119 protein-coding genes, 1 tRNA gene and 1 pseudogene (2 of these 121 cut by a window edge) are annotated in these 111,045 nt (G+C 64.7%); 69 read left to right on the top strand and 52 right to left on the bottom strand.

Features of this window, described 5'->3' with window-relative positions; translation table 11 throughout:
- Positions 1-788, bottom strand: partial view of a PAS domain-containing protein gene (locus tag RX327_RS34375; protein ID WP_317248535.1) — the 5' portion only. The gene continues 28 nt to the left of window position 1, outside the view; the window shows 788 of its 816 coding nt (coding positions 1-788); the start codon lies at positions 786-788; the stop codon falls past the left edge of the window.
- 212 nt (positions 789-1,000) lie between these two features.
- Between RX327_RS34375 and RX327_RS34370 the strand changes: the two genes are divergently transcribed.
- On the top strand, positions 1,001-1,354 hold the full coding sequence (locus tag RX327_RS34370; protein WP_028336063.1) for a DMT family protein: 354 nt from the start codon (positions 1,001-1,003) through the stop codon (positions 1,352-1,354).
- 118 nt (positions 1,355-1,472) lie between these two features.
- On the opposite strand, the gene RX327_RS34365 is transcribed toward RX327_RS34370, so the two are convergent.
- From RX327_RS34365 to RX327_RS34355, 3 genes are all read right to left on the bottom strand, one after another.
- The gene (locus RX327_RS34365) at positions 1,473-1,628 is read right to left on the bottom strand and encodes a hypothetical protein (RefSeq protein WP_167350367.1); all 156 of its coding nucleotides are present in this window, start codon (positions 1,626-1,628) and stop codon (positions 1,473-1,475) included.
- A 61-nt stretch (positions 1,629-1,689) separates the two neighbouring features.
- Positions 1,690-1,866 carry a hypothetical protein gene (locus tag RX327_RS34360; RefSeq protein ID WP_016846694.1) on the bottom strand — a complete coding sequence of 59 codons (177 nt, stop codon included), beginning with the start codon at positions 1,864-1,866 and terminating at the stop codon, positions 1,690-1,692.
- 180 nt (positions 1,867-2,046) lie between these two features.
- Positions 2,047-2,700 (bottom strand): glutathione S-transferase family protein, encoded by a 654-nt coding sequence (locus RX327_RS34355; RefSeq protein WP_317248534.1) that lies wholly within the window; start codon positions 2,698-2,700, stop codon positions 2,047-2,049.
- A 605-nt stretch (positions 2,701-3,305) separates the two neighbouring features.
- On the opposite strand from RX327_RS34355, the gene RX327_RS34350 reads away from it, so the two are divergent.
- The 3 genes from RX327_RS34350 (at position 3,306) to RX327_RS34340 (ending at position 6,077) form a co-directional block, all read left to right on the top strand.
- Positions 3,306-4,508, top strand: a complete 1,203-nt coding sequence (locus tag RX327_RS34350; protein ID WP_028176678.1) for a pyridoxal phosphate-dependent aminotransferase — start codon at positions 3,306-3,308, stop codon at positions 4,506-4,508.
- 245 nt (positions 4,509-4,753) lie between these two features.
- Positions 4,754-5,275 carry a DUF992 domain-containing protein gene (locus RX327_RS34345; protein ID WP_057015953.1) on the top strand — a complete coding sequence of 174 codons (522 nt, stop codon included), beginning with the start codon at positions 4,754-4,756 and terminating at the stop codon, positions 5,273-5,275.
- Positions 5,276-5,594: 319 nt separating this feature from the next.
- Entirely contained in the window at positions 5,595-6,077 is a 483-nt protein-coding gene (locus RX327_RS34340; RefSeq protein WP_317248532.1) for a DUF992 domain-containing protein, read from the top strand.
- Positions 6,078-6,125: 48 nt separating this feature from the next.
- Here the strand turns inward: RX327_RS34340 and RX327_RS34335 are convergent, their stop codons facing one another.
- A complete protein-coding gene (locus tag RX327_RS34335; protein ID WP_050382795.1) occupies positions 6,126-7,058 on the bottom strand; it encodes an alpha/beta fold hydrolase in 933 nt (310 codons plus the stop codon).
- 118 nt (positions 7,059-7,176) lie between these two features.
- Here RX327_RS34335 and RX327_RS34330 point away from each other — a divergent pair, with 118 nt between their 5' ends.
- The 6 genes from RX327_RS34330 (at position 7,177) to RX327_RS34305 (ending at position 13,595) form a co-directional block, all read left to right on the top strand.
- A complete protein-coding gene (locus RX327_RS34330) occupies positions 7,177-8,091 on the top strand; it encodes a LysR substrate-binding domain-containing protein (protein ID WP_050382792.1) in 915 nt (304 codons plus the stop codon).
- A 207-nt stretch (positions 8,092-8,298) separates the two neighbouring features.
- Positions 8,299-10,302: an elongation factor G gene (locus RX327_RS34325; protein ID WP_410712110.1), complete on the top strand. Its 2,004-nt coding sequence runs from the start codon at positions 8,299-8,301 to the stop codon at positions 10,300-10,302.
- 183 nt (positions 10,303-10,485) lie between these two features.
- On the top strand, positions 10,486-11,127 hold the full coding sequence (locus tag RX327_RS34320; RefSeq protein WP_028336070.1) for a YoaK family protein: 642 nt from the start codon (positions 10,486-10,488) through the stop codon (positions 11,125-11,127).
- Positions 11,128-11,158: 31 nt separating this feature from the next.
- On the top strand, positions 11,159-12,001 hold the full coding sequence (locus RX327_RS34315; protein WP_317248531.1) for a shikimate dehydrogenase: 843 nt from the start codon (positions 11,159-11,161) through the stop codon (positions 11,999-12,001).
- 116 nt (positions 12,002-12,117) lie between these two features.
- A complete protein-coding gene (locus tag RX327_RS34310; RefSeq protein ID WP_317251392.1) occupies positions 12,118-12,696 on the top strand; it encodes a hypothetical protein in 579 nt (192 codons plus the stop codon).
- 290 nt (positions 12,697-12,986) lie between these two features.
- Positions 12,987-13,595, top strand: a complete 609-nt coding sequence (locus RX327_RS34305; RefSeq protein WP_050383015.1) for a hypothetical protein — start codon at positions 12,987-12,989, stop codon at positions 13,593-13,595.
- 177 nt (positions 13,596-13,772) lie between these two features.
- Here the strand turns inward: RX327_RS34305 and RX327_RS34300 are convergent, their stop codons facing one another.
- Positions 13,773-14,909: an alpha-hydroxy acid oxidase gene (locus RX327_RS34300; RefSeq protein ID WP_317248530.1), complete on the bottom strand. Its 1,137-nt coding sequence runs from the start codon at positions 14,907-14,909 to the stop codon at positions 13,773-13,775.
- Positions 14,910-15,051: 142 nt separating this feature from the next.
- Between RX327_RS34300 and RX327_RS34295 the strand changes: the two genes are divergently transcribed.
- The 11 genes from RX327_RS34295 (at position 15,052) to RX327_RS34245 (ending at position 26,497) form a co-directional block, all read left to right on the top strand.
- The gene (locus RX327_RS34295) at positions 15,052-15,225 is read left to right on the top strand and encodes a hypothetical protein (RefSeq protein ID WP_167350366.1); all 174 of its coding nucleotides are present in this window, start codon (positions 15,052-15,054) and stop codon (positions 15,223-15,225) included.
- Positions 15,226-15,441: 216 nt separating this feature from the next.
- A complete protein-coding gene (gene glmM / locus RX327_RS34290) occupies positions 15,442-16,788 on the top strand; it encodes a phosphoglucosamine mutase (protein WP_317248529.1) in 1,347 nt (448 codons plus the stop codon).
- 208 nt (positions 16,789-16,996) lie between these two features.
- Positions 16,997-18,253, top strand: a complete 1,257-nt coding sequence (locus RX327_RS34285) for an MFS transporter (protein ID WP_317248528.1) — start codon at positions 16,997-16,999, stop codon at positions 18,251-18,253.
- Between the two features lie 301 nt (positions 18,254-18,554).
- Positions 18,555-19,400 carry an outer membrane protein gene (locus RX327_RS34280; protein WP_317248527.1) on the top strand — a complete coding sequence of 282 codons (846 nt, stop codon included), beginning with the start codon at positions 18,555-18,557 and terminating at the stop codon, positions 19,398-19,400.
- A gap of 179 nt (positions 19,401-19,579) precedes the next feature.
- Entirely contained in the window at positions 19,580-20,464 is an 885-nt protein-coding gene (locus RX327_RS34275; protein WP_244481690.1) for an outer membrane protein, read from the top strand.
- 81 nt (positions 20,465-20,545) lie between these two features.
- Positions 20,546-21,136: a glutathione S-transferase family protein gene (locus RX327_RS34270; protein WP_317248526.1), complete on the top strand. Its 591-nt coding sequence runs from the start codon at positions 20,546-20,548 to the stop codon at positions 21,134-21,136.
- Positions 21,137-21,154: 18 nt separating this feature from the next.
- On the top strand, positions 21,155-21,628 hold the full coding sequence (locus RX327_RS34265; RefSeq protein WP_050382780.1) for a GNAT family N-acetyltransferase: 474 nt from the start codon (positions 21,155-21,157) through the stop codon (positions 21,626-21,628).
- 168 nt (positions 21,629-21,796) lie between these two features.
- A complete protein-coding gene (locus RX327_RS34260) occupies positions 21,797-22,009 on the top strand; it encodes a hypothetical protein (protein ID WP_050382779.1) in 213 nt (70 codons plus the stop codon).
- A gap of 78 nt (positions 22,010-22,087) precedes the next feature.
- On the top strand, positions 22,088-23,260 hold the full coding sequence (locus tag RX327_RS34255; RefSeq protein ID WP_317248525.1) for a phosphoserine transaminase: 1,173 nt from the start codon (positions 22,088-22,090) through the stop codon (positions 23,258-23,260).
- A gap of 208 nt (positions 23,261-23,468) precedes the next feature.
- On the top strand, positions 23,469-25,058 hold the full coding sequence (gene serA / locus RX327_RS34250) for a phosphoglycerate dehydrogenase (RefSeq protein WP_317248524.1): 1,590 nt from the start codon (positions 23,469-23,471) through the stop codon (positions 25,056-25,058).
- A gap of 266 nt (positions 25,059-25,324) precedes the next feature.
- Positions 25,325-26,497, top strand: coding sequence for a thiolase family protein (locus tag RX327_RS34245; protein WP_239621340.1), 1,173 nt, complete (start codon positions 25,325-25,327; stop codon positions 26,495-26,497).
- Between the two features lie 73 nt (positions 26,498-26,570).
- Here RX327_RS34245 and RX327_RS34240 read toward each other — a convergent pair whose 3' ends face one another.
- Positions 26,571-27,029, bottom strand: coding sequence for a MarR family winged helix-turn-helix transcriptional regulator (locus RX327_RS34240; RefSeq protein ID WP_028333508.1), 459 nt, complete (start codon positions 27,027-27,029; stop codon positions 26,571-26,573).
- Between the two features lie 82 nt (positions 27,030-27,111).
- On the opposite strand from RX327_RS34240, the gene RX327_RS34235 reads away from it, so the two are divergent.
- The 4 genes from RX327_RS34235 (at position 27,112) to RX327_RS34220 (ending at position 31,401) form a co-directional block, all read left to right on the top strand.
- Positions 27,112-28,065, top strand: a complete 954-nt coding sequence (locus tag RX327_RS34235; protein WP_317248523.1) for an MFS transporter — start codon at positions 27,112-27,114, stop codon at positions 28,063-28,065.
- Positions 28,047-28,544 carry an MFS transporter gene (locus RX327_RS34230; protein WP_317248522.1) on the top strand — a complete coding sequence of 166 codons (498 nt, stop codon included), beginning with the start codon at positions 28,047-28,049 and terminating at the stop codon, positions 28,542-28,544. Before RX327_RS34235 ends, RX327_RS34230 begins: the two co-directional genes overlap by 19 nt.
- A gap of 178 nt (positions 28,545-28,722) precedes the next feature.
- On the top strand, positions 28,723-30,396 hold the full coding sequence (locus RX327_RS34225) for a mucoidy inhibitor MuiA family protein (RefSeq protein ID WP_317248521.1): 1,674 nt from the start codon (positions 28,723-28,725) through the stop codon (positions 30,394-30,396).
- Positions 30,397-30,564: 168 nt separating this feature from the next.
- Positions 30,565-31,401, top strand: coding sequence for an enoyl-CoA hydratase-related protein (locus RX327_RS34220; protein WP_050382765.1), 837 nt, complete (start codon positions 30,565-30,567; stop codon positions 31,399-31,401).
- A 186-nt stretch (positions 31,402-31,587) separates the two neighbouring features.
- Here RX327_RS34220 and RX327_RS34215 read toward each other — a convergent pair whose 3' ends face one another.
- The 5 genes from RX327_RS34215 to hemP all read right to left on the bottom strand — a co-directional run bounded on the left by RX327_RS34215 (position 31,588) and on the right by hemP (position 36,227).
- A complete protein-coding gene (locus RX327_RS34215) occupies positions 31,588-32,940 on the bottom strand; it encodes an esterase-like activity of phytase family protein (protein WP_317248520.1) in 1,353 nt (450 codons plus the stop codon).
- Between the two features lie 236 nt (positions 32,941-33,176).
- Complete coding sequence (locus tag RX327_RS34210; protein WP_317248519.1) at positions 33,177-33,968, bottom strand: heme ABC transporter ATP-binding protein; 792 nt, start codon at positions 33,966-33,968, stop codon at positions 33,177-33,179.
- Complete coding sequence (locus RX327_RS34205) at positions 33,965-35,065, bottom strand: FecCD family ABC transporter permease (protein ID WP_317248518.1); 1,101 nt, start codon at positions 35,063-35,065, stop codon at positions 33,965-33,967. The genes RX327_RS34210 and RX327_RS34205 overlap by 4 nt, the downstream gene beginning before the upstream one ends.
- Positions 35,062-36,012, bottom strand: coding sequence for a hemin ABC transporter substrate-binding protein (locus RX327_RS34200; protein WP_317248517.1), 951 nt, complete (start codon positions 36,010-36,012; stop codon positions 35,062-35,064). The genes RX327_RS34205 and RX327_RS34200 overlap by 4 nt, the downstream gene beginning before the upstream one ends.
- Positions 36,013-36,020: 8 nt before the next feature.
- On the bottom strand, positions 36,021-36,227 hold the full coding sequence (gene hemP / locus RX327_RS34195; protein WP_016840569.1) for a hemin uptake protein HemP: 207 nt from the start codon (positions 36,225-36,227) through the stop codon (positions 36,021-36,023).
- Between the two features lie 255 nt (positions 36,228-36,482).
- Between hemP and RX327_RS34190 the strand changes: the two genes are divergently transcribed.
- The 6 genes from RX327_RS34190 (at position 36,483) to RX327_RS34165 (ending at position 41,918) form a co-directional block, all read left to right on the top strand.
- Positions 36,483-38,828: a TonB-dependent hemoglobin/transferrin/lactoferrin family receptor gene (locus RX327_RS34190; RefSeq protein WP_317248516.1), complete on the top strand. Its 2,346-nt coding sequence runs from the start codon at positions 36,483-36,485 to the stop codon at positions 38,826-38,828.
- A 147-nt stretch (positions 38,829-38,975) separates the two neighbouring features.
- Positions 38,976-39,311, top strand: a complete 336-nt coding sequence (locus RX327_RS34185; protein WP_050382754.1) for an antibiotic biosynthesis monooxygenase family protein — start codon at positions 38,976-38,978, stop codon at positions 39,309-39,311.
- Complete coding sequence (hutX, locus tag RX327_RS34180; RefSeq protein ID WP_317251391.1) at positions 39,311-39,832, top strand: heme utilization cystosolic carrier protein HutX; 522 nt, start codon at positions 39,311-39,313, stop codon at positions 39,830-39,832. Before RX327_RS34185 ends, hutX begins: the two co-directional genes overlap by 1 nt.
- Positions 39,833-39,890: 58 nt before the next feature.
- Positions 39,891-40,643 (top strand): tonB-system energizer ExbB, encoded by a 753-nt coding sequence (gene exbB / locus RX327_RS34175; RefSeq protein WP_317251390.1) that lies wholly within the window; start codon positions 39,891-39,893, stop codon positions 40,641-40,643.
- Positions 40,644-40,646: 3 nt separating this feature from the next.
- The gene (gene exbD, locus RX327_RS34170; RefSeq protein WP_317248515.1) at positions 40,647-41,093 is read left to right on the top strand and encodes a TonB system transport protein ExbD; all 447 of its coding nucleotides are present in this window, start codon (positions 40,647-40,649) and stop codon (positions 41,091-41,093) included.
- A gap of 3 nt (positions 41,094-41,096) precedes the next feature.
- A complete protein-coding gene (locus RX327_RS34165; RefSeq protein WP_050382748.1) occupies positions 41,097-41,918 on the top strand; it encodes an energy transducer TonB in 822 nt (273 codons plus the stop codon).
- A 152-nt stretch (positions 41,919-42,070) separates the two neighbouring features.
- Here the strand turns inward: RX327_RS34165 and RX327_RS34160 are convergent, their stop codons facing one another.
- The 4 genes from RX327_RS34160 to RX327_RS34145 all read right to left on the bottom strand — a co-directional run bounded on the left by RX327_RS34160 (position 42,071) and on the right by RX327_RS34145 (position 46,579).
- Entirely contained in the window at positions 42,071-42,913 is an 843-nt protein-coding gene (locus RX327_RS34160) for a carbohydrate ABC transporter permease (RefSeq protein ID WP_410712220.1), read from the bottom strand.
- Positions 42,914-42,959: 46 nt separating this feature from the next.
- Complete coding sequence (locus RX327_RS34155; RefSeq protein WP_317248513.1) at positions 42,960-43,916, bottom strand: sugar ABC transporter permease; 957 nt, start codon at positions 43,914-43,916, stop codon at positions 42,960-42,962.
- 128 nt (positions 43,917-44,044) lie between these two features.
- Positions 44,045-45,391 carry an ABC transporter substrate-binding protein gene (locus tag RX327_RS34150; protein ID WP_317248512.1) on the bottom strand — a complete coding sequence of 449 codons (1,347 nt, stop codon included), beginning with the start codon at positions 45,389-45,391 and terminating at the stop codon, positions 44,045-44,047.
- 144 nt (positions 45,392-45,535) lie between these two features.
- On the bottom strand, positions 45,536-46,579 hold the full coding sequence (locus RX327_RS34145; protein WP_317248511.1) for a C-terminal binding protein: 1,044 nt from the start codon (positions 46,577-46,579) through the stop codon (positions 45,536-45,538).
- Positions 46,580-46,855: 276 nt separating this feature from the next.
- On the opposite strand from RX327_RS34145, the gene RX327_RS34140 reads away from it, so the two are divergent.
- Positions 46,856-48,541, top strand: coding sequence for a methyl-accepting chemotaxis protein (locus RX327_RS34140; protein ID WP_317248510.1), 1,686 nt, complete (start codon positions 46,856-46,858; stop codon positions 48,539-48,541).
- A gap of 85 nt (positions 48,542-48,626) precedes the next feature.
- On the opposite strand, the gene RX327_RS34135 is transcribed toward RX327_RS34140, so the two are convergent.
- Both RX327_RS34135 and RX327_RS34130 read right to left on the bottom strand, forming a co-directional pair.
- The gene (locus tag RX327_RS34135) at positions 48,627-49,604 is read right to left on the bottom strand and encodes a tripartite tricarboxylate transporter substrate binding protein (protein WP_317248509.1); all 978 of its coding nucleotides are present in this window, start codon (positions 49,602-49,604) and stop codon (positions 48,627-48,629) included.
- A 260-nt stretch (positions 49,605-49,864) separates the two neighbouring features.
- Positions 49,865-50,248: a nuclear transport factor 2 family protein gene (locus RX327_RS34130; RefSeq protein ID WP_050382739.1), complete on the bottom strand. Its 384-nt coding sequence runs from the start codon at positions 50,246-50,248 to the stop codon at positions 49,865-49,867.
- A 135-nt stretch (positions 50,249-50,383) separates the two neighbouring features.
- On the opposite strand from RX327_RS34130, the gene RX327_RS34125 reads away from it, so the two are divergent.
- Positions 50,384-51,340: a LysR family transcriptional regulator gene (locus tag RX327_RS34125; protein ID WP_317248508.1), complete on the top strand. Its 957-nt coding sequence runs from the start codon at positions 50,384-50,386 to the stop codon at positions 51,338-51,340.
- A gap of 275 nt (positions 51,341-51,615) precedes the next feature.
- On the opposite strand, the gene RX327_RS34120 is transcribed toward RX327_RS34125, so the two are convergent.
- On the bottom strand, positions 51,616-52,578 hold the full coding sequence (locus tag RX327_RS34120; protein ID WP_317248507.1) for a DMT family transporter: 963 nt from the start codon (positions 52,576-52,578) through the stop codon (positions 51,616-51,618).
- Positions 52,579-52,797: 219 nt separating this feature from the next.
- Positions 52,798-53,643: a metal-dependent phosphohydrolase gene (locus RX327_RS34115; protein WP_317248506.1), complete on the bottom strand. Its 846-nt coding sequence runs from the start codon at positions 53,641-53,643 to the stop codon at positions 52,798-52,800.
- A gap of 130 nt (positions 53,644-53,773) precedes the next feature.
- Between RX327_RS34115 and RX327_RS34110 the strand changes: the two genes are divergently transcribed.
- A complete protein-coding gene (locus tag RX327_RS34110; protein ID WP_317248505.1) occupies positions 53,774-54,175 on the top strand; it encodes a DUF1330 domain-containing protein in 402 nt (133 codons plus the stop codon).
- A 331-nt stretch (positions 54,176-54,506) separates the two neighbouring features.
- Here RX327_RS34110 and RX327_RS34105 read toward each other — a convergent pair whose 3' ends face one another.
- On the bottom strand, positions 54,507-55,151 hold the full coding sequence (locus tag RX327_RS34105) for a TetR/AcrR family transcriptional regulator (RefSeq protein ID WP_050387558.1): 645 nt from the start codon (positions 55,149-55,151) through the stop codon (positions 54,507-54,509).
- 76 nt (positions 55,152-55,227) lie between these two features.
- On the opposite strand from RX327_RS34105, the gene RX327_RS34100 reads away from it, so the two are divergent.
- On the top strand, positions 55,228-55,632 hold the full coding sequence (locus RX327_RS34100) for a hypothetical protein (RefSeq protein ID WP_050387605.1): 405 nt from the start codon (positions 55,228-55,230) through the stop codon (positions 55,630-55,632).
- A gap of 40 nt (positions 55,633-55,672) precedes the next feature.
- On the opposite strand, the gene RX327_RS34095 is transcribed toward RX327_RS34100, so the two are convergent.
- The 5 genes from RX327_RS34095 to RX327_RS34075 all read right to left on the bottom strand — a co-directional run bounded on the left by RX327_RS34095 (position 55,673) and on the right by RX327_RS34075 (position 60,817).
- Positions 55,673-56,815, bottom strand: coding sequence for an alpha-hydroxy acid oxidase (locus tag RX327_RS34095; protein ID WP_317251389.1), 1,143 nt, complete (start codon positions 56,813-56,815; stop codon positions 55,673-55,675).
- 119 nt (positions 56,816-56,934) lie between these two features.
- A complete protein-coding gene (locus RX327_RS34090) occupies positions 56,935-57,744 on the bottom strand; it encodes an MlaD family protein (protein WP_050387557.1) in 810 nt (269 codons plus the stop codon).
- A 246-nt stretch (positions 57,745-57,990) separates the two neighbouring features.
- Positions 57,991-58,923 carry a DMT family transporter gene (locus RX327_RS34085; protein ID WP_317248504.1) on the bottom strand — a complete coding sequence of 311 codons (933 nt, stop codon included), beginning with the start codon at positions 58,921-58,923 and terminating at the stop codon, positions 57,991-57,993.
- A gap of 319 nt (positions 58,924-59,242) precedes the next feature.
- Positions 59,243-59,629 carry a hypothetical protein gene (locus RX327_RS34080; protein ID WP_050387555.1) on the bottom strand — a complete coding sequence of 129 codons (387 nt, stop codon included), beginning with the start codon at positions 59,627-59,629 and terminating at the stop codon, positions 59,243-59,245.
- A gap of 414 nt (positions 59,630-60,043) precedes the next feature.
- Complete coding sequence (locus RX327_RS34075; RefSeq protein WP_050387554.1) at positions 60,044-60,817, bottom strand: helix-turn-helix transcriptional regulator; 774 nt, start codon at positions 60,815-60,817, stop codon at positions 60,044-60,046.
- A gap of 81 nt (positions 60,818-60,898) precedes the next feature.
- On the opposite strand from RX327_RS34075, the gene RX327_RS34070 reads away from it, so the two are divergent.
- Genes RX327_RS34070 through RX327_RS34060 form a run of 3 tightly spaced genes read left to right on the top strand, consistent with a single transcriptional unit; the run spans position 60,899 to position 63,136 of the window.
- Positions 60,899-61,555, top strand: a complete 657-nt coding sequence (locus tag RX327_RS34070; RefSeq protein ID WP_050387553.1) for an acyl-homoserine-lactone synthase — start codon at positions 60,899-60,901, stop codon at positions 61,553-61,555.
- Entirely contained in the window at positions 61,515-62,879 is a 1,365-nt protein-coding gene (locus RX327_RS34065) for a cytochrome P450 (RefSeq protein WP_283088555.1), read from the top strand. Before RX327_RS34070 ends, RX327_RS34065 begins: the two co-directional genes overlap by 41 nt.
- A gap of 38 nt (positions 62,880-62,917) precedes the next feature.
- Positions 62,918-63,136 carry a hypothetical protein gene (locus tag RX327_RS34060; RefSeq protein ID WP_016842680.1) on the top strand — a complete coding sequence of 73 codons (219 nt, stop codon included), beginning with the start codon at positions 62,918-62,920 and terminating at the stop codon, positions 63,134-63,136.
- Between the two features lie 53 nt (positions 63,137-63,189).
- Here the strand turns inward: RX327_RS34060 and ybaK are convergent, their stop codons facing one another.
- Positions 63,190-63,672, bottom strand: coding sequence for a Cys-tRNA(Pro) deacylase (ybaK, locus tag RX327_RS34055; RefSeq protein WP_050387551.1), 483 nt, complete (start codon positions 63,670-63,672; stop codon positions 63,190-63,192).
- Between the two features lie 347 nt (positions 63,673-64,019).
- On the opposite strand from ybaK, the gene RX327_RS34050 reads away from it, so the two are divergent.
- From RX327_RS34050 to RX327_RS34030, 5 genes are all read left to right on the top strand, one after another.
- A complete protein-coding gene (locus tag RX327_RS34050) occupies positions 64,020-65,312 on the top strand; it encodes an adenylosuccinate synthase (protein ID WP_317248503.1) in 1,293 nt (430 codons plus the stop codon).
- Positions 65,313-65,347: 35 nt separating this feature from the next.
- Positions 65,348-66,916 (top strand): hypothetical protein, encoded by a 1,569-nt coding sequence (locus RX327_RS34045; RefSeq protein ID WP_317248502.1) that lies wholly within the window; start codon positions 65,348-65,350, stop codon positions 66,914-66,916.
- A 198-nt stretch (positions 66,917-67,114) separates the two neighbouring features.
- Positions 67,115-67,549: a DUF5413 family protein gene (locus RX327_RS34040; RefSeq protein WP_028333472.1), complete on the top strand. Its 435-nt coding sequence runs from the start codon at positions 67,115-67,117 to the stop codon at positions 67,547-67,549.
- 265 nt (positions 67,550-67,814) lie between these two features.
- Positions 67,815-68,294, top strand: a complete 480-nt coding sequence (locus RX327_RS34035) for a Crp/Fnr family transcriptional regulator (RefSeq protein WP_050387549.1) — start codon at positions 67,815-67,817, stop codon at positions 68,292-68,294.
- A gap of 93 nt (positions 68,295-68,387) precedes the next feature.
- Positions 68,388-68,951 (top strand): DUF4112 domain-containing protein, encoded by a 564-nt coding sequence (locus RX327_RS34030; RefSeq protein ID WP_317248501.1) that lies wholly within the window; start codon positions 68,388-68,390, stop codon positions 68,949-68,951.
- 140 nt (positions 68,952-69,091) lie between these two features.
- On the opposite strand, the gene RX327_RS34025 is transcribed toward RX327_RS34030, so the two are convergent.
- From RX327_RS34025 to RX327_RS34005, 5 genes are all read right to left on the bottom strand, one after another.
- Complete coding sequence (locus RX327_RS34025) at positions 69,092-69,382, bottom strand: hypothetical protein (RefSeq protein WP_317248500.1); 291 nt, start codon at positions 69,380-69,382, stop codon at positions 69,092-69,094.
- 224 nt (positions 69,383-69,606) lie between these two features.
- Positions 69,607-69,771, bottom strand: coding sequence for a DUF3309 family protein (locus RX327_RS34020; protein ID WP_016844323.1), 165 nt, complete (start codon positions 69,769-69,771; stop codon positions 69,607-69,609).
- A 196-nt stretch (positions 69,772-69,967) separates the two neighbouring features.
- Positions 69,968-70,381: a peptide-methionine (R)-S-oxide reductase MsrB gene (gene msrB / locus RX327_RS34015; protein ID WP_317248499.1), complete on the bottom strand. Its 414-nt coding sequence runs from the start codon at positions 70,379-70,381 to the stop codon at positions 69,968-69,970.
- Positions 70,382-70,402: 21 nt separating this feature from the next.
- Entirely contained in the window at positions 70,403-71,119 is a 717-nt protein-coding gene (msrA, locus tag RX327_RS34010) for a peptide-methionine (S)-S-oxide reductase MsrA (RefSeq protein ID WP_317248498.1), read from the bottom strand.
- A 376-nt stretch (positions 71,120-71,495) separates the two neighbouring features.
- Positions 71,496-72,605: an ATP-dependent RecD-like DNA helicase gene (locus RX327_RS34005; protein WP_317248497.1), complete on the bottom strand. Its 1,110-nt coding sequence runs from the start codon at positions 72,603-72,605 to the stop codon at positions 71,496-71,498.
- Positions 72,606-72,823: 218 nt separating this feature from the next.
- Between RX327_RS34005 and RX327_RS34000 the strand changes: the two genes are divergently transcribed.
- The 8 genes from RX327_RS34000 to RX327_RS33965 all read left to right on the top strand — a co-directional run bounded on the left by RX327_RS34000 (position 72,824) and on the right by RX327_RS33965 (position 79,804).
- On the top strand, positions 72,824-74,029 hold the full coding sequence (locus RX327_RS34000) for an LLM class flavin-dependent oxidoreductase (protein ID WP_317248496.1): 1,206 nt from the start codon (positions 72,824-72,826) through the stop codon (positions 74,027-74,029).
- A 37-nt stretch (positions 74,030-74,066) separates the two neighbouring features.
- The gene (locus RX327_RS33995; RefSeq protein WP_152977922.1) at positions 74,067-74,300 is read left to right on the top strand and encodes a hypothetical protein; all 234 of its coding nucleotides are present in this window, start codon (positions 74,067-74,069) and stop codon (positions 74,298-74,300) included.
- Between the two features lie 45 nt (positions 74,301-74,345).
- On the top strand, positions 74,346-75,296 hold the full coding sequence (locus RX327_RS33990) for a sulfonate ABC transporter substrate-binding protein (protein ID WP_317248495.1): 951 nt from the start codon (positions 74,346-74,348) through the stop codon (positions 75,294-75,296).
- A gap of 40 nt (positions 75,297-75,336) precedes the next feature.
- Entirely contained in the window at positions 75,337-76,290 is a 954-nt protein-coding gene (locus RX327_RS33985) for a sulfonate ABC transporter substrate-binding protein (RefSeq protein WP_050387542.1), read from the top strand.
- Complete coding sequence (gene ssuD / locus RX327_RS33980; protein WP_317248494.1) at positions 76,272-77,453, top strand: FMNH2-dependent alkanesulfonate monooxygenase; 1,182 nt, start codon at positions 76,272-76,274, stop codon at positions 77,451-77,453. The genes RX327_RS33985 and ssuD overlap by 19 nt, the downstream gene beginning before the upstream one ends.
- 158 nt (positions 77,454-77,611) lie before the next feature.
- On the top strand, positions 77,612-78,358 hold the full coding sequence (gene ssuC / locus RX327_RS33975; RefSeq protein ID WP_317251388.1) for an aliphatic sulfonate ABC transporter permease SsuC: 747 nt from the start codon (positions 77,612-77,614) through the stop codon (positions 78,356-78,358).
- Positions 78,359-78,366: 8 nt separating this feature from the next.
- The gene (locus tag RX327_RS33970; protein WP_317251387.1) at positions 78,367-79,206 is read left to right on the top strand and encodes an ATP-binding cassette domain-containing protein; all 840 of its coding nucleotides are present in this window, start codon (positions 78,367-78,369) and stop codon (positions 79,204-79,206) included.
- 7 nt (positions 79,207-79,213) lie between these two features.
- Positions 79,214-79,804, top strand: coding sequence for a flavin reductase family protein (locus RX327_RS33965; RefSeq protein ID WP_317248493.1), 591 nt, complete (start codon positions 79,214-79,216; stop codon positions 79,802-79,804).
- A 34-nt stretch (positions 79,805-79,838) separates the two neighbouring features.
- On the opposite strand, the gene RX327_RS33960 is transcribed toward RX327_RS33965, so the two are convergent.
- A complete protein-coding gene (locus RX327_RS33960; RefSeq protein WP_317248492.1) occupies positions 79,839-80,216 on the bottom strand; it encodes a hypothetical protein in 378 nt (125 codons plus the stop codon).
- A gap of 169 nt (positions 80,217-80,385) precedes the next feature.
- Between RX327_RS33960 and RX327_RS33955 the strand changes: the two genes are divergently transcribed.
- The gene (locus RX327_RS33955) at positions 80,386-80,541 is read left to right on the top strand and encodes a hypothetical protein (protein WP_016844338.1); all 156 of its coding nucleotides are present in this window, start codon (positions 80,386-80,388) and stop codon (positions 80,539-80,541) included.
- Between the two features lie 40 nt (positions 80,542-80,581).
- Here RX327_RS33955 and RX327_RS33950 read toward each other — a convergent pair whose 3' ends face one another.
- The 7 genes from RX327_RS33950 to RX327_RS33920 form a co-directional block, all read right to left on the bottom strand.
- Entirely contained in the window at positions 80,582-81,967 is a 1,386-nt protein-coding gene (locus tag RX327_RS33950) for a sigma-54 dependent transcriptional regulator (protein ID WP_317248491.1), read from the bottom strand.
- A gap of 54 nt (positions 81,968-82,021) precedes the next feature.
- Positions 82,022-82,372 (bottom strand): flagellar motor switch protein FliN, encoded by a 351-nt coding sequence (gene fliN, locus RX327_RS33945; protein WP_317248490.1) that lies wholly within the window; start codon positions 82,370-82,372, stop codon positions 82,022-82,024.
- A 20-nt stretch (positions 82,373-82,392) separates the two neighbouring features.
- Positions 82,393-83,016, bottom strand: a complete 624-nt coding sequence (locus RX327_RS33940; protein ID WP_317248489.1) for a FliH/SctL family protein — start codon at positions 83,014-83,016, stop codon at positions 82,393-82,395.
- Positions 83,016-84,101 carry a flagellar motor switch protein FliG gene (fliG, locus tag RX327_RS33935; RefSeq protein ID WP_317248488.1) on the bottom strand — a complete coding sequence of 362 codons (1,086 nt, stop codon included), beginning with the start codon at positions 84,099-84,101 and terminating at the stop codon, positions 83,016-83,018. The genes RX327_RS33940 and fliG overlap by 1 nt, the downstream gene beginning before the upstream one ends.
- A gap of 1 nt (position 84,102) precedes the next feature.
- Positions 84,103-85,725, bottom strand: coding sequence for a flagellar basal-body MS-ring/collar protein FliF (fliF, locus tag RX327_RS33930; protein WP_317248487.1), 1,623 nt, complete (start codon positions 85,723-85,725; stop codon positions 84,103-84,105).
- A 174-nt stretch (positions 85,726-85,899) separates the two neighbouring features.
- The gene (locus RX327_RS33925; protein WP_002714638.1) at positions 85,900-86,175 is read right to left on the bottom strand and encodes a DUF1153 domain-containing protein; all 276 of its coding nucleotides are present in this window, start codon (positions 86,173-86,175) and stop codon (positions 85,900-85,902) included.
- Between the two features lie 174 nt (positions 86,176-86,349).
- On the bottom strand, positions 86,350-87,210 hold the full coding sequence (locus RX327_RS33920; RefSeq protein ID WP_050387537.1) for a LysR substrate-binding domain-containing protein: 861 nt from the start codon (positions 87,208-87,210) through the stop codon (positions 86,350-86,352).
- Positions 87,211-87,290: 80 nt separating this feature from the next.
- Between RX327_RS33920 and mdcA the strand changes: the two genes are divergently transcribed.
- The 3 genes from mdcA to RX327_RS33905 are packed head-to-tail and all read left to right on the top strand — an operon-like array spanning position 87,291 to position 91,032.
- On the top strand, positions 87,291-88,946 hold the full coding sequence (gene mdcA, locus RX327_RS33915; RefSeq protein ID WP_317248486.1) for a malonate decarboxylase subunit alpha: 1,656 nt from the start codon (positions 87,291-87,293) through the stop codon (positions 88,944-88,946).
- 12 nt (positions 88,947-88,958) lie between these two features.
- Complete coding sequence (locus RX327_RS33910) at positions 88,959-90,218, top strand: malonyl-CoA decarboxylase (protein WP_082190798.1); 1,260 nt, start codon at positions 88,959-88,961, stop codon at positions 90,216-90,218.
- A 34-nt stretch (positions 90,219-90,252) separates the two neighbouring features.
- Positions 90,253-91,032, top strand: coding sequence for an alpha/beta fold hydrolase (locus tag RX327_RS33905; RefSeq protein ID WP_028333452.1), 780 nt, complete (start codon positions 90,253-90,255; stop codon positions 91,030-91,032).
- Between the two features lie 59 nt (positions 91,033-91,091).
- Here RX327_RS33905 and RX327_RS33900 read toward each other — a convergent pair whose 3' ends face one another.
- A complete protein-coding gene (locus RX327_RS33900; RefSeq protein ID WP_050387536.1) occupies positions 91,092-92,315 on the bottom strand; it encodes an OpgC domain-containing protein in 1,224 nt (407 codons plus the stop codon).
- A 124-nt stretch (positions 92,316-92,439) separates the two neighbouring features.
- Positions 92,440-92,622, bottom strand: a complete 183-nt coding sequence (locus RX327_RS33895; protein WP_038377339.1) for a hypothetical protein — start codon at positions 92,620-92,622, stop codon at positions 92,440-92,442.
- Positions 92,623-93,135: 513 nt separating this feature from the next.
- On the opposite strand from RX327_RS33895, the gene RX327_RS33890 reads away from it, so the two are divergent.
- Positions 93,136-94,113 carry a helix-turn-helix transcriptional regulator gene (locus RX327_RS33890; protein WP_050387535.1) on the top strand — a complete coding sequence of 326 codons (978 nt, stop codon included), beginning with the start codon at positions 93,136-93,138 and terminating at the stop codon, positions 94,111-94,113.
- 92 nt (positions 94,114-94,205) lie between these two features.
- Here the strand turns inward: RX327_RS33890 and RX327_RS33885 are convergent, their stop codons facing one another.
- A complete protein-coding gene (locus RX327_RS33885) occupies positions 94,206-95,381 on the bottom strand; it encodes a cation:proton antiporter (protein ID WP_050387534.1) in 1,176 nt (391 codons plus the stop codon).
- Between the two features lie 879 nt (positions 95,382-96,260).
- On the opposite strand from RX327_RS33885, the gene RX327_RS33880 reads away from it, so the two are divergent.
- A complete protein-coding gene (locus RX327_RS33880) occupies positions 96,261-96,458 on the top strand; it encodes a hypothetical protein (protein ID WP_157348128.1) in 198 nt (65 codons plus the stop codon).
- 166 nt (positions 96,459-96,624) lie between these two features.
- Here the strand turns inward: RX327_RS33880 and RX327_RS33875 are convergent, their stop codons facing one another.
- Both RX327_RS33875 and RX327_RS33870 read right to left on the bottom strand, forming a co-directional pair.
- Positions 96,625-96,846, bottom strand: coding sequence for a DUF6894 family protein (locus RX327_RS33875; protein WP_028333448.1), 222 nt, complete (start codon positions 96,844-96,846; stop codon positions 96,625-96,627).
- Complete coding sequence (locus RX327_RS33870) at positions 96,847-97,005, bottom strand: hypothetical protein (protein WP_167350461.1); 159 nt, start codon at positions 97,003-97,005, stop codon at positions 96,847-96,849.
- Between the two features lie 180 nt (positions 97,006-97,185).
- Here RX327_RS33870 and RX327_RS33865 point away from each other — a divergent pair, with 180 nt between their 5' ends.
- From RX327_RS33865 to RX327_RS39430, 4 genes are all read left to right on the top strand, one after another.
- Complete coding sequence (locus tag RX327_RS33865; protein WP_028333447.1) at positions 97,186-97,371, top strand: DUF3606 domain-containing protein; 186 nt, start codon at positions 97,186-97,188, stop codon at positions 97,369-97,371.
- A gap of 1 nt (position 97,372) precedes the next feature.
- Entirely contained in the window at positions 97,373-97,549 is a 177-nt protein-coding gene (locus tag RX327_RS33860) for a DUF2934 domain-containing protein (protein ID WP_152977920.1), read from the top strand.
- Between the two features lie 149 nt (positions 97,550-97,698).
- On the top strand, positions 97,699-97,893 hold the full coding sequence (locus RX327_RS39435) for a 2Fe-2S iron-sulfur cluster-binding protein (RefSeq protein ID WP_410712219.1): 195 nt from the start codon (positions 97,699-97,701) through the stop codon (positions 97,891-97,893).
- Positions 97,811-98,008, top strand: a complete 198-nt coding sequence (locus RX327_RS39430; RefSeq protein WP_410712218.1) for a DUF1236 domain-containing protein — start codon at positions 97,811-97,813, stop codon at positions 98,006-98,008. The genes RX327_RS39435 and RX327_RS39430 overlap by 83 nt, the downstream gene beginning before the upstream one ends.
- Positions 98,009-98,119: 111 nt before the next feature.
- Here RX327_RS39430 and RX327_RS33850 read toward each other — a convergent pair whose 3' ends face one another.
- From RX327_RS33850 to RX327_RS33840, 3 genes are all read right to left on the bottom strand, one after another.
- Entirely contained in the window at positions 98,120-98,338 is a 219-nt protein-coding gene (locus RX327_RS33850; RefSeq protein WP_050387531.1) for a hypothetical protein, read from the bottom strand.
- Between the two features lie 362 nt (positions 98,339-98,700).
- A complete protein-coding gene (locus RX327_RS33845) occupies positions 98,701-99,411 on the bottom strand; it encodes a flagellar hook assembly protein FlgD (RefSeq protein WP_317248485.1) in 711 nt (236 codons plus the stop codon).
- 10 nt (positions 99,412-99,421) lie between these two features.
- Complete coding sequence (locus RX327_RS33840; RefSeq protein WP_050387529.1) at positions 99,422-101,014, bottom strand: flagellar hook-length control protein FliK; 1,593 nt, start codon at positions 101,012-101,014, stop codon at positions 99,422-99,424.
- A gap of 360 nt (positions 101,015-101,374) precedes the next feature.
- On the opposite strand from RX327_RS33840, the gene mnmA reads away from it, so the two are divergent.
- The 4 genes from mnmA to RX327_RS33820 all read left to right on the top strand — a co-directional run bounded on the left by mnmA (position 101,375) and on the right by RX327_RS33820 (position 103,850).
- Positions 101,375-102,571, top strand: a complete 1,197-nt coding sequence (gene mnmA / locus RX327_RS33835) for a tRNA 2-thiouridine(34) synthase MnmA (RefSeq protein ID WP_317248484.1) — start codon at positions 101,375-101,377, stop codon at positions 102,569-102,571.
- Positions 102,572-102,596: 25 nt separating this feature from the next.
- Positions 102,597-103,235 (top strand): class I SAM-dependent methyltransferase, encoded by a 639-nt coding sequence (locus RX327_RS33830; RefSeq protein WP_317248483.1) that lies wholly within the window; start codon positions 102,597-102,599, stop codon positions 103,233-103,235.
- A gap of 53 nt (positions 103,236-103,288) precedes the next feature.
- Complete coding sequence (locus RX327_RS33825) at positions 103,289-103,657, top strand: hypothetical protein (RefSeq protein WP_028333442.1); 369 nt, start codon at positions 103,289-103,291, stop codon at positions 103,655-103,657.
- A gap of 116 nt (positions 103,658-103,773) precedes the next feature.
- Positions 103,774-103,850, top strand: a tRNA-Met gene (locus RX327_RS33820).
- Here the strand turns inward: RX327_RS33820 and RX327_RS33815 are convergent.
- From RX327_RS33815 to RX327_RS33805, 3 genes and pseudogenes are all read right to left on the bottom strand, one after another.
- Positions 103,807-105,438 (bottom strand): recombinase family protein, encoded by a 1,632-nt coding sequence (locus tag RX327_RS33815; protein WP_317251386.1) that lies wholly within the window; start codon positions 105,436-105,438, stop codon positions 103,807-103,809. The two genes, RX327_RS33820 and RX327_RS33815, sit on opposite strands and share 44 nt — an antisense overlap.
- Positions 105,377-105,565 (bottom strand): hypothetical protein, encoded by a 189-nt coding sequence (locus RX327_RS33810; protein ID WP_283088546.1) that lies wholly within the window; start codon positions 105,563-105,565, stop codon positions 105,377-105,379. Before RX327_RS33810 ends, RX327_RS33815 begins: the two co-directional genes overlap by 62 nt.
- A gap of 882 nt (positions 105,566-106,447) precedes the next feature.
- Positions 106,448-106,627: pseudogene (locus RX327_RS33805) on the bottom strand (IS630 family transposase); the annotation flags it as partial.
- A 339-nt stretch (positions 106,628-106,966) separates the two neighbouring features.
- Here RX327_RS33805 and RX327_RS33800 point away from each other — a divergent pair.
- The 4 genes from RX327_RS33800 (at position 106,967) to RX327_RS33785 (ending at position 110,874) form a co-directional block, all read left to right on the top strand.
- On the top strand, positions 106,967-107,212 hold the full coding sequence (locus tag RX327_RS33800) for a hypothetical protein (RefSeq protein ID WP_283088545.1): 246 nt from the start codon (positions 106,967-106,969) through the stop codon (positions 107,210-107,212).
- A gap of 1,405 nt (positions 107,213-108,617) precedes the next feature.
- A complete protein-coding gene (locus RX327_RS33795) occupies positions 108,618-109,088 on the top strand; it encodes a hypothetical protein (protein WP_317248482.1) in 471 nt (156 codons plus the stop codon).
- Between the two features lie 226 nt (positions 109,089-109,314).
- On the top strand, positions 109,315-109,770 hold the full coding sequence (locus RX327_RS33790; protein ID WP_317248481.1) for a hypothetical protein: 456 nt from the start codon (positions 109,315-109,317) through the stop codon (positions 109,768-109,770).
- A 723-nt stretch (positions 109,771-110,493) separates the two neighbouring features.
- Positions 110,494-110,874 carry an EscU/YscU/HrcU family type III secretion system export apparatus switch protein gene (locus RX327_RS33785; RefSeq protein WP_283088544.1) on the top strand — a complete coding sequence of 127 codons (381 nt, stop codon included), beginning with the start codon at positions 110,494-110,496 and terminating at the stop codon, positions 110,872-110,874.
- A 121-nt stretch (positions 110,875-110,995) separates the two neighbouring features.
- Here RX327_RS33785 and RX327_RS33780 read toward each other — a convergent pair whose 3' ends face one another.
- Positions 110,996-111,045: the end of a CpaD family pilus assembly lipoprotein gene (locus RX327_RS33780; RefSeq protein ID WP_283088543.1), read on the bottom strand. Its footprint extends 613 nt past the window's final position; 50 of the gene's 663 nt are visible here — the last part of the coding sequence; its start codon lies off the right edge, out of view; it ends in the stop codon at positions 110,996-110,998.

Genomic DNA, 111,045 nt, shown 5'->3' with positions numbered 1-111,045 from the left:
AGATGGCGCTCGCGCCCGGCGCGCTGCGCCCGGTATTCCTCGGCCTTCGCGGGATCGTCGGTGTGCCGCACGAGGTCGGTGACCGGCGTGTAGCTCAGCATGCGGCCGCCGTCCGGCAGCGCGGTGCAGCTGAAGCGCAGCACCTTGCCGTCGGCGAGGTTGAGATTGATCGGCGTGGAGTCGCCGGCGCGCATCATCGCGATGCGCTCGGCGATGAACGCGCTCAACTCGTCTTCCGGCAGTTCATAGGCGCCGGTGTCGCGGCCGTGATACATCAGCGCGATGAAGGGCGGCTTGCTTTCGGCGATCACGTCCGGCACCGCAAAATAATCGCGGAACGCGCGGTTGATGAATTCGGCCCGGGTCTCGGCATCGAGCAGCACGATGCCGATATCGACCTGGTCGAGCGCGGCCGCGAGCCGCTCCGCGGTGGCGTGATGCTGCTGGTCCGCGGCAAAGGCGTCGATCCATTTCTGCCGCAGCATTCCGGTGATCACGGCGGTGCCGGCCGCGGTCGCTGCCAGCATCAGCATCCGCGCGACGTCGGCGGTGTCGTAACCGGGCAGCGCGCGATGATCGAGGAAGAACAGCGCCGAGGCAGCCACCGCGATCGCGGCGGAGATCAGCCCGGAGGTGATGCCGCTGATCGAGCTCGCAAGCGCCACGATGCAGACGAACAGCGGCGCGGGATTGGGGACGGCGACAACGAGGCGATCGATCAGGAAGGCGGCGGATGCCGTGATCGCCGTCAGGGCCGGACCTGAAATTGCACGCCAGTCGAACCGCATGCCCGTTCTCGCTATCTGTCAAACGAAGGATAAAGCCGCAGTTTGACGACAGGGCCGCAACCGCGCCGGCATTTCCGTCCCGACCGTTAAGCGGGCGTTGCGGGGGCCGAACCAGCTTTCGCTGCTTTCAAATCAAATGGTATGCAGATCGGCGCGGAACCCGGTTCCGTGCCTGCGGGTTACCGCGTGCTTTGCTTGCAAGAGGACATTCGATGCCCGCCATTTCGCCTTCGCTGCTGCCGATCCTGATGCTGTTCGCCTCGAACGTCTTCATGACCTTCGCCTGGTACGGCCATCTCAAGTTCAAGGACCACTCGCTCCCCATCGTCATCCTGGTGAGCTGGGGCATCGCCTTCTTCGAGTACTGGCTGGCGGTGCCGGCCAATCGCTGGGGCAGCGCGGTCTACTCGGCGGCGCAGCTCAAGACCATGCAGGAGGTGATCACGCTGGTGGTGTTCGCCGCCTTCTCGGTGTTGTACCTGAAGGAGCCGCTGGGCTGGAATCACGCGCTCGGATTCGCCTTCATCGCCGCCGGGGCGTTTCTGATCTTCCACAAATGGGGCTAATGCGCTTTGCGCCTGAGCTAAAGCGCGATGAGATTAGGTTGAATCGTCATCGCGCCTTAGCTCTTTGTTTGAGCATGATCTTTTCGGAAAACCGCTTCGCACTTTTCCGGATCATGCTTTAGTGATGCGGGGCCGGCCTGGCGGCCGGCATCGTGACATGCGCGGGGCGTGCGTGGTCTTCGCCTTGCGTGCCGGTCACGATCAGGAGCGATGCCGCCAGCAGGATCGCCGCCGACAGCGTCACGGTCACCAGTCCGACGGGGGTCTTCATCATGTCGCGCCGCTGTCTCTCCCGCGCCTTGCCGCGGATCAGGTGCCAACCGGAAATTGCTTGATTACGCCGGGATCGCCGTTGCCATGGTGACGTTGCTCGACAGCACGGTCACGGCGACGACCAGGCACAACGTCAGCGCGCCAAGCGCGAGCGACGCGGCGATCGCGTTCGTCAGCCGGGATGATGCCACCGGGGCAGGGCGGCCATCGAAGCCTGCCGTGCCGGACCACCGTTTCATGGTCTAAATCCCTCAGGCCGCGAGCGAATCACTCGCGACATCTGCGTGAATCTGCCGGTTGTCACCGGCAACATTGCGGCGGCGGCACCGTCCAAAAATGGCTAAAATACGGCGGCGGTGCGGGTTTTGCCCGCTATTTGGGCAGTTTCCCCGTTATTCCCTGGATTCACACCCGGCCGTTCAGACGCCGGCCGCGAGGCGGGGCTCAGGCTCGGCCTCGGTACCAGGCTGCCAGTCCATCGAGACAAATCCGGGGGTCTGCTCGACGCGCTCGAGCCAGTCCCGGATCGCCGGGAAGGTGGAAAGATCGAAGTCGCAGCGGTCGGCGAGGTGGGTGTAGCCATACAGCGCGATGTCGGCGACCGTGAGCTGGCGCGCGGCGAAGTAGGCGTTGGTCTTGAGATGGTTCTCCATCACCTGGAGCGCGCCATAGCCGCGCTCCATCCAGTCCTCCAGCGAATGGGTCTGGAGATCGCGGCCGCCCTTGACCAGCGACAGCCAGAAATAGGCGGCGCCGATGTTCGGCTCGAGCGCGTGCTGCTCGAAGAACATCCATTGCAGCGCCTCGGCGCGATCGATGCGGTTTTCCGGCGCCAGCGGCGTGCCGACGGCGACGTACCAGAGGATGGCATTGGACTCGGCGAGATAGCGGCCCTCGCCGACCTCGAGCAGCGGCACCTGTCCCGACGGGTTCTTGCTGAGAAAGTCCGGCGTGCGGCTCTCGCCGCGCAGGATGTCCACCTCCACCGCTTCGTAAGGCAGGTTGAGCAGCGCCAGCGCAAGGCGGACCTTGTAGCTGTTGCCCGAGCGTTGCATCGAATAGAGCTTGTACATTGCGTCGTGGTTCACTCGGTCAGGGAGACGGTACGCTTTAAAAATTGCGCGGCCTGTCACACCGCAACGCCGCTAAACAATGATGCTGGCGGGGGTGCGTCGCAAGCCCTGCAATGTGGAAAAAGTCGAAACGTCTACTGCACTGCACACGTGCAGAACGATTCCATCCACACGGCAGAACAACTCGGATCACGCCTGCGCGACGCTCTGCACGGTGCCGGTCGATGGCCAGGTCGCGACCATGGCCGGCGCGCTGAAATTACAAACCTTAACGCGCCATCCTTGGCGGCACGACGCGCCGGGCTGCGTTGACGACCCGCCGTTAGCGCTGTCAGGCGGGTGCCGCGCGGCATTGTCCTCGGAGCAATCCGCGCCGGCGCATGCCGCCGAAGGCCCCGCCGGCAAGACCGGAGCGGGCTTGCCGGATATGAGTCATCCGGTGCCGGAACTTGCGGAAAATTGCGTGCGCCGCGAGCCATGCGCGAAAGTTTTCGTGCTTTACCGCCAAGCTTCTTGCGGTGCAGCGGCGACAGGCCTAGGGTGCCGCGATCCCATTCAAATCAAGTCGTGGCCCTACGGCTCACGACGCTCGCCAGGAGATGATGATGTCCTTCCTTGCCGCTGCGCTCGACCGTGTGAAGCCGTCCGCGACCATCGCGGTCACGGATAAAGCACGCGCGCTGAAAGCGGCTGGCCGCAACGTCATCGGCCTCGGCGCCGGCGAGCCCGACTTCGACACGCCCGCCAACATCAAGCTGGCGGCGATCCACGCCATCGAGGCCGGCAAGACCAAGTACACCGCGGTGGACGGCATCCCCGAGCTGAAGGAAGCCATCATCGCCAAGTTTCAGCGCGAGAACGGCGTCGCCTACAAGCCGAACCAGATCATCGTCGGCACCGGCGGCAAGCAGGTGCTCTACAACGCGTTGATGGCGACCATCAATCCGGGCGACGAGGTGATCATTCCCGCGCCCTATTGGGTCAGCTATCCCGAGATGGTCGCGCTCGCCGGCGGCGAGCCGGTGCCGGTGGTCTGCACCGCGGCGACCGGCTTCAAGCTCCAGGCAGAGGCGCTCGAGCGCGCGATCACGCCGAAGACCAAATGGGTCATCCTGTGCTCGCCGTCGAACCCGACGGGAGCCGCCTACACGCGGTCGGAACTGAAAGCACTCACCGACGTGCTGGTGAAGCATCCCCATGTCTGGGTGATGACCGACGACATGTACGAGCATCTCGTCTACGACGACTTCCAGTTCACCACCGTCGCGCAGGTCGAGCCTGGTCTCTACGACCGCACGCTCACCGTGAACGGCGTCTCCAAGGCCTATTGCATGACCGGCTGGCGCATCGGCTATGCCGGCGGTCCGGCGCATCTCATCAAGGCGATGGCGACGATCCAGTCGCAATCGACCTCGAACCCGTGCTCGATCGCGCAATGGGCCTCGGTCGAGGCGTTGAACGGTCCGCAGGAGTTCATTCCCGCCAACAACAAGGTCTTCAAGGAGCGCCGTGACCTCGTCGTCTCCATGCTCAACCAGGCGAGCGGCATCGAGTGCCCGCGCCCCGAAGGCGCGTTCTACGTCTATCCGTCCTGCGCCGGCACCATTGGCAAGAAAGCGCCGTCGGGCAATGTGATCTCCAACGACGAGCAGTTCGTCACAGAGCTCCTGGAGACCGAAGGCGTCGCCGTGGTGCAGGGCTCGGCCTTCGGCCTGGGACCTGCGTTCCGCATCTCCTACGCGACCAAGACCTCGGACCTCGAAGACGCTTGCAAGCGCATCCAGCGCTTCTGCGGCAATCTGCGGTAGTTCGATCCGAAATCAAGAAACGCTCCCGCACCTGGTGCGGGAGCGTTTTTGTTTGTGCGCTGAAATCGCGCGCCGGTAAATTCGACGAGTCAAATCACATCCTGCTCACCTCACGCGCGTGTGTGCGAACATCGATGCCACACGCGGGAAGTTTTTACGGCGTCTTTGCGCACTGCCTTGTTTTGGACACGAGCCTTCCTTCCTGTCCGCCGCGCAAATTCAGTTCACCTTGCGGAGACAGTTCAATGCGACTTTCGACCCTCACCCTTGCAGCGCTTGCGTTGCTGGCGCCGTTCGCCACCGCCAACGCGGCGCCTCAGGTTCAAGCCGGGGTCCTGCAATGCCAGGGCGGCGAGAATGTCGGCTTCGTTGTCGGCTCTGTCGCGCGCCTCGAATGCGTGTTTCAGAGCGGCGGCCGTCGGCCCGAGCCCTATGTTGCGACCGTGAAGCGGATCGGCGTCGACCTCGGCGTCACCGCGACGACCCAGCTCGCTTGGGCCGTGAGCGCGCCGACCACCCAACTCCCGCGCGGTGCGCTGGCCGGCAGCTACGGCGGCGTCGGCGTCAATGCCTCGGTCGGCCTCGGTGCCGGCGGTAACTTCCTGTTCGGCGGCCCGAACAATGCCTATGCGCTGCAGCCGGTCAGCGTGCAGGGCCAGACCGGCCTCAACGTTGCGGCCGGCATCGCCGGGATCGATCTCGAGCCGGTCGCCTACGGCGGTCCGCGCCGTCATCATCGTCACCACCGTCATCATCACCACCACTAGATTTTTTTGACGCGTTTTCTTCACGCGAACCGGTATCCACTTCGCTCGAAAACGCTCTAAGCTGGTCGGTGTTCGATCAAAGAGGCCCGCGAAAGCGGGCCTCCTTTTTGTTGTCTGTTGTTTGCTGTCCGTTGCTCGATCAGTCGTCAGGCCCGGGAGGAACATAGCAACGCCGCAACATCTTCTGACAATCGGTGGCCGGGCACCGCAAATTCTGGCTGGACGTTCGATGTTGTGGCATAGGATGCGAACGGCGCCGCAGACACGGCGCCGTTCTGTTCTCTGCTCGCGTCATGCCCCTCAGCCGGAGACTCCCACCATGCGTCGCTTCACTTTCCTCGCCGGTGCTGCCATTGCCACGCTGACCGCAATCGTTGGCGCCAGCGCCCAACAGCCGATCCAGCGCGTGCAGGTCGGCGTCCTTGAATGCCGGGGTGGCGCGAGCGTCGGCTTCATCGTCGGTTCCGTGACCCATCTCGGTTGCGTGCTGCGCGCCAATGGTCTGCCTGAGGATCGTTACATCGCGACCATCCAGAAGGTCGGCATCGATCTCGGCATCACCCAGGAATTGGCGCTGGCCTGGGGCGTCTACGCGCCGGTGGACCGGCTCGGGCCGGGTGCGCTCTCCGGCAACTATGCGGGCGCGCAGGGCAGCGCCTCGGTCGGTGTCGGACTTGGCGGCAACGTTCTGGTCGGCGGCTCCAACAACTCCATCGCGCTCCAGCCGCTCAGCGTGCAGGGCCAGGTCGGCCTCAACGTCGCCGCCGGACTCGAAAGCCTGGAACTGCGTCCGGGCCGCTAAAGCCGTCTAAGCATGATCTTATCGGAAAACCGCTTCGCACTTCATGCTCTAACATGCGTCCGTGCGGTTGATCAGCTTGCCGAAGAAGCCGCTTGCTTCTTCGGCAACGATCCCGGGCGCCTCGGCGTGAACATAGTGCCCGGTCTCGACGAACCTGATCGAAGATTCGCTCCAATAGTCTTTCAACCTGTCCGACCATTCGGGCGCGATCAACGGATCGCGGCGGCCCCAGAGAAAGCGCGAGGGCACGTCGATGCGCGGCTGCGCCGGCAGCTTGCCTTCCAGCCAGAGCCGGCGATTAGGCGCGGACGAGAGATACCAGTCGAACCCGCCCTGGATGTTGCCCGGCTTCATGAAGTTGTCGACATAGGCTTCCAGCAGCTCGCCGAACACCGCGGGATCGTCGCCCGACCAGTGGTCGAGGAAATGCCGGAAGTAGAGCCGGCATGACTCGCGCGAGCTTCCGACCAATTGCGCGGCCCATGGCAGCTGCTGGAAGTATTGATACCAGACCTCGATCAGGTGACCGGGCTGGCCGTAGCGATGCCCGAGGCCCGGATAGGGCGTGCAGAGATAGAGCGTCCCGGTCAGCCGCTGCGGCTGACGATGCGACATCGCCTGCATGACATAGGCGCCGAGATCGCCGCCGATCACGCCGAAGCGGTCATGACCGAGCGCGTCCATGACAGCAAACATATCCAGCGCGTGACGCTCCGCGGTGGCCGACGCATCGGGCCCCGGTGTCGGCTTGCCGGTGTCGCCGCAGCCGCGCAAGTCGGGCGCGATCAGTTCAAAACTGTCGCCGAGGCGCAGCATCAGCGGGCGCCACACCAACCAGAACTCCGGCCAGCCGTGAAGCAGGAGCAGCGGCGGCCCTTTGCCGAAGCGCGCGACGTTGACGCGCAGGCCGCCGATATCGATCTTCTGTTGTGTGATGCCTGCCGCGGCTGCTTCCGCGAAGGCTTTTTCCAGCGCCGTCATGGGGACTCCTTTGCCGCAGGCTGTCCGCGTTCGCGCGTCCGGTCCAATACTTGTTCGATACGGTTGCAGAGCTATTGCGTATGACTGACGGTACCCGCCGGCGTGCTATACCGACGGCATGGAATTGCGACATCTCAGATATTTCGTGGCGCTCGGCGAGGAATTGAATTTCACCCGCGCGGCCGAGCGGCTGCACATCGCGCAACCGCCGCTGAGCCAGCAGATCCGTCAGCTCGAGGACGAACTCGGCGTGACGTTGCTGCAGCGGAATAGCCGTCCTGTCAGGCTCACCGAGGCGGGCGAGCTGCTGCTTGCGCGCGCCCGCTCCCTGCTCGCAAATTTCGAGGCCGCGGTTGCGGACACGCAGCGCGTCGGGCGCGGACAGGCCGGCAAGCTCGCGATCGGATTCGTCGGCTCCGCGATGTTCGCCGGTCTGCCCGATATCATAGGCAGCTATCGCGACGCCTGTCCCGACGTCGAGCTCGTGCTTGACGAGATGCTGGCGGCCGAGATTGCCGAAGCGCTGCGGCGACGCCGGATCGATGTCGGCTTCGCACGCCCGGCGCTATTGCCGGAGGCGGGTCTTGCCCAGCGCCTGATCCTGGAGGAGCCCTATGTCGCGGCGTTGCCGCGCGCACATCCGCTTGCCGAGAGGGACGACATTGCGCTTGCCGAATTGTCCGATGATGCCTTCGTGCTCTATCCGGCGCGGCCGGAGCCTTCGGTCACCGGCCTGATCGTCGCCGCGTGCCAGGCCGCCGGTTTCACGCCGCGGCTCGCGCAGGAGGTGCTGCATCTGCAAACCGCGATCGGCCTGATCGCCGCCGGCGTCGGTGTGTCGCTCGTTCCGGAGGCCGCGGCACGCGCGCAGACCGGTCGCGGCGTGGCTTACATCGCGCTCGCCGCGCCGGCGGTGTCGGCTCCGCTCACGATTGCGTGGCGCGATGAAGATGTCTCGCCCGCCGTGCAGCGTCTGCTCGACCTTGCGATACGTTGGCGCGAGATTGCTCCGGGACTTGCACGAAGGAACTGACGCAGCGGACGCAATTGTCCGGACGAAGGCTCGGAATTGCAAACTTCCGCGACGCCGCACCGCAGCGACGTTTTCCTGCTTGCCAAACGCCAAACGCAGGCAGAGCATAAACGGTCGCCGACCCAATCACGGGCCGAGCTCCACACCAAGGAGGCGGCGAATGGGACAAGACGTCAGAAGTCCCCGGGTCCACGGTGCATCGCGCTGGTGGGCCCTTTCCAAAGCGGTAAAACCACACTTCTCGAAGCAATCCTGGCGCGAACGGGCGCAATCCCGCGCGCCGGCAGCGTCGACGCCGGAACCTCCGTCGGCGACGCCACGCCGGAGGCCCGTCATCACAAGATGGGCGTAGGCCTGACCGCCGCCACCACCACCTTTATGGGGGACAGCTACACCTTTATCGATTGTCCCGGCTCGATCGAATTCGCGCACGATATGCGTGCAGCGTTGCCGGCGGTCGACGCCGCAATCGTGGTCTGCGAGGCCGACGAGAAGAAGCTGCCGCAGCTTCAGATCATCCTGCGCGAGCTGGAGGAGCTGAAGGTCCCGCGTTTCCTGTTCCTGAACAAGATCGATCGCGCCAACGAGCGCATCCGCGAGACGCTCGCCATGCTGCAGCCCGCCTCGCGCGTGCCGCTGGTGCTGCGCCAGATCCCGATCTGGAAGGACGAGTTGATCGAGGGCTTCGTCGATCTCGCGCTGGAACGCGCCTTCATCTATCGCGAGCACAAGGCCTCCGAGGTGATCGCGCTCGCAGGAGGCGATCTCGATCGCGAGAAGGAAGCCCGCTTCTCGATGCTGGAGAAGCTTGCCGATCACGACGATGCGCTGATGGAGCAACTGCTCGAGGACATCCAGCCGCCGCGCGATGCCGTGTTCGACGATCTCGCCCGCGAATTGCGCGAAGGCTTGATCTGCCCGGTGCTGCTGGGCTCGGCTGCGCGCGAAAACGGCGTGCTACGCCTGATGAAGGCGCTGCGCCACGAAGCGCCCGGCATCGCGGAGACCGCCAATCGGCTCGGCATCAAGGATCAGAAGGACGCGCTCGGCTACGTCTTCAAGACACTGCATTCGCAGCATGGCGGCAAGCTGTCGCTGACGCGGCTGCTTGCCGGCCATCTCGACGACGGAGCGACGATGCAATCCTCGAGCGGCGAGAGCGGACGCGTCTCAGGCATCCTCGCGGTCTCGGGCGGGCATGACAGCAAGCGGCCGCAGGCCGAGGCCGGTGACGCTGTCGCGCTCGGCAAGCTCGATGCGATCAAGACCGGCGACACGGTGTCGAACGGCAAGACGCCGCCCGCGGCCTCGCTGGTCAAGGTCGACCCGGCCGCGGCCGTGCTGTCGATCTCGATTGCCGCGACCGACCGCAAGGACGATGTCAAGCTCGGCCAGGCGCTGCTGCGGCTGAACGAGGAAGATCCCTCGCTGACGATGATCCAGAACCCGCGCACCCATGACACCGTGCTGTGGGGGCAGGGCGAGATGCACCTGCGCGTGGCCGGCGAGCGGTTGCGCGATCGCTTCGGCGTCAAGGTCACCTCGCATCCGCCCGGGATCGGCTACCAGGAAACCATCCGCAAGCCGATCGTTCAGCGCGGGCGGCACAAGAAGCAGTCCGGCGGCCACGGTCAGTTCGGCGACGTCGTGCTCGACATCAGGCCGCTGCCGCGCGGGTCAGGCTTTGAATTCCACGAGAAGGTCGTTGGCGGCGCGGTGCCGCGCAACTACATCCCGGCGGTGGAAGAAGGCGTGGTCGACGGATTGGCGCGCGGCCCGCTCGGATTCCCCGTCACCGACGTGGAGGTAACGCTGACCGACGGCTCCTATCACAGCGTCGATTCCTCCGATCTCGCCTTCCGTACGGCGGCGCGGATCGGGCTCAACGAAGGTCTGCCGCAGTGCCAGCCGGTCTTGCTGGAGCCGATCCACATGGTCGAGATCGTCTGCCCGACCGACGCCACTGCCAAGATCAACGCGATCCTGTCGGCGCGGCGCGGCCAGATTCTCGGCTTCGATACCCGCGAGGGCTGGAGCGGCTGGGACTGCGTCCGGGCCATGATGCCCGAAGCCGAAATCGGGGAGCTGATCGTCGAGCTGCGCTCGGCCACCGCCGGCGCCGGCAGCTTCACCCGCCAGTTCGACCACATGGCCGAGGTCACCGGCCGCGCCGCCGACCAGATCATCGCCGCGCATCGCGACGCGGCCTGATGGCACTACGTCATTCCGGGGCGATGCGTTAGCATCGAACCCGGAATCTCGAGATTCCGGGTCTGGTCCTTCGGACCATCCCGGAATGACGGACGAGGCCGCTTTGCTTCGCTCCCTTCCTTCCCAAACCGACTGCTTTCATGAACATTGCCGTTCTGAACACCGGGAGCGATTCCCACCGTCATGCTTGAATCCCGCCGTAACCTGGCGCTGGCCTGCGCGCTCAGCGCAATGGCCGGCTATGTCGACGGCATCGGCTATCTGCATCTCGGCGGGCTGTTCGTGTCCTTCATGAGCGGCAACTCGACGCGGCTTGGCGTGACACTGGCCGAGGGGCATTGGCAGCACGCCCTGGAAGCGCTGGAGCTGATCGTGCTGTTCGTCGCCGGTGCCGCAGCCGGTAGCCTGATCGTGCTCAGCGCGCTGGCGCATCGCCAGCCCCTGCTCCTGCTGGTCGAGGCGTGGCTGCTCACGGCGGCGGCGGTGGCCTATGCCTATGGCCTGCCGAACGCCGCGGTCGCCGCCATCGTGCTGGCGATGGGGCTCGAGAACGCCGTATTTCAGCTCGAAGGCGGCGCCGGGCTCGGCCTCACCTATGTCACCGGGGCGCTGGTGAAGGCCGGTCAGCTGATCGCCGCCGCGCTCACCGGCGGCGCGGGCTGGGCCTGGCTGCCGAACCTGCTGCTGTGGGCGGCGCTGGTCGCGGGCGCGCTCGCCGGCGCGCTGGCCTATGGCTGGATCAACCTCGCCGCGATCTGGTTCGCCGCCGCCGCCGCGTTCGCCCTCAGCGCGCTGGTTGCCGCAACCGCGAAGCGGACGGATTGACAGCGCGCCTGCCTTGGCCGATGTCACGATCATGACGTCCTCAAGCAAAACCCGCGCCGCGTGTCTGATCGGATGGCCGGCCGCGCATTCGCGCTCGCCGCTGATTCATCACTACTGGCTGCGCACGCTCGGCATCGAAGGCGGCTACGTCATCGAGGCGGTGCCGCCCGAGAATTTGCGCGATTTCGTGCTGCGGCTGTCTCTCCGCGGCTTCGCCGGGGCCAACGTCACCATCCCGCACAAGGAAAGCGTGCTGGCGCTATCGGCACCGGACGAGCGCGCCCGTGCGGTCGGCGCCGCGAACACGCTGTGGTTTGCCGACGGCGAGCTGCGTTCGACCAACACCGATGTCGAAGGTTTCATCAACAATCTCGACGCCAGCGCGCCCGGCTGGGGCGCGGCCGAGGAGGCGCTGGTGCTGGGCGCCGGAGGCTCCGCGCGCGCGGTCGTGTTCGGCCTGCTGGAACGCGGCATCGCGCGCGTGCATCTGGTCAACCGCAGCATCGATCGCGCCCGTGCGCTGGCCGGGCAATTCGGCGCGCGGGTTCATCCCGCGACCTGGGACAAGGTTGATGAGCTGCTGCCGCGCGCCGGCCTGCTGGTGAATACCACCTCGCTCGGCATGCATGGTCAGCCCGCGCTCGAGATCGATGTCCGCCTGCTGCCGCAACACGCGGTCGTTGCCGACCTCGTCTATGTTCCCCTGGTGACGCCGCTGCTGGCCGCTGCAACGGCGCGCGGCCTGAAGACCGCCGACGGGCTCGGCATGCTGCTGCATCAGGCGGTGCGCGGCTTCGAGCTGTGGTTCGGGCAGCGTCCGCAGGTCACGCCGGAACTGCGTGCGCTTGTTGAGGCCGATCTCACAAAGACTTGAGGCCTGGAATAGCATCTCCGGAACGGGGTCTGGTGTTAGTCCCCCGCGTTCCCTCCCGGAGATCAGTTATGCCTGCCAGCCGTTCCCATCTCATTCGGCCGTTCATTGCGCTCGCGATGGTGACGGTGTCCACGCTCTACGCGCTCGCGCAACAGCCGCCGACGCCGACGCGGGTGCGTGGAACCGTCGAGAGCGTCGACGGCGATACGCTCGCGGTGAAGTCGCGCAGCGGCGAGGACGTCAAGCTGCACATGGCAGGCAACATGGTGGTGCTCGGTCTCACCAAGATCGCGCTGTCCGACATCAAGGTCGGTTCCTTCATCGGCACGACCACCGTGCCCGGCTCCGACGGCACGCCGAAGGCGGTCGAGGTGCATGTCTTTCCGGAGAGCATGCGCGGCACCGGCGAGGGCTCCCGGCCCTGGGACCTCAAGCCGAATTCCAGCATGACCAATGCGACGGTGGCCGAAAGCGTCGTCGGCAATGACGGTCACACGCTGCTGGTCAAGTACAAGGACGGCGAGAAGAAGGTGGAGGTCACACCCGATACGCCGGTCGTGACCTATGTTCCCGGCGACAAGGCGGACCTGAAGGCCGGCGCGAAGGTCATCGCCTTCATGAAGCAATTGCCCGACGGCTCGTTCGAGACCAACCGCGTCAGCGTCGGCCGCGACGGCTTGGCGCCGCCGATGTGAAGCACAATGTCATCCCGGGGGCGATGCGAAGCGTCGAACCTCAATTCGCAATTGCGAATTGCGGGATCTCGAGATTCCGGGTCTGGTCCTTCGGACCATCCCGGAATGACGATGTGAACGGGATCAGAACATGCGAGCGTATCACCTGTCCGTTATCGCAGTAACAGTCCCCTCGTCCGGCGCGTAGCTCTGGTGCGAGCCGTTGCTTCCGCGAGAAGTTGTGGCTTGCACGGAATACCACCAATTCCCCGGTGTTCCTTCATCCGCCAGCCCAACCCATGAGGGACACCATGCCGAAATCGACGCTGTTCGCCGCATTGCTTCTTGTTGCCTTTGCCTCGGCTGCATCCGCGCAGCAGCCGCCGGCGGTGCGCATCCGCGGCACCATCGAGGCCGTCGACGGCGCGATGCTGTCGATCAAGTCGCGCGACGGCGCCGACATGAAGGTGCGGACCACCGACAACGTCGCGGTGTTCGGCGTCGCCAGGACCGACCTGTCGGAGATCAAGCCCGGTTCCTATATCGGCGTCACCGCGATGCCCGAGCCCGACGGAACGCAGAAGGCGATCGCGGTTCATATCTTCCCGGAAAACCAGCGCGGCGCCGCCGAAGGCTTTCGTCCCTGGGACCTGCGCGCCAACTCGACCATGACCAACGCCACCGTCGCCGAGACCGTAAAGGGCACCGAAGGCCAGAACATCACGGTGAAGTACAAGGACGGCGAGAAGAAAGTCGTGGTGCCGCCGGGCACCCCGGTCGTCACCTTCGTCGCCGGCGACAAGTCGGAGCTGAAGCCGGGCGCCAAGATCATCATCTTCGGTGCGGTGAAGAAGGACGACGGCACGCTGGAAGCCAACCGCGTCAACGTCGGCCGCGACGGGATCGCGCCGCCGATGTGATGCTGAACAGGCCCCGCTGTCGTCCCTGCGAAAGCAGGGACCCATAACCACAGGGTTGAGTTGTTGAAGCGCGCTGTCGCCCGCAGCGCTGCGAAACGACGGCCATCGGTGGTTATGGGTCCCGGGTCGCGCTTCGCTTGCCCGGGACGACGTGTTGAGAGAGGCTGCCGCTCCGCGCTAAACCGCCAGCACGTGATCGTCGATCTCGGCGATGGTGTTGACGCCGCACAGCCCCATCGTGGTGGTGAGCTCCTTGCCCAGGATGTCGATCGCCTTGGCGACGCCGGCCTGGCCGCCGGCACCCAGCCCATAGGCATAGGCGCGGCCGATCATGCAGGATTTCGCGCCGAGCGCGAGCGCGCGCATCACGTCCTGGCCGGAGCGGATGCCGCCGTCGAACATGATCTCCATCTTGTCACCGACGGTGTCGACGATTTCGGGCAGGACCTCGATCGAGGACGGTGCACCGTCGAGCTGACGGCCGCCATGGTTGGAGACCACGATCGCCTGCGCGCCGGTCTTTGCGGCGAGTTCGGCGTCCTCGACGTCGAGAATGCCCTTCAGGACCAGCTTGCCCGGCCAGATCGAGCGGATCCAGTCGATGTCGTTCCAGTTCAGCGAGGTGTCGAACTGCGAGGCGGTCCATTCCGACAGCTTCGTCAGATCCTCGGTGCCTTTGACGTGGCCGGCAATGTTGCCGAAGGTGCGGCGCTTGCCCTGCAGCACGCCCGACACCCAGGCCGGCTTGGTGGCGAAATCGATCAGCTTCGACAGCGACCATTCGGGCGGCACCGTCATGCCGTTCTTGATGTCCTGGTGGCGCTGTCCGATCACCTGGAGGTCGACGGTCAGCACCAGCGCCGAGCATTTCGCCGCGATCGCGCGCTCGATCAGCGCTTTGATGAAGCCGCGGTCCTTCATCACGTAGAGCTGGAACCAGAACGGCTTCTCGACATTGGCGGCGATGTCCTCGATCGAGCAGATCGACATGGTCGATTGCGTGAACGGGATGCCGGCGGCCTGCGCGGCGCGGCAGGCGTGGATCTCGCCGTCGCCGTGCTGCATGCCGAGCAGGCCGACGGGCGCGAGCATCAGCGGCATGGTCGAGGGTTCGCCCAGGATCGTGGTCGAGGTGTCGCGCTTGGAGACGTCGACCAGGATGCGCTGGCGGAATTTGATCTGCTGCAGATCTTCCGAATTCGCGCGCAGCGTGTCCTCGGTGTAGGAGCCGCGGTCCGCATAATCGAAAAACGCCTTCGGCACCCGGCGCTTGTGCAGCTGGCGCAGGTCTTCGATGCAGGTAATGTGCTTCATGGACGGTCCCGGCCCTTCTTCTGTGTCGCAAGTTCGATGTCGCGAGCCTTGTTTTAGGCAGCAAGTCTTGCGGGTGTTCGATCTTGCCGTCATCTAGCATGGATGGGGGAGCTGCCAAATCGAAGACGGATGGGAGAGCGCGATGACCCAATCAGGCTCCAAGCCGAAAGCAGACGAGAGCGCCGAAAAGCGCCGGCTCGACGAGGCCCTCGAAGAGGGGCTGGAGGAGACGTTTCCGGGTTCCGACCCGGTCAATGTCACCCAGCCGGCCCCCAGCAAGGGCGACCAGCACGTCAAGCGGAACGGCAAAGGGTAGGAGACGACGTTCGCTCCCCTGGTTGCCGAAAGAGTAATAATGTTATACCTTTCAGTGCTTTAATGTCGAAGCACGGGGTTTTGCCCCGGTAATGATTCATCATATTTTTTGAAGTCCTTTTAGCGCCTGGCAGTCTATAAGGCCGATGCACGCTAGACTGGTAGGCGTTCAGGACTCTCTCGCCGGGTGGTTCGAGAGGTCCGTGTTGGGGGTTATATGAGCCGCAAATATTTCGGGACGGACGGGATTCGGGGCCGCGCCAACGGACTGATCACGCCGGAGCTCGCGCTCAAGGTCGGCCAGGCCGCAGGCCTTGCGTTTCAGCGCGGTGACCACCGCCACAGGGTCGTGATCGGCAAGGACACCCGCCTGTCCGGCTACATGATCGAATACGCGATGGTCGCAGGCTTCACCTCGGTCGGCATGGACGTGCTGCTGGTCGGCCCGATGCCGACGCCGGCGGTCGCGATGCTGACCAAGTCGATGCGCGCCGATCTCGGCGTGATGATCTCGGCCTCGCACAATCTGTTCGAGGACAACGGCATCAAGCTGTTCGGCCCGCAGGGCTTCAAGCTTTCCGACGACGTCGAGAAGCAGATCGAGCAGCTGCTCGACGAATCTCTCGACAGGAGGCTGGCACAAAGTGCGAGCCTGGGCCGCGCCCGCCGCATCGACGGCGTGCACGACCGCTACATCGAATTCGCCAAGCGCACGCTGCCGCGCGACCTGTCGCTCGATGGCCTGCGCGTCGTTATCGATTGCGCCAACGGTGCCGCCTACAAGGTGGTGCCGGAAGCGCTGTGGGAGCTGGGCGCCGACGTGGTGGCGATCGGCGTCGAGCCCGACGGCTTCAACATCAACAAGGAATGCGGCTCGACCTCGCCCGAAGCGCTGTCGAAGAAAGTGCGCGAGATGCGCGCCGATATCGGCATCGCGCTGGACGGCGACGCCGATCGCGTCATCCTGGTCGACGAGCGCGGCCACATCGTCGACGGCGACCAGCTGCTCGCGGTGATCGCGCAGAGCTGGAAAGAGGATGGACGCCTGTCGCGCCCGGGCATCGTCGCCACCGTGATGTCAAATCTCGGCCTGGAGCGCTTCCTGCAGGGTCTCGGGCTGCAGATGGTGCGTACGCCGGTCGGCGATCGCTACGTGCTCGAGCAGATGCTGAACGGCGGCTACAATCTCGGCGGCGAGCAGTCCGGTCACATCATCCTTTCCGACTACGCCACCACCGGCGACGGTTTCGTGGCTGCCTTGCAGGTGCTGGCCGTGGTGCAGAAGCTGCGCCGGCCGGTCTCGGAAGTCTGCCACCGATTCGACCCGCTGCCGCAGATCCTCAAGAACGTCCGTCACAAGGGCGGCAAGCCGCTCGACGATTCCGACGTCAAGTCGGCGATCTCCGACGGCGAGATGCGCCTCAACGGCCACGGCCGCCTGCTGATCCGTTCTTCCGGCACCGAGCCCGTGATCCGCGTCATGGGCGAGGGCGAGGACCGCATCCTGGTCGAGGACGTCGTCGACACCATCGTCAGCGCACTCGGCCACGCCGCCGCGGCGTAGGACTGCTGATTCTCCAGGGCGTAGCTGCCAATTCCGTCATCCCCGCGCAGAGGCGGAGCCTTTGCGCGGGGATGACGGAGATGGATCTTGATTCAGCATCGCTGACCCACAGCGCATCGCAGCCATCGGCTAGCGCAACTGGTCCGCCTCACCTCCGCGTCGTACGACACGGAGGTATTTTTCTGCGAATCCGTCCGGGAATGCTGCATTGAACAAGCCCGTCGTAAGCGAAGAGGCACTGGGCGAGCCGGTGCTGGTGCCGGAGTTGACGGCTGCGCAGGCTGCGAAAGCGGCCGTGGCAGGGCCGGCTTACGTCGTGCTCGCCGGCATCAGCGTCTCGCACTTCCTCAACGACACCATGCAGTCGCTGATCGCCTCGGTCTATCCGATCCTGAAGGACACCTACGCGCTCGACTTCGCGCAGATCGGCATGATCACTTTGGCCTTCCAGTTCACGGCCTCGCTGCTCCAGCCGGTGGTCGGGCACTACACCGACAAGAAGGCACAACCCTATTCGCTGGCGATCGGCATGGCCTCGACCTTCTTCGGCCTGCTGCTGCTCAGCGTTGCGCACACCTATGGCGTCATCCTGATCGCGGCTTCCCTGGTCGGCCTCGGCTCGGCGGTGTTTCACCCCGAGTCGGCGCGCATCGCGCGACTCGCGTCCGGCGGCCGCTACGGCTTTGCGCAGTCGGTGTTCCAACTCGGCGGCAGTTTCGGTACCTCGATGGGACCGGTGCTCGCCGCGCTGATCGTCGTGCCGTTCGGTCAGGGCAGCATCGCCTGGTTCTCCTCGATCGCGTTCCTCGCGATCCTCATCCTCTGGCGCATCGGCATCTGGTACAAGCCGCAGATATCGGGCAAGAAGGCGGCCGCCATCGCGCGGCATCCCGACCATCCGGATCAGCGGCGCGTGAAGATCGCGCTGACCGTGCTCGTCGCGCTGCTGTTCTCGAAGCAGCTCTACGTCTCGAGCCTGTCGAGCTACTACATCTTCTACCTGATCGATCGTTTCGGCGTGTCGACGCAGGCAGCCCAGATCTATCTCTTCATCTTCCTCGCCGCGAACGCCGTGGGTGCGTTTCTCGGTGGTCCCCTGGGCGACCGCTTCGGCCGCAAGATCGTGATCTGGATCTCGATCCTGGGCGCGCTACCGTTCACGCTGGCGCTGCCTTATGCCGGCCTCTACGCCAGCGCCGTGCTCAGCGTCGCCATCGGCCTGATCATCTCCTCGACGACCTCGTCGATCATCGTGTTCGCGCAGGAGCTGGTACCGCACCGCTTCGGCATGATCTCCGGCGTGTTCTTCGGCGTCGCGTTCGGCATCGGCGGTCTCGGGGCCGCCGTGCTGGGCAAGCTCGCCGACCACACCTCGATCGAGTTCGTCTACCAGGTCTGCGCCTATCTGCCGGCGATCGGGCTGCTCGCGGTGTTCCTGCCGAAGATGCCGAACGCCGTGCGCTGAACGCTCGGCCGCAGACGCGACGCCCGCGTTAAGCATTCGCTAACACACGCGGCTCGCGTGCCCTGCGACCGGCACCCATGCGTCAACGCTTCATTAGCACTTGTGGCGGGATCGCGATGTTTCGCCGCCTCCTGCGCCATTTTATGGACCCATAAGCGACAGCCGCAGAAAAAGGTGAGAAAAAATCAACCTTAAAAATTAGGGTTAAGTGGCGCTTAAACATTTGCTGCCATCGTCCGGGGCGTGAGTTTCCGACGTGGGGCTTTCGTGTCGCCTCACTTGGCCCAAAAGGACGAAGCCAATGCGTAGCGTAAAGACCCTGATTGCCGCCGGTGCGGCATCTCTGTTGTCCTCGGCGGCGTTCGCCGCCGACATGCCCATCATGCCGCCACCTCCGATGGCGTATGCTCCTCCGCCGGTCCACGATTTCGGCGGCTGGTATCTGCGCGGCGACATCGGCATGACCAACACCCAGGCCAAGCTGCACGTTAACGCCTACGACACACTGCCGGCCGGCACCGCCTTCAACCAGTATGGCCACGGCTTCGACGGCGGCGTGCTCTACGGCATCGGCGTCGGCTATCAGTTCAACAACTGGTTCCGCGCCGACATCACCGGTGAGTATCGCTCGAAGGTGAGCTTCAACGGCACCGATTTCTTCACGTTCCCCGGTCCCAGCCCGCTGAGCGACGCCTATCATGGCGGCATCCAGAGCTGGGTTGGCCTCGTCAACGTCTACGCTGATCTCGGCACCTGGGGCTGTTTGACCCCGTTCATCGGTGCCGGTGTCGGTGCCGCGACGATCAAGACCTCGGCCTTTTCCGACGTCGCGACGTTCCCGAGCGGGTCGGGCCTGACCAGCTCCTTCATCGCCGATGGCGCCACCAAGACCAACTTCGCCTGGGCGCTGCATGCCGGTGTCGCCTACAAGGTCACCAACAACTTCACGGTTGAACTGGCCTATCGCTACCTCGACATGGGCACTGCCGGCCACGGCCAAGGTCACTTCTTCGACGGCACGCCGGTCGGTCCCTCGAGCTTCCAGTACCGCGACATCACTTCGCAGGACGTGAAGCTCGGCGTGCGCTTCAACTTGCCGTGCTGCGACGTGCCGCCGCCGCCTCCGCCGCTGATCCGCAAGGGTTAATTTCCAGCCTTCACGGTTAACGATTGCAACGGCGCGGGACCAGCCCGCGCCGTTTTTCTTTGCGCGTCGTGTCGCGAGCTTCTGCAACTTGCGTGCTCAAAAACGGGCGGCGACAACGATTGGTTAAGGTTAACAGGCGATGATCAACGCGAAATCGGTGCGGTGGATGGAGCGTTGCAATGCGTAGGTTGGTGCTGGCGGCGATGATGATTGGAACGGTGACCGGCGCACAGGCTGCCGATCTGCCGGACTTTCCGATCCTGCGCGGCTCCTATGTCGATGCACCGAGCAGGAGCGGAAACTGGGAAGGATGGTATGTCGGCGGCCAGATCGGCTATACCTCCGGCGACATCGATTTCAGCCACGCGCCAAGCGCGATGACCTCCTTCATGCTGCGCGAGAGCGTTCTGGCCGACCCGGTTTCGGGTTGGGGCCTGCTGCCGAAGAACCATGCGCAGAGCAACGGATTCGGCGCGTTCGTCGGCCGCAACTGGCAATGGGACGACGTCGTGCTCGGCGTCGAGGCCAACTACAATTACCTGAACGGCCTCGAAAGTTCGGCGGGCGACTCGATGACGCGGCAGATCGTGAATCCCAAGGGCGAGACTCCTCCGAGCGGGCACACCTACACCTACAACACGACGTTGTCGGGGAGCGCCGCCTTGCAGGTCAAGGACGTCACGACCTTCCGTGGACGCGCCGGATGGGCGGCAGGCAACTTCCTGCCTTACATGTTCGGCGGTGTTGCGGTGGGACGCATGTCCGTGTCGCGTTCGGCGACGGTGTCGTTTGACAAGTACGATGCCTGGGCCGAGACCCAGACGGTCGGCAACAACACCGTTACAATTCAGCATAACGACTACCTGGGCTCAGGCAGCGCCGCCCAGACGGAGCAGCGGGTGAACAACTATGCGGTCGGCTGGACCGCGGGCCTCGGGCTTGAATATTGCGTGGTCGGCGGGTTGTTTCTCCGCGGCGAGTGGGAATATGTGCGCTTCGCGGCGGTCAAGAATATCACCGTCGATATGAACAGCTTCCGGGTCGGCGCCGGCTACAAGTTCTGATCGCCGCTGCCGTAGCCGGCGACGGTTGACAGATCGGGGAGCGACTGCTGCTCTGTCGCCACACGGTCGGAGCGCGATCACATGAAAATCTACGGCGACGCCAATTCAGGCAACTGCCTGAAGGTGAAATGGGTGTGCGACAGGCTGGCGCTGCCGTACACATGGGTCGAGATCGACACCATGAAGGGCGGCAGCCGGACCGCGGAATTCCTCAAGCGAAACGGCTGGGGCCAGGTGCCGACGGTGGAGCTGGACGACGGCCGCACGCTCGCACAGTCCAACGCCATCATCCGCTATCTCGCCCGCGACAGCGACCTGATCCCGAGCGATCCCTATCGAGCGGCGCAAATGGATGCCTGGATGTTCTGGGAACAGAACAGCCACGAGCCTTATGTGGCCGTCTGCCGCTTTCAGGCCGTGTATCTCGGCAAGGCCATCTCGGAGATCGATCCGAACCTCGTCAAGCGCGGCTATGTCGCGCTCGATCATCTGGAGCGGCATCTGGCGGGCACGCAATTCCTGGTCGGAGAAGCGTTCTCGCTCGCCGACGTCTCGCTGCTCGCCTATACCCGTGTCGCGGAGGATGGCGGCCTCGAGCTCGCGCGCTATCCCGTGATCCGTCGCTGGATCGCCGACGCCGAGCGCGTGCTCGCGCTGCCGCCGGTCCGCTGACCTCAGGTGAATGCCGCCATGACTGAAGCTTCATCCATCACGATCCGCCGCGCTCGCCGCGAAGACGTCGCCGCCATCGTCGGCATGCTTGCGGACGATCCGCTCGGCAGTGCGCGCGAGCGGATCGAGGATCCGCTGCCGCAAAGCTATTACGAGGCCTTCGCGCGGGTCGAGCGCGATCCCAACCTGCAGCTCGTCGTCGCCGTCGACGGAGAGGGCGAAGGCGTCGTCGGCTGTCTGCAGCTTGCGGTTCTGCCGGGCATCAGCTCGCAGGGCGGCTCGCGCGGCCTGCTCGAGGACGTTCGCGTTGCAAAGCATTGCCGCAGCCGCGGCATCGGCGAGAAGCTCGTGCAGTGGGCAGTTACGGAGGCGCGCGCGCGAGGCTGCATGCTCGTCGAACTGCTGACGCATCAGACGCGCGTCGACGCGCAGCGCTTCTATGAACGGCTCGGGTTCGCACGCAGCCATGTCGGGATGACGATTCGCTTTTGACACGCGCGCAAGAAGTTGTGCCATCTACCGGGCAATACCTGCGGCAGCGGATAGTCTGCGATCCGGTTAACAGCCAATAAACTAAGCCGACCTCCGTGATTTTACGGGTCGGAACGAGTCCGGTATGTCGGACGTCTCCCACGGGGCGACGGGCAACTGGGGATTGGAATGTCGGATTATTCGATCGTGCGGGTCGGCAACGAATACATCGTGCAGGCCGGCGAGAAGCGCATTCTGAAAGTATCGAGCCGGCGCAGGGCCGTTAAGATCATGACCCTGGCGGCAGATTTGCTCGATCAGGAGACGATCCAGCAGGTCGAGGACGCCCCATCAATCAGCCGTGATGCCCGGATTGTTCCAGACGAGTCCGAACTTTCTTGACGTTTGGGTACCTTTCCACTATCCCCGACCGCGGGAAACCTCTCCCCACCGAGAGGCAGCTATCTGGAAGGGTAGATCATGACTGTAGCGAAGCCCGCTTCGCGGCCCACCGTGCCGCATTTCTCCTCCGGTCCCTGCGCCAAGCGCCCCGGCTGGAACGCCCAAAATCTCAAGGACGCAGCGCTCGGCCGCTCGCATCGCGCGAAGATCGGCAAGACCAAGCTCAAGCTCGCCATCGACCTGACGCGCGAAGTGCTCGAGGTCCCCGCCGATTACCGCATCGGAATCGTGCCGGCCTCCGATACCGGCGCGGTCGAGATGGCGCTGTGGTCGCTGCTCGGTGCGCGCCCCGTCACCACGCTCGCCTGGGAATCCTTCGGCGAGGGCTGGGTCAGCGACATCGTCAAGGAATTGAAGCTCAAGGACGTCACCAAGCTGAATGCGGCTTACGGTGAGATTCCCGATCTGTCGAAGGTCGATCCCAAGAGCGATGTCGTCTTCACCTGGAACGGCACCACCTCAGGCGTGCGCGTGCCGAACGCCGACTGGATCAGCGCGACCCGCGAGGGCCTGACCATCTGCGACGCGACGTCCGCCGCATTCGCGCAAGCTCTTGATTGGCCGAAGCTCGACGTCGTCACCTTCTCCTGGCAGAAGGCGCTCGGCGGTGAGGCCGCGCACGGCATGCTGATCCTGTCGCCCCGCGCGGTGGAACGGCTCGAGACCTACAAGCCGGCCTGGCCGCTGCCGAAGATCTTCCGCATGACCAAGGGCGGCAAGATCAACGAAGGCATCTTCGTCGGCGAGACCATCAACACGCCCTCGATGCTCTGCGTCGAGGACTATCTCGACGCGCTGAACTGGGCCAAGTCGATCGGCGGCCTCAAGGCGCTGATCGCGCGTGCCGATGCCAACACCAAGGTGCTCGCCGACTGGAAGGCGAAGACGCCCTGGATCGACTTCCTCGCCAAGGACGCTTCGATCCGCTCCAACACCTCCGTGTGCCTCAAGTTCACTGATCCCGCGATCACTTCGCTTTCGGCGGACGTGCAGGCCGACTTCTGCAAGAAGCTGGTCGCGCTGGTCGAGAAGGAAGGCGCCGGCTTCGACTTCGCCTATTACCGCGATGCGCCGGCCGGCCTGCGCATCTGGTGCGGCGCCACCGTCGAGGCCAGGGACGTCGAGCTGCTGACGCAGTGGATCGACTGGGCCTTCGCCGAGACCAAGGCCGCTCTGCCCAAGGCGGCGTGATTGCTTTCTTCGCCTCTCCCCGTTCTTACGGGGAGAGGTCGGATCGCGCAGCGATCCGGGTGAGGGGCTCTCTCCACGAGCACCTCGCCTGTGGCTGCCCCTCACCCCAACCCTCTCCCCGCAAGAGCGGGGAGAGGGAGAAGTGATCAGAGACTTCACCAGATCGGTCCAGGAGACCCGCCCGCCGCAGGGCAAAGGAACAATCGAGATGACCAAACCCAAAGTTCTCATTTCCGACGCGCTCTCGCCCGCCGCCGTGCAGATCTTCAAGGATCGCGGCGTCGAGGTCGACTTCCAGCCCAACCTCGGCAAGGACAAGGACAAGCTCGCCGAGATCATCGGCAATTACGACGGCCTTGCGATCCGTTCGGCGACCAAGGCAACCGCCAAGATCCTCGAGAAGGCGGCGAAGCTGAAGGTGATCGGCCGCGCCGGCATCGGCGTCGACAATGTCGAGATTCCCGCCGCCACGGCCAAGGGCATCATCGTGATGAACACGCCGTTCGGCAACTCGATCACGACCGCCGAGCACGCCATCACCCTGATGCTGGCGCTGGCCCGCGAGATCCCGCAGGCCGACGCCTCGACCCAGGCCGGCAAGTGGGAGAAGAACCGCTTCATGGGCGTCGAGATCACCGGCAAGGTGCTCGGTGTCGTCGGCTGCGGCAATATCGGCTCGATCGTCGCCGACCGCGCGCTCGGCCTGCGCATGAAGGTGATCGCGTTCGACCCGTTCCTGTCGCCGGAGCGCGCCAAGGACATCGGCGTCGAGAAGGTCGAGCTCGACGACCTGCTGAAGCGCTCCGATTTCATCACGCTGCACACTCCGCTCACCGACAAGACCAGGAACATCATCGACGCGGCTGCGATCGCCAGGATGAAGAAGGGCGTGCGCCTGATCAACTGCGCCCGCGGCGGCCTCGTCGACGAGCAGGCGGTGGTTGATGCGCTCAACTCCAAGCACATCGCGGGCGCCGCCTTCGACGTGTTCGTCGAGGAGCCCGCGACCAAGAACGTGCTGTTCGGCCATCCCAACGTGATCTGCACGCCGCATCTCGGCGCATCCACCACCGAAGCCCAGGAGAACGTCGCGCTCCAGGTCGCCGAGCAGATGTCGGATTACCTGCTCACCGGCGCGATCTCGAACGCCGTCAACTTCCCCTCGATCACGGCCGAAGAAGCGCCGAAGCTGAAGCCGTTCATCGCGCTTGCCGAGAAGCTCGGCTCCTTCGCCGGCCAGCTCACCGAGACCGGCATTCTCAAGGTCGAGATCACCTATGAGGGCCACGTCGCCGAGATGAAGATCAAGGCGATCACCTCCGCCGTGCTGTCCGGCCTGCTGCGGCCGATGCTGGGCGAGGTCAACGTCGTCTCCGCGCCGGTCGTCGCCAAGGAGCGCGGCATGGTGGTGGACGAGATCGTGCGCGCCGCCCAGAGCGACTATGAGAGCCTGATCACCGTCACGGTCACCACCGAGCGGCAGGAGCGGTCGGTCTCGGGCACCGTCTATGCCGACGGCAAGCCGCGCCTCGTCGACATCAAGGGCATCCGTGTCGACGCCGAGTTCGGCAAGTCCATGATCTACGTCACCAACGAGGACAAGCCGGGCTTCATCGGCAAGTTCGCGAGCCTTCTGGGCGACGCCAAGATCAACATCGCCACCTTCCATCTCGGCCGCGTCGCGCCCGGCAGCGATGCCATTGCGCTGGTCGAGGTCGACGGCGCAGTGCCGGCGGACCTGCTCGCCAAGGTGCAGGCCCTGCCGCAGGTCAAGCAGGCCAAGGCGCTGACGTTCTGATCCACTGACGTTCTGAGCCGCCGACGTTTTAGGGCGCCGATGTTTTAAACGTTGTTTGAGCGGTTCTCGTCGTCCCCGGAACGTGACGAACAAGATACCGCTCAAGCATATCCAAATTCCGATCTGCGGAACATGACGCCGTCTCCGGTCCCGGAGGCGGCGTTTGTCGTTCCGGGGCGTCCGGTATTGCTGTTGCGCCCGACGAAAAATGTGTACGAACGGGCCACGACGCGCCACAATGACCGTCATCTCAGAGGGAGAAAACAATGCGTGAAGCCGTCATCGTTTCCTATGCGCGCACGGGCCTGGCAAAATCCGGCCGCGGCGGGTTCAACATCACGCCGCCGATGTCGCTCGCGGCCCACGCCATCCAGCACGCGGTCGACCGCGCCGGCGTCGAGAAGGACTATGTCGAGGACTGCTATCTCGGCAATTGCGCCCATGGCGCGCCGAACATCGGCCGCCAGGCCGCGCTGCTCGCCGGCCTGCCGAAGACCACCGCCGGCGTCTCGGTGAACCGCTTCTGCTCCTCGGGGCTGCAGACCATCGCGATGGCCGCCAACTCGATCCGCTCGGATGGCGCCGACTGCATCGTCGCCGGCGGCGTCGAGAGCATCTCGATCCCCGGCGGCGCCACCCCGAAGGAATCGGTCGACCCGGAACTGCTCAAGGTCGCGCCCGACATCTTCATGGCCATGATCGACACCGCCGACATCGTCGCCGAGCGCTACAAGCTCAGCCGCGAATACCAGGACGAGTTCTCGCTGGAGTCGCAGCGCCGCATGGCTTCGGCGCAGCAGGCCGGCAAGTTCAAGGACGAGATCGTCCCGATGAAGACCAGGATGAAGGTCGTGGACAAGCAGACCAAGGCCGAGAGCATCGTCGACTACGTCGTCGACCGCGACGAGTGCAACCGGCCCGAGACCACGCTGGAAGGTCTCGCCAAGCTCGAGCCGGTGAAGGGGCCCGGCAAGTTCGTCACCGCCGGCAATGCCAGCCAGCTCTCCGACGGCGCCGCCGCCGTGGTGCTGATGGAAGCCAAGGATGCGGAGAAGCGCGGGCTGAAGCCGCTCGGCCGCTTCGTCGCCTGGGCGACCGCCGGCTGCGAGCCCGACGAGATGGGCATCGGCCCGGTGTTCGCCATTCCGAAGCTGCTCAAGCGCACCGGCCTCAAGATCGACGACATCGATCTGTGGGAGCTCAACGAAGCCTTCGCCAGCCAGTGCCTGTATTGCCGCGACCAGCTCGGCATCGATCCCGCCAAGTACAACGTCAACGGAGGCTCGATCGCGATCGGCCATCCCTTCGGCATGACCGGCGCCCGTCTCACCGGCCACCTCTTGCAGGAAGGCGCCCGCCGCAAGGCCAAGTGGGGCGTCGTCACCATGTGCATCGGCGGCGGCCAGGGCGGCGCCGGCCTGTTCGAGATCTACAGCTGAGCGCGATCGACACTGATCGTGTGCGAACCAGGGGCCCGGCGGCAACGCCGGGCCGCTTTTCTTTTGGAGCCGGCTAGCTCGCCGGTGAGCCGAGCGCGCGCTCGTCAAACTCGAGCGAGGCAATCAGTTCGAGCGTCTGCCTGAGATCGGCGGCCTGCCTTGCGCCAAAGGCGGTCTCGAAACGCTCCTGCGCCTTGAGCCATGCGGCCTGTGATTCCTCGAGCCTGGCTTCGCCGCGCTTGGTGAGCCGCACCAGCCGGCTGCGCCGGTCATTCTTGTCGACAATGATGGTCAACAGACCGTCGCGCTCGAGCGGCTTGAGGTTGTGGTTGAGCGCAGTGCGGTCGAGCACCAAGGCTGCGGCAAGCTCGCCCATCGTCGGCGCGCCCGACCGCCTGACATAGACCAGAATCGCCCGTTGCGTGCCGCGCAGGCCGGATGTCGCAAGGACCTGATCGTAAAGCTGCGACACCCGCCGCGTCGCCTTGCGCAACGCCGTGAGATTACACCGGCTGGGTTCCGTTTTCGCCATCGCTGCCTCCGATGGACTTGACAGATACATGCATATGCACCTAATGACAATAGATGCATATGCACATATTTTGGAGGGTGTGATGTCGGAGGTAGAGGCGGAGACCATCGATCTGGTCGTCGAACCTGATGCGCGGCCGCGGTCCGGCGTCGCCACCGCAACCCCGCGCCAGGTGCTTGCGATCGTGTCGGTCGGCATTTGCCTCGCCAATCTCGATTTGTTCATCGTCAATGTCGGGCTGCCGAACATCGCGCAGGAATTTCGCGGCGCCTCGCTTGAGGATCTGTCCTGGATCCTCAATGCCTATGCCATTGCCTACGCGGCCTTGCTGGTGTTCTTCGGCCGGCTCGCCGAACGCCACAGCCGCAATCTCAGCTTCCTGCTCGGCGTCGCGCTGTTCACGGCCGCGTCAGCCGCATGTGCGCTGGCGTCCAGTGTCGAGTTCCTGGTCGTCTCCCGCGTGGCGCAGGCCGCCGGTGCGGCATTGATGACGCCGACCTCGATCGGCCTGCTGCTGGCATCATTTCCGCCCGAGCAGCGCGCCGGGGCGGTGCGCACCTGGACGGCGATCGGCGGCCTTGCCGCCGCACTGGGCCCGCTCGCGGGAGGCGTCCTGGTCACGTTCGACTGGCGCTGGATCTTCATCGTCAATGTCCCGATCGGCGTGGTCGCGCTGATCATCGGCTGGCTGAAATTGCCCGAAGTGCCCGGTCACGACGTGCCGCGTCCGAGTTCATGGGCGGCGCTGCTGGTGATCTCCGGCATCGGTGCGCTGACCTTTGCGATCGTGAAGGCGAACGATTGGGGATGGAGTTCGCGCGGCGTCGTGCTCGGCTTTGCCGTCGCGGCCGTCTCGCTCGCCGCCTTCGCGTGGCATTGCCTCAGATCGAGGAATGCCTTCGTCGATCCTGCACTGTTCGCGGTCAGGCCGTTCACCGGCGCGTCGCTGGTGATGGCGCCTTATTCGGCGGCCTTCGGCGCCATGCTGCTGTCCTGCGCGTTGTGGGAGCAGACGGTATGGGCTGGTCGGCGTTGAAGACCGGCCTTGCAATCGCCCCCGGTCCGCTGATGGTGCCGATCACCTCGCTGTTGTTTGCCGGCCGGCTGATTGCGCGGTTTGGCGCCGCGGCCGTCGTCTCCGCCGGGATCGTGCTGTTCGCGGCCGGCCTCGCGATCTGGGCGACGCTGCTCGGGGCCGAACCCAATGCGCCTGCCGTCGTCGCGGGCGTGATGCTGATCGGTATCGGCGTCGGGCTGACCTTTCCGACCCTGATGGGCGTCGGCGCCGGCGCGCTGCCGCCGTCGTCGTTTGCCACCGGCTCGGGCGTCATCAACATGATCCGGCAGGCGGCACTGGCGATCGGCGTCGCGATCTTTGTCGCGATCCTTGCAACGCCGGTCTCGATGACCGAGCGGATCGCGGCGTTTCAGCGCGGCTGGTGGATCATGATCGCGATCACCTTGGCCGGCTTCGTGCCGAATTATCTGTTCATCCGGCGCAAGGCGGATCGCTAGAGCCCGAAGACATCGCCGCGCCATGCGGCAGCCGCTGCGGCGCCATCGTCGCGCCGCAGGGAAACCTCAATCGAACCAGTCCCTTCCTCGCTGCGTCTCACGAGCAGAAACGGCGCGCCCTCGAGCCCGGCGCGCCGTTCGTCTCGCGCGCGATGCGGCGTTTTTCCGGAGGGATGTCATGTGCAGGATTGCGAATTATCTAGTGACCACCAGCCTGGTGCTGGCGGGTGCGCTGGTTGCCGGGCCGCTGCATGCGGCCAATCTCGATGCGGCCTCGCAGGTCGACGCCGTGACCGTCTATCCCGATGGCGCGAGCGTCACCCGCGTCATCACGCTGGACCTGCCTGCCGGCGACAACACCCTCATCGCCAGGGATTTCCCGATGGAGCTCGATACAGGCTCGCTTCGAGTGGAGGGCGAGGCGGGCGGCCGGTTGACGATCGGGGCCATCGACGCACGGCACCCGCGCCCGCTGGAGCCGGCGAACCTGCCTGAGATCGACAAGCGGATCGAGGTGCTGAAGGATCAGCGCGAGGATCTGCAGGGGATCATCTCGTCGGCCGAGGCGCGGCGCAAATTCGTCGAACATTTCGCCGAGGCCGCGCCGGTCGGGATCGGCGAGAAGGGCGAGGCGCGTCCGGTGAGCGAGTGGCGCGCCGCGTTCTCAGCGGTGGGGGATGAAGTCGCAACCGCCGACAACGCGATCCGCGACGCCACGCGCAAGCAGCGTGACATCGACCGCGAGATCGTGCGCCTTGAAGCCGATCGTGCCGCCAAGCCGCCGAGCAAGCTCGAGGTACGGATCGAGCTGGCTTCCGCCGCCGCGACCCGCGCGACGCTGCGGGTCACTTATGCGGTGCGCAACGCCCGTTGGGTGCCGCTCTATGACGCTCGTCTCGATACCGGCGCCAGGGACCGCAAGCCCGCGATCGAGCTGGTGCGCCGCGCCGAGATCACCCAGTCGACCGGTGAGGACTGGTCGAACGTGGCGCTCGTCGTTTCCACCGTGCGGGTCGCGCGCGGCGGCAACGCGCCCGACCTCCGCTCGCTGATCGTGCAATATCCGCAGCCGCCGCGGCCGCTGGCGAAGCTGTCCGGAGAGGCCAGCATGCGGGCGCGCGAGGCGCTGGCACCTGCGCCAGCCGCCGACGCGGTTCAGCAATTCCGTTTTGGTGGGGGACGCATGGACGAACTGGAAGCCACCGCCGAGATCGGCGCTTTCCAGGCCACCTTCAAGATCCCCGGCCGCGTCAGCGTTGCCGCCAATGAGGGCGCAAAGAGCCTGCGTATCTCGACGGCGACCATCACCCCCGATCTCGCGGTTCGCGCCGTTCCGGTGATCGACCCGACCGCTTTCCTGGAAGCGAGCTTCGTGCAGGCCGACGATGCGCCGTTGCTGCCGGGACAGGTCTCGATCTACCGCGACGGCATCTTTGTCGGCCGCAGCCGGATGGCCACCGCCGCCAAGGACGACATCGTGCGGCTCGGCTTCGGCGCCGACGACAAGGTCAGAATCGAGCGCGCCGTGCTCAAGCGCAACGAGGGCTCGGCCGGCTTGCTCGTGACGACGTCGAAGACCGACGAGCGTTCGTTCAAGACCACGATCCGCAACGGCCATGATTTCCCGATCAAGGTCGCGATCGAGGATCAGCTGCCGGTCAGCGAGAACGAGGACATCGTCGTCGAGATGCTGCCCTCGTCGACGCCGGCGACGACGACCAATCTGCGCGACAAGCGCGGCGTACTGGAATGGGCGTTCGAGGCCAAGGCCGGCGAGGTCCGTGACATCAATTTCGCCTGGCGGATGCGCTGGCCCAAGGACAAGGGCGTCGTGATGGTGCCGGCGGGCTAGAGCCCGTGCCGGGCTCTAGCGTTGTTGCTTGACGCATTTTCTTCACGCGAACCGGAACCCACTTCGCTTGAAAACGCTATGAGGACCTGCGTCATCTACCGATGACAACCCTCCCGATCTCGGGCATCACTTTGCCAAAGGCAACAAAGCCTGAGATCGGGAGGATCCATGAGCTACCAGCACATCGTCGTCGATGATCCGCGTCCGCGCGTCCGCCGCATCACGCTGAACCGCCCCGAGAAGCGCAACGCGCTGAACAACCGCCTGCGCGGCGAGATCTTCGAGGTGCTGGAACAGGCCGACCGCGATCCCGGGATTTCGATCTCGATCCTGCGCGGCGCCGGACCCTGCTTCTCGGCGGGCTACGATCTCTCCGCCGACAACCGCGTCGACCAGCCCTACCATTCGGCATCCGGCCCCGGCCAGTGGTCGCGCCATGTCGTCGAGGGCTGGTTCTCGATCTGGGATCTCGCAAAGCCTGTGATCGCGCAGGTGCACGGCTATTGCCTCGCCGGCGGCACAGAGCTCGCGACCGCCTGCGACGTGGTCTATGTCGCCGACGACGCCCAGATCGGCTATCCGCCGGTGCGGCTGATGAGCCCGCCCGACATGCAGTATCACCCGTGGCTGGTCGGCATGCGCCGCGCCATGGAATTGATGTTGACGGGTGACGCGATGTCCGGCCGCGAGGCCGCCGAATGGGGCTATGCGACCCGGTCGTTTCCGCTTGCCGAACTGGAGGCGAAGACGCTCGATTTCGCCGAGCGCGCGGCGAAAGTGCCGATCGAGCTGCAACAGCTCAACAAGCGCAGCGTCCACCGCGCCATGGAAATCATGGGCGCCCGCGCCGCGATACGGGCCGGCACCGAAATCCAGGCGCTGGCCTTCACGACCGAGGCCAGCAAGGCCTACATGGCGGGCTTCCGCCGCGACGGCGGCAGCGTGAAGGCCCAGCTCGACCAGCGCGACACGACGTTCGGAGATTACCGGACGAAGAAGGAGTGACGTGGCTTGCCGCGCGCGCTGACCGGTGCGGCGATAATAGCCGGTTTAAATTCGCTGTCATGCCCCGGCTTGATCGGGGCATCCAGTACGCCGCGGCTTGTCCGCTAAATTCGGACGTCTCTGCAATACTGGGTCGCCCGGCCGAGCCGGGCGACGATACGATTGCGTGCTGCGACAACAGGCCCTTCACTTCGCCTTCAGGAAATCCGCGACTTCCAGCAGCACGAACTCGTTGTCATCGGCCTTGTTGGGATCGCGGCTGGAGGAGAACGGCAGGTTGTTGTCGTTGCCGACGATGATATGGGTGTCGTCGACGCGATCGACGTTCTCGATGGTGAAGAACGGGAAGGTGTAGACGCCGTCGTTGAGCGGCTTCCGCGCCTTCTTGTCGGGATCCCTGATCTTCATCAGGTCGATATAGCCGATCTTGCGCACGGGCTTGCCGACATTGGCGTCGGAGAGCTCGATCTTGTAGACGCGCTTGAACTTGGCGAGATCAGGGAAGCAGTTCTCGCCGCGGGTGCCTTGCGGGCAGGCCTTGTCGGCGGTGCCTTCGCCGTTGTCGCGCTCGATGATGAGGCCGGAGGCCTGATCGATCATGTTGAAGTCGCCGATGGCGTTGCCGTTCTGCTCGAACACATACTGCCAGTAGCGGCCGGTGAACTTCTCCGCGGCGACGTCGAATTCGAGAATGCGGGCGGCTTCCTTGCCGTCGACCTTCTCCCAGTCCTTCTTCTCGGCATCCCACAGCGGTCCTTCGAGCAGGCCGTAGAGGAACTTGCCGTCTTTCGACGAGGCGAAGCCCTCATAGCCCTTTGAGCGGCGGAGATTGACATTGGTGTAGGTCGCGCCTGGCGCACCGGGCGTTGCGACGGCCCAATTGTCCGGCGAGCGCACCGGCTTGCCGTCGGCAACCGTGTCGAACACGCCGAGGATCTTGCCCGACTTGTCGGCCTTCAGGATATAGGGGCCGAACTCGTCGCCGATCCAGAAGGTGTCGCCGACGATCTGGAAGCCTTCAGTGTCGAAATCGGAGCCGGTGAGATAGCGCTTCGGGCTACCCTCATGCAGGATGCGGAAGGGCACCTTCTTGTCGGGATCGTGCAGGAAGATGGTCTCCTGTCGCTCGATCTTGCCGCTCGCCCAATCCATCTTGTAGCGGTTCAGGTACAGCATCGAATCCGGCGAGTTGGCGCGCGCGCCCATGCCGTTGTCGGTGATGACCCAGAAGCTGCCGTCGGGCATGGTCTTGATGCCCGAATTCCCCTGGAGCGGCTGCCCCTTGAACGGCAGCGACACGCCGGTGGGACGCTCGTAGGACTTGCCCATGACGGTGCCAGGCGCGTCGACCCGCTTGCCGGTGGTATATTTGCCCGAGCTCTTCAGATCATCAGGGGCGTCGGCGGGCGCGTCAATGAAGCTCTCCGCCGGCATCACGGCGTGTCCTGCCAGCGTCGCCGGGAATTCGCCCTCACTCTGCGCGAACGCCGATGTGGCGAGCAGGATCGAGGCGACGGAGCAGAGCAGGGACAGGCGCATGGTTGATCTCCCAAAGGATAAACGATGCGGTGTTCTCCGAGCCGCCTGTTACAGCCGGCTGACAGTTTTGTGAACCGCGGATGTTGCGGCGGGATAAGGCTTGCGGCGTTACGTCGCCTCTCACTCGCAATCCCATCCTGAGGAGGCCGCGCGGCGGCCGTCTCGAAGGATGGCCGCGAGCAACAGCCGGGCCTCTTGGTTCGAGACGCGCGTACCGCGCTTCTCACCATGAGGGTCTAAACGGGCCGCATGGTCTGCGGCAGCAGGAACGGCACGCCGTTTCCGGTGTAGGCGATCGCAGCGTCGATCTCGAAGATCTCGCGCAGCGTCTCGGCCTTCATCGCGGCGGCGCGGTCGCCGTCGACGACAAGCCGGCCGCGGTGCAGCAGCAGGATGCGGTCGGCGAAGCGGATCGCGAGATTGAGATCGTGCAGGATCGCGATGACGGCGGTGCCGGCCGCCGCGCGGCGGCGCGCGGCCTCGACGAGGTCGATCTGGTGACGCAGATCGAGGCTCGAGGTCGGCTCATCCAGCAGCAAAAGCCCGGGGCCGTGCTCGGTCTCGCCGCAGGCGAGTTGCACCAGCACGCGGGCGAAATGGGCGCGCTGCTGCTCGCCGCCTGACAGCGTCGGCAATTGCCTGAAACGGAAACGCGCGAGCCCGACCTCGTCGAGTGCCGCCTCGACCAGTGCCCGCGTGACGGCACGCGGGCTTTCGCCGGTGCCCATGCTGACGATCTCCTCGACCGTGAACGGGAAGGTGACGTTGATGTGCTGGGACAGCATCGCGCGGTGCTGCGCCAGCGCGAGTGGTCGGTAGGTTTGCAGGTCACGCTGCCTCAGCCTGATCGCCCCGCGCGACGGGCGCAGGTCGCCCGACAGCATCCGCAGCAGGGTCGATTTGCCGGCGCCGTTGGGACCGACGATCGCGACCATCTCGCCGGCGCCGATCTGCAGCGACACCGCGTCGACCAGATCAGTGCTGCCGATCGTCATCGATACCGACTGCGCTTCGAGCAGGGCCGTCATAGCGACACCAGCCCGCGCTGCCGCAACAGGATGAAGAGAAAGACGGGCGCGCCGACGGCCGCGGTCAGGATGCCGATCGGCATCTCCGCCGGCGCCACGATGGTGCGCGCCAGCGTGTCGGCGCCGACCATCAGGACGGCGCCTGATAGCACCGAGGCCGGCAGCAGCAGGCGATGCGCCGGCCCGATCACGAGGCGGAGCAGATGCGGCACGACGATTCCGACGAAGCCGATGACGCCGCTGATCGACACCGCGACGCCGGTCATGGCGGAGACGATGACGATCGAGATCCGCTTCAGGCGCTCGACGTCGACCCCGCCGTGGAAAGCGTCGGCCTCGCCGAGCACCAGCAGATCGAGACCGCGCGCGATCGAGAGGCAGGCGACCAGCGCGACCGCCAGCACCGGCGCCAGCGCCGTGAGCTTGGTCCAGGTCGCGCCGCTCATCGAGCCGAGCATCCAGAACGTGATGTCGCGCAGCTGACGGTCGTCGGCGATGAACACCAGGAGGCCGATGCCCGCGTTGGCGATCGCGGTGATGGCGACGCCGGCGAGCAGGAAGATCGCAATCGAGGTCCGGCCGCCGCGGCTGGCGATGCTGTAAAGCACGATGGTCGTGACCAGCGAGCCGGCAAAGGCCGCGATCGGCAGCAGCTGGTGTTGCAGGAAGCGCAGGCTTTCGCCGAGATGGCTGTCGGTGAACACGATCGCGGCCGCCGCGGCAAACGCGCCGCCGGAGGAGACGCCGACCAGCGCGGGGTCGGCGAGGGGGTTGCGGAACAGGCCCTGCATGATCGCGCCTGATACGGCAAGGAGTCCGCCGACCATCGCCGCCGCCGCGATCCGCGGGATGCGGATCGACCACACCACGAGTTGGTCGCGTGCAAGCAGCGGGTTGGCGACACCATCAGCCCAAAGCCCAAGCGCTGCCGGAAGCCGCGCCATTGGAATCCCGGCGGCCCCGACCGTCAGGGCGACCAGGGCGGCGCCTGCCAGCGCCGCAAGCAGGCAGAGCAGGGTGAGTGTCGCGGCCGGCCGCAGCGACATGCCGGCGCGCCGTTGTTTCGCACGCCCGCGGCGCTCAGTCAGCACGCTCATTGCCGACAATTCGCGGTCAGCGCTGCCGGCTTGAAGTTGTCAGCCTCCGGCGCCAACGCCGGATAGAGCTTGACGGAGAGATCGCGCGCCGCCGCCGCCGTCCGCGGCCCGAAGCCGAGCAGATAGAGCCCGTCCATGGTGATGAAGCTCTTGTTGGCCGCGACCGGCGTCAGCGCAAAGGCTGGATGCGCGAACACGGCATCCGACGTCAGCGAATCCTTGCCGCGATCGATCGACAGCACGACATCCGGTTTCGCCGCCACGATGGCCTCGTCATTGACCGGCTTGTAGCCGTCGTAACCGTCGATGGCGTTGACGCCGCCCGCGAGCTGGATGATCTCGTCGGCCGCGGTCTTGTGGCCGGCCACCATCGCCCGCCCGTTCTGGAGCGACATCACGAACATCACGCGCACCGGCTTCGTCACCCTGGCACGCAGCACACGCAGTTGCGCGAGGTCGCTCTCCACCGCCGTGGTCAGGCAGGCGGCGCGCGGATCGGCGCCCATGGCGTGGCCGACCAACCTGATCTTCTCGACCAGCCCGGCCTCCGAGAACGTCTCCGGCACCAGCACCAGCGGCACCTTGGCCGCCTCGAGCACGTCCATGGTCTCCTTCGGCCCGGAGCCCTGCACCGCGAGCACCAGCGACGGGTGCAGGCCGAGCACGCCCTCCGGCGACAGCTGGCGCATGTAGCCGACGTCGGGCTTCTCGCGCAGCGCAGCCGGCGGGTAGAGGCTGGTCGCATCGACGCCGGCGATGCGATCCTCGAAGCCGAGCGCATAGAGGATCTCGGTGATCGCGCCTCCGATCGAGACGATGCGCGACGGATTGTCGATCACGACGTCGCGGTCGCGCGCGTCATGCACGGTGATGCCCTCGGCTGTCACTGCTTCGATCGGCAGCAGGCAGGAGAAGGCGAACAAAGCGAGCGTGCGACAAATTGTCATCGGCGCCGTCACTTGGTGAGAATCAGCTTGTTCTGCGAGGTCAGCCGCAAGCGGTAGTGCTCCTCGCCATGCATGATGATGATCTCGCGCTCCGCAGCGAACAGGTCGCGGCTGTCGAGACGATTACCGCGCATGATCAGTGTTTTGGCTGCACCGGATGCAGGCTCGGTCTGCTTTCCGGCTGCGCCGATATTGTCTCCGGAAGCTGCGGACATATTGTGGTGTTGCGCCTGCGAAAAATTTTCAAATGGTGTTTTGCTTGTATAAGCGGGCGAAGGCGCATTCCAACGGCTGCACTTTACAATCGATATAAACAGCGCCGCCGCATTCTTGACCGTTTTGTTGCCGGCTCGTAACCAATCCTCACGCGATGCAAGCCGGTGGCTTGCATCGCGACGTAGCCAGCAAGCCGCTCGTCAGAGAGCGCACGCCAGCCAAACCAGAAAAGCGATGATCAGGCTGGGGCTGATATGGCTGACGGGGCTAGGTATTCGCGCGCCCTGATTTTGGGCGCGTCGGTGGTTTCATTTGCGGCAGCACTGCCGGAGCGCGGGTTCGCGCAGACCGCCGATCCGTCGGCTGCGCGTCCTTCCAGCGAACGGCCGAAGCAGGCCAAGCGGAAGCCGAAGCCGGTGGCCGAACCTCAGGCGGTGGCGCCGGCGATGAATGCGCGGGCGCAGATCGGTGCGGTGCCGGTGCAATCGCTCGACACCATCACGGCGGTGGCGTCCAAGACCGAGGAGCGCGCGATCGATGCGCTGGCGCCGGTCAGCGCCGTCACCCTGGACAAGATCCAGGGGCTTCAGCCCAACCGGCTGTCGGACATCTTCTACGCCATTCCCGGCGTGTCGTTTCAGGAGCGCGGCGACGATCCCGCGACCGTCATCAATATTCGCGGCTTGCAGGATTTCGGGCGCGTCGCCGTGGTCGTCGACGGAGCGCGGCAGAACTATCAGCGTACCGGGCACAATGCCAACGGCTCCTTCTTCCTCGATCCCGAGTTGATCGGCGGCGTCGACGTCGTGCGCGGCCCGACCGCCAACATCTACGGCTCCGGCGCGATCGGCGGCCTGGTCTCGTTCCGCACCAAGGACATCAACGACGTGCTGCGACCCGGCGAGCGCTGGGGCGTCGATCTCACGGGCTCCTACGGGTCCAACAACAATCGCGGCCTGGGCTCGGTGTTCGGGGGCGTGCGCGCCACGCCCGACGTCGATATCTTCGGCGGCGCGGTCTACCGCACGCAAGGCAATTACAAGGACGGCAACGGCACCGAGATCGGCAACACCGGCAACCATATCGCGGCCGGCCTGATGAAGGTGACGTTCCGGCCGGCCGAAGGCCACGAGTTCAAGATCGGCGGTATCTTCCAGGACTACCAGTACAATATCGGTCAGCCGAACCGCGGCCCGACCACGACGGCGGCGCCGCTCGCCGCGATCGCGGGCTCCTCGGTCTACGCATCCGACGCCAAGAACTACACGGGCACCTTGAGCTGGAGATATTCCAAGCCGGACGACATGCTGTTCGACTGGAACATCTCGGTCTACGGCAATCGGACCGACAACAACCAGGTCAAGACCTACAACAACCGCATCACCACCGGCGGCGGCGTCTGCACGCTCGCCAATCCCGGCAACAACATCTCCGGCTGCGTCGGCGACAAGCGTGGTTATTTGCTGGACACCGTAGGGATCGACGTCAACAACACCTCGCGCTTCAATTTCGGCGACTGGCGCAACGCCGTGACCTACGGCTTCGACGCCTTCCGCGACGATGTCGAGACCTTCGACTCGCGTGGCAATTCCAACATCACGACGCCGAGCGGCATTCGCACCGTGTCGGGCGGTTTCCTTCAGCTGAAGCAGAACTACTCGACCTGGCTCGAGCTGATCAGCGCGGTCCGCTACGACCACTACGAGCTCAACTCGATCAGCACCACGACCAGCGGCGACCGTTTCTCGCCGAAGATCACGCTCGGCGTCACGCCGGTTCCGGGCTTCCAGCCCTATGTCAGCTACGCCGAGGGCTATCGCGCGCCGTCGATCACCGAGACCGTGATCTCGGGCGGCCACGCCACTGGCGGCGGGCCGGCGCTGTTCAACTGCCCCGACGGCACCTCAGGCCTGTTCTGCTTCCTGCCCAATGCGGCGCTGCGGCCGGAGGTCGGCAAGAACAAGGAAGTCGGCATCAACCTGAAATATGACGGCATCCTCACCGCGAGCGACTCGTTCCGCGGCAAGATCAACGTGTTCCGCAACGACGTCGACGGTTATATCGATCTCGTCGCCTCGGCGCCGACGCTGACGCCGTTCGGGCGCTTCAGCCAGTACTATCAGTACCAGAACATCGCCAATGCCCGCATCGAGGGCTTCGAGGCGGAGACGATGTACGATGCCGGCAGCTGGTTCATCGGCGTCGCCGGCCATCTGATGCGCGGCCGGAACACCCAGACCAATGTCGGGCTCGCCACCATCACGCCGCGCAAGGTGACGACGACCGGCGGCGTGCGGTTGCTCGACCGTTCGTTGATCATTGCCGCGCAATGGTCCTCGTTCGGCGCCAACAACGACCTGCCGGCGGGCTATCTGCCCTCGACCGGCTACGAGCTCGTCAACCTCTATCTGACCTGGAACGCCACCAAGGACATCACCTTCACGGCGTCGGTCGACAATCTCTTGAACCAGTACTACCGGCCTTACGCCATTCCGGGCAGCTCGACCGACGGCACGTCGCAGAACGACGTGCTGTTCTCGAGCCCCGGTCCGGGTACCGTCTACAAGGCCGGGCTCAGGATTCACCTAGGTGGAGCGTAACGCGAGACGCCGATCATTCCATCCAGGTTGCTCCGGCTGCGCTGGTGCCCCCGGCGCGGCCTTTGGCGTATTCCTTGGCGCGTTCATGTTATTAACGAGATCAACCGGCAGGATCGGGCATCCGCCGTCATACAGGAGAGAGTTTTCATGTTCATCGCAATGAACCGGTTCCAGGTGATCAAGGGCAAGGAGCAGGCGTTCGAGACGGTCTGGAAGACGCGCGAATCCTATCTCGGCGATCTGCCTGGATTCATCGAGTTTCACCTGGTGAAGGGCCCCGAGGCCGAGGATCACACGCTCTACGCGACCCACACGGTGTGGGCCAGCAAGGCGGCGTTCGAGGACTGGACCAAATCCGATGCGTTCCGCCGCGCCCATTCCCGCGCCGGCAACGAGACCGGCGGCAGCCTCTATCTCGGGCACCCGAAATTCGAGGGCTTCGAGGTGCTGATCACCGAGCGGGCGAAGAGCGCGGCGGCGTGATGGAGGCGGTCGTGCCTGATGCGGAGCTTGTGGGGCTCAAGGCGTATATGGCCGACAATCCCGGCGCGGTGATCGAGGACGTTGCGCGCGAGCGCAAGGTCACCCCGCGCGCGGTGATCGAGGCGCTGCCCGAGAGCATGGTGCGGATCGGCCCCGGCGAGTTTGCCGCCGCGATGCAGGACATCGCGGAGTGGGGCGAGGTGACGCTGATCGTGCACACCGATGACGCGATCTTCGAGTTCACCGGCGCCATTCCGAACGGCGAAGTCGGCCGCGGGTATTTCAACCTGATGCAGCCGAAGGGATTGCACGGCCATCTCCGCCACGAGCGGTGCGCGGCCGTTGCCTTCGTCGAGCGTCCCTTCATGGGCAAGACGTCCGCCTTCGTCGCCTTCGTCAACGCCGATGGCGGCATCATGTTCAAGGTGTTTGTCGGCCGCGACGAGACGCGCGCGCTGCGCGGCGATCAGCTGGTGCGCTTTCATGCGCTGGCGGACCGCCTCGCGCCGCAGGCGGGCTGAAAGCAACGAAGGACGGGAGGCGACAATGTGGCAGCGCTGGCTTGGGCGAAGCATCTGGATGGCGGCGTCGGCCGGGCTCGGCATGCTGCCGGGCACGAGCCTTGCCGCAGCCGACGCCGCCCTGTTGCCGCGCAATCTGTCGCCCTGGGGCATGTTCGTCAGCGCCGACATCATCGTGAAGGCGGTGATGATCGGGCTCGCCTTCGCCTCGCTGGTGACGTGGACGGTGTGGCTCGCCAAGACCATCGAGATCCGCCGCAAGACCGCGCTCGCCCGGCAGGGGATCGGCCTCCTTGAGCGTGACACCCAGCTTGCCGAGGTCGAGCAGGCGAGCCGCGACAGCAACGACGCGGTGGCGCAGATCGTGCAATCGGCCTCGCGCGAGGCTGCGCTGTCCGGCGGCACGTTCGACGACGGCTTCAAGGAGCGCATCGCGCTACGGCTGGAGCGGGTCGAGGCGGCGATGTCACGGCAGATCGCGCGCGGTACCGGCGTGCTCGCGACCATCGGCGCCACCGCGCCGTTCGTCGGCCTGTTCGGCACCGTCTGGGGCATCATGAATTCCTTCATCGGCATCTCTGAGAGTCACACTACCAGCCTTGCAGTGGTCGCGCCCGGCATCGCGGAAGCGCTGCTCGCGACCGCGCTCGGTCTCGTTGCCGCCATTCCGGCGGTCGTGATCTACAATCATCTGACCCGTTCGATCGCGTCTTACCGCGCGCTGCTCGGCGACGCCTCCGTCATGGTGATGCTGCTGGTCAGCCGCGAGGGCGATCGCAGCCTGTTCCGGCTGGCGCGCGCTGCGGAGTAGGCGATGGGCGCGAAGCTTGGCACTGGCGGCGCGTTCGGCGGCCGGCGTCGCGGCGACGACGATCTGGTCGAGGCGCATGACATCAACGTCACGCCGTTCATCGACGTCATCCTGGTGCTGCTGATCATCTTCATGGTCGCGGCGCCGCTTGCCACCGTCGACATCGGCGTCGATCTGCCGGCCACCGCGGCCGAACCGGCGCCGCGGCCCGACAAGCCGGTCTTCGTCACCGTCAAGCCGGATCTTTCGATCGCGGTGGGCGAGGACGTGATCGCGCGCGAGACGCTGACGTCGACGCTCGATGGCGCCACGCAAGGCAGGAAGGACGAGCGCATTTATCTGCGCGCCGACAAGGCCGTTTCCTATGGCGACCTGATGGAGGTGATGAACACCTTGCGCAATGCCGGCTATCTCAAGGTCGCGCTGGTCGGCCTCGACGGACGCAGCTGATGTATGAATGCGTACGCGCTTCATGATGCGGGCGGCGAGATCCGGCTGAGGCGTTGGGGCCTGTCGGCGGCAGCGATCCTGGCGGCGCATGCGGCAGTGCTCGCGGTTGCCATGAGCTGGGTCCCGGCGCCGCCGCCGGGCGTCGCGGTGCCGGCAGTGCTGGTCGACCTGACGCCGATCACCTCGGCGCCGGAGCTTTCGGAGACCGAACTGCCGCCGGGGCCGGCGATGCAGGAGGCCGACGCGTCGCCGCCGGAGCCTGCCGCCGCGCAACCCGTGCCGCAGGAGATCGCGCCGACGCCGATGCAGGAGAAGCCCGACGTCGTCGCACCGCCGGAACAGAAGCCGCAGATCACGTCGCCGCAACCCGAGCCCGCGAAAGTCGTTCCGGAGAGGAAGCCCGAACCGGTCAAGCCGAAGGTGGTTCGTCGCGAAGCAAGGAAGCCGTCCGAGGCAACGCCGGCACCGCGCACCAGCGCGCCGAGCCGTGCCGAACGGCAGGCGCCGGCTGCGTCCGCGATCAGCGCCGGCGCAGCCGCGTCAGCGATCGCGGCCTATAACGCCCGCGTCCGCGCGCATCTGCTGCGCTTCCACTCCTATCCGGCCGGCGGCAACGGCCAGCGCGGGGTGGTCCGCCTGGTGTTCACGCTCGGCCGCGGCGGGCAGGTGCTGTCGAGCCATCTCGGCGGCTCCTCTGGCAATCCGACCTTCGACGCGCGCGCGTTGGCGATGGTGCGCCAGGCCCAGCCGTTTCCGGCGTTTCCGTCCGAGATCACGCAGGGCTCGATGGGCTTTTCCGTGCCGGTCGCGTTTGTGCCGCGGTAGTCTTAGCCACGTTCGTCATTGCGAGGAGCGAAGCGACGAAGCAATCCATAGTTCCGCATATGCGGTGCGATGGATTGCTTCGCGGAGCCTGTCACCCGGCGGCGCTTTGCGCCGACCGGGTGGCTCGCATGACAGGGATCGCCTGTGCCCAACTATTCCTTCACCGCGCCGGTCAGCGACGAGACGTAGTAATCCACGAACAGCGAGTAGAAGATCGCGACCGGCAGCGAGCCGAGCAGCGATCCCGCCATCAGCGCGCCCCACTGGTAGACGTCGCCGGTGACGAGCTCGGTCAGGATCGCGACCGGCACGGTCTTGTTGGCGCCGCTCTGGATGAAGGCGAGCGCGTAGATGAACTCGTTCCAGGACAGCGTGAAGGAGAAGATGCCGGCCGAGATCAGGCCGGGCACCGCGAGCGGCAGCGTGATCCGGCGCAGGATCTGGAGCCGTGTCGCACCGTCCACCAGCGCGCATTCCTCGAGCTCGTAGGGGATCGACTTGAAATAGCCGATCAGGAGCCAGGTGCAGAACGGCACCAGGAAGGTCGGATAAACCAGGATCAGGGCAAGCGGCGAGTCGAACAGGCCGAACTGCACCACGACGGTGGCAAGCGGAATGAACAGGATCGACGGCGGCACCAGATAGGCGAGATAGATGCCGAGGCCGACATAGGGGCTGCCGCGGAAGCGCAGCCGTTCGATGGCATAGGCGGCCAGCGTGCTCGCGATCAGCGACAGCGTGGTCGACCCGATCGCCACCAGCATCGTCGTCCATAGCCAGCGCGGATAGGCGGTATTGAACAATAGATGCTTGATATGCGCGAGCGTCGGCGAGGAGATCCAGAACGGATTGTGCTCCTTGTAATTCATCAGCTCCGCGTTCGGCTTGAACGAGGTGATCGCCATCCAGTAGAACGGGAACAGTAGGATGAGCACGAAGCAGCCGAGCGGCAGATAGATCATCACCACGCGCCGGGCGCGGGAGTCCCACGCCATCGTATCGGGGGTGGCGCTGGCGACGTTGGAGGATTGGGCTGCAACATCAGTCATTGCTTTCTCCCTGCTGCCATTTGCGGCGGGCCAAACCGAAATAGGAGAACAGCGTCGCGAACACCAGGAACGGGATCATCGACACCGCGATCGCCGCACCTTCGCCGAGCTCTCCGCCGGCGATGCCGCGCTGGAAGGCCAGCGTCGCGAGCAGGTGAGTCGAGTTGCCGGGGCCGCCGCGTGTGATGGCGTAGACGAGCTGGAAGTCGGTGAAGGTGAAGATGATCGAGAAGGTCATGACGATGGCGAGGATCGGCATCATCATCGGGAAGGTGATGTAGCGGAAGCGCTGCCAGGCGCTGGCGCCGTCGAGCATCGCGGCCTCATAGAGCGAGGGCGAGATGGTCTGCAGGCCCGCCAGCAGCGAGATCGCGACGAAGGGAATGCCGCGCCAGATATTGGCGGCGATCAGCGAGAAGCGCGCCGGCCAGGGCGAGCCGAGGAAGTCGACATTGCTGTCGCGCCAATGCAGCACGTCGACCAGCAGGTAGGAGATGATCGAGAATTGGGGATCGTAGATCCACCAGAACGCCAGCGCCGAGAGCACGGTCGGCACGATCCAGGGCAGCAGGATGATCGCACGCAGCACGCTCTTGAACGGAAAGTGGTTGTTGAGTAGCAGCGCGAGCCAGAAGCCGAGGGCGAACTTCCCGAAGGTCGCGACGGCTGTGTAGAAGATCGAGTAGAACACCGCGTTCCACCACAGGGAGTCGGTGAGCAGGTACTGGAAGTTCTCCAGGCCGACATAGATGCCACGCCGGCCGATCGTGGTGTCGGTGAAAGCGAGCCAGATGCCGAGCCCGAGCGGATAGGTCAGGAACACCGAGAGCAGCCCGATCGCGGGCGCGAGGCACATCACGATCAGGAACGGCTTGTAGTCGAACAGCCGCACCAGCCAGCCCGGCTGGTGCAGCGCGTGTCCTCGTGAAGGGAGGGTGGTGACAGACATCAGGTTCTTGTCTCGGTCCGACTTCCAGCGTCATTCCGGGATGGTGCGTTAGCACCAGACCCGGAATCTCGAGATTCCGGGTTCGATGCTACGCATCGCCCCGGAATGACAGCAGCTTTAGGTCGATCTTACCGGCCCTGCCGCCGGAAGTACCGCTTGCAGCGCTGCTCGGCTTCGGCGGCCGCGGCCTCCGGCGTGGCCGCTCCGGTCGCGACGGACGCGAACATCTGAATCAGCACGTAGTCGGCGCTGACGGCACCCGTCGCCGTTGAGATCGGGCCCTTGTAGCCGTTGTAGTAGGGGCTCCGCATCGTGTCCTTGAAGATCGCGACCTTGGGGTCGCTCGACCACACGGTGGCCTCGGCAAAGGCGGCCAGCGGCTGGGACCAGTAGCCGGAGTTGGCGTTGAGCCACGGCTCGTACTGGTCCTTTTCCAGCATGTATTGCAGGAAGGCCTTGGCGGCGTTGGGGTACTGGCTGTGCTTGAACACCATCGCGTTCAGCGTCAGGCCTGCCATCGGCGAGGTCGGGGCCAGTCCCTTGATCAGGAATTGATGCTCGCTGTCCTCGGCGATCGCCTTGGTCGCCGGATCGTTCTTCAGCGAGAAGTACAGCGAGACGCCGTTGGCGGTCAGGGAAATCTCCTGCGAGGAATAGGCGCGGTTGTTGCTGACGTCGTTCCACGACGTCGTACCGGCGATGAAGGTCGGGTACAGCTGCTTCACCCAGTTCAGCGCGGCGATGGTCTCCTTGCTGTTGATGACGACGTTGCCCTCTTCGTCGAGCAGGGATCCGTTGTGCGACCACAGCGCCCAGCTCGCAAAGCCGTTGCCGTCGCCGACCGCGTTGCCGAGTGCGAAGCCCGCGGGCTTGCCGGCCGCCTTCAGCTTCCTGCAGAGTTCGAGGAAGCCGGCGTGGTCCTCCGGCACCTTGTCGAAGCCGGCGGCGTTGACCAGCGACTTGCGGTAGACCAGCGGGCCGCCCGAGGCGCCGAACGGCAGGCCGACCCAGCTCTTCGACTTCGAGCGCATGCCGTACCGGCGCGCCAGCGGCAGCCAGCCGCCATACCGCTTGCCGAGATAGTCGGCGACGTCTGTCAGCTCGATCAGCTTGTCGATGTAGATGTGCGGCGCATCCGAGAAGCCGATGATGATGTCGGGACCGGCGCCGGAATTGGCGGTCACCGCGGTCTGCTGGTTGATGTCTTCCCAGCCGACGAAGTCGACCTTGACCTCGACCCCGGTCTCCTTGGTGAACTTTGCCGCGTTGGCGCGGAACACGTCCTCGTCGGCCTGGACGAAGCGCACCGGGCGCAGCATGCGCAAGGATGCGCCCTTCTCGATCGGCAGCGACGGCGCCGCGACGTCGGCTGCCTTCACCTTCGATGCCTCCTGCGCCGAAGCGCCGGTGACCGCCAGCGCCGCCGCGGAAGCCCCCAGCACCAGCGCGTCGCGACGCGTGATCTCGTACTTCATGTCGTTCGCACTCCCATTCTTTTTGTTTCGTTGTTGTTTTTCCTTCACGGCGTTTGGCCGCCGGTGAAGGTGTCTTGGTCTCGTCGCCAGCCGCGCAAAGGGCCCGCAAGAGACGGGCCCCGCACGAAAAAGCGCATTCCCGTCCTAGCTGTTCGGTCCCCGGTCCATGCTGACGGGCTGCCAGCGGCGGAGCGCGGTGTTCTGCAGCACCGACGGATTGACGCAGCTTACCGGCCACATGCCCTGAAGCACCAGTGACAATTCGTAGCCCACGCGGCGCTTGCGCGCCTCGTCAAACCGTGCCGAGGCCGACGCCACATGGGCGGTCAGGGTCACGTTCTCCATGCCGAGCAGCGGATTGTTGTGCGAGGGCGGTTCCTTCTCCAGAACGTCGAGGGCGGCGTGCGCGATCCAGCCCTCCTGCAATGCCTTGATCAGGCTCTCCTCGTCCACGGTGGCGCCGCGACCCGTGTTGATGAAGATCGAGCCCTTCTTCATCTGCCGAAAATGCTTCTCGGTCAGCATGTGATGCACCTCGGGGCGGGCCGGGGCGTGCATCGACACAAAGTCGGATTGCGACAACACCTCGTTCAGCGTCGCCGGGATCACGCCGTGGTCGTACATCAGGGTTTCCTGGATGAACGGATCATAGGCCATCATGCGCAGGCCGAACGGCGCCGCGCGCTTCGCAACAGCACGCGCTACGCGGCCGAACGAGATGAAGCCGAGCGTCTGGCCCATCAGCCTCGGGATCTTGAGCAGCGCCGGCCGGCCCTCGGCCCAGCGGCCGCTGCGCACCATCCGGTCCTGCTCGACCAGGCGACGGAAGCCCGCGAGCAGCAGCATCATGGCGTGGTCGGCGACCTCCTCGATGAAGGTGTCGGGGATGTTGGTGACGGGAATGCCGCGCGCGGTGGCGGCCTTGACGTCGACACTGTCGACGCCGACCGAGCCGAGCGTGATGACCTTGCAGCTCTCGAGCGCGTCGATGATCGGCTTGGTGATCGGGATGCCCTTGGCGTAGATGGCGTCGGCATTCTTCGCGGCGGCGATGAACCCGGCCTCGTCGGCGGGCGCCTCGACGATCTCGGCATCGATCGGATCGAGCGCCTCGCGCTCATAGGAGTAATCGCTGCCCGCGACGGTGAAGCTCGCACCCTTCGGCGTCACCACCCTGTATTTCGGCATTTTCCGCTCCCGATGTGAGTCTGCTGTTCTTGCTTCTTGCTGGTTTGCTTCTTGATCTTGATTCTTCTTGCTTCTTGGGGCGCGGCTTGCATCACCGCCCTCCCATGCTTGTACGCGAGCCGCGCTGTTCTCTCCACAATTGCCGGTTGGTCCACGGCCTGATTCTCCGGGCTTCTACGGGGAACCTCCGTAACCATCAGGTAAAGGGTCTCACATTACGGTGCGCGGAATCAATCCGCCAATCGCGTCGCGTTCCCGCCTCTTCTGGAGACCCCCGTGAAGCTGTCAAATCTGAAGATCACCCCCAAGCTCGGCATTCTGGTGGGGGTGACCCTCCTTGGCCTGTGCACGGCCGGCATCCTCGCCGGTCACCTGATGCAGCGTGAGATGATGAATGCGCGCATCGACCAGGCCAAGGCCATCGTCGAGATGGCGAAGAACATGGCGGCGGGCCTGAAGAAGGATGTCGATGCCGGCAAGCTGACCAAGGAAGCGGCACTGGCCGAGTTCGGCAAGCGGGCCAACACGATGACCTACGACAACGGCGCCGGCTACCTGTTCGGCACCGACTACAGCGGCATCACGGTTCTGGCGCCCGATCCGAAACAGGTCGGAACCAATCGCATGGACGTCGTGACCAATGGTCGCAAGCTCTCGCAGGAGCTGATGGACGGCGTCAAGGCCAACGGGTCGATCCTGCTGCATTATGAATATATGAAGCCCGGTCAGGAGAAGCCGATCCGCAAGATCGGTTACGCGGTCGCGGTGCCTGGTCTCGACATGTATCTCGGCACCGGCGCCTATCTCGACGACATCGATGCCAAGATGGGGCCGGTCTACTGGATGCTCGGCATTGCAATGCTCGGCATCGTCATCGTTGCCGGCGGCGTCGCCTGGCTGATCGGTCGCGGCATCAGCCGCCCGCTGGCGCTGCTCGGCGCCCGCATGAAGGATCTCGCCGACGGCAAGCTCGAGGGCGACATTCCGGGCGTCGGCCGCGGCGACGAGGTCGGCGCGATGGCCTCGACCGTGCAGATCTTCAAGGACAACGCGGTTCGCATCCGCGCCCTCGAGAAGACCGAGGCCGATGCCAAGGAGCGCGCCGCGGCGGAACGTCGCAGCGCGATGGAAGAGATCGCCAACGACTTCGAACGCAGCGTCAACGGCATCGTCCGCACGGTGGCCTCCGCCGCCGCCGGCATGCAGACCACGGCGCAGTCGATGACCGCGACCGCAAGCGACGCCAGCGCGCGGGCCGCGACCGTCGGTGCTGCGTCCGACAGCGCCTCCAACAATGTCGGCACCGTCGCCGCCGCCGCCGAGGAGCTCTCCAGCTCGGTTGCCGAGATCTCCCGTCAGGTGGCGCGCTCCAGCGAGGTCGCGAGCCAGGCGGTGGCCGACGCCGAGCGCACCAACGCCACCGTGCAGGTGCTCTCGACCGGCGCCGAGAAGATCGGCGAAGTCGTCAAGCTGATCCATTCGATCGCCGCGCAGACCAACCTGCTCGCGCTCAACGCCACCATCGAGGCGGCGCGTGCAGGTGAATCCGGCCGCGGCTTCGCGGTCGTCGCCTCCGAAGTCAAGGCGCTCGCCAACCAGACCGCGAAGGCGACCGAGGAGATCTCCGCGCAGGTCGCGGCGATGCAGACTTCCACCGGCGAGGCGGTGACCTCGATCGGCGGCATCACCGCGACCATCGCGCAGATGAGCGAGATCACGGCCTCGATCTCGACCGCGATCGACCAGCAGGGCGATGCGACGCGCGAGATCGCGCGCAACATCCAGCAGGTCGCGGCCGGCTCGAGCGAGATCTCCGCCCATATCGGCGGCGTCACGTCAGCGGCCGCCGCCACCGGCACCGCGGCCGGCGACGTGCTGTCGAATGCCCGCGAACTCGACACGCAATCGGGCATGCTGCGCAACGCGGTCGACGAGTTCCTGCAGAAGGTGCGCGCGGCTTAACGCCTGCGCGATCGATCGACTCCAGCGTGATGCCCGGGCTTCGCCCGGGCATTCGTGTTTTGAGACGCAGCGAAAGGTCGGCCGCCTACTGCTTCTCGATCCCGGCGTCGGCGATCAGCTTCTCCCACAGCACGAGCTGCTCCTTGAGGAACGCCTCGAACTCCTCGGGCGTACCGGAGAATGCCTCCATGCCGCGCTCGGCGAGCTGGCTCTTGATATCCGGCCGCTCGATGATCTTGCGGATCTCCGCATTCAGCCTGACGACGACGTCCTTCGGCATGTTGGAGGGGCCGAGATAGCCCTGCCAGGAGGTGATATCGAAGCCCTTCACGGTGTCGTCCATCGTCGGCAGGTCCGGAAGCAGCGCCGACTTCCGCTTGGTGGTGACCGCGAGCGGCTTCAGCACCTTGGCGTTGACGTGCGGCAGCCCGGTCGGCACGTCGATGAACATCATCGAGATGCGGCCGGCGATGACGTCGGTCAGTGCCGGCGGTGAGCTCTTGTAGGGCACATGCAGCAGGTCGATGCCGGCGAGGCGCGCGAAGGTCGCGCCGGAGACGCTCGCCGACGACGAGCCGCTGGCGTAGCTGTACTTGCCCGGATCCTTCTTGGCGAGCGCGATCAGCTCGGCGACCGTGTTCGCCGGGATGTCCGGATTGATGACCAGCATGAACGGCAGGTCGCCGGTGCGCGCGATCGGGGTGAAATCCTTGACCGGATCGTAGGTGAGGCTCTTGAGCAGATAGGGATTGGCCGAATGCGTGGTGTTGGTCGTCACCAGCAGCGTGTAGCCGTCGGGGGCGGAGCGGGCGACATAGGTCGCCGCGAGCATGCCGTTGGCGCCGGCCTTGTTCTCGATCACGATGCCGACGCCGAGCGCCTGCGACAGATGCTGCGAGATCAGCCGCGTCGTGGTGTCGGTGCCGCTGCCGGCCGCGAACGGCAGCACCAGCGTGATGTTGCGGCTCGGATAGTTCTGGGCAAGTGCCGCCCCGGATATCGCCGCAAGCGCGGCGGCGGCTGCGGCCGCCACGCAGCAGTATCGTCTCAATCCCATGATCATGTCGTCGTCCCCCCGCGCAGGCCCTGAACAGGCCCATTGCGGCCGAAGCTAGCCCGGCCGCCATGGCCGCGGAAGTCGTGCCGGGAGCAGCCTTTCGCCGCATGGCCACTCCCGGGCCGTCGCAGGGGCGCGCTGCCAAAAATATCGAAAACAACCCCATGCAAAGGAGCCGGGGCGACGGGCGCCCGACCAGACAGCTTGACACGTCGGGCAAATCAATGGCATATTTCTAATATTCCGAAAATTGGTCGTAAGGGACGCTACGATCTCGCCGGGAAGACCTGCGCGACGTGAAACGCCTTGGTGGTGATGAGCCACCGGCCGTCGATCCGATGAAACACCAGATGGTCGATGAAGCCGGTTTGGCCGGCCCTGACGCGCACCTTGGCGATGGCCAGGTCGGACGCGGTCTGGTCGATGCTGATGATGGCCTCCTCTCGCGGTGATTTCATCGACGCCGGCGAGGGACGGCTGCGGATGAAGTCGCGGAATTCCGCGGCCGATCGCACCGTGTGCTTGCCATCCCGGATGCCGTGCACGATGCAGGCATCGGAGAAGACCTCGCGGAACCGGCTATCGTCGACGTCGTACATCAGGTTGAAATATCCATCGATCGCGGATGCGATGGCCTCGATGTCGCTCATTGCAAAATCTCCGTAGTGGATGATGTGGCGGTGGCCGCACCGGATCGAACCGGCGATGTGAACCGACAGTGGCCGATATGGTGGCGGAGTGCTACGACTGGGCGGTCATCTCTTGGATGACTGAAAGGCATCGGCATGGACGAAGTTGACGGTCGACTGGTTGGCGGCCTGGTGGTCCTCGCGGCGCTGGCGGATGCGCGCAGTTTTGGCCGGGCCGCCGAACGGCTCGGCATGACGCAATCCGGGGTCAGCAAGGCGATCGCGAAGCTCGAGGCGCGCCTCGATGCCAGGCTGGTTCACCGCACGAGCCGCGCCGTCGAGCTCACCGAGGAAGGACGCGCGCTATACGAGCGGGTTGCCGCGCATCTGGCGGGGATCGGCGAGGCGGCGGCGGAGACCTCGAAATCGCGCGATGCGGTTCGCGGCAGGCTGCGGGTCAATGTCGACCCGCTGTTCTCCCGCATGGTGCTGTCACCGAAGCTGAGCGAGTTCCTGCTGCAGAATCCAGGCATGGAGCTGCGTATCGAGACCCGCGACCGGATCGCGGATCTGGTCAGCGACGGTTTTGATCTGGCGGTGCGTTTCGGCGAGCCGACGCCATCGGCGCTGATTGCGCGCCGCGTGCTCGATACGCGTGTGCTCACCGTGGCCTCGCCGATCTATCTCGAACGACACGGCCGGCCGCTTGATCCGCGGGAGCTGGCAAGCCGCGACCATCAGTGCATCCATGCAATCGACGCGTCGACCGGGCGTCCCTTCGATTGGGAGTTTCGGCGCGGCGGCGAGGTCGTGCCGGTCGCGGTCAACGGGCGGCTCACTGTAACCGATTCAGGAACCAAGCTCGGCGCTTGCCTGGCCGGCTTCGGCATCGCGCAGATGATCGATCTCGGCCTCGACGATCACCTGAGGAGCGGCGCGTTGATCGAGCTGTTTCCGGACTGGCCTGACGAGCGTTTTCCGCTCTATGTCTATTACGCCTCGCGTAACCACGTGCCGGCCAAGGTGAGGCGGTTTATCGACTTCATCACGGAAACGCTGGCGGCAAAGTCGCATTCGCCACGCAAATCCGCCGGCTTGCGCAAGGTAGGCTAGTGTCCCGAATCCGAAGTTCGCATCATTTGTCGGAGCGAACTTCGGATTCGATAAGGACACTAGCAAAACTTATGATTCTAGTGTGCTTTATGAATGCGAAGTTCGTGAAAATGGCTGCCGCGAAATCGCGCGAACTTCGCATTCAGCACACTTGAGCATTTTCGGTTCTGATCGAATCAGAACCGAAGCTCTGGATTCTTGTTTTGACGCGTTTCCTTCACGCGAACCGGTGCCCACTTCGCTCGAAAACGCTCTAACCGTCTCCTCGGCGCCAGCTAGGGCTTCGCCGATGTCTTGGCGGATCCTTGCCGCGAGGCGATCACGACGCCGGCGAGCACCAGCACGTAGCCGATCAGGTGGAACGCTTGCAACTTTTCGCCCAGCAGCAGGATCGCCATCGCCGAGCCGAACACCGGCACCAGATGGAAGAACGGCGCGGCGCGGTTCGGGCCGATCAGCGCCACGCCGCGGTTGAAGAAGAGATAGGCGAGCGTGGAGGGAAAGATCAGGATGTAGCCCAGCGTCGCAAAGGTCAGGACGTCGAGCTTCAGCGTCACGCCGTTTAAGAATTCCCAGGCCGCCGCCGGCAGCAGCATCAGCGCACCGCAGCAGGTGGTGAACGAGATCAGCGAGAGCTGATGGATTTTCGGCCGCCTCGGGATCAGCGCCGAATAGAGCCCGAACGACACCAGCGAAGCGCCGAACATGATGTCGCCGCGGTTGAAGCTGATGCTGGCGAGCGCGGAGAAGTCGCCGCGAAGGATGATGATCAGCACGCCGAGAAGCGAGATCGCGATGCCGCCGAGCTGCGCGCTCGTCAGCCGCACGCCGAACAGCACCAGCGACCACAGCGCCACGAACAGGGGACCCGCTGACTGGATCAAGAGCGCGTTCAGCGCCTCGGTGTATTGCATCGCCCAGTACGAGATCGCGTTGTTGAAGGCAAAGCCGACCAGCGACAGGAACAGCATCAGCGGCAGGCTCCTGCGCAGGGCGGGCCAGTCGCGCTTCAGATGCGGCCAGGCGAACGGCAACAGGATCAGGAACACACCGTACCAGCGGATCGTGGTCACCGTCAGCGGCGGCACATGTGCGCCGACATGGCGTGCGAGCACGATGTTGCCGGCCCAGAACAGCGAGGTCAGGCTGAGCAGCAGATAAGGCTGGTTGTTGAGCCAGCTGAGCGGCGAGCGGCGTGGGGTTGTGGCAGGTGCGGGCAAGGCGCGAAGGTCGGTCATTATTTGATGGATGTTGTGCCCGAATCCGGCACGTCGACAAGACGAAAGTGCGGATTGGAGCCATGCGTGGCCGACCGAATCTGTGGCAGCAGACACACCGTCCGAGATGTCATCCTTCCCAGGCGCAAGAATTATCCCCGTCATCCCCGCGCAAAGGCGAAGCCTTTGCGCGGGGATGACGGGGGGTAGTTTCTTGCGTGTGGCCTGAGCCGTCACCGCCTATGTCTGCGGACCGGACAGCGAGATGTCGCGTTCGGCGCGGAACACGTTGCTGTAGAGGTTGGCGATCCATTGCCGGCCGCTGGAGGTGATGTTGAGGTAGCGGATCGCCTTCTGCACATGCGGGGCGACACTGTCCCAGTAGAACCGCGGATAGCGGTCGACGAGATCGGCCGGCGAATCGTAGCCGAGCTGGCGGTTCAGTCCGGCCTCCTCGAATTCGATGTACAGCGCGTTGGCCTTGCGGATGTAGTGGGGATCGCCGAGTTGGCCGATCAGATCGGCGGCCCGCAGCAGGGTGGCCTCTTCGCCGAAATCCTCATCGTCATCAGGGTCGCTCAGCGGAAAGCGGGTGCCTTCGATGGCACGCACAATGCGCTCCTTGTCGAGCAGGGTGACGCCCTTGAGCCGCTCCATTACGAAGATCTTGGAGCGGTCGACGTGGTAGGACATCAGCGCCGCATCCGACGAGCCGCGCGGCAGGATGATCTTGCGGCCGTCGGCCTCGACCAGATAGCCGTCCTGGCCGTCGGCCTCGAACAACCCGCGCACATAGCCGATGTCATGGGTGAGGCAGGCGATGATGACATGGGCATAATCCTCGGCGCTCATGTGCGAGTGCAGCGCACGGCCGCGCAGGATGTCGTGGCCGGCCAGAGTCACGAGCATGGTATGCTCGATGTTGTGGTAGAGCGCGTCGCTGTTGCCGATGCATTCGAGCGCGATCCGGGCGATCGAGGGCACCATTTCGACCAGCTGGGTCTGCGAAGAGCCGAACCGGCGCTGCATGTACTCGCCGAGGAATTTGCCGAGCGCGTCGGCCGCTAGTTCTGGAAGGGTCATCACGGCCTTGACCTCCGAGAGCTGGCCTGAGTTTACGGCCCGGCGGTATTTCAGGCTAGTCCCGCGATGTGACATAATCGTTGCGGCCAAACCGATGTGCCTTGACCGATGTGCCTTGGGGCGGGAGCGGGTGATGGGTGTCGATCTCTTGAACGTCAAAGGCTTGAACGAGCTGGACCGCGAGGCGCCGGTCGTGATGGTCAATCTGATGCGGTTTCGCGCGCGATCGCTCGACGGCGACGGCTCGGGCTGGGATGCCTATTTGCGCTACAGCGCGCTCACCGTCCCGATGATCAAGGCGCGTGGCGGCACGCTGCTGTGGACCGGCAGCGCCGAGACTGTCGCGCTGGGCGAGCCGTCCGGCCAGCGCTGGGACTATCTCGCGCTGGTCTACTACCCGAGCGTCGCCGCCTTCATCGACATGATGACCTCGGCCGATTACGAAGACCTCTGCGACCCGCATCGCGTCAACGGCTGCGCCGAGCACGTCATCATCGCCACCAGCGAAGCCTACAGCAAGTTCAAGGTGAGGTGAGGGAGTAGCGCGCGCCGTGCCTGGCGGCATGCTCAGATCTATCACCGTCACCCTGAGGTGCGAGCGGAGCGAGCCTCGAAGGATGACGGGATTGAAGACGGGACAACATGTCCGACGTCGTCCGTGCGAAAGCAGGGACCCATAACCACAGGGTTTAATTGTTGAGGAAGGCTGTGGCCCCAGTCCTGCGCAACAATGGCCTTCGGTGGTTATGGGTCGTCCCGGCTTTCGCAGGGACGACATTGAATGTTTGGCGCCGCTCCTCCGCCATGTATTCACATTCTCTGAGGAGCGCGCGTCTCGAAGGGTCGACGGCCCGACCGGGGCCGATTCATCCTTCGAGGCTCGCTTCGCCAGTGCCTCGGGATGACGGGCCCAAAAGCGGCGCAAGTGCTGCGTGGCAGGCTGCTTGCACCAGCCGGCAGACCTCATCCTTCGACCGCCCCGCGCTCAGCGATGCGAAGGTCGGATAGCTTGTCAGCGCGAAGATCAGGTCGACCGCGTCGCTGCGCGCCTGCTGTGATGCGCTCTTGCCCGCGATGCGGTCGATCAATCCGGTGACGCCGCGGCGGCGGCGCTCGTTGCGCTCGCGCACGGCCTCGGCGAATTCGGGATCGGTCGCCATCGCGTCGTGCAGCCGGCCGACCGCGGAATCCCGGCTCCAGAATCCGCAGAAGATCTCGACCATCCGGTCGAGCGCGGCGCGCGGATCGGCCATCGTCATGGCGTCGGCGAGCTGGTGCAGCCCGCCATGGCGCGCGATCTCGTCGAACACCGCCTCGAGCAGCCCGCGCCGCGAGCCGAACTGGTTGTAGACGGTCAGCCGGGTCACGCCGGCCGCCTTCGCCACCGTATCCAGCGAGAAGCGCGCGATGCTCTCGTCGCGCAATGTGCGCGAGGCGGCCTCGATCACGCGCTCGCGGGTTTCGGCGGCGGCGGCGCTGCGCGCCGGGCTCACATAGCTGCGCGGCGGCATCGGTTTGCCTTGCTTTCGTCAGATTGACTATACATTATGTATATCGAATTTTCCAATGCCCATCCGGAGCGACATCATGCAGACCGCCCTCATCATAGCGTTGTCCCTTCACGTCCTGTCATCGGTGTTTTGGGCCGGCTCGAGCTTCACCCTGGCGCGCACCGGCGGCCTCGGCGGTGAAAAGCTGTTGTTTCCGCAAATCGGCGCCGCGACGGTCGCGATCGTGACCGGCGCCACGCTCTGGCGCCTGGTCCATGAAGGCTCGTTCGGGTTGTCGGAGCAGATTCTGGCCGGTGGCGCGATCGCGGCGCTGGCCGCGATTGCCGTGCAGATCATCGTCGGCGGCGGCGCGGTCCGGCAGCTGCGCAGCAGCGCGGACGATACCTCAGCCGCACGCTCGCGGCTGGCGGTTGCCCAGCGCATCGCTGCCGGGCTGCTCGCGGTCACCGCGCTCTGCATGGGCGCGGCGCGCTATGCGTGAGCCTGGAGCCTTTCCCGTTCCGATAGAATCGCAAAACGCTCTAGAATTTCCGCACCAGGTCTGGCCTGATCTCCTTCAGGCTGCGGATGCCGAGCAGCGCGAGATCGCGGTCGATCTCGGCATGCAGGAGCGAGATCGCGCGCGCCACGCCGGCCTCGCCGGCGACCACGGCGGCATAGAGGAACGGACGGCCGACCCAGACGAAGTCCGCACCGAGCGCCAGCGCCTTGATCACGTCGGTGCCGCGGCGGATGCCGCCATCGACCATCACGGTCATGTTGCCCTTCTGCGCCGCGATCTCCGGCAGCGTGCGCAAGCCGGAGACGGTGTAGTCGAGCTGGCGGCCGCCATGGTTGGAGACCATGACGCCGTCGCAGCCATGCTCGCGCGCCAGCCGGGCGTCTTCCGGCGCGATCAGCCCCTTGACCACGAGCTTGCCGCGCCAGCGCTTGCGGATCAGCTCGACATGCTTCCAGGCCAGCTGGTCGCGGCTGCCGATGTTGCGCATCAAATTCTTGGACAGCACCGGCGGGCCCTGCTTGGCGTCCATGTTCTCGAAATGCGGCATGCCGTGATTGAACACGGTGCGCGCCCAGGTGTTCAGCAGCCAGTCGGGATGGGTGATGGTGTCCCAGAACACCCGCGGCGTGATCTCGAGCGGCACCTGGAAGCCGTTGCGGATATTGTTCTCGCGGTTGGGCGGCACCGGCACGTCGGCGGTGACGACGAAGGTGTCGTAGCCGGCGGCGGCGACGCGGTCGACCAGCGGCTCGATCCGCTCGGGAAGGCCGGCGAGATAGGCCTGGTACCAGGCCGAAGGATTGGCGGCGCGAACGTCCTCCAGCGTGATCAGCGAGGAGGCCGACAGGATCATCGGGATGTTGGCGGCGACCGCGGCCCGCGTCAGCACGATGTCGCCGCGATAGGCGCACAGCGCGGACGAGCCCATCGGCGGAATGCCGAACGGCGAGGCGTAGCTCTTGCCGAACAGCGTCGTGGTCTGGTCGCGGCCCGAGACGTCCTGCAGCACCCGCGGCACGAAGCCGTATTCCTCGAACGCCCGGCGATTGTCGCTGCGCGCCGCGTCGGTCTCGGCGCCGCCGGAGATGTAGCCGTAGAGGAATTTCGGCAGCAGTCGCCGCGCCTGCGGCTCGAAATCGTCGAGCGTGAGATAGCGCCACAGATGCCGCGGTACTGCGGGTGCTGCGCGGTTGACGGTTGCGGGAGGCGGAGAGGGGGCTGCGGTCCGGTCGTGCACGTTGAGCGTTTCCGTTGTTCTTGGTTCTTGGTCGGAAGGCAAGACTAGCGCCTGCCGGCGGGCCCGACAAATTTCTCGTTGAACTTGTTGACGGACTGGCTAACGTCGCTGAGCGTCCTGCGGGTCTCGGCGATCATGGCGCCGGATTTCTTGTCGAAGCTCTGGATCAGCTCGCGCAGCGAGATCACGGTCGGCAGCAGTTCGCCGCCATATTTGTCGCTGCCGAAGTTTTTCAGGAACTTGTCGGCCGAGTTCATCTTGGCGTCGACCGCGCTGATGCCGTCGTCGGCGGCGTCGATGAAGCCGGCGATCAGCTCGCCATTGCCGGACAGCGAATTGGTGAAGTTCTCGAGCCCGAGCAGCGAGTCCTTGATGTCGGCCTCGTTCTCGCTGATGACGCGGTCGACATTGCGCAGCGCGACCCGCAGCTTCTCCTGGATCCCCATCGTGCCTTCGGCGTCGGCGGTCAGCTCGGGAATGCCGTCGGCGCCGAGCGTCGGCGGCGGCGCATCGTCGGTGCCGCCGGTGAAGGAGATCGAGGCGATCCCGGTCAGGCCCTGGAATTCGAGGCCGGCCTGGGTGTCCTTCTTGATCGGGGCGTTGCCCTCGATCCGCGTCATCGCCACCACGCGGTGCCGGTCGAGCCTGATCGAGACCACCTCGCCGATCCGCACGCCGGCGAAGTTGACGCTGCCGCCGCGGCGCAGGCCCGACGCCGAGCCCTCGAAGATGACGCGGAACGGCACCATCCGCTTGATGCCGGCATAGCGCTGATAGCCCAGCCAGCCGCCGAGCGAGCCGGCGACCAGGGCCAGCGTCAGGGTGCCGATCAAGAGATTGCTGGCGCGCGCCATGCGTAAAACCCGTCTGCGAAGCAGACCTCAAGAGATAGCGGATTTGCCGCCGATAGTCACCGCATCCCCTTCTTCCACCTCGCCCCGCTTGCGGGGAGAGGTCGGATCGCATCGAAGATGCGATCCGGGTGAGGGGGAGTTTCCGCGAATTCATCTCGCTCCGTCTTTGCGGAGCGAGCCCCTCACCCTGACCTTCTCCCCGTAAGAACGGGGAGAGGGAAGGATGGAGACGTGCTCTTCCGACAGTCACGCCGCCGACTGCCGCCGCGACGCTGCGAACACGCCCGCCAGCACCAGCGCGAAGCCGATGAAGTGGAACGCCTGCGGGTGTTCGCCCAGAAACGCCATCGCCATGATCGAACCGAACACGGGCACGACATGGAAGAACGGCGCGGCGCGGTTGGCGCCGATCAGCTGCACACCGCGGTTGAAGCACAGATAGGCCAGTGTCGAGGGGAACACCGCGACATAGAACAGCGACAGCAGATTGTTGGTCGTGAGCTGCATCACCGGACGCGCGCCGAGTTCCCAGATGTAGAGCGGGATCAGGACCAGCGCGCCGCAGCCGAAGGTGAAGGCGGCGACCGACAGGCCGTGGATGTTGGGCCGCTTCAGGGTCAGCACCGAATACAGCGCGAAGATCACCAATGCGACGATGAAGATCAGATCGCCCTTGTTGAACTCGATCTTCGACAGCGTCGTGAGATCGCCGTGCAGCAGGATCACCAGCACGCCGGCGAGCGACAGCAGCACGCCGAACAATTGCGCCAGCGTCAGCCGTGCGCCGAGCAGGATCAGCGACCACAACGCGACCACCAGCGGTGCCGCGGATTGCAGCAGCAACGTGTTGAGCGCCTGGGTGTGCTCCAGCGCCCAGTATTGCAGCGTGTTGAAGGCGCTGATGCCGGTGATCGACATCAGCACCATGATGCCGAGATTGTTGCGGATCACCGGCCAGTCGCGAACGAGGTGCTTCCAGGCAAACGGCAGGATGATCAGGAATGCCGCCGACCAGCGCAGGAACGACAGCGTGACCGGCGGGATGTGTCCGGCGGCGAGCCGTCCGACGATGGCGTTGCCGGCCCAGCACAGCGCGGTAATGCTGAGCAGCAGATAAGGCTGGTTGGCGATCCAGGAGCCGGCCGCAGGCGTTGATGTGGTGGAATCGGAGGCAGACATAAAGAGGGCCCGGGTTCACGACGCCGCGGCCTGCCCGGCTGGCACCGCCGGGCCGGTATGGATCTCCCCGGCTCGGATCACAGACACGGATTTCGTCATTCCATCAATGGGGATAGACGCATCGCGACCATGCGCGAAGGCCCCTTCACCAAGGCGGCCTGACGGCGCCTGGCCGGGCCAGCCCCGCGCCGGTCGCGCAGGGAATCGAACGCTTGGTCCTAAAGCATGATCCGGAAAAGTGCGAAGCGGTTTTCCGAAAAGATCATGCTCAAACAAAGAGCTAAGGCGCGATGACGATTCAACCTAATCTCATCGCGCTTTAGCCGGTCTCCGGCGGCGTGGTCTGGCGCTTGACGATCTGCTCGGCGAGCTCGATCAGGATCCGCTTGGTGTCGGGGTCCTGCACGTCGCGAAACACCCGCAGCATGCGTAGTTCGAGCAGGGACTGCAGCGATTCCGCCGTCTGGCCGGCTTGTGCCTGCGCTGCCGTGACCGGCCGGCGATTGAGGATGTCGGCAGCGATTCCGAGCATCTCCGCGACCGCCGCCAGGCGACCGGTATCGATCTTGACTGTGCCGTCGACGCCGTTCTTTTGCAGGGAGGCGCCGGCGCACAGGATCTCGGCGAGATCCGCCTGCGACAGCCCGATTGCGCGCCAGCGCGCCTGCACCAATTGGTCGATCCGGTCGTCCTGTGATGTGCTCATGATGCGTTCAGACCATCTCCAGCTGGGTCCGTGGACAGCATTTCCGCTACGAAAGTTGGTAGCAAATGAACCGGCGGTTCGTCGCGATGGGACTTCTACGGATCACGCGGCTGGACAACGGGTCCTGCCGTACCGGGCAATGCGCAGGATGATCCGCGCCTCTACGCCAGCCGGGCAGTCGCGCCGGATGGGCACCGGAATGCGCACCCCAGTCAGGGATGCTCGCGGCGGCGTCATCCGGCCCCGGCCTTTATTATCAAGACCGTGCGTGAATGCAATCAAGGGGCGACTGGGAGCATAAGCCCAACCCGGATGTGTGACCGCGCCCACAGGTCGCGGTGTCTGGTCCTGGCAGGGCGATGCGGCCGGCATGGCGGCAGCCCCGGAAGCACCGCCACGGCTGCGCGGCGCCGCTCACAAATCGATGATCCCGAGCGCGATGCTCTTGGCCACCCCATGGGTCTTGTTGGATGCCTCGAGCTTGCGCAGCGCCTGCTTGATGAAGCCTTCCACCGTCTCAGGTGAAATGCCGAGGATCTGCGCGGTGTCGGCCACGGTCTTGCCGCGCGCCGCCCAGGCGATCACTTCCTTCTCCCGCCCGGTGAGCTTGATGGTTTCGGCGGCGTCCGCGGGCTTGAGGATGGTCGGCGCGTTGCGCTGGTCGCGGTTGACGATGTCCATCGCCCGCTGCACCCAATAGATCATCAACAGATGCAGTTCATGGCGATGGCAGACGAACAGCTTGTCGAAGTCGCGCGGCTCGTCTTCCCAGAAGAACACCGTCGAGCTCGAATGCACCGCGCCGAGCCGGTCGCGATAGTGGAAGGGAACGACGAAGCCGTCCTTGAATCCGAATTCCCGGGCGGCATCCATCGTCTTGACCTCGGGCGGTCGCCTGCGTCCGCTTCGCTCCGGCAGCTTCAGGCTGCTCCAGCTGAACGGCGTGTTGGTGCGTCGTGACCGCGCCAGCGCCGGATCGGCATGAACGAACTCGTTCTGCACATACGCCCGCTTCCAGGCGTCGGGAAATGTGCCGATATGATAGGGCAGATCGAGGTCGGGCCGGCCGGCATCGACGAAGGCAAAGCCCGAGAAGCCGTAATTCTGGACAACGCGGTGCAATGACGAGCTGAGCTCGTCGATGGTATCCGACGCCTCGATGGTCGAAATCGCGTCTACCAGGCCCATTGACGAAAACCCCCGGATTTAGGGGGTACCACAGTTAACCCCTTTTGTTCCAGATGTTCCCGCATTTGGAGGAAGGGACAAATGCTTCATTCATTGGACGGCTACCACGCCCTCATCACCAGGGAAGAGCTTGATCCGGCGCATGTCGGGGCGATGTTGCGGCTGCGCAAGCGCCTGTTCGTCGATCATTGCGGCTGGCTCCTGACCACGGTCGGGGATGTCGAACGCGATCAGTTCGACTGCTGGTATACCGAGCACTGCCTGTTGTTCTCCGGCGTCGAGCTCGTCGGCGGCTTCCGCGCGATCCGCACCGATTATCCCTATCTCACCAAGTCGGTCTTCCCGCAGCTTGCGCTGCGTCGCTTTCCGGCCAGCCGCGACGCCTGGGAGATCAGCCGTTTCGGCGTGCTGCCGAACGTTGCGAGGTCGCAGGCCGCACGCGTGAACTACGCGCTGATGTTTCGCTTCGCCGAGCTGCGCGGAGCGAAGGCGCTCGTGGCGCTGGCTGATCTCTCCTATGAGCGTTTTCTTACCCGCATGGACATCCGCACCCGCCGCTACGGCCCGCCGCAGGTGATCGGCAATGATCGCATGGGCCGCCCGCTGACGGCGCTCGCCGGAGAAATCCCGCTCGGTCCCGCCGCCAATCCCGGCCTGACCAAATTCCTCGACCTTGGACGGCAATTGGAGATCCACGATGCTTCACATGTTCTCGGACGTTCGAGCATTCCAGCGTGATCCGCTGCGTCTGCTGCTGACGCGCGGCAACGAGTCCGCGCTGGGGCTGGTGCCGTTGCAGCTCGGTCCCGCGCCGGTCTTCCTGGTGAACGATCCGGATCTGCTCCGCCCGATCCTCAAGGCGCCGGAGACCGACATCGGAAAGGGCAAGCTGATCAAGAAGCTGACGCCGGTGCTCGGCCGCAGCTCGCTGATGTTGAGCGGCGAGGAGCACAAGCGGCGGCGAGCGGTGCTGCAGAAGCACATGGCCAAGGGCAGCGTCGAGAAATTCCTGCCGCATATGTGCGCCGAGATCCGCGCGGTCGGCGCCAGCCTGGCGCGGCTCGGATCGTTCGATCCGCACCATGTCACCGCGATGCTGGCGCTGCGGACGATCTGCGTCGCGATCTTCGGCTCCCAGGTGATGTCGTCCGGCGACGAGGAAGCCCTGGTTCAGGCGGTGGGCGCGATCGAGGACGATCTGGCGGAAGAGATGTTCCGCGCGTTGCCGTTCGGTCCGGTGGCCTGGTATCGGCGGCGCAAGAACCGGGTCTGCGCCAAGCTTGCGATGTCGACGGTGGTGCAGCGCCTGCGCCGCAAGGCCGGCTCGAGCAGCGCGCTGCGCGATCTCGAGGCGCTCGGCCTGACCGATCGCGATCTCGAGGACGAGATCCTGACATTGCTGCTGGCCGGCCATCACACCACAGGTTCGACTGCGGCGTGGATGTTCTACCAGATGGCCGCCGATCCCGCCCTGATGGACGAGATTGCCGACGAGGCGGCGGAGTGCCTCGGCGACGACGGCGAGCTGCGGCTCGACGCGGTGAAGCGCGCCAATTTGAGCGCGACGCTGGTCAAGGAGGTCTGCCGGCTCTACCCCAGCGCCTGGTGGTTCTCGCGCGAGGTGATGCAGCCGGTGACGATCGGCGGGCGCGATCTCAAGGTCGGCACCTCGCTGTTGATCTGCCCCTGGCAGCTGCAGCGCGACCCCCGGCATTTCGAGAATCCGGACCGCTTCCTGATGACGCGGCGCTACAACACCGATGCCTACATCCCGTTCGGCGCCGGTCCGCGCGCCTGCGCCGGGATGGGGGTTGCGATGCTCGAGCTGCAGCTGCTCGCGCTCGAGATCGCCGCGGCCTATCGCTTCACCGGCGTCACTCCGAATCCGGCGCCGTGGCCGAAGGCCTCGGTGACGCTGATTCCGCCGCCGATGGCCATCGAGATCGAAGTCCGCGAGATGCGCCGGCGCATCCCGCTTCTCGGCGACGAAGCCGGGCATCTGCCGTACATCCCACCCGTGGGTGCGGCGTCCATCAGCACACTACAATCGGTATCCCAATGACAACTCAGCTAACAACGGCCAGCGCCGGGCAAAGGGCCATGGATCAAGTGCAAGTGCGCAGTTTGCGCGACGTCATCGCTGTCCTGATCGAGCAGCGCAGCATCGTGAGGGCGGCCGGCGCAAGCTTCGCCGCGCATCTGCTCGACCTCGCGATCATGCAGCTGCGGCTCAACGTCAACGATATTACGGCGGAGGAATTATCCGGCCTGTCCGACTTCGTCGGCGCCGAGTTCATGAGGGACAAATCCTCGCATTGATCGCGGCGACCGGTCTTCGGATCAGTCTCGCGCAGGATCGGTCTTGCGCAGGCTCAGTCCTGCGTCGCCACCAGCGCCTTCATCGTGGCGCCGGCGGCGAGCGCGGCGTCGTTCGGATCGATCTCGATCTGCAGGCCGCGCTGGCCGCCATTGACGAAGACCGTGACGTGGCTGAGGGCGGTCTCGTCGATCGCGGTCGGCACCTTCTTCTTCTGGCCGAACGGGCTGATGCCGCCGACATGATAGCCGGTCAGCCGCTCGGCATCGGCCGGGCGCATCATCCTGGCCGACTTGCCGCCGAGGGCGGCGGCAAGCTTCTTCATGCTGACCTCGCAGTCGGACGGCACCACGGCGCAGACCGGCTTGCCGTCGACCTCCGCCATCAGCGTCTTGAGCATGCGATTCGGGTCGACGCCGAGCGCCTCGGCCGCCTGCAGCCCGATGCTCTCGGCGCTGGAATCGTAGACATAGGTGTGAAGTTTGAAGGCAATGCCGAGCTTGCGCAGCGCCATCGTCGCTTGGGTGGAATTGGGCATGGACCCTGCCGGTTAATCTAGGTGAATGATCGCCGTAACAGGAGCTGCAATCAATCCACAGCACGGCCGGCGTCACGTTGCCGTAACATTAAATTCCCGCCAGCCCGGCGCGGCCGGGCGCAGCATGGAATTTAATGGGGATATCAAAGGGTTGTAGGTCGTCTAAAAGGCGTAAACGAGCCCCTTCTTGCTTGCGCAGCCGAGCCGCTTCCTTTATCCGGTAGGCGCCTTGCGTGCGCGCGGCCGGGCGCCGCGATTAAGGCTGGGCATATCAATGCAGGTCGCTGTGGGCGGACGCGTTTTCGCCGCGATCATGGTCTGAAACACCTGAAGGGAACATCTTCGCAATGGCCAATGTTGTCGTCGTCGGCGCCCAGTGGGGCGACGAAGGGAAGGGCAAGATCGTTGACTGGTTGTCGGAGCAGGCGGATATCGTCGTCCGCTTCCAGGGCGGTCATAACGCCGGCCACACGCTGGTGATCAACGGCAAGACCTACAAGCTCGCGCTGCTGCCCTCCGGCGTGCTGCGCGAGGGCAAGCTGTCCGTGATCGGCAACGGCGTGGTGTTCGATCCCTCCGCCTTCCTCGACGAGGTCACCAAGCTCAGGGCGCAGGGCGTTGCGGTCTCTCCGGACAATCTGCGCGTCGCCGAGAACGTCACGCTGATCCTGCCGCTGCACCGCGAGCTCGATGCGCACCGCGAATCCGCCAGCGCCGCGACCGCGATCGGCACCACCCGTCGCGGCATCGGGCCTGCCTATGAGGACAAGGTCGGCCGCCGCGCCATCCGCCTGATGGACCTCGCCGACCTCGACACGCTCCCGCACAAGATCGACCGGCTTCTTGCCCACCACAACGCGCTGCGCCGCGGGCTTAATCTGCCGGAGTTCGACGGCAAGAGCATCCTGAGCGAGCTGTCGGCGATGGCGCCGCAGCTGCTGCCCTATGCCGAGACGGTGTGGCGGCTGCTCGACATCAAGCGCCGCGAAGGCAAGCGCATGCTGTTCGAGGGCGCACAAGGCGCGCTGCTCGACGTCGACCACGGCACCTATCCCTACGTCACCTCGTCCAACACGGTGGCGGCGCAGGCGGCGACCGGCTCGGGCCTCGGCCCCGGCGCGGTCGGTTATGTGCTCGGACTCTGCAAGGCCTACACGACCCGCGTCGGGCAGGGCCCGTTCCCGACCGAGCAGGACAACGAGATCGGCGAGGAAATCGGCCGCCGCGGCAAGGAATTCGGCGTCAATACCGGGCGCAAGCGCCGGGTCGGCTGGTTCGACGCCATGCTGGTGCGACAGACTGTCCGCACCTGCGGAATTGCCGGGCTCGCGCTGACCAAGCTCGACATCCTCGACGGCTTCGATTCGATCGAGGTCTGCACCGGCTACAGGCTCGACGGCAAGGAGATCGACCATTTCCCGGCCGGCGAGGGCGCCCAGGCCCGGGTCGAGCCGATTTACGAGACCATCGAGGGCTGGAAGGAGCCGACCGCCAGCGCGCGGTCCTGGGCCGACCTGCCCGCCCAGGCCATCAAATATGTCCGGCGGATCGAGGAATTGGTGGGGTGCCCGGTCGCGCTGCTTTCCACCAGCCCCGAACGCGAAGATACTATCCTCGTGCAAAATCCGTTTGAGGCTTAACGGGATATTACCTATATCCCTCCAATTGTGTGGAAATGGCTGACTACTACCCGCTGATCGCCCGCGCCATCGCCGGATTGGACCCCAACGCTCCCGGCGAAAGCCGTCGCGCGCTCTATGAGAGGGCGCGCACGGCCCTGATCGCGCAGCTGCGGAGCGTGCAGCCGCCGCTTTCCGAATCCGAGATCACGCGCGAACGGCTGTCGCTGGAAGAGGCCGTTCGCAAGGTCGAATCGGAAGCCGCCCAGCGTGCCCGCGAGGCCTCCCGCCCCGGTGGCGCTGCCGCTGCCCGCGGCAGCCGCGCCAATGCAAGACCGCCGGAGGCAAATACAAGGCCGCCCGAGGCCAGCCCCGCCGACACCGCCGCGCGCCCGCGGCCCCCGGCCGAACCCCGTCCGCCGCGCAATCTGCGCCCCGACACGCCGCCGCCGGCCCCGCCGCGGCCGCAGAACCCGCCGGTCCCGCCCGAGACCCAGGCGCCGCCGGCCCGGCCGGGCCCACCCCGCCGCGGTCCGGAAGGCGCGCCGCCGCCGGTGCCGCCGCCGGCACCGGGCGTGCGCGGCTTCCGCGACATCACGGCCGATGCCAACGATCTCGGCGGCGCTGCCGCGCAGGCCAGCCGCGCCGCGCGCCGCACCTATGCCAACGTGCCCTCGCCCTCGCCGGAATTCGACCGGCTGGAGCCGAGCCTGGAAAACCGCGCCGGCGAGTCCGAGGCGCCCTATTCCTACGACGAAGCGATCGAGGAGGCCGAGCGCTACGCGCCGCAGCCGCCGCAGGGTCCGCCGCCGCAGCGGTCGCGGGGCGGCAACGGCGAGCGCGAGCCGAAGAAGCCGCCGCGCGTCGGGTCGATGTTCCCGTTCAAGACCGCGATCGTGATCGGCATCCTGCTGATCCTGGTCGGCACCGGCATCCTGTTCCGGCAGCAGGCCATGACCCTTGTCAGCAGCCTGTTCAAATCCTCGGCCCCGGTCGAGGCGCCGAAGGATGCCGCGTCGACGCCTGCGAGCAAGAAGATCACCGACCGCGTCGGCCAGCCCTCGTCGGGCGAGACGGTCGCCCCGGTGGCGCAGCGCGTGGTGCTCTATGACGAGGATCCGTCCGATCCGAAGGGCAAGCAATATGTCGGCTCGGTGGTGTGGCGGCTCGAGCCGATCAAGGCCTCGGGCAACCAGAAGGCCGACGTCGCCGTGCGCGCCGACATCGAGATCCCCGACCGCAAGTTCAAGATGACGATGTCGTTCCGCCGCAACACCGACTCCTCGCTGCCGGCGAGCCATACCGCGGAGCTGACCTTCATCCTGCCGCCGGATTTTCCGGGCGGCAGCGTCTCCAACGTGCCCGGCATCCTGATGAAGTCGAACGAGCAGGCGCGCGGCACGCCGCTCGCAGGCCTCGCGGTCAAGGTCACCGACGGCTTCTTCCTGGTCGGCCTCTCCAACGTCGATGCCGATCGGGCCCGCAACGTCCAGCTCCTGAAGGAGCGCTCCTGGTTCGACGTGCCCTTGGTCTACGCCAACCAGCGCCGCGCCATCATCGCCATCGAGAAGGGCGCCCCCGGCGAGCGCGCCTTCAACGACGCCTTCGCGCAGTGGGGCGACTAGCGGCCTTAGCTCACGCCCCGGTCGCCAGCAATGTCATCGCCCGGCTTCGTCCGGGCGATTCCGTATCGCAGCAAGATCGGCGGCTGTTGCAGCGCATTCGACGCGCAGAGCTCCGGAACATCGCCGCGGCTTTCGATTTTTCCCTAGAACCGTCGCGCGACCGCGTTACACTTGGTTGACGTCGGGCAAGGGCACGCCATGAAACGCTATCTGATCTTCGCAGCCATCGGGCCGTTCATCGGCGGCTTCCTGCTGCTGCTCATGACCACCTATCAGTCCGGCTACTGGACCGAGACCAATGGCGGCGAGGTGACCAAGCTGCTCGTCGTGTTCGTGAAGTCGCTGCAATACAATTATCTGTTCGGCATCGTGCCGTCGCTGATGTTCGGTGCGATCGACGACATCTTGATGCATGTGAAGCGGATTGCGCCGGTGGTGCGGATGCTGCTCGTCGGCGCGGTGGCGTTCGTTGGCGCGGCGCTGACCTACGCCTCGCACGGCTCCGAGAGCGGCGCGGTGCAGTTCATCCTGTACGGAATGGTCGGCTTCATCCCGGGCGTGATCACGTCCTGGCTGGCGCACAAATATGCCGAAGAGCTGCACGCGCCGGCGCAGCCGGCTTCCCAGCATTAGGGCAGCTGCTCAGTACCAAGGGAAAAGCAGAAGTCGCGTTCGGCGACTTCTGACCAACCGCGAAATGAGCACGTCGCGATCGGACAGGGGCCGCGCTCAACGCACGGCGCGGAATAGATCGCCCCTTGCAGTCATCGTATCAGCGCGCGAGACGCCGGAGGTCCGGCTACCTTCACACAACTGTCATATCATCGTCATGCAAACGTAGTCCCAATGTCATGTCCGCGTTCGTCCTCGCGACCCGCGGCCGCCCGGGGCAGTGGCGATGCCGATCCCGGGCCTGCTCTATTCTGTGTTCGCGCATTTATTTCAGCCGTTGCTGCAGACGACCGGGACGTACCGGATCTGCGTCCGGATTCGGGGAAAGGAATTTCGAGTGGCAGATGCAAGCTTCAGCCTTCTGACGGGCAACAGTATCGAAACGCGCCTGGTCCGAGCCGGCGGCATTATTTTTCGCGAGGGGGAGCAGGCCAACGAGCTCTTCGTGATCAAGAGCGGCTATGTGCGCATTCAGGTCGGCAACAAGACCATGGCGGATCTGGCGCCCGACACGATCTTCGGCGAGATGGCGTTGATCGACAATGAGCCAAGGAGCGCGACCGCCACGGCGCTCACGGATGTCGAGCTCGTCCCGGTCTCGGAAAAGCAGTTCCTCTTCCTCGTGAGCCAGACGCCGCATTTTGCCCTGAAGGTCATGAGGACGCTGGCGCAGCGGCTCAGAACCATGAACAAGGGCGTCTACTGAAACGAACACGGCAGAGCCTCGAGGTAACAGGCCTTGAAGGTGACACAGTGGTAATGTGACGCAACTTGAACCGCCTGCCTGCGTTACCATGTGATGACCATGCCCCAAGACGACATCTTCACGCCCAACGCCGCGCGATCGCGGCCGCCTTTTGGCGGCGCGCAGGCGCGCGGCAAGGTCATCGACCAGGATGGGCGCGAGCTCGCCGATGGCCCGCTGCATCCGCAGTTCCAAGGCTTTCAGCAAGGCTTTCAGGAAGGCTTCCAGTTCGATTTCCGCAACACCACCGCCAGTCCGTTCGGCAACCTGACGCGCGAGCAGCGGATCGCGCGTATCGAGGCGATCGCGAAGCTGCTCGACGTCGCCTTCGTCCTGCCCGGCACCAACATCCGCTACGGCATCGACGGGCTGATCGGCCTGATCCCCGTCGTCGGCGACATCGTCACGACCGCGATCTCGCTGTGGCTGGTGCGCGAGGCCCGCGCGCTGGGCGCGCCCTGGTACATCACCGGGCGCATGCTCGGCAATGTCGCGCTCGACGGCGTGGTCGGCCTGGTGCCGTTCGCGGGCGACGCCTTCGACGTGATGTTCCGTGCCAACATGCGCAACGTGCGGATGCTGCGGCGCTGGCTCGACAAGCAGCCGCGCCGCGCATGATCCGGAAAAGTGTGCAGCAGTTTTCCTTCGCGACAAACGCAAAATGCGTTTGCGCGGAGATCATGCGCAAATAGATGTCCCTCAAAACAAAAGCCCCCGGATCGATCCGAGGGCTTTTCGTTGAGCGAAGAGCAGAAAACTTATGCGGCGTCAGCGTCGGTCTGGCTGGCGGCCGGGCGCGGCCGACGGGGCAGCGGGAAGGCTTCGCTCTCGTACAGCGAGCGGATGCCGTTCTGGTCGAAGCGGGCTTCCTCGACCTGGAGATAGGCGCCGTTCAGCGAATCCGTCGGCAACTGCTCCATAGCGAACTGCACGGCCTCGGCCGCGGTGCCGAACCGCCGATAGGTGAAACCTGCGCGCTTCTTCTTGCGGATCGCGGCGGGAAAGAGTTCGGCGGAGGTGTTGAAGTTGAACGGACGCAGTGGACGCATGGTCAAAGACCTCTTGTGTTCTTTTCAGTTGGCGTTGCGAAAGGGATTTTGGGGGACGGCGGCCTATTATCGGCGGCGCGCCGTACATGTCATTTCGACCCCTAATATAGGCCTCTTTGACAAAAATGCGACCCCAGAAGAGCCCCCGACAGGGCACATGCTGAATCCGCGCATAGCACGGGGGGCGGCCAGATAAATCATTTTATTTCAATGGCTTATGGTGCTCAAATCTTGTCGAGCCAGGCCAGGATCGCGACCACGATCAAAATCACCCCGAAAAGGCCCATTCCGGAGTGGCCGAGGCCATAGCCATAGCCACGAATTCGGCCGCTATAGCCGCCCAGCAGGATAATCAGCAAAAGGATGATGAGGATCAGTCCAAGCGACATGGCGCCCTCCTCAGAACAGGCGGCAGCCGCACGGCGAGACGCCTACGGCCCCGCGAATACCGAGCAAAGCACATTCCGGCCTGCGAGTCGTTAAGACCGTCAGCCGATCACGAGGATGTTGCCGGGGGCCGGAGCCAAAACAAAGCCCCACGCGACCGGCCTGTTGGTCGCGTGGGGCGCGGCATGGTGGCCGCCGTTACTTCTTCTCGTTCAGCTTCAGCGCCGCGGAATTGATGCAATAGCGCAAGCCGGTCGGCCCGGGGCCGTCGGGGAAGACATGGCCGAGATGACCGCTGCATTTGGAGCAGAGCACCTCGGTGCGGATCATGCCGTGACTCATATCCCGCTCCTCGTCGATATGGCTCTCGACCGCGGGCTGGGTGAAGCTCGGCCAGCCGCAGCCGGAATCGAACTTGGCGTCGGACGCGAACAGCACATTGCCGCAGCCGGCGCAGACATAGGTGCCCTTGCGGGGATCATGCTCGTATTCGCCGGTGAAGGGCCGCTCGGTCGCTTTCTCGCGCAGCACGGCGTACTGCATCGGCGTCAATTCCTCGCGCCACTCGGCCTCGCTCTTGCGGACCTTGCCGTCGGTCTTGGTATCGGACATTCAACCTCCTTTGCGAGATGCTCAGTTGGTGACCTTGGTGCTGCCCACCAGCGTCGGCTTCTCAATGTAGTTGTCCGCGAACAGCTTTTTCAGGTTCTCGACCTTCGGGATGTCGTTATAGGCGATGTAGGGCTGGTTCGGGTGCAGCGTCAGATAGTCCTGGTGATAGGCCTCCGCCGGATAGAACGCCTCGAGCGCGCCGAGCTTGGTCACGATCGGCTTTTTGAAGACCTTGGCCGCGTTGAGCTGGGCGATGTAGGCCTCGGCCACCTTCTTCTGCTCGTCGGAGGTGGTGAAGATCGCCGAGCGATATTGCGGGCCGACGTCCGGGCCCTGGCGGTTGAGCTGGGTCGGGTCGTGCACCACCGAGAAGTAGATCTGGAGGATCTTGCCGTAGGAGATCTTCTTCGGGTCGTACTTGATCTCGACCGACTCGGCGTGGTCGGTGTTGCCGGTCGAGACCTTCTGGTAGTCGGCGGTCGCCTTGGTGCCCCCGGCATAACCGGAGACCGCGTTGACGACACCTGCGGTGTGCTGGAAGACGCCCTGCACGCCCCAGAAGCAGCCGCCGGCGAGGACGGCGGTCTTGATGCCGGATTCCGGCGCGCTCGCGGCCGGCGGTGGGATGATCACGGCGTCCTCGGCGGCAAGCGAGGGCGCAACGGCAAAAGCTGTGACGGCCAGCGCGCCGATCGCGGCGGCGCACAGCGAGAGGCGGCTGAGGGAGCTTTTGGGCATGGGTTCCTCGTGGGATCGCAATTGGGGCCAGTGTAGAGCGGGAGCCGGCATTGGCCAATCAGGCCGGGCAGCTCCAACGCTTCAAAATACGGGCGAGGAGGCGTTTTGTTACGGCGCCGGCCACACGGTTTCGTGAGGGAAATCAGCGAGGTTCAGGGATGACGGTGATGGATTTTTGCCCGCGGCCTCTTCACGTCGTGCCGGCAAAAGCCAGGACCCCTAACCACCAAATGTAACTTTAGGCGGCATCGTGGCCCCAGCGTCCCGCAGCAACAAGCAGCCGGGGTAATGGGTCCTGGCTTTCGCCAGGACGACGCTGATTGCTGGTGTCACACACTCACCTGCTGTCAGGATGACGTCGGTGCCTGCGGGACGATCAAACTACGACGCTGAGCCGCTTCGCCGCCCGCGTGATGCCGGTATAGAGCCACCGGGCCCTGGACTCCTGAAACGCAAAGCTCTCGTCGAACAGCACGACATCGTCCCATTGCGAGCCCTGCGACTTGTGCACGGTCAGCACGTAGCCGTAGTCGAACTCGTCATAGGGTTTGCGTTGCTCCCACGGCACGCCCTCGACGCCGCCGTCGAAGCATTCGCCGCGCACCGAGACCTTGGTGACCTTGTAGCCGAAGTCCTCGTCCGGCATCACGCGCATGGTGATGATCCTGGATTTCGACTGCGCGCGCGACTTCACGCGCCACAGGCCGCCGTTGAACAGGCCTTTCTTGCGGTTGTTGCGCAGGCACACCAGCTTGTCGCCGGCGACGGGAAAGGCGTCCTCGATGTTCTGGCGCTGGCGCACCCGCATGTTGTAGGCGCGGCGGGTGTTGTTGCGCCCGACCAGGATCTGGTCGGCGCCCATGACGCGATCGGGATCGAGCTCCTTCCGCGACACCACCTCGCTCTCGCCATAACGGCCGATGTCGAGCTCGCGGCCCTCGCGGACGTCCATCGACATCCGCACGATCGGATCGTCCTGGGCCTGGCGGTGCACCTCGGTCAGCATCGCATCCGGCTCGGAATTGGTGAAGAAGCCGCCGCCCTGGATCGGCGGCAGCTGCGCGGGATCGCCCAGCACGAGGAGGGGACAGTCGAACGACATCAGGTCGCGCCCGAGTTCGGCGTCGACCATCGAGCATTCGTCGATCACGATCAGCTTCGCCTTCGATGCCGGCGCGTCGTCCCACAATTCGAAGCTCGGCTGCTCCTCGCCGGATTCGCGGGCGCGGTAGATCAGCGAATGGATGGTGGAGGCGCCGTCGCAGCCCTTGTTGCGCATGACCAGCGCGGCCTTGCCGGTGAAGGCGGCGAACTTCACCTCGCCGTCGACGCCGTCGGCGATGTGCCGCGCCAGCGTGGTCTTGCCGGTGCCGGCAAAGCCGAACAGGCGGAACACGGGCGGCGTGCCGTTGCGGCCCGGCTTGGCCTTGAGCCAGTCGCCGACGGCCTTGAGCGCGGCATCCTGATGCGGGGTGAAAGTGGTCATGGGCTTTCGGAAGCGTGAGCGCGCGACCGATAGCGCCGCGACTCAGGCCAGCACAAGCTAAACATTCATGCGTTCCGATCAAGCCGTCTCCCGCTGCGCGGAATTGGGGTTTCGCCCCCGAGGCTAGACTTGATCCGGAGCGCCACTAGACTGCCCCAAAACAACAAGCGGTCGAGACCACGACAAGTGGTCGAGCAAGCGACCTTGGGAGTGACTCCATGAAGTTCGGCATCTTCTACGAGCTGCAACTGCCGCGGCCCTGGGTGCCCGGCGACGAGCTCAGGCTCTACCAGAACGCGCTCTCGCAGATGGAGCTCGCCGACAGTCTCGGCTACGACCACGCCTGGGTCGTCGAGCACCACTTCCTCGAGGAATATTCGCACTCGCCCTCGCCGGAATCGTTCCTGGCCGCGGCGAGCCAGCGCACGAAGAACATCAGGCTCGGCCACGGCATCCTCCAACTCACCACCAACCATCCGGCGCGTGTCGCCGAGCGTGTCGCCGTGCTCGACCTGCTCTCGAACGGCCGCTGCGAATTCGGCATGGGCGAGAGCGCGTCCATCACCGAGCTCACGCCGTTCGGGCGTGACATGGAGACCAAGAAGGAGGTGTTCGAGGAGGCGGTCGCCGCGATCTTCCCGATGTTTAGGGATGCGGGCAGCGAGCACCACGGCAAGTATTTCGACATCCCCTTGCGCAACGTGGTGCCGAAGCCGGTGCAGAAACCGCATCCGCCGCTGTGGATGGCGTGCTCGCAGCTGCCGACCATCGAGCGCGCCGGCCGCCACGGCTTCGGCGCGCTCGGTTTCCAGTTCGTCAGCGCCGACGCCGCGCACGCCTGGGTGCACGCCTATTACAACGCGATGACCAAGCGGCTGCACAAGCTGGCCGATTACGAGATCAACCCGAACATGGCGCTGGTGTCGTTCTTCATGTGCGCCAAGACCGACGAGGAGGCGCGTGCGCGCGCCGAGGGGGCTACCTTCTTCCAGTTCGCGCTGCGCTTCTACGGCGCCTCGCAGAACCGCCAGCGTCCCGCGCCCTACACCGTCAACATGTGGGATGAGTACAACAAGTGGAAGCGCGACAATCCGGAGGCGCAGGAGGCGAGCTTGCGCGGCGGCCTGATCGGCTCGCCCGAGACCATCCGCAGGAAGCTGAAGCGCTTCCAGTCCTCGCATATCGACCAGGTCATCCTGCTCAACCAGGCCGGCAAGAACAGCCACGAGCACATCTGCGAATCGCTGGAGCTGTTCGGCCGCGAGGTGATGCCGGAGTTTCAGAACGATCCCGAGCACGAAGCCTGGAAGAAGGGCGTGCTCGACGGCTCGATCCAGCTCGAGGAGATCGACACCCAGGCGTTCACCGACCGCTATGGTAAACTCGCGGTCAATGTCGGCTCGAAGGCGGCAGCTGCGGGCTGATCGATTGCTGGAGCATCGGCTCTGATAATCAGAGCCGATGTTCCAGATTCTTGTTGGACGCGTTTTCTTCGCGCGAACCGGTACCCACTTCGCTCGAAAACGCTTCTGTACAGCGACCTCGCGTTTCCGTGAGGAAAATAATTCGCTACACGCGATCCGCGCCTTAAAAGAAACGGCACGCGCGATGCCAGCGCCGAAGTGCTGGCATCGCTATTTTTGTGCGGTGCTCGACAGCTTCATTCGCGCGCCCCATCATCCCGACATCGCATGATCGTCCAGCGCGATAGCGCGCTTGATCGTCAGGAGAGTTCTTGGAATGAAGCGTCGTGAGTTCCTCCAGCTGTCGCTCGTCACGGCCGCCACTGCTGCGATGTCACGCGGCGCGCAGGCGCAGGCGGACGTGAAGGAAATTCGTATCGGCTACCAGAAGAACGGCGTGCTGGTCATCGCGCGCCAGCAGTCCGCCCTGGAAAAACATTTCGCCCCGCAAGGCATCGAGGTGAAATGGGTCGAATTCTCCTCGGGGCCTCCGATGATGGAGGCGATGAACGTCGGCAGCGTCGACTACGGCGCGGTCGGCGATTCCCCGCCGGTGTTCGCCCAGGCCGCGGGCGCCGCGATCGTCTATGCCGCCGGCCAGCCCATCACCAACGGCTCCGGCATTCTGGTGCCGCAGAATTCGGCCATCGCCACCATCGTCGATCTCAAAGGCAAGCGCGTCGGCTTCACCAAGGGATCGAGCGCCCACAACGTCGTGATCCAGACGCTGGAGACGGCCGGGCTCACCTATGACGACATCACGCCGGTCTATCTGACGCCGCCGGACGCCGGGCCTGCCTTCGCCAATGGCAGCATCGAGGCCTGGGCAATCTGGGATCCTTACTTCGCGATCGGCGAGACCAGGCAGAGCGGCCGCATCCTGATCAATGCGCGCGAGGTCACCAAGACCAATTCGTTCTACATCGCCAACCGCGACTTCGCGAAGAACCACGGCGCGATCCTGCAACAGATCGTCGACGTCACGACGTCGAGCGCGGCATGGGCGCAGGCGCATCCCGATGAGGTCGCCAAATCGCTGGCCGCCGTCACCGGCGTGCCGCTCGATATCCAGACCATCGCGGCGAAGCGGGCGGGCTTCTTGGTCGGCCCCGTCACCGACGACATCGTCGCGACCCAGCAGGGCGTTGCCGACCGCTTCCACAAGCTCGGCCTGATCCCGAAGCCGATCGTGATTCGCGACATCGTCTGGCGCAATCCCCAGACCTGATCGGCGCGCGTTTGGTCATTTCAATGCAGAGGATAGTTCCATGACGCGTTTATTTCGACGCTGGATCGCCCGCGCGGTGCTGTCGCTCAGCATCGTCGCCGCAACCGTCAGCGCCTCCTACGGCCAGGAGAAGGTGGTCCGCATCGGTTACCAGAAATACGGCAAGCTGGTGCTGCTCAAGAGCAAGGGCTCGCTCGAGGAAAAGCTGAAGGCGGTCGGCACCAAGGTGGTGTGGACCGAGTTTCCGTCGGGGCCGCCGCTGCTCGAGGCGCTCAATGTCGGCGCGATCGATTTCGGCAACACCGGCGAGGCGCCGCCGATCTTCGCGCAGGCCGCCGGCGCGCCGATCCAGTATGTCGCCTATGAGCCGCCGGCGCCGAAGGGCGAGGCGATCCTGGTGCCGAAGGACAGCGCGATCAAATCGGTCGCTGACCTGAAGGGCAAGAAGGTCGCGCTGAACAAGGGCTCCAATGTCCACTATCTGCTGGTGAAGGCGCTGGAGAAGGCCGGCGTCAAATATTCCGAGATCGAGCCGGTGTTCCTGGCGCCGGCCGATGCGCGCGCGGCGTTCGAGCGCGGCGCGGTCGATGCCTGGGTGATCTGGGATCCGTTCCAGGCCGCGGCGGAGGCGGCGACCGGCGCCCGCACCGTCGCAGACGGCACCGGCATCGTCGCGAACTATCAGTTCTACTTCGCCTCGAAGAAATTCCTGCAGGCCGATCCGAAGATCGTCGAGCTCGTGCTGGCGCAGCTGAGCGAGGTCGATGACTGGGCCAAGGGCGATATCCACGCCGTTGCCGAGCAGCTGGCGCCGAGCATCGGCCTGTCGGTGCCGGTGGTCGAGGTCGCGCTGAAGCGGCAGGCCTACGGCATCAAGCCGGTCACCGATGCCGTGGTCGCGGACCAGCAGCAGGTCGCCGACGCGTTCTTCGCGCTCGGCCTGATCCCGAAACAGATCAAGATTTCCGACGTCGCATGGAGACCGGGCACGTGAGCACCCCAACCAACGCCAATATCCTCTGGTTCCTGCCGACCCATGGCGACGGGCGCTATCTCGGCACCGGCATCGGCGGCCGCGAGGTCGACTTCAACTATCTGCGCCAGATCGCGCAGGCCGCCGACCAGCTCGGCTATTTCGGCGTGCTGCTCCCGACCGGCCGGTCGTGCGAGGATTCCTGGATGGTGGCGTCAGCCGTTGCGCCCTTCACCGAGCGGCTGCGCTATCTGGTGGCGGTCCGTCCCGGCCTGCAATCGCCGAGCGTGGCGGCGCGCATGACGGCGACGCTCGATCGCATCTCGAACGGCCGGCTTCTCGTCAACGTCGTCACCGGCGGCGATCCGGTCGAGAACAAGGGCGACGGCGTCTTCCTCGGCCATGACGAGCGCTACGAGGTCACCCGCGAGTTCCTGGGCGTCTACAGCGACCTGCTCGCCGGCAAGACCGTCAATGTCGAAGGCAAGCACATCCGTGTCGAGGGCGGCAGGCTGCTGTTTCCTCCGGTGCAGTCGCCGCGGCCGCCGCTCTATTTTGGCGGATCGTCCGGTGCCGGCATCGACGTCGCCGTGGACACCGTCGACAAATATCTCACCTGGGGCGAGCCGCCGGCGCAGGTCGCCGAGAAGATCGCGAAGGTGAGGGAGGTCGCCGCCGCGCGCGGCAGGAAACTCTCCTTCGGCATTCGCCTTCATGTGATCGTCCGCGAGACCAATGAAGAGGCCTGGAGCGCCGCCGACGATCTGATCCAGTACGTCACCGACGACACGGTGGCCGCCGCGCAGAAGAACTTCGCCCGCATGGATTCCGTCGGCCAGCAGCGCATGGCCCAGCTTCATGGCGGCAGGCGCGACAAGCTCGAGATCGCGCCGAACCTGTGGGCCGGTGTCGGCCTCGTGCGCGGCGGCGCCGGCACGGCGCTGGTCGGCGACGCCCGGACCGTCGCGGCCCGCATCAGGGAGTATCAGGATCTGGGCATCGATACCTTCATCATGTCGGGCTATCCGCATCTGGAGGAAGCCTATCGCTTCGCCGAGCTGGTGTTCCCGCTGCTCTCGCTGGCGCAGGGCGGCAACGTGACGCCGATCCGCGTCAACACCGGGCCGTTCGGTGAGACCATCGGCAACGACTACCGTCCGCAGAAGCAGGCATCGCAATCATGAGCTTGATCGATTCACTCCCACGCCGCAAAGCGTTTTCGAGCGAAGTGGATGCCGGTTCGCGTCAAGAAAATGCGTCAAAACAAAAATCTGCAGCTCCGTTCCGATCCCATCGGAACGGAAGCAGCTCCAGCGCGCCGAAACTTCCGAAGGTCGACGGGCTGATCCCCTGGGTCGTGCCGCTCGCGATCGTGCTGGTGTGGCAGGTCGCGAGCGTCACCGGCTTCGTGCCGACCCGCGTGCTGCCGGCGCCGAGCGACGTCGTGCTGGCCGGCTGGAAGCTGCTGCTCTCCGGCGAGCTCGTCCGCAACATCTGGGTCTCGTTCTGGCGCGCCTCGATCGGTTTTCTGATCGGCGGCAGCATCGGCTTCGTGTTCGGCCTCGCCAACGGCCTGTCTCAGCTCTCGGCAAGGCTCACCGACACCACGCTGCAGATGGTGCGCAACGTGCCGCATCTGGCGCTGATCCCGCTCGTCATCCTCTGGTTCGGTATCGACGAGAGCGCAAAGCTGTTCCTGGTGGCGCTCGGCGTCTTCTTCCCGATCTACCTCAACACGCTGCACGGCATCCGCACGGTCGATCCCCAGCTGATCGAGATGGGCCGCATCTACGGCATGACCGACGGCGAATTGTTCCGCCGCGTGATCTTCCCGGGCGCGCTGCCCTCGATCTTCGTCGGCATCCGCTTCGCGCTTGGCATCATGTGGCTGACCCTGATCGTCGCCGAGACCATCGCGGCCTCCTCGGGCCTCGGTTACATGGCGATGCAGGCGCGCGAGTTCATGCTGATCGACGTCGTCGTGCTCTCGATCCTGATCTACGCCCTGCTCGGCAAGCTTGCCGACAGCGCCTCCCGCGTGCTGGAGCGCCTGACGCTTTCCTGGCACCCCGCCTTCCAGAAAAAGTGAGAATGAGAATGCAAGAAGCGCTTCGTTTCGAAACCGCTGAAGCCGAGCCGGTCGACCGCACCGAGATCGTCGTGAAGGCGCGTCAGTTGCGGCGCGTGCCGGAAGGCGCGGCCCGCGGCCTGTCGCTCAGCATCCGCGGCTTGCGCAAATCCTTCGGCGCCAACGAGGTGCTGCGCGGCATCGATTTGCACATCCCCGCCGGCCAGTTCGTCGCGATCGTCGGCAAGAGCGGCTGCGGCAAGAGCACGCTGCTGCGTCTGATCGCCGGCCTGGACGCGCCGACGGCGGGCAGCATCGCCTTCGGCGAACAGCCGAGGGCACAGGACATCCGCGTGATGTTCCAGGAGCCGCGGCTGCTGCCCTGGGCCCGCGTGCTCGCCAATGTCGAGGTCGGGCTGGGGCGCGAGCGCTCGTCTGCTGATGCGCAGGCGCGCGCCGAGCGCGCGCTGGTCGAGGTTGGGCTCGGCGACAAGCGCACCCAGTGGCCGTCGGTGCTCTCGGGCGGGCAGAAGCAGCGCGTGGCGCTGGCGCGGGCGCTGGTCAGCCAGCCGCGCGTGCTCGCCTTCGACGAGCCGCTCGGCGCACTGGACGCACTGACCCGCATCTCGATGCAGCGGCTCCTGGAACGCGTCTGGCGCGACCAGGGCTTTACCGCGATCCTGGTGACCCACGACGTCTCCGAGGCGGTCGCGCTCGCCGACCGCGTGCTGGTCATCGAGGACGGCCGCATCGCCGAGGATGTCGCGGTCGACCTGCCGCGGCCGCGCCGGCGCGGGTCGGCCGAACTCGCCGCGCTGGAGGGCGAGATTCTGAAGCATCTGCTCGAAGGCAGCGAAGACAGTCTGTGAGGTCGCCATGAATTCCGTCGTCCGCAATGTTTCGATCGAGCCCGCGGTTGCGGCCGTCGATTTCCGCGGCGCCATGCGCCACCTCACCGGCGGCGTCAGCGTCATCACCGCCGGGCGGGGCAAGGATATTACGGGCATGACGGTGACCTCGGTCACCTCGCTGTCGGTCGAGCCGCCGTCCTTGATCGTCAGCATCAACCGCGCGGCCTCGTCATGGCCGCTGATCGCGCGCCATGGCGTGTTCGGCGTCAACATCCTGGCCGCGGACCAGCGCGACATCGCCGAGCGCTTCACCGGCAAGGGCGGGCTGAAGGGCGCGGACCGCTTCACCGGAGCCTCGTGGACGACGCGCGCGTCAGGCGTCCCGCTGCTGGTCGGCGCGCTCGCCGCGGTCGATTGCGAGGTCGAGGAGATCGTCGAACGCCACTCGCACGGCATCGTCATCGGCCGCGTGCTCGACGTGATCGCGTCAGAGCGTACCGCCGCGCTGGCGTATTGGCACGGCGAGTATGTCGCGATCGACCACGAGGAAGACGCGGCACGGCTGGCCGAGGTCAGCCTGCCGTCGCGTCATGTTCATGTGCGAGGGCCGCGCTAGCGCGCCGTGCTTACGTGGTTATCCGGATCGGACTTTAGAAAACTGCGCTCAGCGATGCCGGGCTGTCGATGATCACATTGCTGCCGCGGACGCCAGCCCATACGGCCTGGACGGTCTGAGCTGCATTGGCCAGCGGAATGCCAACGACGAGCGTGGTCGGGATGCGGCCAAAACTCGACGGGGTCTCGTTATAGGTGAAGCTTGCGACGACCGGCGAGACCGTGCCATTGACGGTGACGCCGAACACGCCGCCCGGAATGTTGTTGCCCGTGGCGTAGGGATTCGGAACGTTAAGGGTGATGATCGCGGTGGTGCCGACGCCCTCCGGAATCGTCAGGCTGAGGCCTTGCATCGGCGTTAAAGTCGCGGAGGTCGTGGACAGGGTGCCGCTGGTCTGCGCATAAAGAGCCATATCACTCTCCAGTTGTCTAAGAATGTAAACGCAATAGGAGATTGAATAAGGCAACCTGCCGCAAGATTCAAGGGATGAACGGCGCCGAGGCCGGCGCGGCATGTTGGCCGTGGCGCTTTCCCAATCGGCGCATTAAATGGCGCGGATGTTTCGGAGAGGTGACCGTTGGATGAAGCGCGTGGGAACCTGGCTGTTCTATCTCGTCGGTGCGATCGCCGTCGCCTATCTCGCGCTCTATGCCTATGTGACGTTCACCGGCCGCGATATCACGCCCGGCGATCCAATCCGGATCTTCCGCAAGCCCGACGCGCCCAGCTATTCGTGAGGCGAGGCAAGCGGCGGGACTAACCCGCCGCTTCCCGTTCTCAGCCGGCGTTCGCCATGCGCTGATAGTCGGGCGCGCCATTGCCGGCGGGGGGGATCGGGATGCCGCCGTCGGCATATTCGTTGAGCTTGTTGCGCAGCGTGCGGATCGAGATCCCGAGGATGTTGGCGGCATGGGTCCGGTTGCCGAGGCAGTGCTTCAGCGTCTCCAGGATGAGGTCGCGCTCGACATCGGCCACGGTGCGCCCCACCAGTGCGCGCGTCACCTGCTCTGCGGCCATGGTGGCATGCGCCACGGCCGGCGCGGTCTTGGCGAGATCGAGGCGGTCGCCGTCCGGCGTGATGATGGCGTCGGCTCCGATCTCGTCGCCGTGCGCCATCAGCACCGCGCGGTGCATGGTGTTTTCGAGCTCGCGGACGTTGCCCTGCCAGCGGTTGCCGGAGAGCACGCGGCGGGCTTCCGCCGAGATCGGGCGCAGCGGCACGCCGTTGGCCTCCGCATACTTCTTCACGAAGTGCTGGGCGAGCTCCAGGATGTCGGCAGGGCGCTCGCGCAGCGGCGGGATCTTCAGATTGACGACGTTGAGGCGGAACAGCAGGTCCTCGCGGAACGTGCCCTCGCGCACGGCTTCGACAAGGTTCCGGTTCGAGGTGGCGATAATGCGGATGTCCACCGGCACCGGCTTGGTACCGCCGACGCGATCGATCACGCGCTCCTGGATGGCGCGCAGCAATTTCGATTGCAGGCGGACGTCCATCTCCGAGATTTCGTCCAGCAGCAGCGTGCCGCCGGTCGCTTCCTCGAACTTGCCGATGCGGCGTGCGACTGCGCCGGTGAAGGCGCCCTTCTCGTGGCCGAACAGCTCGGACTCCAGGAGGTGCTCGGGGATTGCGGCGCAGTTGATCGAGATGAACGGACGCTTGGCGCGCGTCGAGCGGGTATGGACGTAACGGGCCAGCACCTCCTTGCCGGTGCCGGACTCGCCGGTGATCATCACCGATGCGTCGGAGCCGGCGATCTGCTGGGCGAGCTTGATCACCTTCGCCATCGCCTCGTCGCGATAGACCAGCTCGCGGGAATCGTTGGCGACCGCGGCGAGCACCGCGGCGATCAGCTCCGGGTCCGGCGGCAGCGGGATGTATTCCTTGGCACCGGCATGGATCGCGGCGACCGCGGCGCGGGCGTCGTTGGTGATGCCGCAGGCGACGATCGGGGCGTGGATGTGCTCGGCCTCCAGCCGCAGCACGAGGTCGCGGATGTCGAGGGCGACGTCGACCAGCAGGAGGTCGGCGCCCTTGCCGCCGCGCAGCACGCGCATCGCCTGCTCGTGATCCTCGGCATGGGTCACGGTGGCGCCGTTCTCCATCGCGATCTTGGTGGCGGTGGTGAGCTGGCCCTTCAATGTGCCAACGATGAGAAGCCGCATGATGATCTCCTGTTCGTCTGGTCGCGCAGGTCCCGCGCGTGACCGCCTGAGTTGTTAAGAGCGTTCGGCCTTGATGATTTCCGTCATGGTGACGCCGAGCTTGTCCTCGACCAGGACGACCTCGCCGCGGGCGACCAGCTTGTTGTTGACGTAGATGTCGATGGCTTCGCCGACGCGCCGGTCGAGCTCGAGCACCGTGCCTGGTCCGAGCTTCAGGAGCTCGCCGACGTCCATCTTGGAGCGGCCGAGCACGGCCGAGACCTGCACCGGCACGTCGAACACCGCCTCCAGATCGGCCGCGATGCGCGCGGCATGCTCGTCTTCGTTGTAGCCGATGTCGTCGATGCTGGGCGCGTCGGCGGAATTGAGATCGGGAAGCGGGACTTGGGTGTCGGTGTCGGTCATGGTTCAGCCCTCAATCGCCTTCAGCCGGCCTGGCCGCGGGACGCGATATAGCGTCCGACCATTTCGTCGATCTTGGCCGCGATGGCGCCGCGCTCCAGCACGACGCCGCCATCGGCCCATTCGATCCGGCAGTCGCCGGTGGCGATTTCCGGCTCGGCCAGGATCACCAGGCGGCCCTCGAAGCCGGAATGCGCCGCCATCCGCTCGATATTGTCATGCGCCGCGTCGTAAAGCGCATCGTTGATGCGGACGACGAGATGCGGCGTCGCGACCAGATGCGAGAAGCAGTCCTTGACCAGCGCTATGACCTCGCCGAGCGGCTCGGCGGCGACGAGATCGGCACACAGCTTGCGCGCCACCGCGACCGCGACCTCGACCGCCTCGGTCTCCATCCTGGTCTCGATGCCGGCGAAGCGCGCCGCGATGCCCTTGATCGCGGTGCCGATCTCCTCCAGCGCCTGCGCGGCGCGGCGGTCGCTCTCGACCTTGGCCTCGCGCAGCGCGGCCTCGTAGCCGGCGCGATAGGCCCGTGCCTCGGCGTCGGCGACCTTCTGTGCGACTTCGGCCGGCGTCGGCGCGCGTTCGCGCGCGCGGTCTGGCGCCGAGAAATCCGTATCGAACAGGAATTTTGCCGGAGCGGCCATCAGTACACCAGCTCGTCGTCGGCGCGGTTCTTGGTCAGCATGATCTCGCCCTTGGCGGCGAGGTCCTTGGCGAGATTGACCAGAAGCGCCTGCGCTTCGTCGACGTCGCGCAGGCGCACCGGGCCCATCGCCGCCATGTCGTCCTGGAGCATCTTGGCCGCGCGCGAGGACATGTTGCCGAAAAAGAAGTTGCGGACGTCCTCGTTGGCGCTCTTCAGCGCGACGCCGAGCTTGTCCTTGTCGACGTTGCGCATCAGGGTCTGGGCGGAGCCGGAATCGAGCTTCACGAGGTCGTCGAAGGTGAACATCAACGCCTTGATGCGCTCGGCCGACTCGCGGTTGTCCTCTTCCAGCGAGGTGATGAAGCGGGTTTCGGTCTGGCGGTCGAAATTGTTGAAGATCTCCGCCATCACCTCGTGGGCGTCGCGACGGCGGGTCTGCGACAGGTTGGACATGAATTCGGTGCGCAGCGTCTTCTCCACGCTCTCGATCACCTCCTTCTGCACCGCCTCCATCTTCAGCATGCGGTTGACGACGTCGAGCGCGAGCTCCTCGGGCAGGATACCGAGCACGCGCGCCGCATGCTCCGACTTCAGCTTCGACAGCACCACGGCGATGGTCTGCGGATATTCGTTCTTGAGGTAGTTGGCGAGGACCTCTTCCTGCACGTTGGAGAGCTTCTCCCACATGTTGCGTCCCGCGGGGCCGCGGATCTCATCCATGATGCCGTTGACGCGCTCCGGCGGCAGGTATTGCTGGAGCAGGCGCTCGGTGGCGTCGAAATTGCCCATCAGCGCGCCGGAAGCCGACATGCGCGAGACGAATTCGAGCAGCATGTCCTCGACGGTTTCGACCTCGACGGTGCCAAGCGTCGACATCTGGACAGACAGCTCGCGGACTTCCTCGTCGTCGAGCATCGACCAGATCTTGCCGCCATACTGTTCGCCGAGCGCGAGCATCAGGATCGCCGCGCGCTTGGGGCCGGGCAGCGGCTTGCCCTTGGGCCGGGCGCTTTGCCGGTTTGCCAGCGTCGAGAGGACGGTGGCGATGTTGTTGGCGTTGGTGGTCTGGGGTACGGCGGCCATGTCAGTTCTCTACCGGCTCGCTCAGCCATTGGCGGATGATGGCGACGGTTTCGTTGGGGTTGCGCTCGGCGAGCTCGCCGACGCGATGAACGGACTGGGCGTGGACCTGGCCCTGGATGGTGGCGACGTCGATCAATTGCGCCGCGCCGCTGCCGCTCGGGATCAGCGCCTGGCCGGGCGGGCCGGTGCTCTCGGGGGCTTCGGCCAGCGCGGGCATGCCTGGGCCGGTCAGCGCCGGAATGACGTCGGCCGCCACGATGCGCTTGACCAGCGGACGGACCACCATGAACAGCACGACGAGGCCGAGCATCATCATTACGCCGAGCTCGACGAAGTACATGACGTCGTCCTTGGTGAATTGGAGCATGCCGAGGAAGCCTGAGGACTCGCCGATCGGCGCGGTGGAAGGCTCGGCAAAGCGCAGATTCACGACCTCGACCTGGTCGCCGCGCTTCTGGTCGAAGCCGATCGCCGAGCGCACCAGGGTGGCGATGCTGTCGAGCTGCTCCTTCGTGCGGTCCTGATAGGCCAGCTCGCCCTTGTCGTTCTTGCTGTAGATGCCGTCGACCAGCACCGCGACCGAGATGCGGTTGACCCGGCCGGCTTCGGTCACCTCGGTCTTGGTGGTGCGGGAGATCTCGTAGTTGTTGGTCTCTTCGGACTTCTTGCTCTGGTCCTTGGCGACGGCGGCAGCGTTGTTCTGCTGGTTGCCGGGCAGCTCGTTGTTGACGGTGACCTGGCCGTTGTTGTCGGCGGTCATGCTCTGCTCTTCGCGGGTCTGGCTCGAGCGCAGCACGCGGCCTTCGGGGTCGAACTTGTCTGAGGTCTGGGTGATCTTGTTGAAGTCGAAATCAGCGGAGAGCTGCACGCGGGCGCGGCCCGAGCCGACCACGGAGGACACGATGTCCTCGACCTGCTTGCGCATGCGCTTCTCGAAGGCGATGCGGCGCTCGTCTCCGACCGTCTGCTCCGGATCGGTCGCCGCGCCGTCGGCGAGCAGTTGGCCGGCCTCGTCGACGATCGAGACCCGCTGCGGCTTCAGCCCGTTGACGGCGGAGGCGACGAGATGGCGGATGGCGCGGATCTGCTGGGCTTCCAGCGAGCCGCGGACCCTGAGCACGATCGAAGCTGATGGTTCCGGCGTCTCGCGCGAGAACAGCGGCTTCTCGGGCAGCACCAGATGGACGCGCGCGGCCTGGATGCGGTCGATGGCGCGGATGGTGCGGGCGAGCTCGCCCTCCAGCGCGCGGAGATGATTGATGTTCTGGACGAAGGAGGTGGTGCCGAGTGCGTCCGACTTGTCGAACACCTCGTAGCCGACGCCGCCACCCTTGGGCAGGCCGCCCTCGGCGAGCTTCATCCGCAGCCGCGTGACCTTGTCCTTGGGCACCATGATGGCGGCGCCGTCATTGCGCAGCTCGAACGGGATCGCCTGGCGCTCGAGCTCCTTGATGATTCCAGAGGAATCCTCGGTCGACAGGTCCGTGAACAGCGTCGTCATCTGCGGCGTGGTGACGCGCATGATGACGAAGGCGAAGAAGCCGATGAGGGCCGCGGTGACTGCAATCATGGCCGCGAGGCGGGCCGCACCAAGACCTCTCAGGAAAGCAACCAGACTTTGCACCAACGGCCCCCAGGGATTCGGCCCGCGCGGGTCCGACTGGGCAAATATTGCCTAGGGTATGGTTTCCATATGGTTAACGACGGTTAAGGACCGCGGCAAAATCGCGGACATGAAAAAAACCGGCTTCGCAAGGCGAGGCCGGTTTTCGTCAAATGCCACAGGATCGGCGTCGAATTACTGCCGATATTGCTGAATGCGGGTGGTGCGAAGACCCGCCAGACCGTGCTGGTCGATGGAAAACTGCCAGGAGAGGAATTCGTCGACCGTCAGGGTATAACGGCTGCAGGCCTCCTCGAGCGAGAGAAGTCCACCACGGACAGCGGCGACGACTTCGGCCTTGCGGCGGATGACCCAGCGTTTGGTGCCCGGAGCAGGCAGATCCGCGATCGTCAACGGACTGCCGTCCGGCCCGATGACGTATTTTACCCTCGGGCGATGGGGTTCTGTCATGGCGTACTCACAAACTCTCAACCACTGAACTCGCAAGGGGTAAGCTACGCCTCCCGGTTTAAAATTTGCCTAAGCCCAAGCGTTCAATACGAATCTCGTTGGAACGGCCGGGAACATTCGGGTCTGCCGCTGGCAGGCAGACCAGCGCGCGGCGCAATTCGCGGTTCGGCGCGCTCAAATCGTGGGGCGAAGCGGACCGCGCGCCAACGTCAGCAAGGCATCGGCGAGCGCTTCCGAGGCCTTGTCCGGCCGTCTTTTCTCGTAGATGGCGAATTCCAGATCGGGAAGCGGCGGCAGGCCGTCGCCAATTCCGAGAATGCGCAGGCCCGTGGTGACGGCGCTGAGCGGCAGCGGAGTAATGGCAAGTCCCGCGACGGCGGCGGCGCGGACGCCGGTCAGGCTCGGGCTGGTATAGACGATCTCCCAGCCGAGCTCGCCGTCGCGCAGCGCGGAGAGCGCGGCATCGCGCGACACCGATCGTTCGCGGTACAGCGCCAGCGGTAGCGGCGCGCCGGGAACGAGATCGAACGTTTCCGCCGCGGTCCACACCAGCGGTTCGCGCCACACCAGGCGGCCTTTCGACGTTCCGAGCGGCCGCTTGGCGAACACCAGATCGAGCCGTCCCGCATCGAGCTGCTCGATCAGTTCGGCGCTGACGCCGATCAGCACCTCGAGCTTGACGCCGCGATGCAGCGCGGCGAAGCGGCCGAGCGCCGACGGCAGCGAGCCGCCGGCGACTTCCTCGACCACGCCAAGACGGACCGCGCCGGACAGCCGCGGCGCCACCAGCCGCTGCCGCGCCGCCTCCTCCAGCTGCAACAGACGCCGTGCGTCGCCGAGCAGCATCTCGCCTTCGTCGGTCAATGCGACGCTACGCGTCGTGCGCCGGAACAGCGGCCGCCGGGTCTCGAGCTCTAGCCGCTTGATCTGCTGGCTGATGGTCGACTGGGTCAGATGCAATTGCTCGGCGGCGCGGTGGAAGCCGCCGCAATCGGCGACCGCAACGAAGGCCCGCAAAAGTTCGAGGTCGAGCATCGATTAATCCATATCTGTAATCAATCATATTATAGAATATCGTTTCTATTATCAATGCCGGCCGCCTACCTTCGCTTCAGATGATCAAGCAAGGAGAGGCCATCATGTCGGAGACGACACCACGAACCGATCGCACGGCGCGTCTGGCGCGCGCGCGAGCTGTCTGCGGCACGAACGGAAAGGTCTGCCCGCCCGACCGCGCGGTCGAGCTGCTCGAGGCGGTCATCGCATCCGGCGACCGGGTTGCGCTCGAGGGCGACAACCAGAAGCAGGCGGACTTCCTGGCCGCGTGCCTCGCCGGAGTGAACCCGGCGCGGGTGCATGATCTGCACATGGTGCAGTCGGTGCTCGCGCTTCCCGATCATCTCGCGGTGTTCGAACGCGGCATCGCCAACCGCCTGGACTTCGCCTTTGCCGGCCCGCAGAGCCGCCGTCTTGCCGAACTCGTCGCCGCCAAGGCGCTGCGGATCGGCGCGATCCATACCTATCTCGAGCTTTACGCGCGGATGCTGGTGGACCTGACGCCGCAGGTTGCGCTCATCGTTGCCGACAAGGCCGATCGCGACGGCAATCTGTACACCGGTCCGAACACCGAGGACACGCCCACCATCGCCGAGGCCGCGGCGTTCCGCGGCGGCGTCGTCGTGGCGCAGGTCAACGAGATCGTCGATCGTCTGCCGCGCGTTGACATCCCCGGCGACTGGGTCGATGTCGTGGTGCCCGGCCCGAAGTTGTATGCGATCGATCCGCTGTTCACGCGCGATCCCGCCAAGATCAGGGACGAGAACGTCCTGATGGCGATGATGGCGATCGCAGCAGTGTATGAGCCTTATCAGGTGACACGGCTCAATCACGGCATCGGCTATGCCACCGCGGCGATCGAGCTGATCCTGCCGACCTTTGCCGCGAGGCGCGGGCTGAAGGGCAAGGTCGCGCGGAATTTCGTGCTCAACCCGCATCCGACGCTGATCCCCGCGATCGAAGCCGGCTTCGTCGACAACGTCTATTGCTTCGGCTCGGAGCTGGGCATGGAACGCTATGTCGCCAGCCGTCCCGATGTGTTTCCGGTCGGCGCCGACGGCAATCTGCGCTCCAACCGCGCGTTGGCGCAGGTCGCCGGACAATATGCCTGCGATCTGTTCGTCGGCGGCACCTTGCAGATCGATCCCGAGGGTAACAGCTCGACCGCCACCAAGGACCGCATCGCCGGGTTCGGCGGCGCGCCGAACATGGGAGCGGATGCGCGCGGCCGGCGCCACGACAGCGCTGCCTGGCTGCGTGCCGGCGAGGAAGCAGGCGAGCGCCTGCGCGGCCGCAAGCTCGTGGTGCAGATGGTCCAGACCCGGCAGCCGAACGGCGCGCCGAGCTTCGTCGAGCGCCTCGACGCGTTCGACCTCGCGGCCTCGGCCGGCTTCGCGCTGCCGCCCGTCATGATCCATGGCGACGACGTCAGCCACGTGATCACCGAGCGCGGCGTCTGCAACCTGTTGCGTTGCCGCTCGCCGCAGGAGCGCGAGGCCGCCTTGCGCGCGGTCGCCGGCGACACCGAGTTCGGCCGGCGGCAGGACGCCGGGACGACCGACGGCCTGCGCCGCCGCGGCATCGTGATGCTGCCGTCCGATCTCGGCCTCGACGTCGAGACGGCGACGCGCGACTGGCTCGCCGCGAAATCGATCGACGACCTCGTCGCCGCATCGGGCAACCTCTACACGCCGCCCGCCAAATTCCGCAGCTAGAAGGAGGCTCCCATGACCCACGCCGAGCACATCCCAGGCAGTCCACCGGCCTCGCTCGATCAAGCGAGGCAGCTCGCCGCGGCACTGTTGTCCGAGCGCGGCGAAGCGTCGGGCGCCCTGATCGCACGCCAATTGCAGCAGACCATGCGCGCGCTCGATGCCGACGGTCGGCACGGCTTTCAAAGCTATCTGGCGAGCGTGTTTCAGCCCGACGCGGCGGCGCTGCAGGATGCGGCGAAGCGCTATCTTGCCGACGGCACCGCGGCGGCCGCGGCCGCTTTGGCCGACGCCGCCGATCCGCCGCGGCAGGAGGTGCTGCGGCGGATGAACATGGCGCCCGGCGGCACGGCGAGCCTGATCGCAATGCGCAGTGAGATCGCCGGCCGTCTCGGCTCCGAACCGGAGCTGAAGCTGCTCGATGCCGATCTCAAGCATCTGTTCGTCTCATGGTTCAATCGCGGCTTCCTCGAGCTTCGCCGCATCGACTGGCAGTCGCCGGCCGCCGTGCTCGAGAAGCTGATCGCCTATGAGGCGGTGCACGAGATCAAGGGCTGGGACGATCTGCGCCGCCGCCTTGCGCCCGATCGCCGCTGCTTTGCCTTCTTCCATCCCGCGCTGCCCGGCGAGCCGCTGATCTTCGTCGAGGTCGCGCTGGTGCAGGGATTGGCCACCGCCGTGCCACCGCTGCTGGTGCAGGATGCGGATCAAGACAGCGCAGGCCTCAGGGCCGCGCATGCCGACACCGCGATCTTCTATTCGATCTCCAACTGCCAGGACGGACTGCGCGGCGTGTCGTTCGGCAATTTCCTGATCAAGCAGGTGGTCGAGGAGCTGCAAGCGGAATTCCCGCAGCTGAAACGCTTCTCTACGCTGTCGCCGATCCCAGGCTTCCGGCGCTGGCTCAGCCAGCAGCCGCAATCCGGCGGCAACGAGGTCGCGATGCTGCGCGAGCTGGACCGCGAAGGCTGGTGGCACGACGCGGCGACCTGCGAGACCTTGCGTCCGGTCCTGATGAGGCTATGCGCGCAATATCTCACGCGCTCGCCGGCGTCCGGGAATCGCATCGATCCGGTGGCGCGCTTCCATCTCGGCAACGGTGCCCGGCTGGAGCGGATCAATTGGCTCGGCAACACGGCCGATCGCGCGATGGCGGAATCCTTCGGCATCATGGTCAACTATCTTTACGATCACGACAGCATCGAGCGTAACCATGAGGCCTTTGCGCGCGTAGGAGAGATTGTCCGTTCACCGCAGGTGGACGCGCTTCTCTGATTTTCAACTCAGCATACGACAACGGAGCAGTAACATGATGATGAACAGACGCGCCTTCTCGACCGCCTTGCTCGCTGGAGCTGCGGCTTCACTGGTGTCCTCGCGCGGCATGGCCGCCACCACGCCGCCGGTCAAGGCGCGCAACGTCGTGCTGGTGCACGGCCTGTTCGCTGACGGCTCCTGCTGGTCCGAGGTCATCCCCCGCCTGCAGGCCGCCGGGCTCAACGTGACGTCGGTGCAAAATCCGCTGACCACGTTGCCTGAAGCGGTTGCCTCCGCGCAGCGGGTGCTCGATCGCCAGGATGGTCCGACCGTGCTGGTCGGCCATTCCTTCTCCGGCATGATCGTCACCGAGGCCGGCGTGCATCCGAATGTCTCGGCGCTGGTCTATGTCGCAGCGCGCGCACCCGATGCGGACGAGGATTACACCGCGCTGGCCAAGACCTATCCGACGCCGCCCGCGAGCGCCGGCATCGTGTTCGATGGCGACGAGGGCCGGCTCAGCGAACAAGCGTTCCTGCGCGATTTCGCCGGCGACCTGCCGGAGGCCAAGGCGAAGGTGCTCTATGCCGTGCAGCAGCCGTTCCACAAGCAACTGCTGGCCGGCAAGACCAGCCATGCGGCCTGGCGCAGCAAGCCGAGCTACTACGCCGTCTCGACCGAAGACCGCACCATCAATCCGGATCTCGAGCGCTTCATGGCCAAGCGGATGGGCGCCACCACGATCGAGGTGAAGGCCAGCCATCTCGCGCTGATCTCGCAGCCCGACGCGATCGCCCGGCTGATCCTCGACGCCGCGCGGCAGTCGAGCTGAGCGTCGGCGTTGACCGTGCGTGGGAGAGCATCCGCTTCTCCCGCGCACGATGGCGCGCTTTAGAGGATATGCGCGCCGTGACCGTCGAAAATGCCGCGATCGGCGGCGCGCGGCACAGGATCATGTCCGGCGGCGGTGTCGACATCCGGCGACCGGGCGCGCTTGGTGCCGAGCGTGTTCAGCAGCGTCGCGGCCGCGGCCATCACAAGGACACCGGCAAGACTGAGTCCGATCTGCATCGAGAGCCGGTTCGAGATGTCGAACAGGTCGCATTGGCTGGCCAGCGCCAGCAGGACGCCGAGACAATAGATCGGCAGCGAGTTCTCGCCACAACGCCTCGCGCTGTGCAGCATCGGCGTCGACAGTCCCTGCCAGCCCGCTGGAACGAGCCATGACACCACGATGGCAAGTGCCAGAAAATGCAGCAGCCGCAACGGGCTCAAGTTCGACTTGTCCATCGGAAACAGCAGATCCGTCAGCGCCTGCGGCAGCAGCGGCGGCTTGATGCCGTGGCCCAGCGCAACGACGAAGCCGAACGCGAGATAAAGCGCCGACAGAACAAGCGCGGGGCGCGACGTCACCCATCCCTGGATGGTCCTTCCCTCGATGACATACCATGCGCCCAGCACCACCGGAAGCTGCCAGGCCAGCGGGTTGAAGAACCAGACGCCGTCGGGCCAGGCGGGAATGCTCCAGCCGAAGACGTGCACCAGCGCGTAAAGCGACAGCGAAAGACCAAGCGCCAGGTTCGGCGCTCGCAGCAGCAGCCACAGCAGCGGTGCGAACAACACGTGACAGATCACAAAGACCGGCAGCACGTCGGTATTGACAGGGTGGAATTGCAGGACCGCGGCGTGCGCAAGCGCTGCGCCTGGACGTTCGAACAGAACCCGCGTATTGCTGTCGTCGGCGAGACGGTCGCTGCCCGCGAGGTAGACGACGATCGCGCAAGCGAGCGTCAGCAGCAGAAAGGCGGCATAGATATCCCATCCCCGCCGCAGCGAACGGCCGATCATGCCGCGCCAACCGTCGCGCTGACGCGCCCTGCCGTAGGCCAGTGCGCAGGTGACGCCCGAGATGAACATGAATATTTCGGCGGCATCGCAGAAGCCGTAGTTGCGCAGGGTCAGCCAACTTCCGACGTTGTCTGGAATGTGATCGAGAAAGATCCACCACAATGCGATTCCGCGACAGACATCGATGCGCGGGTCGCGGCCGGTCGATCTGAACTCCGGCGGGGTCTCGCCGAGCAATCGCTTCGAGCTGCGGGTTCGATCGTGCATCTGTCGATCTGTCTGGCGGGCGCGCGCGGCCTCACCGGACCTAGGTCCATGAGACGCTCGGGTGCTCCGAGGCGTGCGCGTGCCGGACTAGCCTCCGGCCAACCTGTATGATTGTGCGCTCCAGCTACCCGAGGGTCGGCGGCGCTTCCGCCGGCCAGCCGCAATCACGGGGGCCGGGTGGATCGCTATCCTCTGACGGCGCCGCCTGCGCGACGTCGCCGATGGCCGGCAACAAATGCTGCTTTCGCATTTCCGCGAGGCGGGCGCGACAGTATTCACGATAAAGCATGTCGAATATGATGGACATGATCGAACGCCTTCTTGATCACTAGGTTGACTTTCCCACGTGACAGATTTCGACCATTTCAACCGGCGGCGATAACCGACAAGTGCCGCAGGCAGTCCGACGCAACCAAAATCGATATCAGTCGTTCTACTGAATGACCTGCGCGTGGCGACTTAGCCAGGAGACCGCGTACAGGGGCATGACACTGATTTGCGCTTTACTCTGCCAGGAATGTTTGAAACGGATCCGATGGCAGCAATTATAAATAGAGCGATCGCGACTGCTTCTTCTTAAAAGGGAAATTTGCCGCGATTTTCATAATGTCATTATATACATAATATTCTGACCACCAAGTGAACTAGTTCACATCAGCATCAATCACAGGCGAACAAGACTAGCAGATCGGTAACGTGGCTTCTTGGACTCATGCGCACGGATCGGGCGAAGGCCGGTGCGTGAATCGCAAAATGCGGATACTGACCGTGGAGTGCCGCAGCATTTCATTCTGATGTTTTGTGAAGGCTGGAGGTCCCCATGCCGATGGACGCAGCCAATTTCGCATCGTATCGATTTTCGACGTGCGAGCTTCCGGAACGCATTCGTATCCCGCTCTGGCGCGAGCACTTTGGCCGATGCATCGTGCACGCCGATATCGAGCCTCTATCGAACGTTTCATTCCAGGCCGATGCGTCGCTGCGAGCGGTTCAGGGTTTGCGCATGCTGGCGCTGAAAGGCACGTCGATGCGGTTCAAGCGTTTGCAGGCGAACCTTGCCGATGGCGATGACTCCATCGGGATCATCTTCTGCTCTCCGGGCAGAGGTCAGCTATCGCAGCGCGGCCGGGACGCCGATTTTCGCGCCGGCGATGCAATTGCAATTCTGCATTCCGAGCCCGCCAGCGTCACCTATATCGACGGGTTGCAATTCGGCCTGGCCGTGCCGCGCGAGGCACTTGCGCAGCGCGTGACCGACGTCGAAGGCCTGGTCATGCGGCCGATTTGGCACCGGACGGAAGCATTCCGACTGTTCATCTCATATCTGAAATCGGTGCTTAAGACGAAAGCGCTGAGCGCGCCGAAGCTTCGCGATACGGTCGTGACCCATATCCACGATCTCATCGCGCTCGCGATCGGCGAGTGTGGTGCGCTGGGCGAGAGCAGCGCGAGCGCCGTCGTTGCTGCGCGGCACCGTGCCGTGCTCGACTACATCGCCGCACACTTTGAGGAGCCCGGGCTCAGCGTTCAAACGGTTGCGCGTGACCAGGGCATCTCGTCGCGCTATCTGCAGCGCCTGATGACGTCATCAGGGCCGTCGTTCACCGAGCGCTTGAATGAATTGCGGCTGCAGCGGGCGCTCAAATTGCTCACCGAGCCTGATGCCGGCCGTCGGCGAATTTCCGATATCGCGCTCGAGGTCGGCTTTTCGGATGTTTCGTATTTCAACCGTCTGTTCCGAACCCGCTTCGGCGATTCGCCGCGCGGCGTCCGGCTCGCGCGAAAGGGTTCTCGCTGAGGGACGGTGCTCCCGGTCGGCACACGTGCAGGATGCCGCTTCAGCCGGCTCTTCATCCCGGATCAGGCATCGGCCGCCTTGCAATCTCTCGACTAGCTTCGACCAGGGCTCGCCTGGTTGGACTTGCTGTCCATGTGATCTAGCTGTCGTGCGGCGTGCGCTGTGAGCATCAATCCGACGATCGACGATACGATCACCAGAACAACCGTAGCATTCAACATGGGATGATCGATCAATCGCTGACCCGCAGCATTTTTTGTGGAATAGGCGACCAGAGCGACCGCGAGCGTGGCCGCAACCTGCGGCACGGTAAGACCGAACATCAAGTTGCGTTCCGTGCGGCGGTAGCCGAACAACCATCCTGTACTTTCGGCTGCAAGCCATTTGCCGCCAAATAGCGCCGCAAGCACGCCGACCACAAGCAACGGCTGATCGCGCAATGTCGCGAAGAACACTTTGAAATCGACAAGGAAACCGGCCGTAATGAAGAACACCGGAATGAACAGGGCCTGACTCATAATTTCCAGGGAATCGTCGCCCTTGACCTCTCCGAACGCCCGCTTCAGGGCAACGCCTGCAAGAAAGGCGCCGATGATTCCTTCCATGCCAATCCATTCCGCCATCTGGGCGGAAATCGCCATTACAAGAAGCATGATCAGCGCGCTGGAGACCCTGGTTGTCCCAAAGGCCGCCAGAAGGCGCTCAACGAACCAGCTCAATCCGACGACGATCCCCGGCACATAAACGGCCAACCATCCCAGGAGGATCAGCATTCCCAAGGGATCAAAGCCTCTGACGTGAATCGGCACGCATAACGCGAGGACAAGAATGGAAAGCATATCGGTGAATAGCGTGGCGCCCACTGCCACGACGGTCGCTTCCTGTCCCAGGAGGCCTTCTTGCTTGACGATGGGCAGTCCGAGCAGGGTATGGGAGGCCAGTATGGCGCCGATGACCGCGCTTGCATTAGGCGAGTACCCCAGCAGCGCCGCAAGGGTTACTGCCAATGCAAAGGGGCAGGCGAAAGTGAGAAGGCCGAATGTAGCCGCCTTATGACGCGCCTTGTTGAACTGCGCGATGTTGACCTCAAAGCCGGCGAAGAACATCAGCAACAGCTTGCCGAGCTCAGCGAAGAAGCCGACGATCTTTCCGTCGGGATTGAGGATAGAAAGCATGTTCGGGCCCAGGATAATGCCCGCGAGGATGTATCCGACCGGACGAGGCAGCCGAATGCGCTCCATGAGGCTGGGAAGAACCAGCGTCAGCATCAACGTCAGCGCAAAGGAAGTAAGTATCGGCAGTTGTGAAAAAAAATTCCAAATGATCCTCTTTCACGCGGCTTTGGCCGTCAAACCTAAATTGTATTTCAAATGAATTCGACGAGAAAGCGTGTTTTCCCGGCTACGGCAGCGATTTGAGCCACGGGGATTTGGGTTACAGGGATCTTGGTCAAGGCTGACAGCGGCAATATGCTTTAGAGCCACCTCGAAGAGCTGGTCGAACTCCCGCCAGCCGGTTCATGACCGCGGGTTCGGCGCCGGCCGCCAGGAGAGGTCGTCGGACCAGAGGTAGATTGCGATCGCTGCCAGGCACAAGGCTATGCCGACCCAGAAGATCGGGGAATGATGGATTGGTCGTCGATCGCTCGGAGCTGTTTTCATTCGATGAACTCATCGCGTGCGGGAGTATCGAGCTCGCAATATCAGGAATTGGGAGTGTCGCTCAGGCAAGGCGTCCTTTGCAAGAGCTGGGCAGGTTGCTGGCGCGGCTGCAAGGCAGGGTGAGTTATCGCACGGCGCGGGTGCGCGGGAGGCAGCCGTGTTCGGCGTCGCATCGGAGCGATCGGAGTAATTTTCAGATCACGTTCGAGGCCGACCACGTCCGCCTCTCTTGACGCCGCGCGAACATGGCGCCGGCCGCATCGGTTGCGCGGCTGGCGTCGGACAGGCCGGGGCCAGCCACTCGGTGTGTTCTTGCCAAGTCTGGCTCACTGCTCTCGACGCTGTCGAGCCCCTCGCGTGGCCGTGACACCAATGCGTTTTCGAATGACGCACGGGTCGGCAATGCGCATTAGCTTATGTGAATCGAAGCAACTTATGTGAATCGAAGCGCTATGGCGGCGGCTCTGCTCCGGGAGTGGCGAGCCATTGTTCGATCTGAACGGCGCGCTCGGCCTCACGGGCCTTCTTGAGAAGTCGTTCCCGCTCGGTGCCGGGAGGCAGGTGCGAAGCCCTCGCGCGGGCCGCTTCCTCCAGCTGAATCAGGCGGTATGCGAGCGTCGTGGTTTGCTTGAAGCGATTGCGGCGTTTCATGTGTGCAAATTGGTGTTTCAAACCCTGGTGTAGCTCCGAACCGCGCTCGTCGTCGTTTGTTCCTATTGAACGGCGGGCGTGGCCTGTCCTGACCGCGTCCTCGAGAGCACCATGCGGCGGGCCGGCGAAGGAATGCCGGACATCGGCCGGTAGCGTCGGTTTGCGGGAAGCGAGCCGAGCCGGGAAAGACCGCTCCCTGTCAGACGCTCGTCGAAGCCAGCGGGATGCGGAAGAGCTCGCTATCGCCCGCATCGCGAACCGAAATGAAATTGCCGTCGCGAACCATCTCCGGCTTTTCGGTCCCGATCCGGTGAGCGATGAAGCTGCCGTGATCCTGGGCGTCCTTGTCGTCGGCACAGTCGTGACCGACGACGTCGTGTGCGGGGATGTCGCCCGCGAGATGGAAGAAGTATCTGGGCATCTAGGTCAGCTTGTCCAAATTGCCGAACGGCTTCGCAGGCGGCGCGTTCTCGGCCTTCTTGATCTGCTGCGTGCCTTCCTCGGCAAGTCTGCCATCGTTGATGATCTCGGCGATGAGCTGCTTGACCCGTCCGCCGATCCTGTCTGCAATGCCTGTCATGGCTCGCCCTTGTTCGTGCTGCCGCCCGCTCTGCCTCTCACGACTGAAGTATCGCTCGCGGATAATGTTCCTCCGAGGGGTGACGACCGATCCATCCAAGAAAGGAACAAATGGCTGTCCTGAAGATTGGATCGCCAGCAACGGCCGAGGCTCAGGCCGAGCGCTGACGCGAGAAGTTCAGTGACCAAGCGCCTGACCAGGAAAGAGCAGTTCGATCGTTCGAAGATCAACATGCACGATCTGCTTCAGGTGAGATGCTGGACACATGCCCTCGGTGTGTCGCGCGAACAGCTGCGTAAAGCCGTCGAGAAGGTCGGTGACTCGGCCGTGACGGTTCGCAAGGAGCTCGGAATTCCAGAGGAATGACATGGCCACCGAACAGCAGATCAGGGACTACGCGCGGCAGCTCTGGGAGAAGGCCGGAAAGCCCGACGGCAGGGACAAGGAATTCCGGCACGCGGCCGAGGTCGAGCTGAATGCGGAGAGCGAAAGTCCGGACGCGCCAACACTGGACCAGCCGAACAAGACGACCATTCCCGGATGAACGCCTTGGCGCGAGGAGCGCGCCGGCGGCGCGATTGATCGGGATCCTCCGTTAGGAACATTGCCATTCTGTCGCGGTTCTCGAAACGCCGCATGGAGCGGTGAGGAGGACGTTATGAAAAAGCTGGTTCTGATTTCTGTTGCCGCCGTATTGGCGTCGACGGGCGCTTTCGCCCAGAGCACGATTGTCGGCACGACCGGTGCCGGACATGCCGCCACCGTGCAGATCGAGCCGCAGTACCGCACGCGAATCCACAGCTATGTGACCGAACACAAGATCCGTCCCGTCGAGACGCGGGAGAGGATCGTCGTCGGCTCGCCTGTGCCGCGCGAGGTCGAGCTTGAAGCGGTGCCTGCCGATTGGGGCCCGTTGCTCACCAGATATCGCTATGTCTATACCGGCCAGCGCGTGATGCTGGTCGATCCCGACACCCGTACGGTCGTGCAGGAAGTCGAGTGAGGCCGCTCTGATGACGGGCCGCCAGCAACGGCGGCGGCCCGCGCTCAGCCGGAACGTCTGATCCGCGGGGGCAAGCGCCGTTCCGTCAGCGGCCATCGACCGCGTCGGCCGTCAGAGACCGATGCTGGCGACAGCGGCTTCCGCGATGCCCTTCGCGTCGAGGTCCCCGGTCTTGCCGATCTCGATGACCTTGCGGGCCACGATCTCGCAAAGCGGATCGTTCCGATCAACCAGACCCATCGAATGCAGCGCCAGGCTGAACGCCCTGTTGAAGAGCTCGATTTGCTCCGGCGTGTATTCGCCCGTCTTCAGCAAGCGATTGATCGGCATTGTCGAGCCCCACAGCAAGCAGCCAAGTGACGTGGCTATAGCATGGAACCGTCGCGACCGGCACCCGGCTTTCCCTGCGCCCCCTTCAAGGGAGGGCGAAACGAGAAGCAAAAAAGCTCGGGCAAATCATGTCGCGAGAATGCGATCGTGTGGCCCGCAAGAACCGCGCCACACACTCAGCGTCGTCCTGGCGAAAGCCAGGACCCATTACCCCAACTCTCAATTGTTGCGCGACGCTGGGGCCACGATCCCGTTCATCATCAAATGCGGTGGTTATGGGTCCTGGCTTTCGCCAGGACGACGATACAGTGTGGTGAGCGGGTCGCCCGCTCAACGCGCAGCTACGGATCGTCGCAATGTGCTTAGCTCGAGCCAGTCGCCCCGCGCACCACGCGCTTGATCTTGTCGGTGGTGTAGGTCTGCCCGCCGATCGAGAGCAGCGGCGGGGAGGCGGTCAGGTCGACGGAGTCGACGACGCCCTGCACCTCGGTCGAGATGGCGATCGGATTGCCCTTGGAATCCTTGCCGGTGGCGGTCAGCGTGTAGGTGCCGGCCGGCCATTGCGTGCCGTCATTGCCCTTGCCGTCCCAGACGAAGCTGGCGTTGCCCTGCTTCAGGCTGAAATTGCCGGAATAGGCGGTCTGTCCGGTCGCGCTCGTGATCGTGATGGTGGCGCTGGTGGCTTGCGGGGACACCAGATTCCAGGTCGCGGATTTGTCGAACTGCGTCTTGCTGCCGTCGACCGCGACCGTGTTGCCGACATAGACCAGCGCCTGGGTCGACTGCGCGCTCTTCTCGATCTCGATCAGCGACTTCAGCTGATCGTTGGTCTTGAGCTGCTGCTCGACGCCGGCGAACTGCACCAGCTGCTGGGTGAACTGGTTGGTGTCGAGCGGATCCAGCGGGTTCTGGTTCTGGAGCTGCGTCGTCAGCAGCGTCAGGAAGGTCTGGAAGTTGTCGGCAATGCCCTGCGAGGAGGTCGTCAGGCCGCTGCCGCTGCTGCTTGAGTTCGTTCCGTTGCTGGTGCCCGGTGCCGAGACGACGGGCGTCGGCATGGTTGCATCGACTGCCATGGTGAACTCCTTACACTCTGATATCGACGCCGCCGAGGGCGCCGGTTGCACGGCCGTAGGAGCGGCCCGCCGCTGCGGCGGGAACGCTGTCCTCCTCGGTAACGATCAAACGATGGGCGTTCGGATTGGACTGGCCATTGTTGTTCTGGCCCGACTGCGACTGGTCGCGCAGGCTGAACTGCAATCCGCCATTGCCGGTCGAGAGGCCGGCATTGTCGAGCGCGCGCTGCAACTGGTTGGCGTCCTGGCGCAGCATCGACAGCGTTTCCGGGCGTTCGACGGTGAGATGCGAGGTGACCTGGCCGTTGCGATCGACATCGATGCGGACATCGATGCGGCCGAGCTCGGCGGGGTCGAGCCGGATCTCGAAGCGACTCTTGCCGCTCTTGGCGGAGGCGGCGATCTGCATCGCAAGCCCGCTGAGCGGCACGGCGGCGCTCTGCGCAGCGTTGGTCACGGTCAATTGTGCGGTCGCAGACGGCGTCGTCTGGGTGGTCGCGGGTTGCGGCTGCAGTGCGTTCGCTGCCTGCGCGCTGGGATCGGGGGTTGTGAGCTGGGTCTGCGCGGTCGCGTGGCCGCCGACCGCCGGCGTCGGCGCGGCATTGCCGTCGCCGTTTGCGTCGGCCTTGATGGCATCGGCGGCACCGTCGGTGGCGGCCTTTGCCTTGCCGGCAACTGCGGCCGGCTGCGCGGTAGCGGGAACGATGTTGGTCGGAGCAGCCTGCGCGGTGTTGGCGCTGCCCGCGGCGGCGCCGTCCTGGTCGGCCGGCATCGTCGCCGTCGCGTCCTTCGCGGTGAGCTGTGTCTTGGCCTGTGTCGTCGTCTTGGTGGCGGGCGTTCCGGCGGCAACTGTGGCGGCGAATGTCGCATCGCCGGTCGCTGTCGCTGCGCCCGAAGCCGTTGCCGCATCGCTGGTGGTGATGACCTGTGCGTCGGTCTTGACGCCGGCGGCCTTGGCGACCTTGTCGGCATTCGCTGTGGTGGCCGCCGCCGCTGCGGTGTCGGCGCCGGCAGGCGCGCCGCTGCCGCCAGCAGCGCCGGTGCCGGCATTGGCCGAGCTTGCCGCGATGGCCGCTGCGGCGATCGCGAGCGGTGCGGCCGGCTGGTCCGACGGCGCGATGGCCGCCGGTGTCGGGGCAGTCGCCGGTGTCGCGGCAACAGGAGCAATCACGGCATTCACGGTTGCCGCACCCGGATCCTGCTGCGCAGCGGCCTGCGTCGCGTCCGGCTTGTCACTGGTCGATTTCGCATCGGAGTTCGATTTCGAGTCGTCCGATTTCGATTTCGACTTGGTCTTGGACGGCGCGTCGCTCTCGACCTTGTTGTCGTTGCGCGAACTGGCGGAATCCCGCGACGTCCGGTCGGGGCCCGTGCTGGTGTCGCGGGGGCGTGCGTCGGTCGTCGAGGGCGGATCGTCGGACCGCCGCGAGGGCGCTGGCTGGGAGTCGTAGCGGCTGCCGTCGTTTGTGGACGCAGTGTTGCTGTCGACCAGCGCGGCAAAGCCGTCGTTCCCCGTCTGCGAAGCGGGATCGGGCCGCGACGACCGCTGCGTCGCGCCCTGAAAAGACCGGCCTGCCAATGCTTCCGACGTGACGCTGACCACTGCCAACCCTCGCAAATGAGACTTCCAGCGTTTTGTCAGCAAGGAGTGGGCCAACCGGGGATGGCAATAAATAATGAGTTATTTCAGAAGGTTACGAGCTGTCTTGGCCGGCTGAAGCAGGTTCCCGGCAGGTCTCCTTTTTGCCCGGCGGCAAGATTTGCCGTCCACGCGCGGCACGGCACGGCTTCCGGCGGATTGCCTCACCGGAATACGGCCTATATTAAAAGGTGGCCTCCAACCCGTCCGAACCGACCGAACCGGCCTTGGATGTGTTCTAAGGCTCTCTGGACAAAAGGCTTTTTCCAATATCGTCGCGGAGCGCATATGCTCGCCGCGACAGTGACCAATGACCGCTTAAAGATGCTGAACAGTCTGGATCTCGAAGGCCGTCCCGAAGACACCAGGGTCGTCGTCGCCATGTCGGGCGGCGTCGATTCTTCGACGACGGCTGCGCTGCTGAAGGCGGAAGGCTACGACGTCGTCGGCATCACGCTGCAGCTCTACGACCATGGCGCGGCGACCCACCGCAAGGGCGCCTGCTGCGCGGGCCAGGACATCCACGATGCCCGCGATGTCGCGGCCAAGCTCGGCATTCCCCATTACGTGCTCGACTACGAAAGCCGCTTCAAGCAATCCGTCATCGACAACTTTGCCGACTCCTACGCGCTCGGCGAGACGCCGGTGCCGTGCGTCGAGTGCAACCGCTCGGTCAAGTTCCGCGATCTCCTGAAGACCGCGCGTGAGCTCGGCGCGCAGGCGCTCGCGACAGGCCATTATGTTGCCTCCCGCCGCCTGCCCGATGGCTCGCGCGCGCTGGTCTGCGCGGCCGATGCCGACCGCGACCAGAGCTATTTCCTGTTCGCGACCACGCGCGAGCAGCTCGACTTCCTGCGCTTCCCGCTCGGCGACATGACCAAGCCGCAGACCCGCGAGCTGGCGCGCCGCTTTGGGCTCGCGGTCGCCGACAAGCACGACAGCCAGGACATCTGCTTCGTGCCGACGGGCCGCTACACCGACATCATCGGACGGCTGAAGCCGAATGCGATCGCGCCGGGCGACATCGTCGATCTCGACGGTCATGTGATCGGCCAGCACCAGGGCATCGTTCATTTCACCGTCGGCCAGCGCAAGGGGCTCGGCATTGCCTCCGGCAGCCCGCTCTATGTGGTCAAGCTCGATGCGGCGACGCGCCGTGTCGTGGTCGGGCCGCGCGAGGCGCTGCGGATGGATCGCATCGCGCTGCGCGACGTCAACTGGATCGGCGACGGCGCGCTGGATCGCGTGATCGGCGAGGGCATCGAGATCTATGTCCGCGTGCGTTCGACGCGCGCGCCGCAGCCGGCGTGGTTGCGCGCCGTCGATGGCGGCTACGAGGTCGAACTCGTCGCCGGCGAGGAGGGCGTCTCGCCCGGCCAGGCCTGCGTGTTCTACGACGCAGCCAGCGGTCAGGCCCGCGTGCTCGGCGGCGGCTTCATCAGAAGTGCAAGCGCAAGCCGCGCAACACGGGCCGCGACGCGGGACGCGTTGGCGCCGCTTGCGGAAGCGGTTCGCGGATAGACAGAAGAAACGTCGGGGCAGGGGAATGGCTGGGGACATCGACCGCGAAGGGGTCGAGAAGGCCTATGGCCGCTGGGCGCCGGTCTATGATCTCGTGTTCGGCAAGGTGTTCGACGCCGGAAGGCAGTCGACCATCGCGGAGGCCGACCGCATCGGCGGCCGCATTCTCGACGTCGGCGTCGGCACCGGGCTTTCGCTGTCGGAATACAAGCGCACCACAAAACTATGCGGCGTCGATATTTCCGAACCGATGCTGCGGCGGGCGCTCAAGCGCGTGCGCACGCAGGGCCTCAGCAATGTCGAGGCGCTGGCGGTGATGGACGCCAAGAATCTCGCGTTTCCGGATGCGTTCTTCGACGCGGTGGTCGCGCAATATGTCATCACTGCCGTGCCCGATCCCGAAGGCACGCTCGACGAGTTCGTCCGCGTGCTCAAGCCCGGCGGCGAGCTGATCCTCGTCAACCACATCGGCGCCGAGAGCGGCCCGCGCCGCGTCTTCGAGCTCGCCTTCGCGCCGCTGGCGCGGCGGCTCGGCTGGCGTCCGGAGTTTCCGTGGGAGCGGCTGACCAATTGGGCGGCGAAGCATGGCGGGGTCAGCCTTGCGGAGCGCCGCCCCATGCCGCCCATGGGCCATTTCTCGCTGATCCGCTACCGCAAATCGTGATGTTGCGGCGATTTTGCGAGGGAACATCGGCGCGTCGTCACGGTTTTCCCGTCATGAGGATCAATCGAACACTCGCTTTATCCTGTGTGCTGATGCTGGCACCCGCTGTTGCCGCGGCGCAGGCGCCGCCGACGCCCGCCACGCCGCCGGCACAGACCGCGCCGCCGGCGCCGCAGCGCGCCGCTGCGAATTGCGCGCCGCAGCAGCAGCCGTCGCATCCCGGCGCGCCGGCTCCCGAGGGAACCACCACCGGGCAGAGCAGCCAGCCGCTGGGCGACAAGCTCGCCAAATCCGACGGGGTGTTGTGTCCGCCGGCCGGGGTCGATCCCGAAATGCGTGCGCCGACCCCGCAAGGCGGCAACACGCCGGTGATTCCACCGCCCGGCAGCCCCGGCGGCGACCCATCGGTGAGGCCGAAATAGCCTCTGCCTGCAATAAGTTGCTGCCCCGTCCGGGTTTGCTTGACAGGCGCGCATGCCACTCTTTATATGCCGCGCGTTCGCACCCGCGGCTCACCGGCCGCCGATGGCGAGCCCATGGCGGGGTAGCTCAGCTGGTTAGAGCACGGGAATCATAATCCTGGGGTCGGGGGTTCGAGTCCCTCCCCCGCTACCATGTATGACCCACTATCGCGGTGAGCCTGCGGAAAGGCGTCCCCGCCGATTAGTGCGGCGAGCTTACCTTTCACCTCGACCTCGAACCCTTCCCGTGGTCCCTTCGGGTGGACCGTGACACTGTGCACAAGCGCCCGAAAGTCGTCGACCAGGGAACCTCGGTCGTCCTTCGCCTCGGTGTGGCCGGCCATCGTCTCCGCAAGTGCGTTCACCGTGATTATGTAGCGGTCCAGAGTCGCTGGATGGAGCGCGACGGGGACTGGAGCTTCTTCGAGTGCGGCTAGTTCGGCCTCGACGCGCAATCGCTCTTCCTTCAGGTCCCCGATCCGTTGCTTGGCGTCCTCCTCGGAAATTAAGTACTTAATCACGAGATCAATGTTGCGCTGGCGCTCCCCTTCGATCCGATCACGTTTTGCTTTCAGTCGCGCCCGCACCGCGACTGCGTCCCGGGCAAGCCGCTCCCGTTCACTGTTGTAGTTGCGGACATAAGTCTCGATTAGCTGCGGGTCTTTCAGTTCTTCCGCCATGCCGCTGAGGACAAGTCTTTCGATGTCGCGCAGGTAGATGATCCTTCGATTCGAACAACTCCCGCTCTCGCGAACCGCCGAACAGCGAATCCTGGTCTTTCCAGTCTTGTCACGGTCATGGACCGACATCCCCGATCCGCAACAACCGCAGCGAAGGAGACCGGAAAGGAGGTGCGGTGCCCGCCGCTTCATGTGGCTGGCCAAGTGGCTCTTCTCGGTTTTCAGAGCGTGAGCCTGCTCCCAAACGCTCTGATCGACGATCCGAAGCTGAGGCGCCTCGATGCTCTGCCACTCATCGCGAGGGTTCGGGCGAGACAGCCGCTTGCCGGTGTCAGGATCCTTGACCATCCGGACTTTGTTCCAAACGATCCGCCCGGCATAGAGTTCGTTGAAGATGAGCCCAGCACCACGTTCGGCGTTCCCATTGATCGTCGACGCGTTCCATAGCCGGCCGCGCGGCGGACGAACGTTTTCTCGGTTGAGATCGTGTGCGATGTCACGCGGTGTTCGTCCCCCGGCATAGGCCGTAAAAATTCGCCGGACGATCGCAGCTTCGTCTTCGACGATTTCGAGTTCGCCGGCTTTGCCAGGAATGGGCCGATATCCGTAGGCGCGTCCCCCGGCGTGTCGACCGTCGCGTATCACACCGGCCATACCGCGACGGACCTTCTTCGCTCCGTCTTCGCGCTGCATCTGTCCAACGAGGCCGCGAATTCCAATCAAGATGGAGTCCGCGGTGCCATCATGAACGGCTTGGATTTGGATACCTTGGAAAGATAGCCTTTTGTGGATGCCGGCCAGGTCTTCCATGTCACGAGAAAGCCGATCCAACGCCTCCACAATGACGACGGAGAAACGTTGTTGGCGCGCGGCATCCATAAGCTGCATCAAGCCATCGCGACCGAATACAGAGGCTCCAGAGCGAGCTTTATCCTCGAAGGTTGCAACGACGTCGAACTGATTACGGGCCGCATAGGCCCTACACAGAGCAATCTGATCTTCAGTCGATTTTTCGCTTTGAAGCTCGGTCGAGAACCGAGCATAAATTGCCGCGGACTTCATCTTGAACACCACCGCTGATGCGTTTCTCGCTGGCGGCGTCAATATTAGTTTTCATCAGCCGCTCATTCTCGAAGAGATGATCGCGCCTCGCATCGGCGATTGCAAGGGCTTCAACGAATTTGACCAAGGCAGGATCTATTCCAGGTGAGTTTACACACCGTGGTGCATGATGCAGAGCTTCCTTCGCTTTCGCACGCTTCATAACGCCAGGATGCTGCAAGCGGTTCAAGAAGGGTAGGCTTCTTAGGCATCGATCGCAGAATTGGATGTGATCGAAAGAAAAATCGATAGATTCTCGGGAGCGTAGAGATCTGAGCAGGCGTTATTGCTCTCGCAGATAAGGCTCAGCAATCCCCGCAACCACACCGTCATGAGCAACGGGTAACGAGTAGATCCGTTGATTTTGCTGCCTTGTCCTTTGGGTCCGATCGCATTCGTTGCATTTTGGCCGGGTTGTTTCTTGTGCGGTCCGTGGTCATTTGTTGAAACCGTAGCCGTTGCACGCGCGCACCGGCCGAGTGGCCGGGTCTCCTTGAGCCTGACGGGATATTCTTCGCCGGGCTCACGACTCTATGTAGCCTTAATGCGCGATGAACCCGTTGATCGGTCGGGGTAGGCGCACGTACCAACGCGGCCCTTTCGCCAGCCATAGCCGAATCAGAGGGGTTTTGTGCGTGCCGTAGTTGTTCATGACGAGATGGATGTCGAGTTCGCGCGGCACGGCGGCCTAGATTTCGTCCTGGGATGGGAAACTTAGCGGCTCGGTGCCGTCCGTAATACTTGCCGATGAGCCGCCCGGTGGCGGTGTCAAGCGCGGCGAACGGTGTAGTGGTGCCGTGCCCTTCTGTAGTCATGGCTCTTCGGGCCAGTGGGGCCGTATCAGGGGGACCGCGATCCACACTAAAAGTGGACTGCTCATCCGCACACAGCACGATGCTGTGTCCACTCGAACGGCCTGCACGCCAAGATTGACTTCAGGCTGATATCGACTAGTAGCTCTGCACAGTGATTATGACTCTCTGGAGGTGTGGAGATTGGCGAGGCCCAAACTGGTGCGGGCCCTGTCTGTCGTGAACATCCATTTGATGCGGGAGCGTGCGGCATTCCTCTGGCGTTCCCAAATGGCGATTTCGCGGCGCAGCCGCTTGGGGTCATCGATCCTGCGATCGAGGCACTGTCCCCGCAAGACTCGGCCGAGATCGGTTCGCCGATAGTTGCACCGGGTTTCGTCGAAGCACATCACGGGCCCTTGAGATCGGACGTCTCGCCGTAAAGGGCGAGCAAGTCTTCCATGAGGGCGACGTAATTGCCATCCACCGGCGGGACTGATGCCTTGACCTGACGGTGGCTAGTTGGTTCAGGCACAGGGTCTCTTCGCCCACTGATCCCTGTACTCAGCGAGATCAACCGCATTGTTATTGTCGACTCGCAACGCGCACCCACTGGCGCCAACTCCTTGAAGCGCGCGCACACATTTTCGCCGTAACTGGTCTCAAAGGTTGAGCCAACGATGGGGAGGCAATCAGCGTTGGTTCAGACAGAAAGAAGCGTAGTCGAGCACATGCTCGCATCATTGACAACGAGCGCGCTGCGGAATCGGGCCGCCCCCACTCAGGAAGAGGTGATGCATCATTTGAAACTCGCTTACGAAAGAGCGGGCGTCACCCCGACGCAGGAATCTACGATCCGCATATTGCAGCGTGCCTTACTTGAGATCAATGAGGCTGAGACGATGTTGGAGTTCATAGGCCGGGGCGAAGCGCTGCCGCACTGAGTTGACGAACGATGTTCCTTGACGCTCATCGCTACCACCCGATCTGAGTGACGGAAGGTAGCAACTGCTGGGTAACTCGCGGTCTGACCAGCCGATCGCCATGCCAAGGTCTGGTGAGTCTTTGCGCCTCGCACCCACCGCTGCGCTATCACTGATGGTCAGAAGTCTGCGGGGACCATGCATCCATGCGGCGTTTCGCTCCAGATGTAGTTATTTGTGCATCCGTAGAAGACTTTTCGTCAGCTAGTTGTCAGCCAGGCAGCCTATATCGAAACGCTTCGCGCTCTCGCCTGTACGGAAATGGAAATGACTGGCACTGGCCGGCTTGGCAAATCGCAGGTTGGAACTGCTAGAGCCGACAGCACGGGGGGATCGAGCAGTTCGCGCTCGAGATCTGGTCTTGCGGCGGAGCAGGACAGCCAATCATTCGATTCCGTCGTGGAGCGGATACGCGCTCGGCGTCACGATGGAACCGTGCCGTTCGTTCGCCAGCCGACAACTTTGGATATGGCAGTCGCCATTGCCACGACAGGCGATAGATCGAGGCAGCAAAACGACAAATGGACGGCCTACTTGAGGAGCTTGACACTTGCCGGAATGCGGCCACGCAAGTGTTGCCGAACTCGTCGGAGGCGCAAGAGCTGATCGACCAGCTCGTCGAGGCAGGCTCAAAAGTGCTGAACTACCGTGCAAGCCTGTCCCCACATGTGGCGCATCGCGTTCTCTCCGACGATCGGGCTCGCCGAATCCGCGACGAAGCACTCCATGCGGCAGAGCAATGCAACACATTGGCTACCCCGGTCATCTACGCCTTGGAGCAGAGCAGGAAGAGTGCGGCTACGGTGCTCGACCGGATGCGCCAATCCAACGTTAGTTCCGATCAGCTGAACCGAGCGGCTTCCAGTGTGACGGACCGCTATGAGGCCTGCATGAGGTGGTGGGGAAAGAAGGCATTGCGTTCGGAACGAATGCAATTTGTCTGCGCCGCTACTTCGAACCTACCAAGTACAACACCAGAGATGCGGCAGACTGAGGAAGCTGCACTGCGGCTGCACACCGGCTCGACGCTGTATATGAAGTGCTTGCATCTGCAATCACAGATCGCTCTCGCGCAGGTCAAGATTGAGCCGCAGGCGAAATACGCTCAAGCCAGCCATGAGAGAAATTCTCATGGCCGACGACGGTCGCGTGCGGCTGCTTTGAACCTTCATAGCGGATGTTTTTCCGGCATTCAACTCGGCGGCCGACGCCGTTCTAAACGGCAAAGGACGCGCACTCGATGCAGAGCACTGCGCCGTCCAGGAAGGAGTGATGGAGCGGCTTTCGGAATTTGCGTCGGCGTTACACGACATCGGTGCCAAGCTAAGCGACGGTGGAACAGGTGCCTCCCCCCCCATTGGAATTGTTGAGCCAGATCGTGGAAGGCGCATGGGTCACCGCGCACGAAGTCATGCGCTTTCTTGAACTGCAGCCGAATACGGCGGTCATCATCGCACCGCCGGCCGACGCTAGGACTGCGACACCGACCGACACCTGCGACGAGGCTGCGGCTGAAGCCGCTACAGTGCGCAGGAAGGGGAAAGGCAAACGCACGCCGGTCGCTAGCGCCGGGAATTTGGTAGCCGAGCGACCGCAGCCGCACGTCGCTACGGCTCCAGCAGCCAAAGTTGTGGTGCTCTCGGATCTGGGTACGAAGAAGCTCGTGAGCGCGGAAGAGGCGCATGCGAGGGCGACATCCTCGGCGACGGCACACTTGGCGATCTGGCAGGCCCCGCCATCAATGGAGGGACTAACGCGGCTCCTCAAGCGATTGGACGAACTTTGCAATTCGATCTGCCTGGCCAGCAAAGGACCGCCGCGCAAGTACGCCAGATGAAACCCGAGGATGCCGACCACGTCGTGGATACCGTGGTCGCGCGCCTGCAGATCCAAGCTACCGAGATGCAGGCCTGTGTGGGCGCATTGGAGGCACCTCGTCGGCGTGGCCTGCTCAAGTGCGAGACGTGCACGACAAAATAGCCCGGCTCAAGGTGATGTGTTCGGAGGCACAGGGGCTGGCCAAGTCTTTAATTGAGCGAAAGGCCACGATTCGGCTTGATTGCATGAAGACCTACGCCCTTCCCTCACAGATGTACCTTGAACACTTGCGGGCAGTCGAGGAATTGGCGGTCGCCGATCTACCGCGCCCCTTAAAGGGTGAATCAGGGGCGCTGTTCGAGATCAAGCTGCAAACCGGCGCGTTCTGCAATGGTGCAATGCCGAGCCCCATGTGGGTTCACATCCATACGAAGCGACCGGTACATACGGGCCAGTTGGCGACGCTGGATGACGCCGACTTCGCCGCTTGCCACGTCAAGTCCAACGAACAACGCGGCTATAATCAGCAGTGGCAGAACGCCCGGGCGGCGACGGGCTGCGAAAACGTCGTGATTCACCGCGGCAAGCTCACGCCTGCGTTCTGTAAGTCCTTGTTGGCCACAGTCCTCAGTGGCGACCCACGCTATCCCCTTGCTGAGGCGGAGCATCCCGTTGACCAAGCAGCCCGACACTTAACGTAGCTGGGGCTTCTCACGTAGAGTGGCGGTTGTTATCATCAATCAGACGTTCGAAATCCGAGCCGGCGTTTCGTGCTCCGGTTACAGGCGTTCAGCACCGGCTTCCAACGAGATACAGCAGTCTTCGGCCTTCCGCCCTGCCGACGACTCCGTTCCTATTCGCACGATGGGCCATCAGCTCGCAGCGCAACTTTACCCTGCCGTGAAGAAGAAAGACTGTTTTGGCCCCAACAATCGACGTGCTGGACGTGCGTACGGCTGGTTGTCGATAGTGCCATCGCGCTCCAGTTGGTCGTGCGGCGCATTGTTCTTCGATTTGACCTTGGCTCGGGCCAGTTGATGATCTTATCGGAGCCTCGTTCACGAGGATGCCAATAAGGGGGTCGACGCTGGCGTCAGACGACGGTTCTACGAGCATCGTCAACGAGAGCCCGGCCTGGCGACCCAGACCGTCACCGCCATGGCCGCGCTCTGGGCGATCGCGGCCTGTATCCGCGGCAGGTTCCTGGCACGCGGGTAAAAGCGCGCTAGCAAGGATTCCGCCGCCATCATCCAGACGCACCGCCCGCCAGTGCCTCCTAAGCGACGGTCGCATCGAGATCGGCTCGAATACTATGCGAGCGGTTCGGCCGCAAACCATCACTAGAAAATGCGCTAGCGCGCAGCCAGAGCGGCGGTTGGATTTGGGCGACTGTCGCCACGCTTCTGCATACCACGAAGATAGCGATGGTCGGTCGGCCCGCCTGCACAATCCTGATGACGGTGCTGGCCAATGGTGGACTGGTGTTCTCCTCTGAGCCGATGACACTGAAATTGCAGAACATTGATCGCATCAAAGGCTTGAAGCGTATCGCTTTTTCGCGCTCGATCGTCGAGGTCGGCAAGACCTTGGTCAAGGTCCTCTGCCTCGGCGCGATCTTTCTGCTCGTTGTCGGCCGGCGCGTGAAGGCGCAGGCTCATCCGCCGATTTGCGGAATGGCCTGCTTCGATTTCCGCTTCATTGAAGTAAAACCGATGATCGGGATTGCCAGTGGTGCTTCTCATCGGCCGATTGATCGACATCCCCGTCCGGTGCTGCTCATTTTTGCGCGGCATGCGCATTACTGAGAGTGAGATGAAAATCAAAGACGCGCTCGGCGTTTTAATCTGCAGCAAGAACACTTCTTGCCACAGGCCTAGTCTAGTTCGCCTTGTGGGGACCTCGCACTGTGGGTAACGGATGTTGGCGCTATCGAGAGGGTTGCACGGCCTGGGTGCCGGCTGACGTGGGATCTGCCG

Source organism: Bradyrhizobium sp. BEA-2-5 (assembly GCF_032918025.1).
GTDB classification, from domain to species: domain Bacteria; phylum Pseudomonadota; class Alphaproteobacteria; order Rhizobiales; family Xanthobacteraceae; genus Bradyrhizobium; species Bradyrhizobium pachyrhizi.
The sequence above is the reverse complement of the archived record's forward strand: the minus strand, read 5'-3'. Positions and strand labels throughout refer to the sequence as shown.

Coding starts and splice junctions, on each gene's coding strand:
- RX327_RS34370 (WP_028336063.1), top strand. CDS start 1,001: ATGCCCGCCATTTCGCCTTCGCTGCTGCCGATCCTGATGCTGTTCGCC.
- RX327_RS34365 (WP_167350367.1), bottom strand. CDS start 1,628: ATGATGAAGACCCCCGTCGGACTGGTGACCGTGACGCTGTCGGCGGCG.
- RX327_RS34360 (WP_016846694.1), bottom strand. CDS start 1,866: ATGAAACGGTGGTCCGGCACGGCAGGCTTCGATGGCCGCCCTGCCCCG.
- RX327_RS34355 (WP_317248534.1), bottom strand. CDS start 2,700: ATGTACAAGCTCTATTCGATGCAACGCTCGGGCAACAGCTACAAGGTC.
- RX327_RS34350 (WP_028176678.1), top strand. CDS start 3,306: ATGTCCTTCCTTGCCGCTGCGCTCGACCGTGTGAAGCCGTCCGCGACC.
- RX327_RS34345 (WP_057015953.1), top strand. CDS start 4,754: ATGCGACTTTCGACCCTCACCCTTGCAGCGCTTGCGTTGCTGGCGCCG.
- RX327_RS34340 (WP_317248532.1), top strand. CDS start 5,595: ATGCGTCGCTTCACTTTCCTCGCCGGTGCTGCCATTGCCACGCTGACC.
- RX327_RS34335 (WP_050382795.1), bottom strand. CDS start 7,058: ATGACGGCGCTGGAAAAAGCCTTCGCGGAAGCAGCCGCGGCAGGCATC.
- RX327_RS34330 (WP_050382792.1), top strand. CDS start 7,177: ATGGAATTGCGACATCTCAGATATTTCGTGGCGCTCGGCGAGGAATTG.
- RX327_RS34320 (WP_028336070.1), top strand. CDS start 10,486: ATGCTTGAATCCCGCCGTAACCTGGCGCTGGCCTGCGCGCTCAGCGCA.
- RX327_RS34315 (WP_317248531.1), top strand. CDS start 11,159: ATGACGTCCTCAAGCAAAACCCGCGCCGCGTGTCTGATCGGATGGCCG.
- RX327_RS34310 (WP_317251392.1), top strand. CDS start 12,118: ATGGTGACGGTGTCCACGCTCTACGCGCTCGCGCAACAGCCGCCGACG.
- RX327_RS34305 (WP_050383015.1), top strand. CDS start 12,987: ATGCCGAAATCGACGCTGTTCGCCGCATTGCTTCTTGTTGCCTTTGCC.
- RX327_RS34300 (WP_317248530.1), bottom strand. CDS start 14,909: ATGAAGCACATTACCTGCATCGAAGACCTGCGCCAGCTGCACAAGCGC.
- RX327_RS34295 (WP_167350366.1), top strand. CDS start 15,052: ATGACCCAATCAGGCTCCAAGCCGAAAGCAGACGAGAGCGCCGAAAAG.
- glmM (WP_317248529.1), top strand. CDS start 15,442: ATGAGCCGCAAATATTTCGGGACGGACGGGATTCGGGGCCGCGCCAAC.
- RX327_RS34280 (WP_317248527.1), top strand. CDS start 18,555: ATGCGTAGCGTAAAGACCCTGATTGCCGCCGGTGCGGCATCTCTGTTG.
- RX327_RS34275 (WP_244481690.1), top strand. CDS start 19,580: ATGCGTAGGTTGGTGCTGGCGGCGATGATGATTGGAACGGTGACCGGC.
- RX327_RS34270 (WP_317248526.1), top strand. CDS start 20,546: ATGAAAATCTACGGCGACGCCAATTCAGGCAACTGCCTGAAGGTGAAA.
- RX327_RS34265 (WP_050382780.1), top strand. CDS start 21,155: ATGACTGAAGCTTCATCCATCACGATCCGCCGCGCTCGCCGCGAAGAC.
- RX327_RS34260 (WP_050382779.1), top strand. CDS start 21,797: ATGTCGGATTATTCGATCGTGCGGGTCGGCAACGAATACATCGTGCAG.
- RX327_RS34255 (WP_317248525.1), top strand. CDS start 22,088: ATGACTGTAGCGAAGCCCGCTTCGCGGCCCACCGTGCCGCATTTCTCC.
- serA (WP_317248524.1), top strand. CDS start 23,469: ATGACCAAACCCAAAGTTCTCATTTCCGACGCGCTCTCGCCCGCCGCC.
- RX327_RS34245 (WP_239621340.1), top strand. CDS start 25,325: ATGCGTGAAGCCGTCATCGTTTCCTATGCGCGCACGGGCCTGGCAAAA.
- RX327_RS34240 (WP_028333508.1), bottom strand. CDS start 27,029: ATGGCGAAAACGGAACCCAGCCGGTGTAATCTCACGGCGTTGCGCAAG.
- RX327_RS34235 (WP_317248523.1), top strand. CDS start 27,112: ATGTCGGAGGTAGAGGCGGAGACCATCGATCTGGTCGTCGAACCTGAT.
- RX327_RS34230 (WP_317248522.1), top strand. CDS start 28,047: ATGGGCTGGTCGGCGTTGAAGACCGGCCTTGCAATCGCCCCCGGTCCG.
- RX327_RS34225 (WP_317248521.1), top strand. CDS start 28,723: ATGTGCAGGATTGCGAATTATCTAGTGACCACCAGCCTGGTGCTGGCG.
- RX327_RS34220 (WP_050382765.1), top strand. CDS start 30,565: ATGAGCTACCAGCACATCGTCGTCGATGATCCGCGTCCGCGCGTCCGC.
- RX327_RS34215 (WP_317248520.1), bottom strand. CDS start 32,940: ATGCGCCTGTCCCTGCTCTGCTCCGTCGCCTCGATCCTGCTCGCCACA.
- RX327_RS34210 (WP_317248519.1), bottom strand. CDS start 33,968: ATGACGGCCCTGCTCGAAGCGCAGTCGGTATCGATGACGATCGGCAGC.
- RX327_RS34205 (WP_317248518.1), bottom strand. CDS start 35,065: ATGAGCGTGCTGACTGAGCGCCGCGGGCGTGCGAAACAACGGCGCGCC.
- RX327_RS34200 (WP_317248517.1), bottom strand. CDS start 36,012: ATGACAATTTGTCGCACGCTCGCTTTGTTCGCCTTCTCCTGCCTGCTG.
- hemP (WP_016840569.1), bottom strand. CDS start 36,227: ATGTCCGCAGCTTCCGGAGACAATATCGGCGCAGCCGGAAAGCAGACC.
- RX327_RS34190 (WP_317248516.1), top strand. CDS start 36,483: ATGGCTGACGGGGCTAGGTATTCGCGCGCCCTGATTTTGGGCGCGTCG.
- RX327_RS34185 (WP_050382754.1), top strand. CDS start 38,976: ATGTTCATCGCAATGAACCGGTTCCAGGTGATCAAGGGCAAGGAGCAG.
- hutX (WP_317251391.1), top strand. CDS start 39,311: ATGGAGGCGGTCGTGCCTGATGCGGAGCTTGTGGGGCTCAAGGCGTAT.
- exbB (WP_317251390.1), top strand. CDS start 39,891: ATGGCGGCGTCGGCCGGGCTCGGCATGCTGCCGGGCACGAGCCTTGCC.
- exbD (WP_317248515.1), top strand. CDS start 40,647: ATGGGCGCGAAGCTTGGCACTGGCGGCGCGTTCGGCGGCCGGCGTCGC.
- RX327_RS34165 (WP_050382748.1), top strand. CDS start 41,097: ATGAATGCGTACGCGCTTCATGATGCGGGCGGCGAGATCCGGCTGAGG.
- RX327_RS34160 (WP_410712220.1), bottom strand. CDS start 42,913: ATGGCGTGGGACTCCCGCGCCCGGCGCGTGGTGATGATCTATCTGCCG.
- RX327_RS34155 (WP_317248513.1), bottom strand. CDS start 43,916: ATGTCTGTCACCACCCTCCCTTCACGAGGACACGCGCTGCACCAGCCG.
- RX327_RS34150 (WP_317248512.1), bottom strand. CDS start 45,391: ATGAAGTACGAGATCACGCGTCGCGACGCGCTGGTGCTGGGGGCTTCC.
- RX327_RS34145 (WP_317248511.1), bottom strand. CDS start 46,579: ATGCCGAAATACAGGGTGGTGACGCCGAAGGGTGCGAGCTTCACCGTC.
- RX327_RS34135 (WP_317248509.1), bottom strand. CDS start 49,604: ATGATCATGGGATTGAGACGATACTGCTGCGTGGCGGCCGCAGCCGCC.
- RX327_RS34130 (WP_050382739.1), bottom strand. CDS start 50,248: ATGAGCGACATCGAGGCCATCGCATCCGCGATCGATGGATATTTCAAC.
- RX327_RS34125 (WP_317248508.1), top strand. CDS start 50,384: ATGGACGAAGTTGACGGTCGACTGGTTGGCGGCCTGGTGGTCCTCGCG.
- RX327_RS34120 (WP_317248507.1), bottom strand. CDS start 52,578: ATGACCGACCTTCGCGCCTTGCCCGCACCTGCCACAACCCCACGCCGC.
- RX327_RS34110 (WP_317248505.1), top strand. CDS start 53,774: ATGGGTGTCGATCTCTTGAACGTCAAAGGCTTGAACGAGCTGGACCGC.
- RX327_RS34105 (WP_050387558.1), bottom strand. CDS start 55,151: ATGCCGCCGCGCAGCTATGTGAGCCCGGCGCGCAGCGCCGCCGCCGCC.
- RX327_RS34100 (WP_050387605.1), top strand. CDS start 55,228: ATGCAGACCGCCCTCATCATAGCGTTGTCCCTTCACGTCCTGTCATCG.
- RX327_RS34090 (WP_050387557.1), bottom strand. CDS start 57,744: ATGGCGCGCGCCAGCAATCTCTTGATCGGCACCCTGACGCTGGCCCTG.
- RX327_RS34085 (WP_317248504.1), bottom strand. CDS start 58,923: ATGTCTGCCTCCGATTCCACCACATCAACGCCTGCGGCCGGCTCCTGG.
- RX327_RS34080 (WP_050387555.1), bottom strand. CDS start 59,629: ATGAGCACATCACAGGACGACCGGATCGACCAATTGGTGCAGGCGCGC.
- RX327_RS34075 (WP_050387554.1), bottom strand. CDS start 60,817: ATGGGCCTGGTAGACGCGATTTCGACCATCGAGGCGTCGGATACCATC.
- RX327_RS34070 (WP_050387553.1), top strand. CDS start 60,899: ATGCTTCATTCATTGGACGGCTACCACGCCCTCATCACCAGGGAAGAG.
- RX327_RS34065 (WP_283088555.1), top strand. CDS start 61,515: ATGCTTCACATGTTCTCGGACGTTCGAGCATTCCAGCGTGATCCGCTG.
- RX327_RS34060 (WP_016842680.1), top strand. CDS start 62,918: ATGGATCAAGTGCAAGTGCGCAGTTTGCGCGACGTCATCGCTGTCCTG.
- ybaK (WP_050387551.1), bottom strand. CDS start 63,672: ATGCCCAATTCCACCCAAGCGACGATGGCGCTGCGCAAGCTCGGCATT.
- RX327_RS34050 (WP_317248503.1), top strand. CDS start 64,020: ATGGCCAATGTTGTCGTCGTCGGCGCCCAGTGGGGCGACGAAGGGAAG.
- RX327_RS34045 (WP_317248502.1), top strand. CDS start 65,348: ATGGCTGACTACTACCCGCTGATCGCCCGCGCCATCGCCGGATTGGAC.
- RX327_RS34040 (WP_028333472.1), top strand. CDS start 67,115: ATGAAACGCTATCTGATCTTCGCAGCCATCGGGCCGTTCATCGGCGGC.
- RX327_RS34035 (WP_050387549.1), top strand. CDS start 67,815: ATGCCGATCCCGGGCCTGCTCTATTCTGTGTTCGCGCATTTATTTCAG.
- RX327_RS34030 (WP_317248501.1), top strand. CDS start 68,388: ATGACCATGCCCCAAGACGACATCTTCACGCCCAACGCCGCGCGATCG.
- RX327_RS34025 (WP_317248500.1), bottom strand. CDS start 69,382: ATGCGTCCACTGCGTCCGTTCAACTTCAACACCTCCGCCGAACTCTTT.
- RX327_RS34020 (WP_016844323.1), bottom strand. CDS start 69,771: ATGTCGCTTGGACTGATCCTCATCATCCTTTTGCTGATTATCCTGCTG.
- msrB (WP_317248499.1), bottom strand. CDS start 70,381: ATGTCCGATACCAAGACCGACGGCAAGGTCCGCAAGAGCGAGGCCGAG.
- msrA (WP_317248498.1), bottom strand. CDS start 71,119: ATGCCCAAAAGCTCCCTCAGCCGCCTCTCGCTGTGCGCCGCCGCGATC.
- RX327_RS34005 (WP_317248497.1), bottom strand. CDS start 72,605: ATGACCACTTTCACCCCGCATCAGGATGCCGCGCTCAAGGCCGTCGGC.
- RX327_RS34000 (WP_317248496.1), top strand. CDS start 72,824: ATGAAGTTCGGCATCTTCTACGAGCTGCAACTGCCGCGGCCCTGGGTG.
- RX327_RS33995 (WP_152977922.1), top strand. CDS start 74,067: ATGTTCCAGATTCTTGTTGGACGCGTTTTCTTCGCGCGAACCGGTACC.
- RX327_RS33990 (WP_317248495.1), top strand. CDS start 74,346: ATGAAGCGTCGTGAGTTCCTCCAGCTGTCGCTCGTCACGGCCGCCACT.
- RX327_RS33985 (WP_050387542.1), top strand. CDS start 75,337: ATGACGCGTTTATTTCGACGCTGGATCGCCCGCGCGGTGCTGTCGCTC.
- ssuD (WP_317248494.1), top strand. CDS start 76,272: ATGGAGACCGGGCACGTGAGCACCCCAACCAACGCCAATATCCTCTGG.
- RX327_RS33970 (WP_317251387.1), top strand. CDS start 78,367: ATGCAAGAAGCGCTTCGTTTCGAAACCGCTGAAGCCGAGCCGGTCGAC.
- RX327_RS33965 (WP_317248493.1), top strand. CDS start 79,214: ATGAATTCCGTCGTCCGCAATGTTTCGATCGAGCCCGCGGTTGCGGCC.
- RX327_RS33960 (WP_317248492.1), bottom strand. CDS start 80,216: ATGGCTCTTTATGCGCAGACCAGCGGCACCCTGTCCACGACCTCCGCG.
- RX327_RS33955 (WP_016844338.1), top strand. CDS start 80,386: ATGAAGCGCGTGGGAACCTGGCTGTTCTATCTCGTCGGTGCGATCGCC.
- RX327_RS33950 (WP_317248491.1), bottom strand. CDS start 81,967: ATGCGGCTTCTCATCGTTGGCACATTGAAGGGCCAGCTCACCACCGCC.
- fliN (WP_317248490.1), bottom strand. CDS start 82,372: ATGACCGACACCGACACCCAAGTCCCGCTTCCCGATCTCAATTCCGCC.
- RX327_RS33940 (WP_317248489.1), bottom strand. CDS start 83,016: ATGGCCGCTCCGGCAAAATTCCTGTTCGATACGGATTTCTCGGCGCCA.
- fliG (WP_317248488.1), bottom strand. CDS start 84,101: ATGGCCGCCGTACCCCAGACCACCAACGCCAACAACATCGCCACCGTC.
- RX327_RS33925 (WP_002714638.1), bottom strand. CDS start 86,175: ATGACAGAACCCCATCGCCCGAGGGTAAAATACGTCATCGGGCCGGAC.
- RX327_RS33920 (WP_050387537.1), bottom strand. CDS start 87,210: ATGCTCGACCTCGAACTTTTGCGGGCCTTCGTTGCGGTCGCCGATTGC.
- mdcA (WP_317248486.1), top strand. CDS start 87,291: ATGATCAAGCAAGGAGAGGCCATCATGTCGGAGACGACACCACGAACC.
- RX327_RS33910 (WP_082190798.1), top strand. CDS start 88,959: ATGACCCACGCCGAGCACATCCCAGGCAGTCCACCGGCCTCGCTCGAT.
- RX327_RS33905 (WP_028333452.1), top strand. CDS start 90,253: ATGATGATGAACAGACGCGCCTTCTCGACCGCCTTGCTCGCTGGAGCT.
- RX327_RS33900 (WP_050387536.1), bottom strand. CDS start 92,315: ATGCACGATCGAACCCGCAGCTCGAAGCGATTGCTCGGCGAGACCCCG.
- RX327_RS33895 (WP_038377339.1), bottom strand. CDS start 92,622: ATGTCCATCATATTCGACATGCTTTATCGTGAATACTGTCGCGCCCGC.
- RX327_RS33890 (WP_050387535.1), top strand. CDS start 93,136: ATGCCGATGGACGCAGCCAATTTCGCATCGTATCGATTTTCGACGTGC.
- RX327_RS33885 (WP_050387534.1), bottom strand. CDS start 95,381: ATGCTGACGCTGGTTCTTCCCAGCCTCATGGAGCGCATTCGGCTGCCT.
- RX327_RS33875 (WP_028333448.1), bottom strand. CDS start 96,846: ATGCCCAGATACTTCTTCCATCTCGCGGGCGACATCCCCGCACACGAC.
- RX327_RS33870 (WP_167350461.1), bottom strand. CDS start 97,005: ATGACAGGCATTGCAGACAGGATCGGCGGACGGGTCAAGCAGCTCATC.
- RX327_RS33860 (WP_152977920.1), top strand. CDS start 97,373: ATGGCCACCGAACAGCAGATCAGGGACTACGCGCGGCAGCTCTGGGAG.
- RX327_RS33850 (WP_050387531.1), bottom strand. CDS start 98,338: ATGCCGATCAATCGCTTGCTGAAGACGGGCGAATACACGCCGGAGCAA.
- RX327_RS33845 (WP_317248485.1), bottom strand. CDS start 99,411: ATGGCAGTCGATGCAACCATGCCGACGCCCGTCGTCTCGGCACCGGGC.
- mnmA (WP_317248484.1), top strand. CDS start 101,375: ATGCTGAACAGTCTGGATCTCGAAGGCCGTCCCGAAGACACCAGGGTC.
- RX327_RS33830 (WP_317248483.1), top strand. CDS start 102,597: ATGGCTGGGGACATCGACCGCGAAGGGGTCGAGAAGGCCTATGGCCGC.
- RX327_RS33825 (WP_028333442.1), top strand. CDS start 103,289: ATGAGGATCAATCGAACACTCGCTTTATCCTGTGTGCTGATGCTGGCA.
- RX327_RS33815 (WP_317251386.1), bottom strand. CDS start 105,438: ATGAAGTCCGCGGCAATTTATGCTCGGTTCTCGACCGAGCTTCAAAGC.
- RX327_RS33790 (WP_317248481.1), top strand. CDS start 109,315: ATGAAGACCTACGCCCTTCCCTCACAGATGTACCTTGAACACTTGCGG.
- RX327_RS33785 (WP_283088544.1), top strand. CDS start 110,494: ATGGTCGGTCGGCCCGCCTGCACAATCCTGATGACGGTGCTGGCCAAT.